Origin of the sequence: Anabaena sp. UHCC 0187, assembly GCF_009712035.1 — a bacterium.
Lineage (GTDB): Bacteria > Cyanobacteriota > Cyanobacteriia > Cyanobacteriales > Nostocaceae > Dolichospermum.
Genome location: NZ_VILB01000009.1, coordinates 1 through 115,343, shown reverse-complemented (window position 1 = coordinate 115,343; position 115,343 = coordinate 1). Strand labels below are relative to the sequence as shown.

General features: G+C 38.0%; 87 protein-coding genes (1 of these 87 running past the window's edge). 42 read left to right on the top strand and 45 right to left on the bottom strand.

What is annotated here, in order from left to right:
- Positions 1 to 2,918, top strand: partial view of a DUF4114 domain-containing protein gene (locus FJR11_RS08200; protein WP_168503217.1) — the 3' portion only. 256 nt of this gene lie to the left of the window's left edge; the window shows 2,918 of its 3,174 coding nt (coding positions 257–3,174); its start codon lies beyond the left edge, outside the window; it ends in the stop codon at positions 2,916 to 2,918.
- Between the two features lie 154 nt (positions 2,919 to 3,072).
- Here the strand turns inward: FJR11_RS08200 and FJR11_RS08195 are convergent, their stop codons facing one another.
- On the bottom strand, positions 3,073 to 3,774 hold the full coding sequence (locus FJR11_RS08195; RefSeq protein WP_168503216.1) for a phosphorylase: 702 nt from the start codon (positions 3,772 to 3,774) through the stop codon (positions 3,073 to 3,075).
- A 219-nt stretch (positions 3,775 to 3,993) separates the two neighbouring features.
- Here FJR11_RS08195 and FJR11_RS08190 point away from each other — a divergent pair, with 219 nt between their 5' ends.
- Both FJR11_RS08190 and FJR11_RS08185 read left to right on the top strand, forming a co-directional pair.
- Positions 3,994 to 6,735, top strand: a complete 2,742-nt coding sequence (locus tag FJR11_RS08190) for an efflux RND transporter permease subunit (protein ID WP_168503215.1) — start codon at positions 3,994 to 3,996, stop codon at positions 6,733 to 6,735.
- Positions 6,736 to 7,349: 614 nt separating this feature from the next.
- Positions 7,350 to 10,838 carry a class I SAM-dependent DNA methyltransferase gene (locus FJR11_RS08185; protein WP_168503214.1) on the top strand — a complete coding sequence of 1,163 codons (3,489 nt, stop codon included), beginning with the start codon at positions 7,350 to 7,352 and terminating at the stop codon, positions 10,836 to 10,838.
- Positions 10,839 to 11,256: 418 nt separating this feature from the next.
- On the opposite strand, the gene FJR11_RS08180 is transcribed toward FJR11_RS08185, so the two are convergent.
- The gene (locus FJR11_RS08180) at positions 11,257 to 12,363 is read right to left on the bottom strand and encodes a peptidylprolyl isomerase (RefSeq protein ID WP_168503213.1); all 1,107 of its coding nucleotides are present in this window, start codon (positions 12,361 to 12,363) and stop codon (positions 11,257 to 11,259) included.
- A 52-nt stretch (positions 12,364 to 12,415) separates the two neighbouring features.
- On the bottom strand, positions 12,416 to 12,682 hold the full coding sequence (locus FJR11_RS08175) for a hypothetical protein (RefSeq protein ID WP_168503212.1): 267 nt from the start codon (positions 12,680 to 12,682) through the stop codon (positions 12,416 to 12,418).
- On the opposite strand from FJR11_RS08175, the gene efp reads away from it, so the two are divergent.
- On the top strand, positions 12,681 to 13,238 hold the full coding sequence (efp, locus tag FJR11_RS08170) for an elongation factor P (RefSeq protein ID WP_168503211.1): 558 nt from the start codon (positions 12,681 to 12,683) through the stop codon (positions 13,236 to 13,238). The two genes, FJR11_RS08175 and efp, sit on opposite strands and share 2 nt — an antisense overlap.
- Before the next feature lie 186 nt (positions 13,239 to 13,424).
- Positions 13,425 to 13,949, top strand: coding sequence for an acetyl-CoA carboxylase biotin carboxyl carrier protein (gene accB / locus FJR11_RS08165; protein WP_168503210.1), 525 nt, complete (start codon positions 13,425 to 13,427; stop codon positions 13,947 to 13,949).
- Between the two features lie 140 nt (positions 13,950 to 14,089).
- Here the strand turns inward: accB and FJR11_RS08155 are convergent, their stop codons facing one another.
- The gene (locus FJR11_RS08155; protein ID WP_168503208.1) at positions 14,090 to 14,701 is read right to left on the bottom strand and encodes a GerMN domain-containing protein; all 612 of its coding nucleotides are present in this window, start codon (positions 14,699 to 14,701) and stop codon (positions 14,090 to 14,092) included.
- Between the two features lie 439 nt (positions 14,702 to 15,140).
- Positions 15,141 to 16,949, bottom strand: a complete 1,809-nt coding sequence (locus tag FJR11_RS08150; RefSeq protein ID WP_168503207.1) for a proline--tRNA ligase — start codon at positions 16,947 to 16,949, stop codon at positions 15,141 to 15,143.
- 118 nt (positions 16,950 to 17,067) lie between these two features.
- On the opposite strand from FJR11_RS08150, the gene FJR11_RS08145 reads away from it, so the two are divergent.
- The gene (locus FJR11_RS08145) at positions 17,068 to 18,462 is read left to right on the top strand and encodes a 1-acyl-sn-glycerol-3-phosphate acyltransferase (protein WP_168503206.1); all 1,395 of its coding nucleotides are present in this window, start codon (positions 17,068 to 17,070) and stop codon (positions 18,460 to 18,462) included.
- Between the two features lie 92 nt (positions 18,463 to 18,554).
- Here the strand turns inward: FJR11_RS08145 and FJR11_RS08140 are convergent, their stop codons facing one another.
- Entirely contained in the window at positions 18,555 to 19,088 is a 534-nt protein-coding gene (locus tag FJR11_RS08140) for a hypothetical protein (RefSeq protein WP_168503205.1), read from the bottom strand.
- Between the two features lie 112 nt (positions 19,089 to 19,200).
- On the bottom strand, positions 19,201 to 20,427 hold the full coding sequence (gene glp / locus FJR11_RS08135; protein WP_168503204.1) for a gephyrin-like molybdotransferase Glp: 1,227 nt from the start codon (positions 20,425 to 20,427) through the stop codon (positions 19,201 to 19,203).
- A gap of 246 nt (positions 20,428 to 20,673) precedes the next feature.
- On the opposite strand from glp, the gene FJR11_RS08130 reads away from it, so the two are divergent.
- Positions 20,674 to 21,201, top strand: a complete 528-nt coding sequence (locus tag FJR11_RS08130; RefSeq protein ID WP_254444714.1) for a cytochrome b — start codon at positions 20,674 to 20,676, stop codon at positions 21,199 to 21,201.
- 100 nt (positions 21,202 to 21,301) lie between these two features.
- Here FJR11_RS08130 and FJR11_RS08125 read toward each other — a convergent pair whose 3' ends face one another.
- The 4 genes from FJR11_RS08125 to FJR11_RS08110 all read right to left on the bottom strand — a co-directional run bounded on the left by FJR11_RS08125 (position 21,302) and on the right by FJR11_RS08110 (position 26,970).
- Entirely contained in the window at positions 21,302 to 22,228 is a 927-nt protein-coding gene (locus tag FJR11_RS08125) for a phosphodiester glycosidase family protein (protein WP_168503202.1), read from the bottom strand.
- 81 nt (positions 22,229 to 22,309) lie between these two features.
- Positions 22,310 to 23,557: a DUF4912 domain-containing protein gene (locus FJR11_RS08120; protein ID WP_168503201.1), complete on the bottom strand. Its 1,248-nt coding sequence runs from the start codon at positions 23,555 to 23,557 to the stop codon at positions 22,310 to 22,312.
- 425 nt (positions 23,558 to 23,982) lie between these two features.
- A complete protein-coding gene (locus tag FJR11_RS08115) occupies positions 23,983 to 26,277 on the bottom strand; it encodes an IMS domain-containing protein (RefSeq protein WP_168503200.1) in 2,295 nt (764 codons plus the stop codon).
- A 384-nt stretch (positions 26,278 to 26,661) separates the two neighbouring features.
- Positions 26,662 to 26,970 carry a DUF3067 family protein gene (locus FJR11_RS08110; RefSeq protein ID WP_168503199.1) on the bottom strand — a complete coding sequence of 103 codons (309 nt, stop codon included), beginning with the start codon at positions 26,968 to 26,970 and terminating at the stop codon, positions 26,662 to 26,664.
- Positions 26,971 to 27,300: 330 nt separating this feature from the next.
- On the opposite strand from FJR11_RS08110, the gene petC reads away from it, so the two are divergent.
- The 3 genes from petC (at position 27,301) to FJR11_RS08095 (ending at position 29,901) form a co-directional block, all read left to right on the top strand.
- The gene (gene petC / locus FJR11_RS08105) at positions 27,301 to 27,840 is read left to right on the top strand and encodes a cytochrome b6-f complex iron-sulfur subunit (RefSeq protein ID WP_168503198.1); all 540 of its coding nucleotides are present in this window, start codon (positions 27,301 to 27,303) and stop codon (positions 27,838 to 27,840) included.
- 117 nt (positions 27,841 to 27,957) lie between these two features.
- On the top strand, positions 27,958 to 28,959 hold the full coding sequence (gene petA / locus FJR11_RS08100; RefSeq protein ID WP_168503197.1) for a cytochrome f: 1,002 nt from the start codon (positions 27,958 to 27,960) through the stop codon (positions 28,957 to 28,959).
- Positions 28,960 to 29,115: 156 nt separating this feature from the next.
- Positions 29,116 to 29,901, top strand: a complete 786-nt coding sequence (locus FJR11_RS08095) for a glucosamine-6-phosphate deaminase (protein WP_168503196.1) — start codon at positions 29,116 to 29,118, stop codon at positions 29,899 to 29,901.
- 29 nt (positions 29,902 to 29,930) lie between these two features.
- Here FJR11_RS08095 and FJR11_RS08090 read toward each other — a convergent pair whose 3' ends face one another.
- The 4 genes from FJR11_RS08090 to FJR11_RS08075 all read right to left on the bottom strand — a co-directional run bounded on the left by FJR11_RS08090 (position 29,931) and on the right by FJR11_RS08075 (position 34,037).
- The gene (locus FJR11_RS08090) at positions 29,931 to 30,629 is read right to left on the bottom strand and encodes a DevA family ABC transporter ATP-binding protein (protein WP_168503195.1); all 699 of its coding nucleotides are present in this window, start codon (positions 30,627 to 30,629) and stop codon (positions 29,931 to 29,933) included.
- Positions 30,630 to 30,635: 6 nt separating this feature from the next.
- Positions 30,636 to 31,811 carry an ABC transporter permease DevC gene (gene devC, locus FJR11_RS08085; protein ID WP_168503194.1) on the bottom strand — a complete coding sequence of 392 codons (1,176 nt, stop codon included), beginning with the start codon at positions 31,809 to 31,811 and terminating at the stop codon, positions 30,636 to 30,638.
- Positions 31,812 to 32,120: 309 nt separating this feature from the next.
- Entirely contained in the window at positions 32,121 to 33,323 is a 1,203-nt protein-coding gene (locus FJR11_RS08080; RefSeq protein WP_168503193.1) for an ABC exporter membrane fusion protein, read from the bottom strand.
- A gap of 384 nt (positions 33,324 to 33,707) precedes the next feature.
- Entirely contained in the window at positions 33,708 to 34,037 is a 330-nt protein-coding gene (locus tag FJR11_RS08075; RefSeq protein WP_028082946.1) for a hypothetical protein, read from the bottom strand.
- Positions 34,038 to 34,845: 808 nt separating this feature from the next.
- Here FJR11_RS08075 and FJR11_RS08070 point away from each other — a divergent pair.
- From FJR11_RS08070 to proC, 10 genes are all read left to right on the top strand, one after another.
- The gene (locus FJR11_RS08070) at positions 34,846 to 41,622 is read left to right on the top strand and encodes a type I polyketide synthase (protein ID WP_168503192.1); all 6,777 of its coding nucleotides are present in this window, start codon (positions 34,846 to 34,848) and stop codon (positions 41,620 to 41,622) included.
- 151 nt (positions 41,623 to 41,773) lie between these two features.
- Positions 41,774 to 44,458 carry a PfaB family protein gene (locus FJR11_RS08065; RefSeq protein WP_174762970.1) on the top strand — a complete coding sequence of 895 codons (2,685 nt, stop codon included), beginning with the start codon at positions 41,774 to 41,776 and terminating at the stop codon, positions 44,456 to 44,458.
- A 96-nt stretch (positions 44,459 to 44,554) separates the two neighbouring features.
- Entirely contained in the window at positions 44,555 to 46,198 is a 1,644-nt protein-coding gene (locus tag FJR11_RS08060; RefSeq protein WP_168503190.1) for a PfaD family polyunsaturated fatty acid/polyketide biosynthesis protein, read from the top strand.
- Between the two features lie 160 nt (positions 46,199 to 46,358).
- The gene (locus FJR11_RS08055) at positions 46,359 to 47,687 is read left to right on the top strand and encodes a condensation domain-containing protein (protein WP_168503189.1); all 1,329 of its coding nucleotides are present in this window, start codon (positions 46,359 to 46,361) and stop codon (positions 47,685 to 47,687) included.
- Positions 47,688 to 47,993 (top strand): acyl carrier protein, encoded by a 306-nt coding sequence (locus FJR11_RS08050; RefSeq protein WP_168503188.1) that lies wholly within the window; start codon positions 47,688 to 47,690, stop codon positions 47,991 to 47,993. It abuts the gene before it with no gap.
- Positions 47,994 to 48,132: 139 nt separating this feature from the next.
- On the top strand, positions 48,133 to 49,992 hold the full coding sequence (locus tag FJR11_RS08045; RefSeq protein WP_168503187.1) for a hypothetical protein: 1,860 nt from the start codon (positions 48,133 to 48,135) through the stop codon (positions 49,990 to 49,992).
- 415 nt (positions 49,993 to 50,407) lie between these two features.
- Positions 50,408 to 50,686, top strand: a complete 279-nt coding sequence (pipX, locus tag FJR11_RS08040; RefSeq protein ID WP_027402694.1) for a transcriptional coactivator PipX — start codon at positions 50,408 to 50,410, stop codon at positions 50,684 to 50,686.
- Complete coding sequence (locus FJR11_RS08035; RefSeq protein WP_168503186.1) at positions 50,683 to 51,351, top strand: YggS family pyridoxal phosphate-dependent enzyme; 669 nt, start codon at positions 50,683 to 50,685, stop codon at positions 51,349 to 51,351. Before pipX ends, FJR11_RS08035 begins: the two co-directional genes overlap by 4 nt.
- A 367-nt stretch (positions 51,352 to 51,718) precedes the next feature.
- Entirely contained in the window at positions 51,719 to 52,321 is a 603-nt protein-coding gene (locus FJR11_RS08030; RefSeq protein WP_168503185.1) for a cell division protein SepF, read from the top strand.
- A 96-nt stretch (positions 52,322 to 52,417) separates the two neighbouring features.
- A complete protein-coding gene (proC, locus tag FJR11_RS08025; RefSeq protein WP_168503240.1) occupies positions 52,418 to 53,233 on the top strand; it encodes a pyrroline-5-carboxylate reductase in 816 nt (271 codons plus the stop codon).
- Between the two features lie 73 nt (positions 53,234 to 53,306).
- Here proC and FJR11_RS08020 read toward each other — a convergent pair whose 3' ends face one another.
- The 7 genes from FJR11_RS08020 to FJR11_RS07990 all read right to left on the bottom strand — a co-directional run bounded on the left by FJR11_RS08020 (position 53,307) and on the right by FJR11_RS07990 (position 63,416).
- Positions 53,307 to 53,813: a hypothetical protein gene (locus FJR11_RS08020; protein ID WP_168503184.1), complete on the bottom strand. Its 507-nt coding sequence runs from the start codon at positions 53,811 to 53,813 to the stop codon at positions 53,307 to 53,309.
- Positions 53,814 to 53,875: 62 nt separating this feature from the next.
- On the bottom strand, positions 53,876 to 54,619 hold the full coding sequence (locus FJR11_RS08015; RefSeq protein ID WP_168503183.1) for a flagellar motor protein: 744 nt from the start codon (positions 54,617 to 54,619) through the stop codon (positions 53,876 to 53,878).
- A 38-nt stretch (positions 54,620 to 54,657) separates the two neighbouring features.
- Positions 54,658 to 56,268 (bottom strand): hypothetical protein, encoded by a 1,611-nt coding sequence (locus FJR11_RS08010; protein ID WP_168503182.1) that lies wholly within the window; start codon positions 56,266 to 56,268, stop codon positions 54,658 to 54,660.
- A gap of 72 nt (positions 56,269 to 56,340) precedes the next feature.
- Positions 56,341 to 59,592 carry a tubulin-like doman-containing protein gene (locus FJR11_RS08005; RefSeq protein WP_168503181.1) on the bottom strand — a complete coding sequence of 1,084 codons (3,252 nt, stop codon included), beginning with the start codon at positions 59,590 to 59,592 and terminating at the stop codon, positions 56,341 to 56,343.
- Positions 59,593 to 59,610: 18 nt separating this feature from the next.
- The gene (locus tag FJR11_RS08000; protein WP_168503180.1) at positions 59,611 to 60,759 is read right to left on the bottom strand and encodes a VWA domain-containing protein; all 1,149 of its coding nucleotides are present in this window, start codon (positions 60,757 to 60,759) and stop codon (positions 59,611 to 59,613) included.
- Positions 60,760 to 61,068: 309 nt separating this feature from the next.
- On the bottom strand, positions 61,069 to 62,388 hold the full coding sequence (locus FJR11_RS07995; protein ID WP_168503179.1) for a DNA cytosine methyltransferase: 1,320 nt from the start codon (positions 62,386 to 62,388) through the stop codon (positions 61,069 to 61,071).
- A complete protein-coding gene (locus tag FJR11_RS07990) occupies positions 62,385 to 63,416 on the bottom strand; it encodes a restriction endonuclease (protein WP_168503178.1) in 1,032 nt (343 codons plus the stop codon). Before FJR11_RS07990 ends, FJR11_RS07995 begins: the two co-directional genes overlap by 4 nt.
- Positions 63,417 to 63,685: 269 nt before the next feature.
- Here FJR11_RS07990 and FJR11_RS07985 point away from each other — a divergent pair, with 269 nt between their 5' ends.
- Entirely contained in the window at positions 63,686 to 66,367 is a 2,682-nt protein-coding gene (locus FJR11_RS07985) for an RNA helicase (RefSeq protein WP_168503177.1), read from the top strand.
- 165 nt (positions 66,368 to 66,532) lie between these two features.
- Here the strand turns inward: FJR11_RS07985 and FJR11_RS07980 are convergent, their stop codons facing one another.
- Positions 66,533 to 68,377, bottom strand: coding sequence for a tetratricopeptide repeat protein (locus tag FJR11_RS07980; RefSeq protein WP_168503176.1), 1,845 nt, complete (start codon positions 68,375 to 68,377; stop codon positions 66,533 to 66,535).
- Between the two features lie 461 nt (positions 68,378 to 68,838).
- On the opposite strand from FJR11_RS07980, the gene FJR11_RS07975 reads away from it, so the two are divergent.
- The gene (locus FJR11_RS07975; RefSeq protein WP_168503175.1) at positions 68,839 to 69,930 is read left to right on the top strand and encodes a response regulator; all 1,092 of its coding nucleotides are present in this window, start codon (positions 68,839 to 68,841) and stop codon (positions 69,928 to 69,930) included.
- 103 nt (positions 69,931 to 70,033) lie between these two features.
- Here the strand turns inward: FJR11_RS07975 and FJR11_RS07970 are convergent, their stop codons facing one another.
- Entirely contained in the window at positions 70,034 to 71,323 is a 1,290-nt protein-coding gene (locus FJR11_RS07970; RefSeq protein WP_168503174.1) for an adenylate cyclase, read from the bottom strand.
- Between the two features lie 58 nt (positions 71,324 to 71,381).
- Here FJR11_RS07970 and FJR11_RS07965 point away from each other — a divergent pair, with 58 nt between their 5' ends.
- From FJR11_RS07965 to FJR11_RS07925, 9 genes are all read left to right on the top strand, one after another.
- Positions 71,382 to 72,938, top strand: coding sequence for a DEAD/DEAH box helicase (locus FJR11_RS07965; RefSeq protein ID WP_168503173.1), 1,557 nt, complete (start codon positions 71,382 to 71,384; stop codon positions 72,936 to 72,938).
- Positions 72,868 to 74,082: a DUF790 family protein gene (locus tag FJR11_RS07960; protein WP_168503172.1), complete on the top strand. Its 1,215-nt coding sequence runs from the start codon at positions 72,868 to 72,870 to the stop codon at positions 74,080 to 74,082. Before FJR11_RS07965 ends, FJR11_RS07960 begins: the two co-directional genes overlap by 71 nt.
- Positions 74,083 to 74,284: 202 nt before the next feature.
- Entirely contained in the window at positions 74,285 to 74,485 is a 201-nt protein-coding gene (locus tag FJR11_RS07955; RefSeq protein WP_168503239.1) for a hypothetical protein, read from the top strand.
- 223 nt (positions 74,486 to 74,708) lie between these two features.
- Positions 74,709 to 75,953 (top strand): GNAT family N-acetyltransferase, encoded by a 1,245-nt coding sequence (locus FJR11_RS07950; protein WP_168503171.1) that lies wholly within the window; start codon positions 74,709 to 74,711, stop codon positions 75,951 to 75,953.
- Between the two features lies 1 nt (position 75,954).
- Complete coding sequence (gene ruvX, locus FJR11_RS07945) at positions 75,955 to 76,431, top strand: Holliday junction resolvase RuvX (RefSeq protein WP_168503170.1); 477 nt, start codon at positions 75,955 to 75,957, stop codon at positions 76,429 to 76,431.
- A gap of 127 nt (positions 76,432 to 76,558) precedes the next feature.
- Positions 76,559 to 77,131: a DUF3727 domain-containing protein gene (locus tag FJR11_RS07940; protein WP_168503169.1), complete on the top strand. Its 573-nt coding sequence runs from the start codon at positions 76,559 to 76,561 to the stop codon at positions 77,129 to 77,131.
- 79 nt (positions 77,132 to 77,210) lie between these two features.
- On the top strand, positions 77,211 to 77,735 hold the full coding sequence (locus tag FJR11_RS07935; RefSeq protein WP_168503168.1) for a YqeG family HAD IIIA-type phosphatase: 525 nt from the start codon (positions 77,211 to 77,213) through the stop codon (positions 77,733 to 77,735).
- A 288-nt stretch (positions 77,736 to 78,023) separates the two neighbouring features.
- Positions 78,024 to 79,133, top strand: coding sequence for a glutamate 5-kinase (gene proB, locus FJR11_RS07930; RefSeq protein WP_168503167.1), 1,110 nt, complete (start codon positions 78,024 to 78,026; stop codon positions 79,131 to 79,133).
- A gap of 112 nt (positions 79,134 to 79,245) precedes the next feature.
- The gene (locus tag FJR11_RS07925) at positions 79,246 to 80,433 is read left to right on the top strand and encodes an FtsW/RodA/SpoVE family cell cycle protein (RefSeq protein ID WP_168503166.1); all 1,188 of its coding nucleotides are present in this window, start codon (positions 79,246 to 79,248) and stop codon (positions 80,431 to 80,433) included.
- 183 nt (positions 80,434 to 80,616) lie between these two features.
- Here FJR11_RS07925 and FJR11_RS07920 read toward each other — a convergent pair whose 3' ends face one another.
- The 5 genes from FJR11_RS07920 to ribBA form a co-directional block, all read right to left on the bottom strand.
- A complete protein-coding gene (locus FJR11_RS07920; protein ID WP_168503165.1) occupies positions 80,617 to 80,997 on the bottom strand; it encodes a DUF423 domain-containing protein in 381 nt (126 codons plus the stop codon).
- A gap of 170 nt (positions 80,998 to 81,167) precedes the next feature.
- The gene (locus FJR11_RS07915) at positions 81,168 to 82,739 is read right to left on the bottom strand and encodes a reverse transcriptase domain-containing protein (protein ID WP_168503164.1); all 1,572 of its coding nucleotides are present in this window, start codon (positions 82,737 to 82,739) and stop codon (positions 81,168 to 81,170) included.
- Positions 82,740 to 83,273: 534 nt separating this feature from the next.
- Positions 83,274 to 83,696 (bottom strand): hypothetical protein, encoded by a 423-nt coding sequence (locus tag FJR11_RS07910; protein ID WP_168503163.1) that lies wholly within the window; start codon positions 83,694 to 83,696, stop codon positions 83,274 to 83,276.
- 258 nt (positions 83,697 to 83,954) lie between these two features.
- Positions 83,955 to 86,144: a transglycosylase SLT domain-containing protein gene (locus FJR11_RS07905; RefSeq protein ID WP_168503162.1), complete on the bottom strand. Its 2,190-nt coding sequence runs from the start codon at positions 86,142 to 86,144 to the stop codon at positions 83,955 to 83,957.
- A 97-nt stretch (positions 86,145 to 86,241) separates the two neighbouring features.
- The gene (gene ribBA, locus FJR11_RS07900; protein ID WP_168503161.1) at positions 86,242 to 87,969 is read right to left on the bottom strand and encodes a bifunctional 3,4-dihydroxy-2-butanone-4-phosphate synthase/GTP cyclohydrolase II; all 1,728 of its coding nucleotides are present in this window, start codon (positions 87,967 to 87,969) and stop codon (positions 86,242 to 86,244) included.
- A gap of 331 nt (positions 87,970 to 88,300) precedes the next feature.
- On the opposite strand from ribBA, the gene argC reads away from it, so the two are divergent.
- The gene (gene argC / locus FJR11_RS07895) at positions 88,301 to 89,359 is read left to right on the top strand and encodes an N-acetyl-gamma-glutamyl-phosphate reductase (RefSeq protein WP_168503160.1); all 1,059 of its coding nucleotides are present in this window, start codon (positions 88,301 to 88,303) and stop codon (positions 89,357 to 89,359) included.
- Between the two features lie 80 nt (positions 89,360 to 89,439).
- Here the strand turns inward: argC and eno are convergent, their stop codons facing one another.
- The 6 genes from eno to FJR11_RS07865 form a co-directional block, all read right to left on the bottom strand.
- Positions 89,440 to 90,729 carry a phosphopyruvate hydratase gene (eno, locus tag FJR11_RS07890; RefSeq protein WP_168503159.1) on the bottom strand — a complete coding sequence of 430 codons (1,290 nt, stop codon included), beginning with the start codon at positions 90,727 to 90,729 and terminating at the stop codon, positions 89,440 to 89,442.
- 490 nt (positions 90,730 to 91,219) lie between these two features.
- Complete coding sequence (locus FJR11_RS07885; RefSeq protein WP_168503158.1) at positions 91,220 to 93,199, bottom strand: ATP-binding protein; 1,980 nt, start codon at positions 93,197 to 93,199, stop codon at positions 91,220 to 91,222.
- Between the two features lie 283 nt (positions 93,200 to 93,482).
- On the bottom strand, positions 93,483 to 93,818 hold the full coding sequence (locus FJR11_RS07880; protein ID WP_168503157.1) for a XisI protein: 336 nt from the start codon (positions 93,816 to 93,818) through the stop codon (positions 93,483 to 93,485).
- A 45-nt stretch (positions 93,819 to 93,863) separates the two neighbouring features.
- Positions 93,864 to 94,265, bottom strand: a complete 402-nt coding sequence (locus FJR11_RS07875; RefSeq protein WP_168503156.1) for a type II toxin-antitoxin system HigA family antitoxin — start codon at positions 94,263 to 94,265, stop codon at positions 93,864 to 93,866.
- Positions 94,249 to 94,548, bottom strand: coding sequence for a type II toxin-antitoxin system HigB family toxin (locus FJR11_RS07870; protein ID WP_168503155.1), 300 nt, complete (start codon positions 94,546 to 94,548; stop codon positions 94,249 to 94,251). The genes FJR11_RS07875 and FJR11_RS07870 overlap by 17 nt, the downstream gene beginning before the upstream one ends.
- Positions 94,549 to 94,562: 14 nt before the next feature.
- The gene (locus tag FJR11_RS07865) at positions 94,563 to 95,147 is read right to left on the bottom strand and encodes a Uma2 family endonuclease (protein ID WP_168503154.1); all 585 of its coding nucleotides are present in this window, start codon (positions 95,145 to 95,147) and stop codon (positions 94,563 to 94,565) included.
- Positions 95,148 to 95,489: 342 nt separating this feature from the next.
- Between FJR11_RS07865 and FJR11_RS07860 the strand changes: the two genes are divergently transcribed.
- The 5 genes from FJR11_RS07860 to FJR11_RS07840 all read left to right on the top strand — a co-directional run bounded on the left by FJR11_RS07860 (position 95,490) and on the right by FJR11_RS07840 (position 99,599).
- Entirely contained in the window at positions 95,490 to 95,699 is a 210-nt protein-coding gene (locus FJR11_RS07860) for a DUF2997 domain-containing protein (protein ID WP_168503238.1), read from the top strand.
- Positions 95,700 to 95,737: 38 nt separating this feature from the next.
- Positions 95,738 to 96,124 (top strand): DUF1257 domain-containing protein, encoded by a 387-nt coding sequence (locus tag FJR11_RS07855; RefSeq protein ID WP_168503153.1) that lies wholly within the window; start codon positions 95,738 to 95,740, stop codon positions 96,122 to 96,124.
- Positions 96,124 to 96,579, top strand: coding sequence for a ferredoxin (locus FJR11_RS07850; RefSeq protein WP_168503152.1), 456 nt, complete (start codon positions 96,124 to 96,126; stop codon positions 96,577 to 96,579). Before FJR11_RS07855 ends, FJR11_RS07850 begins: the two co-directional genes overlap by 1 nt.
- A 647-nt stretch (positions 96,580 to 97,226) precedes the next feature.
- The gene (locus FJR11_RS07845) at positions 97,227 to 99,020 is read left to right on the top strand and encodes a WD40 repeat domain-containing protein (protein ID WP_168503151.1); all 1,794 of its coding nucleotides are present in this window, start codon (positions 97,227 to 97,229) and stop codon (positions 99,018 to 99,020) included.
- A 102-nt stretch (positions 99,021 to 99,122) separates the two neighbouring features.
- Complete coding sequence (locus FJR11_RS07840; protein WP_254444713.1) at positions 99,123 to 99,599, top strand: Uma2 family endonuclease; 477 nt, start codon at positions 99,123 to 99,125, stop codon at positions 99,597 to 99,599.
- Positions 99,600 to 99,630: 31 nt separating this feature from the next.
- Here the strand turns inward: FJR11_RS07840 and pheS are convergent, their stop codons facing one another.
- The 9 genes from pheS to hpsE all read right to left on the bottom strand — a co-directional run bounded on the left by pheS (position 99,631) and on the right by hpsE (position 109,278).
- Complete coding sequence (pheS, locus tag FJR11_RS07835; RefSeq protein ID WP_168503149.1) at positions 99,631 to 100,623, bottom strand: phenylalanine--tRNA ligase subunit alpha; 993 nt, start codon at positions 100,621 to 100,623, stop codon at positions 99,631 to 99,633.
- A gap of 87 nt (positions 100,624 to 100,710) precedes the next feature.
- Positions 100,711 to 101,922 (bottom strand): glycosyltransferase, encoded by a 1,212-nt coding sequence (locus FJR11_RS07830; RefSeq protein ID WP_168503148.1) that lies wholly within the window; start codon positions 101,920 to 101,922, stop codon positions 100,711 to 100,713.
- A gap of 3 nt (positions 101,923 to 101,925) precedes the next feature.
- A complete protein-coding gene (locus FJR11_RS07825; protein WP_168503147.1) occupies positions 101,926 to 102,861 on the bottom strand; it encodes a glycosyltransferase family 2 protein in 936 nt (311 codons plus the stop codon).
- A 58-nt stretch (positions 102,862 to 102,919) separates the two neighbouring features.
- Positions 102,920 to 103,678 carry an FkbM family methyltransferase gene (locus tag FJR11_RS07820; RefSeq protein ID WP_168503146.1) on the bottom strand — a complete coding sequence of 253 codons (759 nt, stop codon included), beginning with the start codon at positions 103,676 to 103,678 and terminating at the stop codon, positions 102,920 to 102,922.
- Between the two features lie 64 nt (positions 103,679 to 103,742).
- Positions 103,743 to 104,924 carry a glycosyltransferase family 4 protein gene (locus FJR11_RS07815; protein WP_217358221.1) on the bottom strand — a complete coding sequence of 394 codons (1,182 nt, stop codon included), beginning with the start codon at positions 104,922 to 104,924 and terminating at the stop codon, positions 103,743 to 103,745.
- 242 nt (positions 104,925 to 105,166) lie between these two features.
- Positions 105,167 to 106,096 carry a glycosyltransferase family 2 protein gene (locus tag FJR11_RS07810; protein ID WP_168503145.1) on the bottom strand — a complete coding sequence of 310 codons (930 nt, stop codon included), beginning with the start codon at positions 106,094 to 106,096 and terminating at the stop codon, positions 105,167 to 105,169.
- Positions 106,081 to 106,992: a sulfotransferase domain-containing protein gene (locus tag FJR11_RS07805; protein ID WP_168503144.1), complete on the bottom strand. Its 912-nt coding sequence runs from the start codon at positions 106,990 to 106,992 to the stop codon at positions 106,081 to 106,083. Before FJR11_RS07805 ends, FJR11_RS07810 begins: the two co-directional genes overlap by 16 nt.
- A 75-nt stretch (positions 106,993 to 107,067) precedes the next feature.
- Complete coding sequence (locus tag FJR11_RS07800) at positions 107,068 to 108,246, bottom strand: glycosyltransferase family 4 protein (protein ID WP_217358220.1); 1,179 nt, start codon at positions 108,244 to 108,246, stop codon at positions 107,068 to 107,070.
- 51 nt (positions 108,247 to 108,297) lie between these two features.
- Positions 108,298 to 109,278 (bottom strand): hormogonium polysaccharide biosynthesis glycosyltransferase HpsE, encoded by a 981-nt coding sequence (gene hpsE / locus FJR11_RS07795; RefSeq protein ID WP_168503143.1) that lies wholly within the window; start codon positions 109,276 to 109,278, stop codon positions 108,298 to 108,300.
- A gap of 219 nt (positions 109,279 to 109,497) precedes the next feature.
- Between hpsE and surE the strand changes: the two genes are divergently transcribed.
- The 3 genes from surE to menB all read left to right on the top strand — a co-directional run bounded on the left by surE (position 109,498) and on the right by menB (position 112,607).
- Complete coding sequence (gene surE, locus FJR11_RS07790; protein ID WP_168503142.1) at positions 109,498 to 110,295, top strand: 5'/3'-nucleotidase SurE; 798 nt, start codon at positions 109,498 to 109,500, stop codon at positions 110,293 to 110,295.
- A 318-nt stretch (positions 110,296 to 110,613) separates the two neighbouring features.
- On the top strand, positions 110,614 to 111,510 hold the full coding sequence (locus FJR11_RS07785; protein ID WP_168503141.1) for an MBL fold metallo-hydrolase: 897 nt from the start codon (positions 110,614 to 110,616) through the stop codon (positions 111,508 to 111,510).
- Positions 111,511 to 111,773: 263 nt separating this feature from the next.
- Positions 111,774 to 112,607, top strand: a complete 834-nt coding sequence (gene menB / locus FJR11_RS07780) for a 1,4-dihydroxy-2-naphthoyl-CoA synthase (RefSeq protein ID WP_168503140.1) — start codon at positions 111,774 to 111,776, stop codon at positions 112,605 to 112,607.
- 131 nt (positions 112,608 to 112,738) lie between these two features.
- Here menB and FJR11_RS07775 read toward each other — a convergent pair whose 3' ends face one another.
- Positions 112,739 to 113,053: a biliverdin-producing heme oxygenase gene (locus FJR11_RS07775; RefSeq protein WP_168503139.1), complete on the bottom strand. Its 315-nt coding sequence runs from the start codon at positions 113,051 to 113,053 to the stop codon at positions 112,739 to 112,741.
- Positions 113,054 to 113,678: 625 nt separating this feature from the next.
- Between FJR11_RS07775 and FJR11_RS07770 the strand changes: the two genes are divergently transcribed.
- Both FJR11_RS07770 and FJR11_RS23400 read left to right on the top strand, forming a co-directional pair.
- Positions 113,679 to 115,157, top strand: coding sequence for a S8 family peptidase (locus FJR11_RS07770; RefSeq protein ID WP_168503138.1), 1,479 nt, complete (start codon positions 113,679 to 113,681; stop codon positions 115,155 to 115,157).
- Positions 115,129 to 115,343: hypothetical protein (locus FJR11_RS23400; RefSeq protein WP_217358222.1), on the top strand; the 215-nt coding region annotated here is incomplete at its 3' end. The genes FJR11_RS07770 and FJR11_RS23400, both read left to right, overlap by 29 nt.

Sequence of the window (115,343 nt, the reverse complement as noted above, 5' to 3'; positions counted from 1 at the left end):
ATGGCTTTGTGATCAATGGGACTGAAACAGGTGATGAATCCGGTCGTTCCGTTAGCAATATTGGCGATATTAATGGTGATGGTGTTGATGATCTAGCTATTGGCGCACCTGGCAGTTTTGGAAATAATCCCAGTCGCGGCAATGCTTATGTGATCTTTGGCAGTAAAGAATCCAACTATTTTAGTAATCCCATCGAACTCTCCAACCTTGGTAGCAAGGGCTTTACTATTCAAGGTAGTGAATATAGTAGTAATGCAGGTTGGGCTGTTAGTAGTGCCGGCGATATTAATGGTGATGGTGTCAAAGACCTATTAATTGGTGCAACCAATCCTGGTAATAATGGACCAGGTATTGTCGGTGAAAGCTATGTCATCTTTGGTAAAAAAGACGGTTTTGGTTCTAATTTAACCATAAACCTCGACGACAACTTTGAGGCTAATGACGGGTTGATCATCTTCAGCGATGAAGAGAATAACCTAGGCTATTCCGTCAGTGATGCTGGGGATATCAACGGTGATGACATTGATGATTTGATTATTGGTGCGCCCTATGCTGGTGATAATAATGCTGGCAGCAGTTTTGTCATCTATGGACGGAGTCAAGACAACCCCTTTACTGACACCTTTCCTGACGGCATGATCAACGTCTCCGAACTTGATGCTAACGATGGCTTTGTGATCAACGGACAAGGTGTTGATCAATCAGGCTTCTTCGTTAGTAAAGCCGGCGATATCAACGGTGACAACATCGCTGACTTAATTATTGGTGCAAGAGATGGAAATCCCAATGGTAAAGATTTTGCTGGCAAAAGTTATGTAGTCTTTGGAAAAAAAGGTGGTTTTGGTAAGACCCTGGAACTCTCTGACCTTAATGGCAGCAATGGCTTTACCATCAACGGTATTGCAACAGAAGACAACTCCGGTTGGGCTGTCAGTGCTTTAGGGGATATTAACGGTGACGGCATTGATGACATCATTATTGGCGCTCCCAATGGTAACTCCAATGGACAAGCCTATGTGGTTTATGGTAGCAAGACTCCTTTTAGTTCTACCTTTGATCTATCCAATCTCAACGGTGACAACGGTTTTATTGTTAATGGTCTTTCCCTCGATAACCAATTAGGCTTCTCTGTCAGTGGTGCAGGAGATGTCAACAATGACGATATTAAAGACTTGATTATTGGCACTCTTTCTACTGCTACTAAGGCTGGAGGAGCCTATGTGATATTTGGAACTGCTGTCAACAAAGCGCCCACAGATTTAACCCTCAGCAATAACAGCGTTAATGAAAATGTTGATAAAGATACAGTTATTGGTTCATTTAGCACAACTGACCCCAACAAAAAGGATACTTTTACATATACCCTAGTTGCTGGTGATGGTGACACTGATAATAGTGCTTTCACCATTAATGGAAATCAACTGAAAATTAATGTCTCTCCAGACTTTGAAGCTAAGTCCAATTACAGTATTCGCGTCAAGACACAAGATGCTGGTGAACTAACTTATGAGAAGCAGTTAACTATCAACATCAATGATATCAAAGAAACTGCTACAAACCAAGCACCTACAGGTTTAGAAATCAGCAAAAACTCCATTGATGAGAATGTTGCAACTAACTCTGTTGTTGGTTCATTTACTACGACAGACCCAGATACAGGTGATACTTTTACATATAGTCTAGTTGATGGTGATGGTGACACTGATAATAATAATTTCACCATTAATGGAAATCAACTGAAAATTAATGTCTCTCCAGACTTTGAAACTAAGTCCAATTACAGTATTCGCGTCAAGACACAAGATGCGGCTGGACTGACCTATGAAAAAGCTTTGACCATCAATATCAATGATATCAACGAAACAGGTTCAGGTTCTGACTCAGGTTCTGACTCAGGTTCAGGCTCAAACAGTTTCCTGACAAAGGTTAGTGATGATGTCTTTAATATCAAAGCTCAAAAAGGCAACGCCACACTAGAAGTTAAGTTGACAGGACGCAGTTCTAGTCTTGTGAATGAAATAGGAGTATTTACCGTTGATGATGCGAGTGGTAAAATTGATGGCATTGCTCCAGGTGCAGCGGGTTATGCAGAAAAAGCATTAGCAAAAAGTCAAGTAATTTTCTCTGCTTTGACTAATCCTCCCGCTGGGTTTAATCCCACTAGCCTGGAAAGGTTGTTAGGATTTAATTCTAATGACAATTTGAGATTCTACTTGGTTAAAGGTGGTTCAACCGATTCTGTACTCAGTAACGCCACTTCTATTGGTAATGTTCTGTTTCCTACCCCTTCTAGTCTCAAGATTACAGACTTGGGATCTGATAGTTTCTCCCTAGCTTGGGAAGATGGTTCTGGTAATCCAACTGGGTTTGAGGATTTGCAGGTAACAATTAAAGCCACTGATAAAGCGATCGCTTTGGGTTCAACTCTGCAAAACAAACCACAAGGGGAATCACTAGATTTACGGAATATCACTGGTGCGGTAAAAGCTGAGTTTGTAGTTAACCGAGAAGCCGGGTTTAATAATTTCATTGGCTTCTATCGGGTAACTGGTGAGAATGGCGGTATTGATACTAATGGTGATGGTACGGCTGATATCCTCCCAGGACAAGCTGGTTATGCTCAAGCGGCTCTGAATGGACGTGTTTCTGATCTGAATTTGACTGTGAACAACGGCGGAACAGCAGCTTTCAATGCGACTCTTCAAGGTGGTGCTATCTATTTACCATTTCTCATCGCTAATGGTACACCTAGTACCACTAACCCCAATATTTACTTCACTTTCTTAGGTGCTAACTCCGATGGTGTCGATCATGTGCGGATGTTAGGTGATAATACCTTTGGTTTTGAGGATCTATTTGGTGGTGGTGACAAAGACTTTAATGATATGGTTGTTAAGGTCAATTTGAGTCTAGCTTAAAAGACATTTCTCTAGTTTAAAATCCGTTTAGATCCCCGACTTCTTTGAGAAGTCGGGGATCTTGTTGTCCATTCTGAGGTTACTGAACAGTTACAGCAGGTTGCGTCGTTAGGAGGTACAAAATCTAAATTGAAACCTATAAACCAAGCCAGTTTTACTCCTGACTCCTGACTCCTGACTCCTGACTCCTGCTGTAAGGAGTAAACAATAATTCAGTGACTGCTGTTAAAGCTTTCAGTCCTTTTAATGAACCAGTAATTAGTCGAGTCGCTGCTAAGGGTTGACAGATTAACTCCCAAGCTAAGGGTAAAGGTTTTAATGAACCGTCCTCACTCATAGCTGATGCAATATCGGGAATATCATGGTGAGCATCATCGCTGACTACTCGCAGTATGGCTACTTGTCTGTTTGCAGATTGCTGGAAAAATTCTAGCAGGGCGTATCCTTCCATATCTACAACGTCAGTCCCAAATTCTTGATGTAAATGGCTTTTTTCTGTGGCTCTACATACAACGCAATCACTCGTTAAGCCCTTGACTAAAGATACATGATCCCCAAGTTGATTATGTATATCTGCGGTGAACGAACTATCACATTCTTGCAGATTTCCTTGATAAAGGCAATTTTGATATAAAACAAGATCGCCAACTTGATATTTTTGGCTCAAGCTACCACATAAACCCATCATCAAAATGCGATGCTCACCGATGTCGGTTAATTTTTGTAAATATTGCCGTACTGGTTCAATTCCCATTGGTATGGCTAATACTTTGGCTGGGGAACTGGTAACGCGACTTAATCCGCGACAGACGGCTTGATATTCTGCTCCCTGGGGGACTAAGATCAAAGTTGACATGAGAATGGTAAATTAGGAAATTATCTCTTTTAAATAGATAAAATAGCTCAATAGCGAGAATATATTCAAACCTTGTCAGCTAAATTAGCAATAACCATTGTTATCCTAGAAGTTCTATACTAACCTGTCAGTTGTCAGTTATCAAAAGACAGTTCGACTAAGCTCACTGAACACCGATGACTAATGACTAACGAACAATGACTAAGATAATTTTATCAGATGGTACAAACCAATAACTCACAATCTGCACGCGAAAGCTTCAATATTTCCAAATTAGCGATTAAGTTTTCTTGGTTGACGGTGTGTTTTTGGATAGGTGTAGCGGTAGCTGGTGTCCTGGCCTTCAGTTCCCTTAAATATGCTTTATTTCCAGATATCACCTTTCCCGTAGTGGTAATAAATGCCCAAGCCCCCTTGACATCTGCCCTAGAAACAGAAGAAAAACTCACTAAACCACTGGAAGAAAGTCTAAAATCCCTGGCAGGACTTGAGGATATTCGTTCATCAACCTATCCTGGTCAAACTGCGGTAGTTTCCTCATTTGTTGTGGGGACAAATTTAGAAACTGCGACTAACCAAATTTCCAAAATAGTCAATCAATTAAATTTACCCAAGGATACAAATAAAAAAATCATCCCTTTGAATCTGAACGAATCAGCGGCTGTTAGCTACGCAATTGAAAGTTCTTCTGGGAAAATTGATAATTTACGGCAACTGGTAAAAGATAAAATTGTGCCAGCGATCGCTAAATTACCAGGAGTTCTCAAAGTCTCTCTATTAGGGGATGGTAACAATGCAGCACCACCCACAGCAACTAATGGACTACCCCCAGCCGGGACTTTAGTCAGGTTTAATGGTAAAGAGGCTTTAGCTTTTCAGGTAATTAAAAAAGGTGATGCTAATACCTTAGAAGTTGTCAGTCGAGTAGAAGAAGAGGTACAACAGCTAAGGTCGAGCTTAAAAGATGTCACTATCACCTTAGCTGCTACCCAAGCCGAATATATTCGCAATGCTACCCATTCCACCATAGATGCCCTGATCGAAGCAATCATTCTATCGGTAGTTGTAATTTTTCCTTTTTTATGGAATTGGCAAGCCACCCTGATTTCGGCTTTAGCCATTCCCACATCTTTGTTAGGCACATTTATTGTGATGGCAATATATGGCTTTAACTTAGAAACTATTACCCTGTTAGCTTTAGCTTTGGTCATTGGCTCAATCGTTGATGATGCCATAGTTGATGTAGAAAACATCATGCGGCATATTGACGAAGGGAAAACTCCCTACGAAGCCGCTTTGATAGCCACTAATGAAATTGGTTTAACTGTCACCGCAGCTACTTTAACAGCAGTAGCGGTATTTTTACCCATCGGTTTGATGGGTGGAGTCATTGGTCAGTTTTTTAAACCCTTTGGGATTACCGTTTCTGCTGCCATGCTGACATCTATGTGCGTGGCCCGGACTTTATCCCCAGTCTTAGCCATTTACTGGCTCAAAGCTAAACCATCTAGTTCTCCCCAGAAGCAAGGTCGAATTTGGCTAAACTTTGACCAAGCTTACCGTAACTTGTTAGATTGGTCATTGAAGCACCGCTTGATAGTTGTGGGGTTAGCTGTAGGTAGTTTAATTGCTGGTATTGCCCTGATTCCCCTAATTCCCAAAGGGTTTATTCCCAAACTTGACCGAGGAGAATTTAATATTGTCTATACTGCTCCTTTACCTAGTCTTCCTGGGGATCTTGCACAAGGAAGGACAGGAGGACTAGGACAACCAGGAGGACAGGCAGGACAAGCGGGACAACAAGATAAATTAGGAAATTTGTCTTTGTCTGCTGCGGCTTTAGCGGCTTCATCATCTTCTATTTCCATTCCTAATCCTTTAAACGATTCTTTGGATGTTGCTAAGAAACTGGAAGAAGTAGTCAGAAAGTCCCCCGCAGTGGCTACGGTGTTTACTACTGTGGGTTCTCGTGAAGGTGAGCCAAACAAGGGTACGCTGTACGTTAAGCTCAAAGCAGAGCGAGAACTGAAAACGGCGGAAGTACAAGACCAACTCCGCGCTGCTTTACCAAAATTGACAGGTGTAACTACAAGTGTAGAAGATATTCAATTTGTAGACACTGGTGGGCAAAAACCTCTACAAATAGCTTTGCAAGGTAATGATCTTCAGGCTTTGACAACAGCGGCTAAAGCCGTAAAAGCTCGAATTGAGAAAATATCTGGTTTTGCTGATGTGACTATTACAGGTGTGTCTCATCAACAAGATGCGATTTTGCAAATAGAACGTTTGAATAATCAGCGAGTAGTTTATATCGGTGCTAACCTGAGTCAAAATTTAACTTTAGGTGATGCAACTGATAAAGTTGTAGCTGAAGCTAAAGCTGTGATGCCGGCTGGTGTTTCTTTGAATTTAGGGGGAGATTCTGCCCGTCAAAATGAGGTTTTTGGGAGTTTTGGCACAACTTTGGGATTATCAGCACTTTGTATTATTGTGGTGCTGATTTGGTTGTTTAAAAGTTGGGTAGATCCCATAGTTATTGGTCTTTCTTTACCTTTAGCAGTTGTTGGGGCGTTGCTGGCACTGCTATTTACAAAGAGTGATTTTGGGATGATATCTTTAATTGGTTTTGTATTTTTGTTGGGGATTACTAACAAAAATGCGATCTTAATTGTGGATTACATTAATCAGTTACGAGATACGGGAATGGAAAAAACTGAGGCAATTCTCCAGGCTGGCCCTGTGCGTTTGCGCCCCATTATGATGACTACAGCAGCGACGATTTTGGGCATGGTTCCTATTGCTTTGGGTTTAGGTGCGGGTTCGGAATTGCGATCGCCTATGGCTGTATCTATTGCTGGTGGTTTGGTCAGTTCGACTATTCTCAGTTTATTTGTTGTCCCGGTATTCTATGCCATTTTAGATGATTGGTTTCCCAGAAAGAAGGTGACAGGTAATAGGTAATAGTAAGTAGAACAGTGCAAAAAAATCGAAATATGTAACGGAAAGTAAAGTTTCCCAAAACGATCTTCCCTTCTGCCTTCTGCCTTGTCATAACGACAATTTTCAACACCTACCTACTTATTAGATCCTCGATTATTTAAAGAAGTCGGGGATCTGATATCGTCATAATCAGGATTTACAGGATGTTGGTTTGTGTTATAATTTTTTTGTCAGAATCAGGATGTCCACGATTTGAGGATTTACAGGATTTTAGTCCCTTCAATTTATCAGGACATCAAAATTAAAAAAAAATTAAATTTTGAAAAAAAATTTCTTTTTTTGGGTTCAACCCCGTTGACTTTTTCCGCTTGAAGTGATATATTGATAATGGGAATATATGCCTCGATAAAATTTTTACCGATGCTCCATTATATTAATATACTTATATTACCACATCCAAACCGACCGCAACCCCCAAAAAAAAGAATTTTTTTTGAAGAAAAACTTATTAAAGTTTCAAGATTTAATAATTTAAACTTATGAATTGGGTAAAAGCTCAGTTTTTTGCTATATCCTGTAAATCCTCAAATCCTGTAAAATCCTGATTTTGACAGTAATTAATATTCCAGGTTGCCATGAAAAGTGAAGATCGTCAACGAGTCGAAATATTTCTCAAAAAGTGGAAAGGTTCGCAGGGTAACGAAAGAGCAAATTATCAGGGTTTCTTTTTAGAACTTTGTGATGCGTTGGCGGTAGAACGTCCAGCACCTAAAGGAAGTATAACAGGCGATCGCTATTGTTTTGATAAAGACATCAAGATATTTAACAAAGATGGAGTCACTACCAACTTTGCAGACTTCTATAAAGAAGGACATTTTTTAATTGAAGCTAAACAAGGGGGAAATGCAAATAAACGCGGTACTGCTAAACGAGGGACAAAAACCTATGATATAGCAATGGAAAAGGCTTTTTATCAAGCTCAAAGTTATACACCCTTTCTACCAAGTAAACCCCCATTTCTAATTACCTGTGATATTGGCTCACATTTTGAATTTTGGGTAAGTTTTAGTGGTAATTACGGCGGTTATGGTGCGCGGGAAAAAATTGATCTTGATCAGCTTTTAGATCAAAAAGTATTTAATCGTTTTGTTGCGATATTTAATGATCCTCAAAGTCTCAACCCAGAAAAATATCGAGCGCGGGTAACAAGAGAAGTAGCGGATACTTTAGCTAAATTAGCGCGGTGGTTAGAACAACAAGGACACCAACCCCAAGAAGTTGCCAATTTCCTCATGCGCTGCATTTTTACCATGTTTGCAGAAGATGTGAAATTATTGAAAGGAGAAGTTTTTACTAAAGCCTTAAAAGAGCGTTGGTTGGTTGAACCAAAAACATTTAAAACCCAGATTGAAAAACTTTGGAAAGTCATGAATACTGGGGGAGAATTTAACTTTGATGAAATTCCCCAATTTAATGGCAGCTTTTTTAAAGATGCAACAGCTTTTGATTTACCTAAAGAACAGTTAGAAGTGCTATATGAAGCCGCAGATAAAGATTGGACAGAGGTAGAACCGGCGATTTTTGGGACATTATTAGAACGAGCTTTAGATAGTAAAGAACGCAAAAGTTTAGGAGCGCATTACACACCCAGATCCTATGTTGAGCGGTTGGTGCGTCCAGTAGTCATAGAACCTTTACGGGAAGAATGGTTATTAGTTGAATCGGAAGTTGATCGGTTTTTAACTCTGAAAGAAAAACAGCAAAAACCGACAAAAGCACAAATAGAAAAAGCGGAAAGTGAAATTAGGGGATTTTTAGATAAATTACAACAACTTCGCATTCTTGATCCGGCTTGTGGTTCGGGTAACTTTTTGTATGTGACGTTAGACTTACTGAAAACATTGGAACAGGAAGTACAAATGCGCTTGCTGGATGTTTTGGGAAAGGTGACAACGAATTTATTAGAGGAATTTGATCCGCGTTTAGCTGGGAGAAAACAGGTAAACCCGTCGCAATTTTTAGGGATTGAAATTAATCCTAGAGCGGCTGCTATTGCAGAGTTAGTAATTTGGATTGGTTATTTACAATGGCATTTTAAACGCTATGGCAGTACACCACCACCAGAACCGATTTTACAGGATTTTCATAATATTGAATTTCGTGATGCGGTGTTAGATTATGATGGGAAAGAGTTAGATATTGATGCTAAAACGGGTCAGGTAAAAACTCGCTGGGGTGGAAAAATGATCAAGCATCCTGTGACGGGTGAAGATGTTCCAGATCCGAGTGATCAAATTCCTATTTATCGTTATCTTAATCCTCGTCCTGCTACATGGACAAATGCAGATTATATTGTTTCTAATCCTCCTTTTATTGGAAATGCACGAATGAGGGATAGATTAGGAGATGGATATACAGAAACATTGCGTGAAGTTTATCCAGATGTTCCTGATACTGTAGATTTCGTCATGTATTGGTGGCATAAAGCAGCACAGTTAGCCCAAGATGATAAAGTTGATAAGTTTGCTTTTATCTCAACTAATACAATTCAACAAGTTCGACAAAGAAAGATAATTGATTTTTATCTAAATCACAAAAATCCTATTCGGTTAATTTTAGCAATTCCTGATCATCCTTGGACTGATGGAGATGCAGGAGTTACCGCTGCTATGACTGGTGCTGAATCAATTAATTCTCAAAGACTTTTACATATTCCTAAAATTGGTACTTTAGTCTCGCATGAAGAAGGAATAACCCCGGAACATTCGGCAGATAAAATTAATATTCAGTGGAAAAATGTAGAGAAAATTTTCAGTAATCTCCAATCTGGAGCAGATGTCGCAGGTACTAACAAGCTAAAAGCAAATTCAAAACTTGCTTGTAGAGGAATGGAAATGAGAGGAGCAGGTTTTCTTCTCACACAAGAACAAGCCCAATTTTTAGGCTACAGCAAAGACAATAATAATCAGTTATCAGTAATTAAAAGATTTATCAGTGGCAAAGATATTACTGATAAGAATAGAGGTTTATTTACAATTGATCTTTGGGGACTTTCTATTAAGCAAGTTCAAGATATTTATCCAGTTATTTATCAATGGATTTATGAAAGAGTTAAACCAGAAAGAGATGTAAATAGACGAAAATCGTCTCGTGATAGCTGGTGGATTTATGGGGAAGCTAGAGCTACTTTTAGACCAGCACTTAATAATCTAAATAAATATATTGCAACTCCAAGAACAGCAAAGCATAGATTTTTCATTTTTCTTCCAGCAGATTTCATAACTGAAAGTGAAGTGATTATGATCGCAATTGACGATTCTTACTTTCTCGGTGTTTTGTCCAGTTATATTCATATTGTTTGGTCATTAGCAGCAGGTGGAGATTTAGGAGGAAATACACCTCGCTATAATAACTCTGTTTGTTTTGATCCTTTCCCCTTCCCAAATCCTACACCAGAACAAAAACAGAAAATTCGAGAATTAGGAGAAAGATTAGATTCCCACCGTAAACGAGTGCAAACACAATATCCCGAAATCACAATTACCGGAATGTATAACCTGCTAGAAAAACTCCGCAAAGGTGAAACATTTACCGAAACAGATAAAACATATAATAATAAAGCCTTAGTTTCCACCCTCAAACAAATTCATGATGAATTAGATAATGCCGTTTTTGATGCTTATGAATGGCACGATTTAAAAGATCATCAAAAAACAAAAGCCGAAATTGAAGAAATAATTTTAGAACGATTAGTTGCTCTCAATGCTGAACGTGCAGAAGAAGAACGTAACGGAACAATTCGCTGGTTGCGTCCCGAATATCAAGCACCAAATGAAGTTACCCAACAAGTGCTAACGGAAGTAATGGAAGCAGAAGAAACCGTGATTATTCCCACGGAACAAAAAACATTTCCCAAAGAACCAAAAGATCAACTTGCAGCTATCCGCGACTTACTTCGCACCAATACCAGAGAGTGGACAGTGGAACAAATTGCGGCTCAATTTAAAAATGGTGGTAGATACAAAAATGCCATTGCTGAAAATGTAGAGAGATTAGAATGGTTTGGGATTTTAATCTGTCGAGAAACAGAAGCAACCAAACGCTGGCAATATGTGGAAATATAGGAAAATGTCAGAATCAGGATTTATAGGATTAAAGGATGTTCCTTTGTGCTATAATTCCTTTGTCTGAATCCTGATTGGGCGTTCTCAAATTCAAAAAAATTTAAAAAATTTAAAAAAAATTCTTTTTTTCGGGTTTAACCGATTGACTTTAGCCCCTCGGCGTGATATCCTGATAATGGGAATGTGTACCTTTGATAAAATTTTACTCATGCTCGATTATATTTATATAACTATATTACCACAAGAAACCCGACCTGAACCCTGAAAATAAAAAATTTTTTCAAAAAAACTTATTAAAAATAATAAATTAATAATTTAAACTTATTAATTACCTTCCCCTATCGGGTGACAAGTGAGGCTTCTTACTGTTTGCGGCTATTTTGGATTTTAGATTGATCAATCTAAAACCCAAAATTGATTATGCTGCTTGAGGCTGAACTAAATTTTCTACGCCTTGAACAACGGTTGCGGATTCAATTTTGTCACCAGCTTTGAGTTTATCTAAAATCTCTCTACCTTGGGTGAGATAACCAAACACAGAATAACGACCATCTAAAAGATTCCGTCCAGCGGGGGTAAGTTCTGGTTCAAAAAGGAAAAAGAAAACTTGGGAAGAACCACCATTAGCTTCACCTTCAGGACGTGCCATAACTAAAGCACCAAAAGACGAAAACGGTAAAACTGGCATATCTAAATAACGCCCAGCTTCTTCGAGAGTGATGCCATAGGTTGGTTCTTTTTCTCCTTGGACTAAAATTTCCAAAGGAACAGCGCGATATTTGCCAGTTTGAGGATCAATAAAACCAACTTCTTTACCAACAGGATCTCCGGTTTGTAAAAAGTAAGATTCTTCCGAACGGGTGAATTCTAAACCGTTATAAAAACCTCTTTGTACTAAATCAACGAAATTACCCGCAGTGACAGGGGCGCTATAGCCGTCAACAACTACAGTAAGATCGCCTTTATTAGTTTTAAAAGCAATGGTAGCCCGTCCTTTGAGTTGGGGTAAATTACTGTATTCAGCAGGGACTTCAAAGGGGAATTCCGTCACCATTGATTCTTCTAACAAACTGACAAGATCCAGTAATTTGGCTCTTCCGTCAAGAATAGGTTCTTTTTGTTTAGTTTTAACTACTTCTTGCAGTTCTGTGATGCCAGATTTCAATTCAGTCATCCAAGCTTCAGCTTGAGGTTGGCGTTCTTCCGGAACGCTTGCTAATATTTGGGAAGGTTTATCGAGTATCCGCGATGCTTGCTTGAGGTCATTATTAACTGCGCCCCATCGCTTATTTGCCCGCAGTTGGTTAGAAATATCCTCTAAACTGGCTTGCAGTTTACGTACAGGTTGATTATCTATGGGGAGTGCATAACGTAACAAAGCCTTACCATCGGTAATTGCGTTTCCCGCTGGTAAACCGGCGTTACTAACGGGAGTCCACCCAACTGTATTCACGCCTAAAAATATTGTTAATAGCAATATTACCTTTAGGCTGTTCTTAACCCAGGAATTTAATAAGTTCAACATGGAATTTCTTTTTCTTGTTACATCAAAGTGTTGACTGGAACTAATTCATTGATTATCTTCCCACATTGGGGGACTGGGGACTGGGAACTGGGGACTGGGGACTGGGGACTGGGGACTGGGGACTGGGGACTGGGGACTGGGGACTGGGGACTGGGAACTGGGGGCATAGAGAATATTTATATTTATTGCCTATTACCTTTTGCCTCTTTCCTGACCACTGACCACTGACAACGAACAACTGACCACTGACAATTAACAACTTATGGCGCGGGAAGGGTACAATAAATGCCGATTGTCTTGCAAAATTTGAAAGTTTCATGATCTCTAGTAACGACTTTCGACCTGGTGTTTCAATTGTATTAGATGGTTCGGTCTGGCGCGTGATAGATTTTCTTCACGTTAAGCCAGGCAAGGGTTCTGCTTTTGTGCGGACAACATTAAAAAATGTCCAAACTGGGAAACAGTTGGAAAAAACTTTCCGGGCTGGGGAAAGCCTTCCCCAGGCAACTTTGGAAAAACTGACGATGCAACATACCTATAAAGAAGGCGATGAGTTTATCTTTATGGATATGGAGACCTATGAAGAAGGTAGATTAACTACAGCGCAAATTGGCGATCGCGTCAAGTACCTTAAAGAAGGTATGGAAGTGAACGTGATTCGCTGGGGCGAACAGGTGCTGGAAGTAGAACTACCTAACTCTGTAGTTTTGGAAATTGTGCAAACAGATCCTGGTGTCAAAGGTGATACTGCTACAGGTGGTACTAAACCAGCAACTCTAGAAACTGGTGCAACTATCATGGTTCCTTTGTTTATTGCCCAAGGGGAACGGATAAAGATTGATACCAGAGAAGACAAGTATTTAGGCAGGGAATAATTTTCCTATTTTTTTGATACCAACTTGAAATAGTGAGGACTAAAATTCAAAATCGTTCAACTGAGCGAAGTCGAAGTCCAAAATTTCAACTTGGTAATAATGATTTCAATCCCTTTTTTATAGAGGGATTAAATCCCTGCCTTACTTAGAATTTTAATTTAACGGTTAGGTCGAGGTAAAATAATTGTGACATTAGACTTTAATGAAATCCGTCAGCTATTGGTAACTATTGCCCAAACAGATATTGCGGAAGTTACACTCAAAAACAATGAATTTGAGTTAACAGTACGGAAAGCTGTCAGTTTTAACAATAATGCCCCAGGGACGGTTGGTGGTGTGGTGAGCGCTGGTGTAACCCAGTTAGTATCTACAGCGTTACCAACTTCAATGTCTGAGGGGGGTGTGACAAATAAAGTTGCAGATAATTCGGTAGTACAATCTACTCATTCTTCTTCACCAATTAATCAAAAATTGGTTGACGTACCATCACCAATGGTGGGGACTTTTTACCGCGCTCCAGCACCGGGAGAAGCATCCTTTGTGGAAGTAGGTGATCGCGTCAAAGCTGGTCAAAGTGTCTGTATCATTGAAGCAATGAAGCTGATGAACGAAATTGAAGCCGAAGTCTCTGGACAGGTAATGGAAATTTTAGTTCAAAATGGCGAACCAGTGGAATATGGCCAACCTTTGATGAGAATTAACCCCGATTAAGTAAACAGGTGATAGGTGACAGGGAACAGGGAACAGGGAACAGGGAACAGACAAGAGTAATTACCAATTACCAATCACCAATCACCAATCACCAATCACCAATCACCAATCACCAATTACCAATTACCAATCACCAATTACTAAAGCGGATAATTTTTCTGAAAACTTTCGCGGGTGAGTGGCTGTTCTAATTCCACGCCTTCACCGCCTAAAACCTCTAAGGTTTTCCCATTGACTTCAATATATACTTTGGCTTTAGGGTTTAAACTAGTAGCAGTGTATACAACTTGTCCAATCCGTCCCATCATGGAAGTGCTACCGCCACCAGTGGTAAAGTTTTCCGATAAATTAACATGAACATCATTATTTTCGGCTTTTACTCCCAATAGTTGAGTACCTTGGGGAATGGTGGTAGAGTCTGTTCCTTCACTTGGCCCTGCTAATAATGTTTTAAATGCTGCTTCTAAAACTTGGTTGGGTTGGGTAGCAGCAACTTTAAAAGGTTGGGGAACTAAATCTAGGCGATTTTCCTTGGATCTGAGCCAATATATACTAGCAGTCTGTTCGTTCCCTTGTTGGGTTGTTGATTGCTTAATTGGCTGTTTAATGATTTGTGAGGAGTTGCTAGGTGTGGGAGGATTGGGAGTTTGGGAAGAAAACCAGGCTATTCCACCGCTTACCGCTACTACTGCTGCGGAAATAGCTGCTACCGCACCGGAAGAAATACCGTTAGTTCTTTGTTGGTCATTCATATATAAAACCTACTGGATTTAGGATGGAAATAGTATTTGTAAGATAAGTAGCCTGTTTATAAGGTTATATCCCTGATTCAAATCTTTGGCTTTGATTTGTACATAAACTGCTATTGCTAATCTTGCCCCTGCTCACTTCAATTGTAGAGTTATCTTTTCCAGTCCGTCACTTTTGTCTTTATCTAAATCTCATGGTTTCTTGAAAAAACTTTTAAATTGCAATTGAGTGAAATATGGTATACAAATCAGTTAGCAGCAAACATCAGTTAATTTACGGTATATGAAGTATAGTTAATATACACAACTTGATATTTGCATATCTATATGTTTTGAATCAGGATTTTCAGAATTCAATACCTATTCTTTATTTTTATCTTGGATTAATGGCGGGCATGACTTGTACTGAGCCATAGTATGCCCACCCCACAAGAGTTTAATTCTACCCTGTTATTGCGTCTTTAACCCATTGTTGCAATGTATTCACAACTTCCTCAATGGCAATTTCTTGAGATTCACGATTTGCGCGTTTTACTACTTCCACTTGACCATTTGCAATTGCTCGTCCGGTGACTATTCTAAAAGGAATACCGATTAAATCTGCATCTTTAAATTTAACACCTGCTCGTTCATCTCGGTCATCTAATAATGTTTCTACACCCGCTTTATTGAGTTCTGTGTAAAGTTTTTCGGCGACGGCGATTTGTTGGGCATCTTTAATGTTAGGAATTGTGATAATGGCGTGATATGGTGCGATCGCTACTGGCCAAATTATCCCATCTTTATCATAGGATTGCTCTACGGCTGATTGTGCTAACCGAGACACACCCACACCATAGCAACCCATAACTAAAGGCTTTTCTTCCCCTTGTTCGTTGGTATAAGTTGCACCCATCGCTTCAGAGTATTTTGTTCCCAGTTGGAAGATGTGACCAGCTTCGATTCCTCTAGCTGTTTGTAGGGTTTGTTCTGGGTTGTGCAGAGAGCGATCGCCTAATTTTGCTTTACGAATATCTACGGTTAATGTGGGTAGCTTAAATTGCTCACCCCAATTTGCACCAACTACGTGAAAACCACTTTCATTTGCACCAGTAACAAAGTTCTTTAATTCCACAGCAGTTTGATCTAGTAAACGCACAAATTGAGAATTTACCTGTTTACTGCCAGCAATATAATCATCACTAAGATCCGGTGCGATATAACCTAAAGGTAAAGATTTAGCTTGCCATGTTTCTTGAGCTTCGGCATTTGGTACAGTTAAAGTCAGAATAGTTTTAGCACCAAATTGAGGAGCTAATTTAGTTAATTCATTTTGTAATTTAACTTCATTAATTTCCTGATCTGAGCGAATATTGATCAACACCAAAACCGTTAACCCATTATCATAAACAGTTTGATATAAAACGTTTTTGACAATTTGAGTTGGAGAACATTTCAAGAAATTGCAAAGTTTTTCAATTGTATCAGTTCCCGGAGTTTCCCGTTTTTCGTAAGTTGTAAAAGGTGAAGTTTCCGCTGCTGCTGGTAAAGAAACTGCTTTTTCTACATTTGCTGCATATTTACCATCTTCAGTATAGAGAACTTCATCTTCTCCCGCATCTGCTAACACCATAAATTCTGTCGAACCAGAACCACCAATAGCACCAGAATCAGCTTCCACAGCCCGAAAAGCCAAACCAGAACGCCGCAACATATTACTATAAGCAGTGTACATATCCTGGTAAGTTTTTTTCAAACTTTCTTCATCAGCATGGAAAGAATAACCATCTTTCATAATAAATTCTCGTCCGCGCATTAAACCGAACCGGGGACGAATTTCATCACGAAACTTAGTTTGTAGTTGATATAAATGTACAGGTAATTGACGATATGAACGAATCATATCACGGGCAACAGTGGTAATTACTTCCTCATGAGTTGGGCCAAGTCCCAATTGTTGTTCCCTTCTATCAACCAAAGAAAACATAATCCCCTCAGCTTTAGTGTATGTATCCCAGCGTCCCGATTCCTGCCATAATTCAGAAGGTTGTAACTGCGGTAATAAACATTCTTGTGCGCCGGTAGCGTTCATTTCTTCCCGCACAATTTGGGAAACCTTTTGCAAAACCCGCCACATTAGGGGAAGATAAGCATAAATCCCACTACCAATGCGACGGATATATCCGGCACGGAGTAACAATTTATGGCTAGGGATTTCCGCATCAGCCGGATCATCCCGCAGTGTAACAAATAACATTTGTGATAATCGCATTCTTTTTACCTTTACTTACTAACTTTTCAAATCAGGAAAGATTAACCCCAGCTACAGAAAGACTTATAAGCATTTTTCTGTCACCTGTCACCTGCTATAACTTGAGGAGATAACTACCTTGTCTGAAGCAATGTATCAAGCACAACCACCTTTAGAATTTATTCCCCCGGCTTTTAACCCTTTATTGTTAAAATTAGTACATTTTGTACTACCTGACTGGATTCGGTGGAAAACACCTATTAGCGACATTGAAGCAGACAACGTTGAAACTTTGGCAGATTGTTATCAGCGGTTTCAGGATGGTAAAATCCGGTTTATGTTGGCGTTTCGTCATCCTCAAACAGCAGACCCTCTTTGTTTAACTTATTTACTGTCCCAAATCTTGCCTAAAGTAGCACGAGTTGGGGGTACACAGCTAGAATATCCGCTTCATGCTCATTTTATCTATGATCGGGGAATTCCTCTCTGGGCTGGTTCTCATGTGGGTTGGGTAATTTCCCATTTGGGAGGAACTCCGATTCAACGCGGTAAAGCTGACTGGACTGGGTTGCGTTCCGCACGGGATTTGTATATTAATGGTCAGTTTCCCATGGCTGCTGCGCCAGAAGGGGCTACAAATGGTTTATCAGAGATAATCAGTCCCTTAGAACCGGGTATCGCACAGATGGGTTTTTGGTGTGCGGAAGATTTACAAAAAGCGGGAAGAAATGAGGAAGTTCTAATTTTACCAATTGGAATTAAATATAGTTATGTAAATGAGCCTTGGGACAATATAGCAAATTTGTTAACTGATTTAGAAGCAGCTAGTGGTTTATCTGTAAATCAGGAGAAAACTGAGACTTCTTTGGCTGCACTTTATCCTCGATTATTAAGTTTGGCTGAACATTTATTATCGGTAATGGAGCAATTTTACACTAAATTTTATCATCAAAAATTGCCAGATAAAAAGATTACTAATGGGGAAATTACTGATAGAAATGATGCTTTAGCTTATCGGTTACAAGCTGTCATGAATGTAGCCTTGTTCATTGCTGAACAATATTTTGATTTACCATCTAGAGGCAATTGGAATGATAGATGTAGACGGGTAGAACAAGCGGGGTGGAATTATATATTTAGGGAAGATTTTAAGGATCTTAAATCATTATCACCCATTGAGAAAAGTTTGGGAGATAGAATTGCTGAGGAAGCATATTTTCGGATGTGGCACATGAGGTTAGTTGAGAGTTTTGTGGCTGTTTCTGGTGTTTATATCCGCGAAAAACCAACGGTGGAAAGATTTGCAGAAATGACTTTACTTTTATGGGATATGGTGAATAAAATTAAGGGAAATATTCCTGTAAATCGTCCACAATTGGGTAAGCAGCAGGTGAAGATGACTGTGGGTGAACCAATTTCTGTTTCTGAACGTTATCCGGTTTATAAAAGTAGTCGGGTTGCTGCTAGACAATCTGTGGCTGAGTTGACGAATGATTTACAACAGGTTTTGGAGGGTTTGGTGGATAAGGGATAATTTTTTTTTCTCACGCAGAGGCGCAGAGGCACAGAGAGAAATTAAGAGTGTGATTTCAATCCTCAATTTTAGAAGTTGAGGATTTGGGTTATTTATTCCGCGCTATTTTTTAATTTGTTCCATGCTTCGACAACTCTATATAGTTCCTTTGGTAGTTGATTTTCTGAGATGTCATTATATTGGTTTGTGACTGTTTGACTAGTTAGGGTATAGGTAATATAATCTGCTGAACCTTGAGGTGCTGGGAAACTCAATTTGTTGAATTTTTCAAATTTTGTTTGGTTTAGTAATCGTTCAAATTGTTTAACTTGTTGTGGAGAAACTTTTTTCACGCTACGCTGTGAGTCGTTAGCATCTCCTATTAATACTCCTAAAAGTCTACCATCATCTAGTAACACTGTTTGATAAGTTCTGCCTGTTATTCCTCCACTAGCGATTTCTCTAAATACCATTCCTTTAGTTAAAGGTGTTGGTAATTGATTATTAGGAATTACTACAGGTTCCAGTTTATTCCTCTTGTTAGTTTGATGGTGTTGCTGGCTGGGATTAGCAATAGCAGGCATAGATTTGAGAGTAATTACACTACCTAAAGATATAATTGTGGTTAAGATGATGATGGTTTTCATGGTTTCTTTTGAGGCAAAATACAAAGATGATCAATTATTATTGACGGTGGCTAATATTATATTGTTTCCTTGTTGTCTGAATGAGAATTTACTGTTAATAAAGGAAAGTAGGTTATCCCATTTGCATAACTAAAGTTTCTTCTCCTGGAGAAACTAAGGTTTTCCCTACTGGTAAAACTGCTAAAGCATTAGTTTGGGCTAAGTTAATTAAGTTCCCAGAATTTAAATTACCACTTGTTTGCTGAAATTCATAAATACCATCATTTAAATTTAAGTTACCCCAAATATAAGTTTCCATTTTTCCGTTAGATTTTAATTCAGAATGGGATTTCACTTTGATAAATTTTGCTTCCCAACCTGTATTCATTCCTGAAAGTTTTTTGATTGTTGGTTGCACAAATCTCCAAAATGTGACTAATGCAGCAACGGGATTTCCTGGTAAACCAAAATAAAAGGAATTGGGAAATGTGGCAAATGTTAAAGGTTTTCCTGGACGCATTTGCACGGCGCGAAAATGAATTTTTGCCCCCAGTGATGCTAAGATTTTATCAATATAATCATAATCACCGACAGAAACTCCACCAGAAGAAAGAACTATATCCGCATGATTAATGGCATAATTTATAGTCTCTGTTAAAGCAGTTTGATCATCTTTAACAATTCCTAACATTAACACTTCTGCACCTAATTCTTTTACCAAAGCTGCTAAAGCATATTGGTTAGAATCTACTATTTGTCCAGATTTTAGGGTTTGTTCTGGTGTTACTAATTCATCACCACTGGAAAAAATTGCCACCCGTGGACGACGGAAAACACTGATTTTAGGTAATTGTGCTGCGGCTAAAATCGCAATTTCCGCTGCATTGAGGCTAATTCCTGCGGGTAAAAGTTCTTTTCCTGCTTGATAAAAGTCTCCTTGATGTCTAACAAATTCTTGGGGTTGTGGTGTCGCAAAGATAGAAACTCGGTTTTCCTGTAAATTAGTTTTTTCCTGCATAACTACAGTATCTGCACCTTTTGGCATAATTGCACCGGTGAAAATCCTGGCTGCTTGTCCTGGTTTAATAGTAATTTGGGGTTGATATCCTGCGGGAATCTCTTCGACAATTTCTAAAATTGTCGGATTTTCAGGATTTGAATTTTGCACATCTTGATAACGCACTGCAAAACCATCCATTGCGGAATTATCCCAGTGAGGAAAATCTAAAGAACTAATTACTGGAGTTGCTAAAATGCGGTGTGAAGCTGTTAATAAATCAACAACTTCAATATCACGTTCTTGATTTAATGATTGGACAGCAGTAAAAATAATAGTTTCTGCATCTTTGACTGATAACATAGTGAATAGGCTTCTTTTCGTTAGGGCTAGGAGTCAGGAAGAAGAATTAGAAGGAGATCAGAATAGTCTCGAATCTGGGTTAGTAAGCGTTGTTAGTTGTCAATTATCAATTGTCATTTGACTTAAATCTTTGCTAAACTAAATTTACAAGACTTTATTATTAGATAATTTCATCAATCATTATAATATATGCTTTCAGCTCATACACCTCCTAAATCTAGGCAAAATTCTGCTTTTAAGCATCTAATGTCAATCCATTGGTGGATGTCAGTTGGTTATATAATATTGTTCGCAACTGGAACATTTATGGCCAGGTTGCCAAGGGAAGTTTTTATTCGTTCTTCCCTTTATGATTTTCATAAATCAATGGCTGTTTTAGTGATGGCTGTACTCACTTGGCGAATTTTAGTATTGTTGCGTGTTTGGTGGCGAAAATATACTAAAAAATTTCCTAAGTTGACTCCAGAATGGTTTAAAACTGTTGCTCTACATAGCAGTTTATATATTTTTATGTGGGCTGTTCCTGTTGCTGGTTTCTTGCTTTCTAACTCATATAAAAGTAATAATGTGAGTTTTTTTGGCATTGTTTTACCAGATATTTTCCCGCAAAATTCAGAAATGGTTGATATTGGCAGAAATTTGCATTTTTGGTTAGCCTATACATTTTTGGCTTTTATTATTCTCCACACAATTCAACAAAAAAAAGTAGTGCGATCGCTCTGGCGTAAATTCATGAAAATCATCAAGTTCGATAATAACTTATCCAGTGAATAATATAAAGTAATCTACATAGGGTTTGTTGAAAAAGTCTTTGTTTCCAAAATATTGTCAGCTTAAATTTCCCTATTCTTTTTTAGATTTCTACAAAACACGTTCACTTTTTATAAATCAAAAATACCGAACCAATGGGTCCGAAATTCTCCACATAGACTTTATTATTATAAAACAACCCTGGAGACATTCCCCCATCAAATAACATCCCTTCTTTAATTGTCCCCAGACAGTTATTTTTAGCAATTCCTGTTAACACATCATCAAACTGATTGGGGAGTAATTCCTTATTATTAGCAGAAAACTGAATACTAGAATTAGCTTTCACATCATTTACTAACAGAATCACATAACCTTTACTGGTAATCGCAACTAAAGAACGATTAGTAGCACCTTTACAAGCAAATTCTCCTAACGCTTTGCAAATATCCTTAAATTGTCCTTGATTATAAAATCTACCATTACCTCCCACCATATTATAATTCAGAATATTTGCACCTCTGCTTCCAGTCCCCATAGTTGCTTTTCGTTGTTGAGGATTTCCCCCTGATATTCCAAAGGAAGAACGTCTATTTTTAAATGCTCCTGAATACTCAACCCCGCGAGAAATATTTAAACCTTGGGGTTGATTTTTTGGATCTATATAGTCAGCATTAATCGCTGCAATTGGTGATTTACCATTTAATTGAGAATTACCATCTCTGATAATTTCTCCAAATTGTTTGGGTACATATTCTCTACGAAATCTTCCCCTAGCATCTTTAGCATAAATCCGATGAGCTAAACCCACATTTACTTTAAAATCTAACTCTGGAGATTGGGGATTAAAAATAATTACATGATTGATACCTTTAGAATATCTTTCACCCTTATTATTAGTCTTAAAAAACTCAATACTAAATTGAGGATTTTTGCCAGGACAATTAGTAGACTGTTTTGTTGCTGAATTAGCTATCACATCCTGACAACCAGATATTACAGTTGTCGTTATCGTTAACAAAGATAGAAAAATGAATTTTTTGGTAAACATAAAATATAAAAACCCGCTACAGGAATACTATAGCGGGTAAAATTAACAATTGCAGTTATGATTAATCTTCAGATACAGAAGTTATACCATCCATTCCAGGACAGCTTCATCTTTGGTGTTAGTATGACGAGAAGGTGTTTCCCGCTCAAACTTCATGTGAATAGAACGGGTTTGCTCACCATCAGCGGCAACCGCTAGAATTGGATAGTCAATTAAACCATCTTGGAAGGACATTTGGAAGCGGAATGTACCATCGGAATTGAGTTTAATGGGACGACCACCAATAGTAACATTTGCATCAGGTTCAGTTGCACCGTAAACAATCAATTCAGCATCAGCAACTAACCAGAACTTGCGAGGACGCACAGGAACAGCGGAAGCGGAGAAGCCGACACCAGACATTCCCACACCGGACATCGTTAAACCAGATACGTTAGGAACAGCCCACATACCTACCCCAGATGGGAAAACGTAGGAACTGAGAGCTTGTTCTGGAGCAGCAGAACCGGGGACGTGCTGCATAGAACCGAAGATAGAACCTGCAACCCGTTGAGCTTCGGCAGATTCTGCCATACCAAAGATTTCTTCGTAAATGGGGTTGCTACCACCAGCAGAAGCAGCAGTTGGTAATTTCTTCGATGGGGGAACTAATTCATAGAAGGTTTTACCGCGGAGGTCTTCTTCAAAATCTACTGTGATGAAGACATCTTCAATCCAGTCGGAAGGATATACAGGGGGAATATGCACTCTCGCGGAACGCGCTAATACTAACCAACCACCATCAGCGGTGCGATAACCGACATCTATCACATAATCACGATCGCTCACGGGAATTGGCAAGTACCATTCTCTCGCTAGTTCATCAGCAGGGTATTCTTGGATACTGTGGGGACTTTGATAATCTATATCAATGTCGGTGACATCATAAATCCGTAGTGCTAGAGTCTGTCCACCTTGACGACGCAGTGCTTCTTTATGGTCGTTAGGAATATCCCAGTAAGTGTAAGCCCATTGAGGATCACGAGGTAACAAAACTATCCGGCTGTCACCATAACCTGCGGGTAAATCGGCTAGTGCTTCATCAACATCAGCGAGAGAACCACCAGTGCGATCTTCTTGACCTAACTCAAATTTTGCTGCTTCCACGGTTTCTTGTGCCTCCAGATTAGGGGATGAACTGAGCGAGAACTTACTACGCTGAACGTCTTCAATTGATGCTAATAGCTGCGATTTCCGCATTCTGCTATAACGAGATATACAGTATTCGCTGGCAACTTTGCGTAATTGCCGTAATGTCATCTCTTCTAGCGGTGGGCGTTCTTTTGCCATTAATTTGGCCTCCAGTAGTTTACAAGGTAAATTATTTTTTCCGGGTTAAAAAGAGTTTGATGATATTTCATCTACCCAGATTTTTTTATTCCTGACCCCTGGTTTTGCCCCAGTGTTAAATTTGTTTACTGTGCGTTTTTTTATTAAGATACCAACCCTTCTAATTCCTAGTTATGCCTTTATTTTGCATTTCTTGGATATTGCAAAGAGTTGTTAAGTAAATATTAACCAGTAAAACTATCTAGGGATCAAGGGGTCTAAAGATAGGTTTTACTCTGTTTCACGTAGTTATCAGCCCTGCGGGGATCATTTTGTCATGAAACCTTAACATAGTGATCTCAGACACGGAATTATTATCAAGATTTGATGACATTCATAACAACGAACAACGAACAACGAACAACTGACAACTGACAACTGACCAATTACAAAAACGTTTGAATTACTGACATTCGCTGAATCAGCCATTTACCTTCTTTGCGAACTAAATCATAGCGAACACGCAATTTTTCATCAGAGGACTTTTTTGGCTGACTATTTTCATAGAACTGGGTAACTTCTTGTACCTTAACGTCTACAGATGCAGAATCTTTATCTGTACCTTTTTTAGAAACAGATAATATTTCTACATTATGTTTATATTGGCGATAGCGTTTATCTTCTTGTTCTTGTTGGGCTACTGACTGCCATTGATATAAAACTGCACCTGTTAAAATTTCATTTAAACCATTAACATCATGATCCTGTCCTAAAGCTGCGGCTTTGGCAGATAACCAAGTTTCAATGACTTCCTTTGCTGTTTCCTTTGTCAGTTCTTCGTTGCTTGATTCGCTTGGGCTATTGGGGTCAGGAATATTTATTGGTGGTTGATTCAGTTGTATTGCTAACTGTTCTCCCTGTAATGATGGACTAGGAGAGACGATATTTTTTACCAAGTTAAAAGTCGTAGATACTAATAACGAGAAAACTAATAATCCTCCTAATGAGAAGAAAACTAGCCAAACTAGGCGTGTTTTTGGGTCTAAGCTACTGAGAAAATTAGTTTGAGAATGTAAAAAACGCTGAAGAATGTTATTAGTGCTGGGTTTACGTCGTCTGCGTTTTGAGGGCTGCTGGTTTATAGCTGGTTGAGAATGACCATGACGTTGCTGTGGGTTTCTGTTGGGGGTTGTTGCTGTTGGTGTTAAAGGTATTTGAGATGATTGATTTCTCCCATTTCCATTTGTTGGTACATGATTCGATTTCGGTAAAGAAACCTGGGTAGATTCGGCTTGAGGTCGAGGATGTGTTTCTAATAACTCAGAATTGGCTGGTTGGTGATGATATTGTTGTGTTTCTATGCTGTTATTAGCCTGTTTACGGAAATGATTTATGTCTGGGTGGGGAAAGGATTGATGATTAATTACTGCCCATTCATTAGTGATTTGGGCATCGGTGGGCAAAGATTCTAAATAAGCCTGTACTTGTCTATCGGCAAAGTAGTCTTTTAAAGCAGCCTGCTGTTTTGCTAAATCCCGAAAATGGGGAAATACTTCCTGTTGTAACCATTGTTCAGTGTATAAACACAGTCCTGGTAATAGGTCTGGTGAGTCTTGGGATTTTTCCCGAATAAAAGCTAAAGCTTCATATTCTTGACTTAGTTCTAAAACACGGGTGGCTTCTTCGGTTTGTCCCATCAGCAAAGCACAAAGAGATTGTTCTAAATGCACATCTTGGCGTTTGCCTAGTTGCATTAACAGTTGCTTGGATTGGCGAATTAAAGCTGGTTGACGTTGGGCAAAACCTCTAGCAATTAAGGAGTATACTGCTAAATATGTGGCTACGGCTGAGGGGCGTTTACTTTCTAATTCAAAAAGTTTATGCTGTTCTGATACTGTTAAATAGTGGCGAATTTGTTGGATAAATCGCAAAAAGTCATCTATATTTAAGCCGGATTGATCATTGCCAGTGCCATCAATTCCGCCACGATCTTCTAATATGCTTTGTAATAATTCTAGCCCCTGTCGTCGTTTAGTAATTTCTGCTAGTGGTAGTGCTAATAGTTCTAAGATGCGATAGGGACGAAGCTTGTAAAGATCCGCCGTCATTTCGGCGCGGACGCTGGCAAATAATCCTTCCCGTGCTAATAATTCTTCACCAGTTTCTAAAGATACTGCGGCATTCTCATAGTGACCTTGTTGCCATTGTTCCCGTCCTAGTTCTAGGCAAGCTAAGGACACAGTGAGGATAATATCTGGTAAGTCTGGGTTTTCAGGAATTTCTGCCTGGGTGACACGATGACCTGTTTTGACACTAACTGAACTAGGTTTATTAACTAAGTACGGGCGGCCAAGTTTTAATACCAATTCATATTCTCCTAATTCTTGGAGAATTAATAAAGAGCCAACAAATCGATCTGAGGTAATTTCGATGCTGAGACCTTGAGCATCTGGATATTTAGAGTTACTATCTGTTAGGGTTTCTAGTGGAACTTTATCAGCAGTTGTATTAGGAGAGTAGGCATGAGATAGATAAAGCTGATCATAAGCTTTTCGCTCTTGAGTATCTAATAAAACCATATAAGCTTTTTCAATCAGCCATTTGCGAGAAGATATAGATGTAGCCGAATATTCCCGTCGTGGCAATTGGACAATGCGATCGCTATATGCCTGTCGCAATTGTTCCTCACTTGCCGCCAACGGTAATCCTAAAATCCGGTAGTAATCGAGCGGAATTCGCACAGTTTACGTCCCCTGCACTGTGTTCTCGTAGCATCTCATAAAAATTGACATAATTTACTTAGAGCATCTCAGGCTGCTAAAACCGTCCGATAATGATAGCCTCATTAATACGGTGTTAACCTAACACCATAAGTGTAGATAGTAACAGATATCTTATTTTATGCCGATATTTTTTTATATTTTAAGTCAGAAGTCTGAAATTTTTGATCGATGGTGATATGAAGTTAAATTAATCTACTACATTTACTAATTTTGTCAACTATCTACTCCACCAGCGTTATCCGCTTTTACCAGTAATGGATTAACCATAAACCTCTTTAAACAAAGAATTTCCTAGCACTTTTTTGGCAAATGTTTTTGAATATCCTAGTGATAACCTCGTGTTTAAACAATCCACTCGGAAGCGCGTTCACCTAAGTCGAGGGGGATGCTCACTGCTTTACCGAGACGGGGACGCTCTTTTGTTTCACTAATAAAAGTTTGCACTTGTTGTGTTCCCCCCAAAGCATTGAGATAATTAGCGATGCTGTCAAGATGATCTTGGTAATCTGTTTCGCTCAAGGGAAAAGAAGCTTGGCCAAAGTATTTCCACATGATTTGCAGAAATATTTTGCCCTGGGTGCGGCGAAACTGGAGATCATAAGGTTGTCCCCATTTATCAATCAAAAGTTGGCGTAATTCCTTTCCTGTCATACCAATTTTAGATTTTAGATTTTGGATTTTAGATTTTGCTATTGGTCATTGGAGAAAATTGTCTTCCCCTGTTCCCTATTCCCTGTTCCCTGTTCCCTGTTCCCTGGGCTTATCTAGATTTTACATTTAGTTATGATGTTAAGTTCCGTGACTCCAGTATGATAAGGATATAAAGAAATGTAATGCTAACAGAAAAGATGCTCACTATGTCTTGCAACTAAGAATTATGGCATCGCTGCGGGCGTTATTATTTCGATTCAGATAAGAGTGGCTCTTGTGCTGGTACTCTTGTCAAAATGCTTAATAAATTACACAAACAGCGCGGAGATTATGGCTCAATTTTCTGAATCAGCAGATGTTCCCGATATGGGTCGTCGTCAGTTTATGAACCTGCTCACTTTTGGGACTGTTACCGGAGTGGCTTTGGGTGCATTGTACCCTGTTGTTAACTACTTCATTCCTCCTGCTAGTGGTGGCGCTGGTGGCGGTACAGTAGCCAAGAACGAATTGGGTAATGATGTTAGTGTTAGCCAATTTCTGGATAGCCATAATGTGGGCGATCGCACTTTGGTGCAAGGACTCAAGGGAGATCCTACCTATATTGTAGTGCAAAGTAAAGAAGCGATCACTGACTACGGGATTAATGCTATTTGTACCCACTTAGGTTGTGTTGTTCCCTGGAATGTGGCTGAGAATAAGTTTAAATGCCCTTGTCATGGTTCACAATATGACGCTACTGGTAAAGTAATTCGCGGTCCTGCACCAAAATCCTTGCCTCTGGCTCATGCCGCAGTGGCAGACGACAAAATTCTGCTCACACCTTGGACAGAAACCGATTTCCGCACTGGGGATGCCGCTTGGTGGGCTTAAATAGTGCCAAAGTTATTAGTTTTGCGTCAATAATCTAGAGCTTTTCATCAACTCTTGACTACTGACCACTGACTACTGACAAATGACCAATAACCACTGACAAATGACTTTTTAGAGATGAGAAATGCCCTTACACCTGCGAGGTTAACTCGCACTGCTAAAGCAATGTTTAATACATTGCTAATAGCGATCGCTACTGTGACTTTTTTCTTCACTAGCGATATAGCCCTGCCACAAACTGCTGCTGCTTATCCATTTTGGGCGCAGGCAGCCTATCCGGAAACTCCCCGCGAACCTACAGGACGGATTGTTTGCGCTAACTGTCACCTAGCAGCTAAACCCACAGAAATAGAAGTTCCTCAATCGGTACTTCCTGACACCGTATTTAAAGCCATCGTCAAGATTCCCTACGATACCAGCGTGCAACAAGTGGGTGCTGATGGTTCTAAGGTTGGCTTAAATGTTGGTGCTGTATTAATGTTACCTGAAGGCTTCAAGATTGCGCCTGAAGACCGCATTTCTGAAGAACTCAAGGCAGAAGTCGGTGATGTAACATTCACACCTTACAGCGACGACAAGGAAAATATCCTGATCGTTGGACCAATACCCGGTGAAGAATATCAAGAAATCATCTTTCCTATTCTTTCTCCTAACCCCGCTACAGACAAAAATATTCACTTTGGCAAATACTCTGTTCATGTAGGCGGTAATCGTGGCCGTGGACAAATTTATCCCACAGGTGAAAAGAGCAATAATAACGCATTCAACGCTTCTGCTGCCGGCACAATTAGCAAGATTGCTCAAACAGAAGATGAAGACGGTAACGTTAAGAATCTAATTAGCATCAAAACCGAAACTGGTGATGTTGTTACTGATTCAGTTCCCGCAGGTCCTGAACTAATTGTTACTGAAGGACAAGCAGTTAAAGTTGGTGATGCTTTGACTAACAACCCCAACGTTGGTGGCTTTGGTCAAATAGATGCAGAAATCGTTTTACAAGACTCTTCTAGAGTTGCATGGTTAGTTGCTTTCATCTGTTTGGTGATGTTGGCACAAGTAATGCTAGTTCTCAAGAAGAAACAAGTAGAAAAAGTTCAAGCTGCGGAAATGAATTTCTAATTCATAACTATGATTTTTGTGATTGATTTGATTTAGATGATTCATGAATCGGAAAAATCACTGTTGAGAATGCTTACAAATTCTTTGCTAGATCATCAGCTATTTGACAGGCTTTTTGCCTGTCTTTTTTTATAATTTGTAATTAGGAGTAAACAAATGACAGAACCTAGAAAATCTTTTTATGTTGATCATCTGTTGGTACAGATTTACGCTTCTGAAGGGGAAATGTCAAAAAATGTGGCTAAAATCACACATCAATATTTACAAAACCTACTTCAGACACAGGATAAAGTGGCGATTTTATTAGCTACAGGAAATTCCCAAATTCAATTTTTGGATGCTTTAATTGCTTTAGGGGGAATAGATTGGTCACGGATAATTTTATTTCATTTAGATGAATATTTGGGAATTACATCCGATCATCCTGCCAGTTTTCGTCGTTATTTGCGGGAACGGGTAGAAGAAAAGGTATCTCCTCAACAATTCTATTATATAGCAGGGGATACATTGCAACCAATAGCCGAGTGCGATCGCTATGCTCAACTCTTAGAAAATCAACCGATAGACCTATGCTTTTTAGGTATTGGTGAAAATGGACATTTAGCATTTAATGATCCAGCAGTGGCAGATTTTCAAGATCCTGCTAAAGTTAAGCTTGTCAAATTGGATGATGTTAACCGTCAGCAACAAGTGAATACAGGATATTTTGCCAATTTAGCAGATGTTCCCCAATACGCATTTACTGTAACTATTCCCATAATTTGTCATGCTAAAAAAATAATTTGTTTAACACCAGCAATCAGAAAAGCTGAAGTAGTCAAAATCATGTTAACAGGAGATATTACTACTAATTGTCCAGCTTCTATTTTACGTCAACAACCCCAAGCTACTTTATTTTTAGATGTCAATTCTGCGAGTTTACTATCTGAGGATGAGGACTGAAGTCCTCACTACGAGTTGAGGATATAGGTCTATATTACTTGTTGGATTAAATAACCATCTTCCATATTAATGATTCTGTCAGCAATATCTAAAATACGGTTATCGTGGGTAACAATTAAAATAGTACAATCCTGTTCTTTTGCTAATTGCTGCATTAAATTAACCACATCTCTTCCTGATTTACTATCTAAAGCAGCCGTAGGTTCATCAGCTAATACTAACTTAGGATGACTGACTAAAGCCCGCGCAATAGCTACTCGTTGCTTTTGTCCTCCGGAAAGATCAGAGGGATAATAATTAATTCTATCTCCCAATTTCACAGCCTGGAGCATTGTTTCTGACTGGATATAAGATTCCCATTGAGAAATATTGCGTTGTAATTCTAAAGACATTTGCACATTTTGTCTAGCTGTTAAGAAATCTAGTAAATTATGAGCTTGAAAAATATAGCCAATTTGTCTGCGAACTTGAACTAATTCTTCATTACTAGCACCTAATAATTCTTGTCCATTAAATTTTAAACTTCCCTCTTGTACAGAACGCAAACCACCAATCAATGTTAATAAAGTAGTTTTTCCTGAACCAGATGGTCCAGTCATAATCACAATTTCTCCAGATTTGATCGTCAAATTAATATCAAACAAAGTTTGAGTTCGTAATTTACTATGACCAAAGTAATGATTAAGATTGGCGATTTCCAAAATATTGGTAGAAGGTAAATATTGCATTATTAGTTAATTAAAGATTTCTGCTGGATCTACTTTACGTAATTTATTAGTAGAAAAGAAACCAGAAGTTAAACACATAACAATTACAGAAGTAAATACTAATAATCCCTTACTAACATCCATAACAATCGGTAATTTAGTTGCATCTTTAGCAATATCATATAGTCCTAAAGAAATAGCAAAACCGGGAATAAAACCCAAGACAGCTAAAATTATAGCTTGCTGAAAGACGACATTCAAAAGATATTTATTTCTAAATCCCATGGCTTTGAGTGTAGCAAATTGGACAAAATGAGTTGATATATTACTATAAAGAATTTGATAAACAACGATTACACCGACGACAAAACCCATGATTACCATCAGATTAAATACAAATCCAATGGGTGTTCTTAATGTCCAATAATTTTTTTCAAAGTCAATAAATTCTTGGCGTGTCATCAATATGACATCTTTAGGTAAATTAGTAGATAGAGTTGCTAAAATTGTTTGGGGATTAACATGAGGTTGCAGATGAATTGAACCTATATCTAGTTCATTTGCTCTGCGTTCTGGAAAGATTTTGAGAAAAGTAGAAGAACTAACAATTAAATTACCATCCACACCAAAGGAAGGCCCAAGAGTAAATAAACCGCTAACTTTAACTTTGTAACCAATAGTCCCCAAATAACTAAATATTTCCATATTTATAGGTTGATTTTTTTGAAAATATTCAGCAATTGGCCCAAATTCTGGCCGTGCAGCGCGATCAAAAAATACTTGGTCAGGAATTTTTAGTAATTGAAAATCCTGTTCGACTTCTGGTAATCTAAAGATAGATTTTACCGGATCAAATCCTAGCACATAAATAGGATATTTGCGGCCATTGGTGGGATTTTTGAGTTTAGCAAATTGGACATATAAAGGTTCAACTGATTCTATACCATTAAAACCTAATATTTGATATAAACGACTGCGAGGAAAGCTTTGAGTAGAAGTCAAAGATCTATACTGGGAGCTAATTAAAAACACATCACCTCGGAGATGTTTATGTACTTGAGTAGCACTAGCATAAAGAGCATCTTGAAACCCAATTTGCATAAACATCAATACAGAAATAAAAGCAATCCCAGCCAATGCTACAAAAAAGCGCACTTTTTGTTTTACCAATTGTAGCCAAGGCAAAGGTATATTTAAAATCATGTTCTACCTCTTGTTACTTATATAACTATGCGATTTTTAAAATACACCTTATTAATCAGATAAATCATAAGTAGAACGGCTCGAATAATTCAAAGTTTGTAGTGAGGAATTTATTCCTCATTTGAGGGCTGAAGCCCTCACTACAAAATCATCTCTAGGTTTTTTACATTACTTAATCTACTTTGATTAATTCTCGTCTACTTATTTAGTTCAGACTTTGATAATTTTGCAAAAATTCTGAACTATAAATTTTCTAATTAATGAATCATCCCAATCAAATTAATCCGTCAAATCATCGTTCAGACATTTTTATATTTTAATAAGTGCCTGTACCTGTAAATTAGTTAAGCTGGCAACTCGTTGATTATCCGCTGAGTTATCAATGCGAATTTTTACATCAACTATTTTGTTATCTGTATCTGAACCGGGATTAGTATTGAAGATATTTTGTCTACCAATTTGCAAACCAATATCTGTGACAGTTCCCTTTAATTTTCCGGTAAAAGCTTCACTTGTGATAGTTACTGATTGACCTAAACGAACTTTTTTAATATCAGTTTCGTAGACTTCTGCAACTACATACATTTGCTGAGTCTGTCCTAATTCTACTATGCCTTTATTACCAATTATTTCTCCTGGCCAAGCATTAATTTTTAGCACTTGAGCATTAACAGGTGAACGGATAGAACTTAAATCTAGCTCGGCTTGAGCTTGTTGAACTGATGCTATAGCACTTTTAACATTTGCTTGAGCTAGTTGTACATCTGTAGGGCGAATTTCTGCAATACTATTGAGTCTAGCTTGAGATTCATTTAACTGTTTCTGTAAAGTTTCTACAGTTCTTTTGAGATTAGCATTAGCTTCATTAAGTTGTTCTTGAACTGTATCCCTGCGTAATCTTTTAGTATCTGCATCAGAAGCAGAAATAGCACCATCTTGATATAATTTTTGATATCGTTTATTTTCGGTTTCTGAATTTTTTAGTTCAGCTTCTAAACGAGAAATTGTAGCTTTTTGAGTAGAAACTGATCCCCTTAATTCAGCTTCTAAACGGGAAATTGTGGCTTTTTGGGCTGAAATATCACCTCCTTTTGCCCCTGCTTCTACTTGCTGAAGATTCGCTTGACTAACTTCTACTTGTCGTTTTGCTTTTTCTAAGGCTGCAAAATTAGGAATGTAATTGTCAAGAATTGCTACTACTTGTCCTTTACGGATTTTGTCTCCCTTTTTAACTAGAAGTTGATTAACTCTGATTCCTGTTTGCGAATTGGGTGCGGAGAGACGAATTACTTCTCCTTGGGGTTCTAAACGTCCTAAAGCAGCAACAGCAGTAATAGTAGGGGCTGAAATGGGAGAAATAGAAGATATAGTCGGGGATGATTTAGAAGTTTTCTGAAAATATGAAAGGCTATAGATAGATATTACGCTAGTAGCTATAACTCCAGAACTTACTAGCATTATCGGCCACAAACTCATAGGTTTTGTGAATGAGTGCTTTTCTTTGTGTACCATAATTTTGTCTTTTAAATTAGGAAATATGACAATATTTCTGACTCTAAATAAGAGACAGAAAAGCCACTACACTTGATAGCATCTCTTGATAACTTTATCAGTTTCAGTTAAGAAAAAATGGGGTTGGTTTAGGGGACAGCAACCCAACAAAAAAATTGATAGCGTTGGGTTTCCTTGCGTCAACCCAATCTACATAATTAAAGGTTTCTATCTTTAACTGAACTGGATTACTTGATAACCTTAACATCCAACAAAATACAACTAATCAGAAATTATTTCTTCAGGTTGATTAACCGCAAATTAAATAAAATACTTAAATACTAAAATTTTGATAGGTAATTGGTAATTAGTTGCTGACTATTACCGATTACCAGGATCAAAATTTTATTTATTTAGCACAACCTCTTTCTCTTTTTTCTTCCGCATGATTGCCAAGTATTCGCTGCGGGTTCCGTCTACTCGGTAATGATCACAAATTTGACAAAGTTTGAGAAGATCCAAGCGACTGAAGATTTTTTGATGTTCAATAGCGTTGTCATTACGCCACCGCCAAAATGTGGTTCTATCAATTCGACGATTGCTTTCGGGCCATCTTCTCCGTGATAGGAAATCTACTAATTCATCTTCATAAAATGAGTAACCTTTTGGTAATTTGAGGAGGTCTTCTCGTAACTCATTCAGCGGGATGAGTGGATCTAATTCAGATAGTCTCATGCCAGCAATTCCTTGTAGTTTTTGTAATTCCAATATTGCAGAAGCCAAACAATGCAATAAAGTTTAATTGACTAATTTTATGCTCGAAGACTGTTTTAAACTCACAGTCTAAATTTCCCTGATTTAATAATTTAGAGTAAACTTATTTTTTGGGAATTTCAACCTATATGCAACGATTGTTTTATAAAACCTCATTTATTGCATTATCTTAGATTTGTAAAAATTGCAAGTCTTAAATTATCATTTTTTTAATAAATCGAAGATTACCAGTTTTTCATTATCTCAAACTTCGGACTTAAATTGATGAAAAAATATATTTTTAACTCCTTGGATATATTTTGCTGTGACTAATTTTACAAAGAGAAAAAAATCTTTCCAGGGATAGATGCACAGATCAACTATTTAGCATTAGAAACTCATGAACAGTAATTACCTAAAAAAATTCTATTTCTATCAAGAGGATTTATTATTCTTAGTAACGGCAAAATAAAGTTTTCAATAAGTTGGAACTAATCATATGCAATCTGTATGCAACTTTGGTCAAAGTGGCTAAAACTTAGATAATAATTAGCGTATTGGATAAGCAAAGATATTTCTCAGACGACTCTATCAATTTTACATTTGCAAGACTTTTATAAAGTTGCACGTAAATTGCTTATGAGTTGCAATAGAGTTGTCACTAAACTAAAATTAATGTAGGTGGAAATTTAATTTATAGTCTAGAGGATTAATCAGACTATTTCATATTCAACCGCCACAGTATTCATCAATAATTAATGTTGCCCGATCAAAAGAGTGAAATATGATCATGGCTGCTTCCAAATTTGAAGCTGCTTTCGCACAGTTGCAAGCTGAAATTAGTAACTGTGAAAAGTCCGTACTTAAGATGATAACGGTGAAAAAAAATATGCCTGATACCACAAAGATGAAAAATGAAATTAATGCCAAGTTGCGAACAACTAATGTAGCAATTATTGGTATGGCTTCTATTTTTCCCCAGGCGAAGAATTTACAGGAATACTGGGAAAATATTATTCAGAAAGTGGATTGTATTACTGACGTTCCTGCTTCCCGTTGGAATATAGATGATTATTATGATCCAGACCCGAAAGCGCCGGATAAAACCTATTGTAAACGGGGTGGTTTTTTACCAGATATTGATTTTAATCCCATGGAATTTGGCTTACCTCCCAATATTTTGGAGGTAACAGATATTTCTCAATTACTCGGTTTAGTAGTAGCAAAAGAGGCAATAGAAGATGCTGGTTATGGTAAATCTCGCCAATTTAATCACGAACGCACGGGAGTAATATTAGGAGTAGCAATTGGTAGACAATTAGCTGTTCCTTTGGGTGCAAGATTGCAAGATCCACTGTGGAAAAAAGTTCTCAAAAATAGTGGTTTATCAGACGAAGATAGCCAAAAAATTATTGAAAAACTCAAAAGTGGATATGTGCAATGGGAGGAAAACGCCTTCCCCGGAATGTTAGCAAATGTGATTTCTGGACGCATTGCTAACCGTCTGGATTTGGGCGGAATGAATTGCGTCGTAGATGCAGCTTGTGCGAGTTCCTTGGGTGCATTGAGAATGGCTATTAGCGAATTGGTGGAACATCGCGCCGACATGATGATAACTGGTGGGGTGGATACCGATAACTCGATTTTCGCCTATATGTGCTTCAGTAAAACCCCTGCGGTTTCTCCGGGGGAAAAGGTAAGACCTTTTGATACTGATGCAGATGGAATGCTATTAGGTGAAGGCGTGGGAATGCTGGTACTCAAACGCCTAGAAGATGCTCAACGAGATGGTGATCGCATCTATGCAGTCATTAAAGGCATGGGCAGTTCTAGCGATGGCAAGTATAAAAGTATCTATGCACCTCGCGCGGAAGGTCAAATTAATTCCTTGATTCGTGCATACACAGATGCAGGGATGTCTCCTGCCAGTGTAGGTTTAATTGAAGCCCATGGTACGGGAACGATGGTAGGAGATCCTACGGAATTTACATCTATTACCAGCGTTTTTGGCGAAAATAACCCGAAAAAACAGCATATTGCGTTGGGAACTGTCAAATCCCAAATTGGACATACTAAGGCGGCGGCTGGTGCTGCTAGTCTCATTAAAGCGGCTTTAGCATTGCATCACAAAGTCTTACCACCGACGATTAATGTCAGTAAGCCCCATCCTAAACTGAATATTGAGAACTCACCATTTTACTTAAATACGGAGACTAGACCTTGGGTAAGTCATCCTACCCAACCAAGAAGGGCAGGAGTCAGTGCATTTGGATTTGGTGGTACAAATTATCACGTTGTTTTAGAAGAATATGAACATGAACATCATCACCCGTACCGTTTACACCATACTCCAGAATCGTTGCTGCTATTTGCCCCCACGGCTTCAGAGTTGTTATCTCGTTGTCAACAAATCCAGCAACAATTACAGACAGAAGGTAAAGAAAAACACTATCAACAATTAGTTACTGATGCTAAAACTGGGAAAATTCCCGTTAATTATGCCAGAGTTGGCTTTGTAGCTAATGATTTAGCCCAAGCTGGGGAATTGTTGCAAATTGTGATTGCAGGGCTGAAAAACAAGCCTGAAGCCGAATCATGGGAACATCCTCAAGGGATTTACTACCGCCAAACAGGGATAGATACCACAGGTAAAGTAGTGGCTTTGTTTTCTGGACAAGGTTCACAATACTTAGAAATGGGGCGGGAGTTGGTAATGAATTTTCCCTGCTTGCGCCAAACCTATACGCACATGGATAGCCTGTTGTGTGAAGACGGGTTACAGCCCTTATCAACCGTAGTATTTCCCCAGCCAGTTTTTGATCAAGCGCAAAAGCAAATTCAGTTAGCAACATTGCAAAAAACTGAATATGCACAACCGGCAATTGGAGTATTTAGTGCGGGCTTATATAAAATATTGCAACAAGCTGGATTTAAACCCGATTTTGTTGCCGGTCATAGTTTCGGTGAATTAACAGCTTTGTGGGTTGCAGGTGTATTAAGTGAAGAGGATTATTTGTTCTTAGTGAAAGCTAGAGGACAAGCTATGGCTACACCTGCAAATGCAGATTTTGATGCAGGGGGAATGTTAGCTGTTAAAGGAGATATTCAGCAAATAACGGAAGTAATTAAAAACTTTCCCCAGGTAGCAGTTGCTAATAGAAATTCTCAGCATCAAATAGTATTAGCTGGTAAGAAAGGGGAAATTAGTCAAGTTCAAGATGTTCTCAAAAAACAAGGTTTTACTACTTTTTTATTAGGAGTTTCCGCAGCATTCCATACACCATTAGTATCTCATGCCCAAAAACCTTTTGCCCAAGCTATTGAAAAGGTAAATTTCAACGAAGCACAAATTCCTGTTTATACTAATGTTACAGGTGGATGTTATCCTCAAGAACCCCACGTTATCCAAAAAATTCTCAAAGAACAATTGTTCAATCAGGTATTATTTCAGCAGGAGATTGAAAATATCTATGCTGCTGGTGGTTATTGCTTTGTGGAATTTGGCCCCAAAAATATTCTTACCAATTTGGTAAAAGAAATTTTAACTGATAAACCCCATATAGCTATAGCTGTAAATGCAAATCATACCAAAAATAGTGATCGCACACTGCGAGAAGCCATAGTTCAATTGCAGGTAGCTGGATTATCTTTGCAAAATTTAGACCCCTATCAAATCGCAACTAAAATTCCTGAAGTTCCTCAACAAAAAGTTTTGAATGTGCGGTTAAATAGTACCAACATTAGCGAAAGAACTCAAAAAGCCTTTGCGAAAGCTTTAGAAAATGGTCATCATGTAGAGGTGATATCTCCCCAACCAATAGTTAACGATAAGCCTCCAACTTCATTTAATGGAAATCATCAATCACAGGGTAACGACAAGCCTCCAACTTCATTTAATGGAAATCATCAATCACAGGGTAACGACAATCCTCCAATTGCATTTAATGGGAAATTAGAACAAGTTGAAATTCAGCCTCAGAATCATGAAAAAGTTATTCACAGCTTAGAAAATTTCATCACAGAATTTAGCCGACAACAACGGGATATTATCCACGTTCATGAACAATCTTTGCAAAATCAAACAGAATACACAAAGACATTTTCTCAATTAATGCAGCAACAGTATTCATTATTGGGAAATAGTGAACTAACAGAACATCAATCTCAAACTCAGCAATTAGCAATTTCTAATTCTGAACGCAACATGATGCGGTTTCATGATCATCAAGGTGATACCCTCCGCATTCATGAACAATATCTCAAATATCAACAGGAATATACCCAACATTACTTTCAACTTCTGCAACAACAGTTTCATTTACTAACTTCAGAAAATAAAGTCATCAATTATGTAAATCATCCTCAACCTACTAATTTTGTAGTCAAAGAACCTGTATTTTCTTCCCAAATCTCAGAGGAATTAGAAAATGATGAAAAAACGATTACTGTAGTTCCCAAAATCCCAATTAATATAGATAAAGCTACCCTTAGTCAAACCCTGCTAAATGTTGTCAGTGAGAAAACAGGCTACCCAGTAGAAATGTTAGAACTGTCAATGGATATGGAATCAGATTTAGGAATTGATTCTATCAAACGGGTAGAAATTTTGGGAGGCTTATTAGAAATATATCCAGATTTACCTAAGCCTAACCCCGAAGAATTAGGACAATTAAGAACCTTGGAACAAATTGCTGAATATATGCAAACATTAGTTCCAGATATCTTAAATCAACAGGTAGAAGTATCAACAGCAATTATTACTACAGAGGTATTAGTAGAAGTTCCCCAAGCGGAATTAATAACATCTACACCTGAACTTGAAGAACAGAAAGTAGAAGTTGAAATACCTGAAAATTTAAGCGACATTCTTTTGACAGTTGTCAGTGAAAAAACAGGTTATCCGGTCGAAATGCTAGAACTGTCAATGGATATGGAAGCAGATTTGGGAATTGATTCTATCAAACGGGTAGAAATTTTAGGAGGTTTATTAGAACTTTATCCCGACTTACCTAAACCCAACCCCGAAGAGATTGGAGAATTAAGAACTTTGGGCGAAATTGCGACTTATATGCAGCAGCAAGCCCAGGGAATTACTAAGTTAGTAACTGAAGAAATAGTAGAGATATCAACAACAACATCTGTGCCAAATATTCGCCGCAGTGTTGCCAAATTACAGCAACTTCCCACGCCAGATAGTTTAGAATTTTCTCTTCCTGAAAACCACATTGTATTAATAACTGATGATGGTTCTCTCACCACTAAAAAATTAGCAGAAAGTTTAACAGCTAAAGGTTGGAAAACTGTAGTTTTAAGTTTTCCTGGTATCAACTCAAATGATAATGAAGGCATCAATCGAGTAGTTTTAACTGATTGGAATGAAGACAGCTTGCAACAACAGTTAAAACAGATTGCTGATAATTATGGTACTGTAGCTGCATTTATTCACCTTCAGCCAGCAACACCATTAGACATAGATAAATCCATTCTGCGTCATGTCTTCTTAATCGCTAAATATCTCAAAGAACCACTCAACGAAGCCGCAAAATTCGGACGCAGTTATTTTATTAACGTTGCGCGTTTAGATGGAGAATTTGGATTAGGAGAAACCCATAACTTTAGTGCAATTACTGGGGGATTATTCGGACTCAGCAAGAGTATTAATCAAGAATGGGAAAATGTATTCTGTCGTTCCCTTGACTTAAATCCAGAAATAGATCCAGAAACATCTGTAAAACATATCCTCGCGGAAATACATGATCCAAACTTGTTAATTCAAGAAGTAGGATATAGCAGCAAAGGTAGAGTCAATCTCATTGCAGATTTCAGCCCATTACCAACCACTAATTCTCCTAGAGAAATTACCAAAGATCAGGTATTTTTAGTTAGCGGTGGTGCAAAAGGAATCACAGCCCAATGTGTAATTAAAATCGCCCAAGAATATCAATGTAAATTCATTCTTTTAGGGCGTTCCAGTCGAGAACCTGAACCAGTTTGGGCAGAAAATTGTGAAACCGAAGCGGAATTAAAACAGCGAATTTTAGAAAATTTTCAAGCCCAAGGGGAAAAAGCAACACCAATAATGGTACAGAAAAAGTATCAAGCAATTTCCTCACAGCGAGAAATTCAAAATACTCTTAAAGCCATTGAACAAGCAGGAGGAGAAGCAGAATATCTGAATGTAGATATTACTGACACAGTATTACTAGAATCAAAACTTACAGATGTAAGTCAACGTTTTGGGGCAATAACTGGCATAATTCATGGTGCAGGAAACTTAGCTGATAAACGCATTGAAAAAAAATCAATTCAAGATTTTGAAAATGTTTATGCAGCTAAAGTGAAAGGTTTAGAAAATCTTCTGCGGTGTGTACCAGCAAGTCAATTGCAATATTTGGTTTTGTTTTCTTCCGTAGTGGGATTTTATGGCAATGTGGGACAATCAGATTATGCCATAGCCAATGAAATCCTCAACAAATCTGCTCATTTAATTAAACATAATTACCCCAACTGTCATGTCATGGCTATTAACTGGGGCCCTTGGGAAAGTGGCATGGTATCAGCAGAATTAAAGAAAGCTTTTGCAGAAAGAGGAATTGAAGTTATTCCGCTAGAAACAGGAACACAAATATTAGTTGATGAACTAACTACCGCTAATCAAGATACAGTTCAATTAGTGATTGGTAGTCCCTTGATTTATGTTCCCTCGGCTTTATCTAATGAGTTGAAAACCTATCGCATTAAACGCCAATTAACATTAGCAGAAAACCCATTTTTACAGGATCATGTGATTGCCGGTCGTCCCGTACTTCCTGCCACCTGTGGGTTATTATGGATGACTAATGCTTGTGAACAACTATACCCTGGATTTACAGCCTTTAGTTCTCCCAATTTCAAAGTTTTAAAAGGCATAGTTTTTGATGAAACTGCAACGAATGAATATGTTTTAGAAATTCAAGAACTTGCGAAACATGAAAATCAGGAAATAGAATTTGCTGCTAAAATTAGCAGTCAGACACCAGACGGAAAAATCCGCTATCACTTCAGCACGAATATAATTCTCAAACGAGAAATTCCCACACTTCCTAGTTATGGAAGCCTGAACTTTAATCAGGATGAAAACTTCCTCAAAACCAATCAAGAATTATATCAAGTCAATGCTTCTAGCCTATTTCATGGAGTCACTTTTCAAGGGGCAAAAGCAGTTTTAAATACCAGCCCTAGTAAGATAACGATTGAATGCTATTTACCAGAACCTACAGCACAGCAACAGGGACAATTCCCAGTGCAAACATTCAATCCCTATATAGCAGATGTCCAGATTCATTCTCTCTGGATTTGGACACAACACTTTCATCAAGTTGGCTGTTTACCATCAGAAATTAAGAACTTTGAACAATTTGCAAAAGTGCCTTTTAATGAAACATTTTATGTAACTTGTGAAGTGCAATCAAAAACAGAATCATCAGTAGTTACGGATGTGATTACCTATAATCGTCAAGGACAAATTTATAATCGCATGATTGGTGCTAAAGGAACAATTCTACCCAATCAAATAGCCAAATATTAGATTTTTTTCACGCAGAGACGCAGAGGCACAGAGAGAATTTAAGGTATTGCTGAAGTATGAAATTAAAACTTTGTGCCTTTGCTTCTTTGTACCTACCCTGCGGGATCTCTAAGAGAGATTGCGCGAAACATCATAAAAATGGAGAATGAGAATGAAATCAATTGCACAAAATCAAAAGTTAGCAATTGTCGGTATGGATTGTTTTGTTAGTAATTCACCAACGTTAAATAAATTTGAACGCCTGATTTATGAAAGCAAGCAAAATTCAGTGACACCTGAAGATTATCAGCAAACTCCATTAAGTCGAGAGGTGATCAATTCTGCTTTAGAGAATGCTAAAATTAAACCGGAAACAAAAATAGCTTTAATCATCATTTCTCCCACAGAAAATTCTGCCAAGTTAGCTAATTATATTTCTGCTGAATTAGCATTTTTTGCGGAAGAGAAGTCGTTTTTATCAGCTTTGGATGTAAGTCAAAAACTATTAACTAGCCAGCAGGTTGAAGCTGTTTTAATTGTCGGGATAGATGGAAATTACTCGACAGAAATTAATACGGGTGCATATAGTTTCAGTTATGACGAAAAAGCTAAGGATGTAATTAAAACAGCAGGTGCAGCCGCCGTAGTATTACAACTGCATGAAACAGCCCAGCAACAAAATCATTGCATCTATGCAGTCATTGATGGTTTGAGTGTGGTGAAACATTCTCCAAATCACCTAGAAACTGTTACCAAAGCTTGTCAGGAGGCGTTGCAAATAGCAGATATTAAAGCCGCAGATATTGGTTATTTAGAAGTTGTTGCTAGTGGGATTCCCAACGCAGATACAGCAGAAATTCAAGGTTTAATATCAGCTTATGAGACAGGGACAGGAAATCTGAGTTGTGGATTAGGTAGCGTTAAAGCAAATATTGGCAACACACAAGCCACCGCCGGCATATTTAGCCTGATCAAAACCGCACTTTGTCTATATCATCGTTATATTCCCGGTGTTCCCCAATGGTCTAATCCTAAACAGCCAGAAATTTGGCGCGGAAGTCCCTTTTATGTAGCTGTAGCATCAAAACCTTGGTTTTTAGAACCTGGTGCAAATAAAAGGGTTGCTGCGGTAAATATGATAGAAGAAGATCATATTTATGGACATTTAATTTTGTCAGAAGAAATCAGCCAAATAGAACGCAGTAGTAAATATTTAGCAGAAATGCCTTATTATTTATTTGCCATTGCGGCTGATGATCGTGCTGCTTTATTAACACAAATTACTGCACTTAAACAAAATCTCACAGATGTTTCTTCCCTATCACAACTGGCTAGTGATTATTTCCAAAAATATCAACAATATCAAAAATCAACCTACGCTTTAGCAATTCTCTCACGAAATCCAGAAGAACTAAAAAGAGAAATTGAAAGGGCAATTCAGGGAGTAAATATTGCTTTTGCTACTGGTAAAGACTGGCAAACTCCCCTTGGTAGTTATTTTACCATTAATCCCCAAGGAAAAAAAGGTCATGTTGCCTTTGTTTATCCTGGTTCTTTTACTTCTTATATCGGACTAGGAAGAAATATCTTCCGTCTTTTTCCACAACTACATAATGATCTCGTCATTAAAAGTGTTTATAATCGAGTCGCCAACATTGAAAAAATTCTCTATCCTCGTAGCATCAATAAATTATCAAGAAGACAACTAGAAAGCATAGAACAAACATTAATAGATGATCCAGTTTCCATGCTGGAATCAGAAGTTGGTATTGCCGGATTAATGACGGCAATTCTGAAAAACTATTTCCAGATTCAATCACCTTATGCTTTTGGCTATAGCCTGGGTGAAACTAGCATGATGTTAGCCCAAGGTGTCTGGACTAGCTTTAAAAGTACCAGTGATTATTTGAATTCATCACCTCTATTTAAAACCCGACTATCTGGCCCTAAAAATGCAGTTCGGCAGCATTGGGGATTACCTTTAATTCATGAAGAAAAAAGCGCAGAATTTTGGAGTAACTACATCTTAATATGTTCACCTTCCCAAGTCCGAGAAGTGTTAAAAAATGAACAACGGGTTTATATGCCTTTAATTAATACACCTGAAGAAGTAGTTATTGCTGGTGAAACCAAAGCTTGTCAAAGAGTCATCGAAACTTTAAAATGTGATGCTTTTCCCACATCAATTAATCATGTAATTCATTGTGAACCAATGCACTCTGAATATGATGAATTGGTGAAAGTAAATACCTTGCCCACTCAAGCAGATTCAGCCACAATTTTCTATTCTGCTGCCGAATACTCACCAATGAACATTGATAGTCATTTAATAGGCAAAAATATTGCTACAGCCCTTTGTCATCAACTTGATTTTCCTCGCTTAGTTAATCATGTCTATAATGATAATATCAGAATCTTCATTGAAGTCGGTGTTGGTGGTAACTGTAGCCGGTGGATTAGCGAAACTCTCAAAAATAAAGAACATTTAACTGTATCTTTGAATAGAAGAGGTGTAGATGATCATACCTCTATTATCAAAGCCTTAGCTAAACTATTTAGTCATCGAGTTGAGTTGGATTTATCACCATTATATTCTTTGCCAAATATCAAATTTGATCAAGATATTCCTTGCAAGAATCAGTCATTTTTTCAAGATAATTCTTTGTTAAATTATGAACGCAAAATTAAATCCATCCCTAGTTATCAAAGTTTAAATGATAATAATGCCCGTCTGGCTAAAGCACACGGCTTTTTATTACAGTCCCGGCAAACATCACTTCAACAACTTAGTCTTTTTCTCCAGCAGCAATTAGATTTGTACAAAAAAATGGTGCTAGAACCGAGAAAAGAAAAGTAGAAATACACAGTAATGTTTGTGGGATAGGCAAGATGCCTATCCAAATTTTCAAGTTGAATATATAACCATTTCAATAGAGTATTTACTTCAAAAATTATGTTGAAACAACATCAACAACTCAAATTTTCTCCTTCAATGAATAACAATTACCAAGGATGGCAAGGCGATTTAAATACTGTGTCTTTTGATGCAGAAAATATTAAAAATAAACTGATGAATTTAAATTCCCCTTGTTATATTCTGAATAGAGAAGGACAAATTGGTATTAGCAATGAAGGCAGTTTATCATATAGTGCTAATGGTAAAACCAAGAAATTAGAAATGTTTTTAACTGTCCCTTCTATCGGCTTAAATCAATTAGGTGATCCCAGTTTTCTAGAGTTTTATGCCGTAAAATATGCCTATATGACTGGGGCAATGGCTCAAGGTATTGCATCTGAAGAAATGGTAATTGCCCTGGGAAAAGCCAACATTTTAAGTTCATTTGGTGCAGGAGGTTTATCACTTGCCCGTGTAGAAACAGCAGTTCACAAAATTAAACAGGCTTTACATAATAAATCCTATGCTTTTAACTTACTGCATAGTCCTAGTGAACCTGCTATCGAACGGCGTTTAATTGATTTGTATTTACAGCACCAAGTCAGGATAATTGAAGCCTCTGCATTTTTAGATTTAAGTGATAATATCGTCTACTATCGAGCGGCGGGACTAAGTTTAAATTCAGCCAATGAAATCGAAATCAAAAATAAAATCATTGCCAAAGTTTCCCGTCGGGAAGTTGCTACTAAATTCCTCCAACCTGCACCCACAAAAATTCTGAATCAATTAGTTGCACAAGGATTAATTACTGAATTGCAAGCTAATCTGGCTGCGAAACTGCCTATGGCTGATGATATTACCGTAGAAGCAGATTCAGGAGGACATACAGATAATCGTCCCTTGGTTTGTTTATTACCTTCTATCTTAGAATTAAGAGACGAAATTCAACGCAAATATGATTATGAAAAACCTGTAAGAATCGGGGTAGCTGGGGGAATTTCCACACCTCAATCAGCACTAGCAGCTTTAATGATGGGTGCAGCTTATATTGTCACCGGTTCTATTAATCAATCTTGCCTTGAAGCTGGGACTTCTGAATATACAAAAAAGCTCCTAGCTGAAGCAGAAATGACTGATGTAATGATGGCACCCGCAGCAGATATGTTTGAAATGGGCGTAAAATTGCAAGTTCTTAAAAGAGGAACTCTTTTCCCCCTCCGCGCTCAAAAACTAGGGGAATTATATAAAAATTATAATTCCTTTGCCGAAATTCCCCCAGATGAAATAGAAAAATTAGAAAAACAAATTTTGCGAAAAACAATTGCCGAAATTTGGCAAGAAACATCTACTTATTTATCTCAACGTAACCCAGAAAAATTAAAAAAAGCAGACAGCAATCCCAAACTAAAAATGGCCTTAATATTTCGCTGGTATTTAGGATTATCTTCCCGCTGGTCTAATAGTGGAGAAAAAGGTCGAGAAATTGATTATCAAATTTGGTGTGGCCCAGCTATGGGAAGTTTTAATAATTGGGTACGTGGTTCTTATTTAGCAGATATCAATAATCGTCGAGTAGTTGATATAGCCGATCAAATTATGACAGGTGCAGCCTATTTATATCGCATTCAAAATTTAAAAATTCAAGGCTTACAAATGCCAGAAGAATTCAGCCAATATCAGCCACAAAGTAGATTGGGTTAAGGAAAGAAACCCAAGTAAATCTTTAATAATGATAATGTTGGGTTATGCCTTTGGCACAGTATAGCTAACGCCTCCCGTCAGGGATACGTGAACGCTATCGCTCAACCCAACCTACATTTTTACTATTTCGATAGTTCTTGTTTAGCAATTGGTAATAAATATGTCTATAAATAGGAAATTGGGACAGTTAGAAGAAACAATGGAAATCCTGAATCAACAGGCTAAAACATGGAATGTAGTTACTATTAGCCGGATTCGAGGAAATATCCAAGAAACAGTTCTTAGACAGTCTTTAGATATTTTGCAATATCGTCATCCTGCCCTTAATTCTCACATTATTAACTCTAGAAAATCTTACTATTATCAGTCCAAAGGTACAGGAAAAATTCCTTTCCAAGTTGTTAATATTATAGAAAGTCAGGAATGGGAAGCAGTCGTTAATGCAGAAATGAATCAAGTAATTGATAGTAGTAAATATCTGCTGAGAGTGCTACTTGTAAAAATATCAAATCAGCAGAATATCAATTATCTGATTACAACTACACATCATGCTATTACCGACGGTTTATCAAGCATCCAACTTCACTCAGAAATTTTAACCTATTGTCAAAAAATTACCGAAGGTACGTCTATTGAATACGTTACTACGCTAGAAACTCTGCCACCCGTTGAAAAACTGTTACCAGCTTGGACAAATAGTTTTAAAGGAAAGCTAGGTAGAATTTCTTTGTTATTAAATATTGCATTTCAAAAATATTGGAATCAGCCAAAAGCACTGAAAGTAGAAAAGTATATTCCTATTTCTCAAAGACGTTCCGAAATTATTCATAGACAACTTAACCAAGCATCAACACAAGATTTTATTCAGCAATGTAGACAAGAAAATACTACAGTACAAAGTGCCTTATGTGCAGCATTAATGTTAACAGTATGCAAAACAGTTATTCAAAGTCATGAAAATAATATTAAAGTCAGTTGTTTATCATATCTTGATTTAAGAAGACGCTTAGAGGCTAGAATTAGTGAGGAAAATATGACAGTTCTAGCAACGTCATTAATGGAATTTTATCGAATTACAAATAACATGACTTTTTGGGAATTAGCACGAAAAATAAAGCATAACTTAAATAAAAAAATTAACAAAGGAGAGATTTTTCAAATGATATTTCTAGCTAAACACCTCATAAATTTTTCTTTATTATTCCCCAATCAAGTATCTCCTACAGTCTCAGTTTCTAATGTTGGTAAAGTCAATATTCCCCACACTTATGGTGAATTAGAACTAGAAGAAATCAGTTTTGCTGGTTCTCATGCTTTATATGCAGGGATGTTTATTGTTAACGCTGCTACTTTTCAGGAAAAAATGACCCTAAACTTTGTCTTTTCTCAACCTTCAATTAATCGGCAAACTATGGAAAAACTTGTTGATAATTGCCTTGATTGTATCATCAAAAATTCATCTCATTACTTAATACCAGGAGGCACATAAATGAATAATAATCTCTCTAATTCCCTACCTGACAACCAAGATAACGCCACTAAAATTCAAGCTTGGTTAGTTTCCGAAATTTCCTCCTTACTGGGAGTTAACCCAGAAGAAATAAATATTCGTGAACCTTTAGATAGTTACGGTTTAGACTCAGCACAAACCATAATTATCGCTAGTAAAGCCGAAAAGTTTTTAGGATTTAAATTATCACTTATCCATCTTTGGTATTATCCTACCATTGAAGAACTTTCTTTCAGACTATCTGAAGAATTAGAAAATTCCCAGTCAGAAATTATCCAGTTATAACCTCTACAAATTCTGTTTAATTCCTGACAATTTAGTTTTTCCTCCTTGATTATTGGGACACTTCGCTAGATTAGGATAGCCTAATTCAGCCAGGTGTCCTCTTTCCTAAGTTCTTATTTTTAAATAAGGGAGATTTCTTATGAGCGCAGCAGAAATTTTAGCAAAACTTACTCAACAAGGTGTATTATTTTGGGCAGAAAATAGCAAACTTAATATTCGTTCTCCCAAAGGAGTAATTACTCCAGAAATACAATTAGAAATATCTACATATAAATCAGACATTTTAGCACTAATACAGGAAATGAATGTTACTGATAACTATGCTCATGAACCTTTAATTCAGGGTATTAGTTTACAGACTATTGGTAAATTAATTGGCGGCTTTTCTGGAGAATCACCCACAGGATATCAACCCCCAATTATTAACCCTAAATTCATGGCGGAAAACTTGAAAGTTACTTTTAGACCTTTACCTGATAATTATCATAATCCAGTTATTATTAGATTTCGGCAACAATTAATATTCTGTCTTCAAAAGCAAGGTGTGAAAGTAATTCCCTGGAAAGAAGCCACAACCGAATTAAAACATACCATTAAAATTCCCATTATTAACTGGCATAAATCCTTGAAAATGCAGGGAGTTAGAGCAGATATTGATGCTGTTGTTGATGTAGAAAGACCAAATTCATGGGTAAGAAAATTAGGAATTTTTGTAGCTGAAACCTGGTATAAATTATCTTATTCATGGCTAAAAGAGAAACAACAAATGTCCGTGATCCAAATCGCTAAATTGAGTAGTTGGGCTGAGGATCATGCGGCTAAATATGTTGAAGATCCTACGAATACACAAGTCGTAATTCTCACGGATATAGACAGTGAATTTGTTAGCCCGCTCACACCCTATACAGAAAAAATCCGCATTGGCATCAATACACTAGTTAAAACCTTTTCAGAAATTGTCATTGGTGTATCTAATGAAAAATTTTCGATTCTGAATATGAATCTTTCTGATTCTAAGTTTGCTCCCGATGAAATTGAGGATTTTGCCTTAAAATCACTTGTTCCCAAAGTATTTGTCCCAATTACTCCCCTATTAATTAGTCGTTTTGAACTAGGAGAATATAATCCTCACTTATCAAACTATGCTGATAAATTAGTAAAACTAGGGCAAGAATTAGCATCTACAGGTTTATTTCCTGCCGGGTTTAAATTAGACGAAGTTATTAAAAGAAAATCCCATAGAGATATTGTGGATGTCATTGTTAATGGCAGAACAGGAGTATCTTATGGTTTTGTCGCTTATGCCGAACCTCCCCATTATGTAGGTCAACCAGAAATCACTATTGATGAATGGGAAAATTTATTACCTGTAGTGGGATTTCATAGTTATGAACTTCGCCAAAATGAACAAGGTAGACGTTATATAAAACTACATATCAATGGCGAAAATCAATTTAAGCAAATACCTGATATTTGGCTAGTGAGTTCTCGTTCTGGTGCGAATAAAACAGATTTAAATATTGACACTGATATTCTTCGGATTGGGTTACAAGATAAATTACATCTGCAATTACCATTAGGAAGTAGTGCAAAAACGGCAGATACCAAACCTTCCTATGATATCTATGTCATGTTAGCTATTAGTTTAGCAGCGGCTTTATACACACCAGAATTAATTAAAGATGGAGCGCCCATCGTTCACTTTCATGGCTATCCTGCTTTTGATTGGTTTCAAGAAAATGAATATTGTGTGGGGATGAATAATCCTTCTGTACCTTGTGGAACTTATGAATCAGGCGTTTTCAATTTTCTAGGAATTGCTGATTTAGGTAATCAAATAATAAAAGATGTCAATTTAATTAGCTTAGTAGAACCAGATCATGGGACAAATTTTATTGCTCATGATTTAGAGTATCTAATAAATAGGTTAAAAACTGGGTGCGTAACTGGACAAATTGAACTAGGTGGTAAAAATTTCCCATCTCTTAAGAATCATTAACAGGTAGGGTGTAGGGGTCTAGGGGAAAAATTTCCTTTCTTCATCCTGACTCCTGCTATATGCCGGCTGGATAAATGTCCATCTTTGCGCCGTTGGGAGAGAATTGTGGCAGGATGGAAAGAAGCCCATGCAACACCATAGAAACTTAGGTTTCGTGATCACATACTCAAAAGAGTGTGTTCCGCTTGGGAAACTGTCAAGAAGATCGTTAGTTTCGCACTGTCAACGAAAATTTTGACGGAAGGGATATACTATCCTCTGAATGTTAGTTAATTACAGAACAAGTTATAGCGGTTGTCAGTTAAATGAGAACATATAGTGATCACAACACTTAGACACCACAAGACTTGCAACCCTGTTCCCTATTGCTCGCTTCCCGTTCCCGGCTATATATACTCCCCACCTTGACTAGGAAATGAATCCAGAAAACTCAGAAACTTACATAAATCATCCAACTTGGGGTTTACTCTATAGGATCTGTATGGTTGATGAGAACCAGGATCTGTTTACCACACTCTATGCCCAACGCTTGTTTTTCCTGGTAACAACTGAACTAAAAGTTCTGAAATTTCAGCCCATTGGCCGGACTGAAGCCAGAATGATGCTGGAAAATCGCTTACGTACTTTGCGCCGCAGTGGTAATTCTCAGGAGTACGAGCAACTTCAAGGTGTATTTCAGCGCACATTCCAATGAGTAGTTCCATTAGCAATCGCCTTGCTCACATTCGCGCCTCACTCCCATCTACAGTGAGGTTGATTGCTGTTACAAAAAGAGTATCTACTGAATTAATGCGGGAAGCATACACCGCAGGAGTTCGTGATTTTGCCGAAAGTCGTATCCAAGAAGCTGCCAGTAAACAAGCCGAGTTACAAGATTTATCGGATATTACCTGGCACTTAATTGGACATCTACAAACTAATAAGGCCAGAAAAGCCTTAGAACTATTTCAATGGATTCACTCCGTTGATAACTTGCCGCTGGCCCAACGCTTAAATACTCTAGCGCAAGAAATGGGAGTGACTCCGAATGTATGCTTACAAGTCAAAATTCTCCCCGACGCGAATAAATCTGGTTGGATGGTTCCAGAATTATTTGCTGACTTGGCAGCACTCAATCAATGTCAGAATTTACGAATTCAAGGTTTGATGACAATTCCGCCTCAAGGGTTGGCGGATGGAGAAATTTTAACGGTATTTAATAGTACGTATGAATTAGCACAAACCATCCAATCACAAAATTGGCCAAATATTACAATGCAGCAGTTATCAATGGGTATGTCTGGGGATTACCAATTGGCAGTGCAAGCAGGAGCAACAATGGTAAGATTAGGTACAATTTTGTTTGGTCAACGCTCTTAGTCATGACTGGGGCTGTGATCCCAGACAGGATGATTGACAATCATTTGAGAACTTATATTTTCCACTATTGTTAATTGTCAAAAAATATAATACGCTTGTCAGTAATCCTGAATTTAAAAAGGTTTAATAGCACCTTTGTTTTTAAGGATCATTAGGCTATAATTTTAACTCATTGTTACAGATTCGTTAATGTGCAGGCATTAACATGAATATCTGTTGATAATTGAGAATTTGTACTAAAGACTAAAATCAGTAGTACAATTGCTACGTCAAACATCTACTATAGTTACGACTACTGCCTACAAGGGACTTTAATGTAACTTATAGCCAGGAAAATTAGGGGAATTTTAATCCGGGAGCATACAACATGAGCAATATATTTTCTAAACTCAGGGATTTTGTAGGGTTGAATGAGCAGGTAGAATACGAATACTACGAAGAAGAAGCTGATACAGCCAATAATTATCAGAATATCTATCAACAGGAAAATCCCCAACCAGCCCCACAGGAAACTACTCCTCCCAATCGGCGTTGGCGGGAAAATTCACCCACAACTACAGAAGAAGTAGCTGCAACAGTATCTAAACCTATGAGTAACGTTATTGGTATGCCAGGCGCAATTAATGGAATCTCTGAAGTTCTAGTCCTTGAGCCTCGCACATTTGAAGAAATGCCCCAGGCGATTCAAGCACTGCGCGAACGCAAATCAGTAGTATTGAACTTGACCATCATGGACCCCGACCAAGCTCAACGAGCAGTTGACTTTGTTGCTGGTGGTACTTATGCCTTAGACGGACATCAAGAACGAATTGGTGAAAGCATCTTCTTGTTTACCCCCAGTTGCGTGCAAGTTAGCACCCAAGGTGGTTTAATCCATGAAGTACCCCAACCAGCAGCCCGTCCCGTCCGTCCCGCAGCCACAGCAGCCACTCCTACTTGGGGAAATGAACCCACTCGCATGGCACAGTAGGCTAAATTAGTCATTAGTTCATAGTTTTAAATCCCCAATTAATTGACAAGGATGATTAACTATTAATAATTGACCACTAACTAGTGACTAATGAAAATGAATATAAAATTTGGCTTAATTGGCGGTGGGGTAATGGGAGAAGCTCTATTATCCCGCCTTATTATCAGTGGTATTTATCAAGGTTCAGAAATCATCGTCAGTGAACCCCAAGCTGAACGCCGCAGTTATTTAGAGCAGAAATATGAGGTAGTTGTCACCACAGATAACAGCCTAGTGTTAGGGGAAGCAAAAACAGCGGTGATGTTGGCAATTAAACCCCAAATATTTAGTGCGATCGCCCAAGAATTAGCAGATATTCTCCCCACAGAACATTCACCCCTAATTATTTCTATACTGGCGGGTGTAACTTTAAAACAATTGGAAGCAGCCTTTCCCCAAGTTCCCATAATTCGGGCTATGCCTAATACTCCCGCCACAGTAGGCGCAGGGGTAACGGCAATTTCTTTAGGTGCATATACTCATCCCCATCACCAACAAACAGCACAGCAGATTTTCACCGCTGTGGGGGAAGTTGTGGAAGTACCGGAAAGCCTCATGGATGCGGTGACAGGATTATCTGGCAGTGGCCCGGCTTATGTGGCATTGATGATCGAAGCTTTAGCCGATGGTGGTGTGGCTGTGGGTTTACCAAGAGCGATCGCTAAACAACTAGCTGTACAAACAGTCTTAGGAACAGCCACACTAATACAAGAAACAAAAATCCATCCCGCTGAACTCAAAGACAGAGTTACCAGTCCTGGTGGGACAACTATTGCCGGTGTCAGCGCCTTGGAAAAAGCCGGTTTTCGTTCCGCTGTTATTGAAGCCGTGAAAGCCTCAAAAGAACGCGCTCAAGAATTGGGGAAAGGGTGATAATAACTTTTCAAGGTGACTCGAAAATCTTTTTTTCACTCAAGTTTTTATTCACCTTGAAAGGGATAGATTATTATGCTGCACTACAAACTTTTTCAACTACTTTTTGAGCATATCCATTATGTTCCCATGCGCCTGTTACTGCTCCAGCAAAACCTACAATCAGAAAACCGAGAACAGGAATGTCTTGCAACTTTTTGAACTCAGCAATCTGGTAGCATCTACAGTCTCCTGTTGATACAACTCGCGCCCAATGTTCGCAATTGAAGCGATAAAGTTCATAGTGCCAGTTTTCGTGAAACTCTTTCACAGAAATATGCAAAGCCTGATGTATCTGTTCTCTGTGCCAACTTCGTGCTTGGTCAGGTTGAAAATGATTCCAATCAATAGGCCAAATTGCCAGCCTTCCAGTATCTTTTTCTTTACCAGCATGAATTGGTTCCCACGCTAGAGAATCCCAATCATTAAGTTGTACGGAGTAGTGTAAAATACTGGGATTACGATGATCACGATGCTGTAGTAATCGTCCGTAGTGTGGATGATGGAAATTACTGTCAATTAGTTCGTGAAGATTTGGCATAATTCAAAGTAAGGGTAAGAGGTGAGGTTGTTGATCCAATCTACCAGTATCAATGTGATTTTTTAGCGAACTTCTTGGACTTCTCCCAAGCGGGTAAAGCGTATTTCAATTCGTCTTCGGGTGACATCCTCTTTCCGCGCTATCCCTGCAAATTGTCCATTTGGTAATATTAATTGTGCCGCAGAATAAGCACGAAATGATAGTCCAGATAGTTTACCTTGTTTTTTTTGGATCTCACCCAAGACCGTGACAACTGACAAAGCCCGCATTAATCCCAAATCAGCATTAGAACCTGCTTGTAGTTTTCCTACTTTTAAATTACCACTAGCTACATTTTCTAAATTTACATCTAAATTACTAATTACTTTACCATTAGCTTGTCCGTCTGTATGTCCAATGATTTCCACAACATTAATACCATATTGTTTAGTCCTTTTTTCTATTTCCGGCACTATTTGATTCAATATATAAATTGACATTTTCGCAGGAATTTCCGCACTACCAGAAGCGAATCTATAATCACCTTGATCTTTGATAACTATGATTGGGGGTGTATCTGTTGATTGTTTTTCTGGCTTTATTTTGGTTTTTAAATATTTTACTTGATCCTCTAATTGTTTGACTTTCACAGCTAAAGTGACTGAATTTTGAGCAGGTTTATTTTTATCTTTAGTGATTTGCGATATAATAATAGTCAGAAATAAAAATAAAACTAATATCATAAAAGCATTAGACATCAAATCTGTAAATGCTTGCCAAACATTTAAATCTTCATTGTATTCAGTGTAGCGTGAACGACGTGCCATAAGTTAAATGTCTTTGTGAATGAATATGATTTACTTTGCTATTCGCCCTCTTTTTTGAGTCTGATAATAGAATTTTTTGTATCATAAAGATTTTTATTACATTCCTGAAGATTACCGATGACCCTTTGAAAACCTTGCGTATTGATACTGGTTTGTTTATTAATTCCTTGAATTATAGTATTACTCACAGTTTGGTACTCGGAAATTAGTTGGGAATTATTATTTTCTAAGGATTTGATTAAATCTGATTGAATATTAGCAAATTCAAGACTAAATTGCTGGACATATCCTTCTATACTATCCACAAAAGTTTGAATTTGTGGGTTATTTGCAATGCTAAAATTAACTTCTGAAGTATATATTTTTACGGTTTCCAATAAATGATTAATAGCTGTTATTAATTCATCTAAATTATTAACTTTATCATGTACTTTTTGATCTAAAGCATCCAGTTTATTAACTGCCTTTTCATAGCTATTAGCTCCTTCTTGAAGTTGAGGAATAATTTCACCTAAAAGATTTTGGTTGGTTTGATGTAAATCTAATACTTGAATTGAGGTTTGATGAATACCTTTAATATCTTCCCCTAAATTAATTAAACTTTGACTACAATTTTCTATTTCAATTAAGGCATTTATAATCAATTCCGTTGTTTGAGCTAAACTTGTTGCTGATTCCGAAAATTTTTGCTGTGTATTACTCAAATCTACTGTAGCTAATGATAATTTTAAAGGAAACTGACTTTCATTGAAAGTTTCAGCCGACTCTTTAAATATCTGAGATGTTGAATTTAACTCTGTCATAGAATTTTTAAATTCATTAGCAGCACTAGATATAACACCAGATGCTTCCGTAAATCTTTCATAAACTTGTTTAGCTAATTCTGTAGCTTCTTTATTTCCGTCAGCAATTTGCTGTGCTACTTTTCCCATAGATTTTTCTACAGCTTCCCGCACTGTTTCCCCGAAATTTGTTAAAAATACATCTTGTTGGGATACCATTTTATTGACTATTTTATCAAGACGATTATCACCCTGAATTTCAGGAAGATAAATATTATCTAGATAATCTTCTAAAGAACTAATCAGACGATATTTAGCAAGTCCACTATTAAAAAGAAAATTGAATACTGTTAACACAGCACTAAAAAATAGTCCTGTTAAACTGGTAGTAAATGCAATGCTCATTCCTTCCAATGGTTTCTTTAATTCAGTAACTAAATTACTAACATCACTTGCATTAACTTGATTAATTGTTTGACTCAAAGTAGATAAATTAATGGTGATACCTAAAAAAGTTCCTAATAATCCAAATGCTAACAATAAATTTGGTAAAATTCGACATAAATAATCTATTTGTTCACAGGTTAATCCCTTACCATTTATTTTTTCCTGACTATAAATTTGATCTATTAATGCTCCTGTATTTACCTGTTCTAACTGTTTACTAGCTTGCTGAAATCTATCTTCTAATGTTTGAACAATTTTTGGTTGTTCTCCGCGTAGTCCCGTGTTAATTAATCTTTGGATTTTATTAGTCGAAGTTATCAAATAGCGATAAAGAGATACACGAAGAAAAATAGTAATTAGAGATGGAATGACAACCAGAAAAACAGTGACAAAAATTAAGTAAGGTGGTAATGGTGGCATAAAAATGACCTTTGGTAGTGTAGGAAGATTATTAAAAGTGGGTAGTGATTAACTACCCATAAAAAGGCTATTTTAGGTTAGATATTTCTGTAATATTCTTTTCTTTTGTATCTCATAATCTTCTTGAGTAATCAAGTCATCATCCAACAATTCTTTAACTCGTGCTAATTCCGAACGTAATTTATCTTGATTTTGATTATTATTCTCTGTAGAAAAATTACGAACTATTTCACCAGTAAGAGCTTTTTGATTTTCTATATTGTCTGTGGGTGGAAGAGAATTTGTATTTCTCAATTTACCTTCCATTTTCTTCCAAAAACGATTTATTACCCCTTCCTTAACTGTAGGTTGAATATTGTCTGGTGAGACATATACTTTTTGTATATAGGGAAAATTTTGACTATCTTCGGGTATTTGCTTCAACTTATCTGGAAATTGACGTAGTTTCGGCAGATATTCATTTTCCCATAATTTCGGATTATTTTGCATTTTAGAAATTGTATCATCTAAAATCTTCTGCAAAGTATCCGCCATATTGCGGTTATTTGCCAAATCTTCCAAGGCTTCCATCCAGTTTTCACTGACAGCAGCAGTATAGTAACTATCTTGGAAAGAATCATAATGTTGAAATTCTAATTCCTTATTTTTCTGATTTTCTTGTAACAATTCTAATGCTAAACAAGGATAAAAAATATCCTCCAGTTCTTCCATTCTTCTAGCATCTGGGGGAATGATATCAGGAAAAGAAGCACGAGAATCATTATGTAAAAAAGATGTTCCAGAACTTTGTTCTCGTAAATATGGATTTCTCATTCTTTCCAAACTACTAATTAATCTCAATGGAAACCCTGCATACTCATTGACAATTAAGATTTCATCATCTGCTTGTATTGCTTTTAAAACACTTGTAGAAATCCCTAAATCTTGTGTGAGGAGTTTTTTGAAATCTGTCACATCTGATTCATCTGTATCTTTATATCCTACTAATTTACTACTTTTATCATCCTCGTCTCGGAAATAAGGATCATTCAAATTTAACCGCAGTAAGGGTTGAGCTTCCTGCATAATTTGTGTTAAACGAGTTGAACCAGCAGATGATGAATATTTTCGCATGAAGCGTTTAATTACAGAATTGACAATATTGCTACCACGAAAAGCAAATATTTTAACAACTGTGGGATCAATTTCTTGTTTTAGCTGGGAGTATGTAGCTCTTTCTATATTTAGGAAAAATGCCAAAGATGAACCTTTACCCGATGTTTCTGTAATTGCTGAACTTGCTAAGACTAATTGCGGACGCAGATCATTTTCTGGTAACATTGTCTGATAGCAAAGCTCTATATCTTCACTATCAAAAATTGCCTCTCCACTCATTTCATCAAAATTTAATTGTTTTAATTCTCGTTCCTCTTTTTCATAAGCACTTTGTAAGTCTTCTACTAAACTGCTAAAAGCAGCAACTTCTTTTTCTCTTTCTTGAACGTGCTTTTGTAACTGACTAACAATTTTTAGTGTTTCTTGGATAACTGTTAAATCAAAATTATGCCTAATTAGTTTACAAACTTCCTGGATAGCTTTTTTACATTCGTCTTGAAATTGATTATTCTTTAAATTGCCAATCAGGATAAATCTATTTTCCAGTTCTTCAATAATTTGGTCAGTATTATCCCACTTTCTTTCTACGTCTTCTATGCGTTTCATTCCCCCCAAGTCAGCTATTGATTCTTGCAAATCACGTTGATATTTATGCAATTCATATTGCAATGCTTCTAACCAATTACGACCATTTTTAATAGCAAAGTTAGCCTCTATTGGTGTAAGTAACTTAATTAAATAATCATCAATATTCGTGCTAAGTTCTTTGATGATTTTAGGAGCAGCTTGTATCAATTTAGTTAACCAATAACCGCGAATACTTTCTGTTTCTCCTGGTTGCACAGTGCGAAATTGTTTATAAAATTCTGTCGCTAACTGCTGACGAATATTTACACGATCATCTTTATTTTTAGATTCGGAGATTAACCTTGATAATTTAGTCTGCCAAGTTTTGATACTATTACTAAAAGTCTTGTTAGATTCTTCTACAGACTCCGCTAATTTATTAGTTAATCCATCTCGTTTTACTAAATCATTATGCCAGTGATGTTGAATTAAAAATTGTTCAAGTAAGTTGATAGGATCAGGACTTTGACCTTTACCATTTAACCAGAATTTGATTAATTCTGAACTAACTTTTGTTAAGGCTATTTGAATGATAGTATCACGAGGAAAATAAATTGCCGATAGTCCAAATGTTAAGTATATCTGGCTATTAGGACGAGGATGTTTGTCCGATTGAATTAGGTGTTGTAGAAAATTATCTCGATTTCCTTTAATCACTGGAGCTAATTCACCAGAAAATTCTAAACCTATTTTATGAGCAATTACATTACATAGCTTACCTTGGGTAAGTATTTCATATTCTCCCCCTGTTTGATGAGATAGCAAATAAGCATAATCAAAAGGTGGACGTTTTTCTTGAATAATTGATAAATTTTCAATATCATAACAAGCTGCAAATTCTGTACCAGGATTACTGTAATGATTTAGTTCTTTTAATGCAGCATAGGTATTCGCAATCATTCTAGTAGTATTACCATACAATTCTGGACTAATTACTAAATAGCCAAAAATGCGAGCGCCTTGTTCACCATAAAGATTTCTCAGACTATAAGCAATATCTAAAAACATCCCGCTTCCTGTACCACCACAAAGAGAACCAACAACAAAAATACTTAATCCTGGATCTATTTTAAAGCCGGATTTCAGCAATAAAGCTTCATGTCCTCTGGTGCGTCTTTCTGCTGTTTCAATTGCTGTTTTTACTTTTTGATAGTTGTGAAAAAAGGCTAATCTTCCTACAGGTCTGATACCTTTTGCACCTTCTTCTACTGCTTTAATATTCCGCAATAATTGAGGCGGAAACCAGATTCCAATATGATCATAAGGACCATAACTATTATATTCTGAACGCCGTTCTAGTCCTTCTACAAACATGGTGACATCTTTCGATGACATGGTAGCGCTGACTTTTTCAGATTCTTTAAAACTCAGATCAACACCATGATAGGTACTTCCTGTTCTAATCCCTGTGACTTGTGTTGCTGCTTTATCTGTGTCTATATGAACAAAACTAACAATTGGTAAGTTATTTAAGTCTCCATAACGGTCAACAATTAATCTTCTAATTCGCATTAATACATCTCTACCAGTTCCACCTAAACCGATACAAATTGTCCGATTAATTCCTCTATACTGGGTTTCATTTGTAGATGCTTGAGTCATGGATTTTTCTCCTATAAACTATTTCTTGATTTTGATAGATATTTCGTAGTCTTTTTGGCGTGAATCTGGACAATTTAGAGTAAAATTAGCACTTGATATGAGAGTTCGTGATGTAACTTTTCTGTTGTTAAGTTGAATTTTTGTATCTTCCTTGGGAACTAAATAAAGTTTTTCTCCTTTCCGTTCTAAATAAGCTCTGATTTCTCCACCTGGACAGTCAATAGAATCTACACAGCTAGGATCATATTCACCAATGGCGATTTTTTTATTGTTGGGTAGTCTACATATTTGTTCTTCATATTCTCCATTACTTTCAAGCTTGACTCGTAAATCCCATTTTTTCTGTAATTTAGCATATTTTAATATACTCCCTACCATTGATGCAAATATTAATAATAAAATTAAACTAGGCAGCCATAGCTGTTTGAATAAATAAGGATTAACTAAACAAGTTTCTTGTCCTCCTGGTGCTGGTGTGCAAATTTCTTGAACTGTAGGATTAAGGTCTACTACAGATAGTTTATAATCTTTATTATCTTGGTTTTTAATGATGAGCGATCGCTCTTTGAATGATAAAGCCTTAATCCAACCCTGTCTTTCCTGACTTTCCGGTGATGTCGCAATTCTGAAAGGACTATTAGCAGGAGTTTCTATCCAAACTTCGGAAGTAATTCCTGGTTTAGTAGATAACGGTGCATCAGTAATCCAAACAACCGATTGCGGCTTAATTGGTTGATTGTTGGAAACTCGATTTTGATTAATCTGGGCAATACCTTGATATACTGTTAACTCTGCTCTTTGAATATCTGTTCCATAGCGGTTAGGGTCAGAATTAAAAGGAATTTTTGCTAATACTTTATTAATATTTTCTGAATTTTTATCTCTAAAATATATAGGTTTTCCTAATGGATTTTCAACAGATATAATCTCATCAAAAACTAAATTTTGAGCAAAGGGAACAACATAAACAGAATCACCAGGTTTGAGACTGTCTGCCACTATCTGACGTAAACGAATCCGGCCTTGATCATTTAAACCTACACTTTCCGTGACATCAATAGCTAAAACAACATCACGTTTACCCCCACCCCACAGGGATACTAACTGTAAGCCATTTCTTTGCGTATCAGTCAGTGGTTGTCCAGGGGTAATTTTTGTCAAAGTCACAAACCCTATAGCCCATTAAATAATGTGTATCAGAATTATCACACAAAGAGTCTTCAAGTTTGCGCTTTTGCGGGTGAAGTGGACTTAGCAATGCCAACTTGTAATTCAAAAAGAACAATGGTAGGAATACTAATTTCTTGAGCAGAGATATTAGCAAGATTTTCAGCAACTTGTCCTTGACCTCACAACTTGTGCTTTTGCGCTCAATGTGAGCATTTTCTCTCAAGCACAACTGGAGGACAAGCGATGAAAAACTATGCAGTAGTTTACGAGTGGGCAGGTAGTAACTATTCTGCATACATTCCAGATTTACCTGGATGTGTTGCCTTCCGCGAGCGGAGCTATCGCAGGAGAACAAAAAGTTACTTTTGTGAGAGTATTATTTGCTATGAAGTCCTCTAAAATTGCTTGAATTACAGGCACACTTACAGCATTACCAAATTGTTTATACGTTGCACTATCATCTGAATGAAGAATATAAGACTCTGGAAAGCCTTGTAATCTTGCACATTCACGAGGCGTTATTCTTCTGGGTCGCCCATTTTGGACTACACCCAACTTATTCGCATCTGATGATGTCAGGGTTATGGAAATACTCTCTGGATCGAGAAATTTAAAAACTTCAAAAGACATATTTCCACTCACAGGATTATACCTTTCATTCATTTCTTTAAGATATTTTTTTTCCATGAGTGAATTAATAATATTTTCGATATTTTCATGATCGAAAAATGTCTTAATTTGTTCTATAGTTAAGCTTTTACCATCTTGGTGATCACCGAATTTTTTATGCCTTCTATGGGATATTAAGGCATCCATAAAATCACGCTCATCCTGCGTACACTTGCCTTTAATACCTAAATGCCAAGAATGGATAGAATTGCCTCCACGAAAGTCAATAAGCCGAATACCATGAAGTTTTTCAAATTGACCATCTACAGCATCAAAAAGTTGCTGTTCAAATTGTTTTGAGAGATAATAATTTTCAGAACATTTTTTTTCCAGAATATGTTTAACCTTGATAACTGCATCAGTATGATCAAAAAGACTTAGCTGATGTTGCTGTTTCTTAAAAGTATGAGAGTCAGTAGCACCTCTATCTGACATAAGTGTAATTATTGGCTTTTTACCAAGTAGCCCTAATATGTATATACGAACACGATTCTGTGGTACACCAAATTTACTACTGTTGAGTAAAAGATAATGAACACCGTAACCAATTTGTTCCAAAGCATGAATAATTGTTTTAAAGGTTCTACCTTGATCATGTGTTGTTAAACCACGGACATTTTCAAGCATAAAACCTTGTGGTTTATGAATTTTTAGTAGTCTTTCAATTTCAAAAAAGAGCGTTCCTCTGGTATCTCCAAAGCCTTGTTGTTTACCCGCATACGAGAAAGATTGGCAGGGAAAACCAGCAAGCATAAAATCAAATTCAGGTATTAGATCAATTTCTCGGATGTCTCCAGTCGGTTTATCATCAAAGTTTAGTATATAAGTTTCAATAGCTTTTTTATCAATTTCAGAGCTAAGTACACATTGAGATTCTATGCCCAAAACATCACACGCTTGCTGAAAACCGAGGCGCATTCCACCAATACCTGCAAAAAGATCAATAAAACGAATCATGGCAAACTCTCACGCAAAAAATCAGCTAAAATGTCAAACTCACTATCAGAATAGGCAACTGTACAATGGCTATGCTTGCAAATTGTAGAGATAGCAGCAGAGCGTTGGAAATTTCCAGCCCCATCAATAACATAGGCTATTTTGTGACCAGCAGCGTTGATCAGAGCTTGTCTTTCGGCTGCTTGTCCTGCTTTTCTTTCTATTGTGCTGTTGGTTGTTACTTGAAAACTAACTTCAATTCCCACACTTTTACCTCCTTTCGTGACAACTACATCAAAGGGCATTCCAGTGGTTTTACCATAACCCTGCAATATAATTGATCCATTACTGGTAATATTGAATTCATTTCCCAATTTTTCTTTCAGGTACTTGACAATGTAACGTTGTGCTAATTGTCCTAAAGAATTTGCATTTGCACCACCTGTTATTCGACTGACAACTATATATCTTTGCTTTATATGACGCTCTAAACCAGCTTCATCACCAAGCAAAGAACCCAGAAGACAAACCTCTAAACCAGCTTGTTCGGATACATCAGAAGTGCTGGCATGAAGCAAAATCATCGTCATGTCACGTTTAAGGCTGTCAAAAGGTTTATCTGATTGCAACCCATTTCCATCAATATCAAGCTTTTCATTACCTAAACCTTTGACGGGCATTGACTCAAAGACATACTGGTAATTTGTTCCTCTCCAGACATAATCCATGACTGGTTTACCCGTCTTATCTCTTTTAGTAAAAATATCTGTGAAACTTTTTCCCAGTCTTTGAATGGGTTCACCACCATAGTCCGAAATAATAACCAAGTGTTTTAGGAATAAGTTTGCGGGAAACTTCGCTGCTTCGACAAGCTCGAAGACTTGCATGGGGTTCTTTTTACTCAATTGTAAAATTGAAATGAAATCTTCTTGTGTCTCAAGTAATCTAGGAATAACACTTATTGTCGCATTTTCATCCTTTAAACTTTCAGTCCACCACATTGCAGCGTAGGACTGTAAAGTAGTTATGTCTCTAGCGTAATTCGGCATATAATAATCTTTGATTGAGCTTGCATGACAAGCATTTTAGCTCTTGACAAGAGAATAAACAAAAGATAATTGCCTCTGGTGAGCAAAGCCCCACTATCCAACCAAAGCGAATTAGAATCTGCCTGTCAAGTTCTCCGCAAAATTGCTGAAATAGTAAAGTAATTAAAAAAAGCTCAGTCATCCCTTCACAACTTGGGCTTTTCCTCTCAACGTAGCAAATCACTAATCACGTTATGATAGTGGATAGTCTGCTTGTAAATTATGATTGAGTGAATTATTCTCCCTTCGCTAATGAAATTGACATTGAGTCAATATTCCCCTTTGAATTAGATCAATTCCAGAAAGAAGCGATCGCCTCCCTCAATGCTGACCGTTCAGTAGTTGTCTGTGCGCCCACAGGTTCAGGAAAGACCCTCATCGGGGAATATGCTATCTATCGCGCCTTATCTCGCGGGAAACGGGTGTTTTACACCACTCCCCTCAAGGCGTTATCTAATCAAAAACTTCGAGACTTCCGCGAAAAATTTGGCTTTGATCAAGTTGGACTCCTCACCGGAGACGCTTCCATTCACAGGGATGCACCAATTTTGGTCATGACCACAGAAATTTTCCGCAATATGCTCTATGGTACACCCATAGGACAAATCGGGATCTCCTTGACAGATGTTGAGGCTGTGGTGCTAGATGAGTGCCACTACATGAATGATCGCCAACGGGGTACAGTGTGGGAAGAATCAATTATCTACTGTCCCCGTGCCGTCCAACTTGTAGCCCTTTCCGCTACCGTTGCCAACAGTGATCAACTTACCAGTTGGTTAAATCATGTTCATGGGCCAACAGACCTAATTTACTCGGATTTTCGCCCCGTTCCCTTAGAATTTAACTTTTGTAATCCCAAAGGATTATTTCCGTTATTAAATGAAACCAATACCAAAATTAATCCCCGCTTAGTCAAAAAGGCGAAAAAAGGATATTGGGAAAAAGGCAAAGCTGGTAGACCAGAACCGCCCGGTATTATTTATACCCTGAGCCAACTCCAAGAACGGGATATGCTCCCCGCGATTTACTTTATTTTCAGTCGTCGGGGTTGTGATAAAGCCGTTGAAGAGGTTGGTGATTTATGGTTAGTTAATAATGATGAATCCCAAATCCTGCGGCAACAGATTGATGAATTTTTACGCAAAAATCCCGATGCTGGTAGGGCTGGACAAGTTGCCCCACTGTATCGAGGCATAGCTGCCCATCATGCCGGCATCTTACCAGCATGGAAAGGATTAGTCGAAGAACTATTTCAACAGGGACTAATTAAAGTCGTATTTGCTACGGAAACCTTAGCAGCGGGAATTAATATGCCCGCCCGGACAACAGTAATTTCTACTTTGTCTAAGCGGACTGATAATGGACACCGCTTACTCAATGCCTCGGAATTCCTGCAAATGGCAGGACGGGCTGGTCGTCGAGGCATGGATCTACAAGGTTATGTAGTGACATTGCAGACACCCTTTGAAGGAGCAAAAGAAGCGTCATATTTAGCTACATCTAAGGCTGATCCTTTAGTTAGTCAGTTTACACCCAGTTACGGCATGGTATTGAACCTGCTGCAAACTCACACCATAGAAAAAGCCAGAGAACTGATAGAACGGAGTTTTGGACAATATATGTCCAACTTGCATTTGCAACCAGATTTTGAAGAACTGGCGCAAGTTCAAGGACAATTATCGCAAATTCAGTCACAATTGGCAGCTATTGATGAAAATGAATTGATGCAATATGAAAAATTGCGTCAACGGCTGAAAGTAGAACGGCAAATTTTCAAAACCTTGCAAGAACAAGCACAGGAAGATAGACAGGCACAATTGGCAATGATGCTAGATTTTGCCATATCTGGAACTATGTTGAGTCTCAACGACAGAAACGCTATGTCACCCCTACCGATAACAGTAGTGTTGGTTGACAAAGCTGTGAGTGTGGGTGAAACCTCTTACTTTGTCTGCCTAGGGCAAAATAACCGTTGGTATGTAGCAACTTCAGCAGACATATTAGATATGTATGCGGAAATGCCACGGGTAGAAGTTCCAGCGGAGCTAATACCACCTTCAGAATTGAGCTTGAAACGAGGACAATCAATCCGTGGTGATGAAAGCACCATTGCGATCGCTCAGAGTATACCCAATCCTGAAGAATTTAACCATCTACCGACAGAGGTACAGGAGCAACTCAGTCGCTTAACTGCGGTTCAAGAACAGTTAGAAACCCATCCCATTTATAAATCGGGGAATATTGCCAAAATATTTAAAAATAGAGCGCGTTGTGTCGAATTAGAAGCAGAACTTGAACATTTACAAGAGCAAGTATCATTACAATCCCAAAGATATTGGGAAGAGTTTCTCTGTTTAATTGAAATCTTGCAATCCTTTGAATGTTTAGATAGTTTAGTCCCCACAAAATTAGGACAAATTGCTGCGGCTATTCGGGGTGAGAATGAATTGTGGTTAGGTTTAGTTCTGTCCAGTGGAGAGTTAGATAATATTGGTCCCCATAACTTAGCAGCAGTAATAGCCGCTTTGGTGACTGAAAGCCCTCGTCCAGATACTAAGGTTGACTTTAATCTATCTCCAGAAGCAGATGCAGCTTGGCTAACATTGCAACCGATTCGTCGTTCTGTATTAAAGGTGCAGTATCGTCATGGGGTAGCCTTACCAGTGGGTTTGGAAACTCGTTTTATCAGTCTAATTTCCTTGGTAGAACAGTGGGCATTAGGGGTAGAGTGGAAAGCATTATGTGAGAAAACCACCTTAGATGAAGGGGACGTGGTGCGAATTTTACGCCGCACCCTGGATTTATTATCCCAGATTCCTCATGTTCCTAATTTACCAGATATGTTGCGGCGGAATGCTCAACGGGCGATGCAATTGATTGATAGATTCCCTGTAAATGAAGCAATGGAGTAATTAGCTAAATGCACACCATATTTAAATAAAACCATTGTGGGACGGGCATACTATGGCTAACGCCACGCTGCGCTATCGACAAGTGTTACAGTGAGCTTGTCGAACTGCTCAGTACAAGTCTTGCCTGTCCCAGTTGTGCAATTTAAATCTATGATTTATTTTCAATTACATCTCTTCTTGATATTTCACTAACAATGTAGGAATATAATCATAGCCATCAACACCAATAATGGCAATCATTTTGGGGCGATTTTGTTGCAGTAATAATTGAAATTTGTCTGTACCAATTTGTCCTCTAATAATAGTCAATAAACCAGCAGGTTTTCGCCACTCATCAGAAGCAATCTGTTCTAACAGGTACATTCCCAGACCACCAGTATAACTGGCTTTTTCATAATTAGCAATATGATAATTAGCTTCAGCTAAATATCCTAAATTCCTCCCTTGTAAATACAAATCACCAGAAACTTGGGATGCTCTAAAGGCATTTTCTAAATATTTAATTGCTGTCGCATATTGTCCGGTAACTAAATAAGCAATCCCTAAACTACTAAAACATAAAGCTTGACTTTGCAAATCATTTAATTTTTCTGCTAGTTTTAAACCCTGTTCTAAATAGTTAATGGATGATTCATAAACTTCAGGTTCACTAATTTCTGTTTCCTTGGCTTGCATAACTTCGCTATAACCTAAGTTGACTAAAGCGTTAGCTTCTCCAGTTTTGTCTCCAGTTTGTCTACTAAAAATTAATGCCCGTTGACTGTAATTAATTGCTTCACCATAATTTTGTTGTTGCACATAAGTTCGGCTTAGGTGGTTAAGATTGGCAATTTCACAGATTTTATCTCCGGAATTTCTGGCTATTTCTACAGCTTGTTGATGAAAATCAAGGGAGCGATCATATCTGCCCAAACCCCGCTGAGAATAACCCAACAATGTCAAAATTCGGGCTTTTTCCTGAGTACCTTCTGCCGAACGCAAGGGGGCATCTAAATAATCTAAAGCATCTCGTAAATAACTACCAGAAAAAGAGGCAAAAATCCCCCCATAGAGAGGAAAATAAGGACGTTGGGCAAAGGTTCGCAAAATTTGCAGCATGATTTGGGATGCACCATTGCTATATATTGCTGCTTGATTTTGAAAACCGCTGGCTAATTGACTCCAAATTACGGCAAAGGTTAAAAATGTGGAAATAGATAATTTAGGACCTGCTTGAATATCATAAGCTTGTTGGTCAAACCAATTAATTAAACCTCTTTGTAAAAGCTGTAAAACTATTGCTAATTCTACCCAATTACTCAAACTAATTTGCTGCTGTTTTTGGGCAAACTCTAAGGCTGATTGTTCTACGGCTAGGGTATGAAAAAACGCTTGGGGAACTTCACTATTTACGACTTTAGCCCAACTTGCCCAAGGACTATTTTCTCCGGGTACACCGCCAAATCCTAAAGAACTTTTGCGTTCATACATCCAATTAAGTAAATTTCCTTGGATTTTTTGCCATGCAGCTATACCACGATTAATACCGTCAGCAATTTCTTGGAAATCTTGATTAGCACTGGCAAATTGTTGTAAGGATTTAGCTAACTGTTGAAGCTGGGACACATTTAAGGGATACTTCAAATTAGGATCGGTAGCCCGCAACAAAGCCGTTAATCGCTCATCTGGGGGGGCTGTGGTAATTTCGCGCATATATAAAGATATCGCTTCAGTGGCTTTATTTTGTTCTTGCCACCGTTGCCATTGAGTTTGAATCGTTTTAGCAGCGCGTAAACTCCGGGTAGCCTTGGCTTTTTTCAGTTCATCGGTTTCGTTGTCTACTTGAGATTGTAGAGCATTCAAGCGATCGCTTAAAACTAACTCAAACACCTCCCCTGTCCCGGAAGTAATACCTTTGAGTAACATTTGATAAACCTGCTCCACAGAGCTAATCTTACCCTTGAGAGTGGTTTCGATAATGTTATCAATCAAAGCGAGATAATGCTCGCGTAATGGCAAAGAGTCTGACACTTTAGCAAATAGAGAACATCACAACAATTTTAATTGTAGCTGTAGCAGGTTTGAAGGTTGAGAATTGGGCTTGATCAATATCATTGCTGAGAGAATATTTACAAATGGTATAATGTTATGCTATATCAGTATACAGTAATGTATGTAGTTTCAGCGTTTTGTATATCTTCGGGACACCTTAGTTGAGATAAGAAAATATACCTAAATTTAGATTTTACTAGCATTTCTCAAGGAGTAGAAACCAATCATGAATTAACTTGGCTGAAATAAAACCATTGTGATGTGATGCAAAAATAGTTCTTTAGTCATACTTTACCAAGAGAATATTTCAAAAATTCTAGGAATCAAGAGGTAAAATAGACCAAAAATAACACATAGTATACCTAATTTTATATCTGCTTATTTGCAGATTTTGTCTAAAGTAAATAAAAATTAACTACCTAAAATCAAGGACAGAAAAAATGAAGAAAATTTTAGTGATCGAAGATGAACCTAATATCAGAAATAATATCCGGGAAATATTAGAATTATCGGATTTTCACGCTATAGTTGCAGAAAATGGATTGCAGGGTTTAGAGTTAGCAAAAGATAATAAACCCGACCTAATTATTTGTGATTTGATGATGCCTGAATTAGATGGTTATGGTGTCTTAGACCAACTACGTCAGGATAGTTCCACCATGACAATTCCTTTTATATTTCTTACAGCTAAATCACAACCTTCTGATTTACGTAAAGGGATGGAATTGGGGGCAGATGATTATTTAACTAAACCTTTTCGCGCTAACGAATTACTGCAATCAATTGCTACTCGATTAAATAAACAAGAGGTGGTAAACCAAAAAAATCAGGAAAAATTAGATGAGTTAAGTATTTGTATTAGTCATGCACTACCCCATGAAATTAATACCCCTCTGAATCATATTTTAGGATTGTCAAGTTTATTAATTCTTGAAAATGATTCCATTGACAATGAAGAAAGTTTAGAAATGCTGGAATTAATTCATAAATCTGCTCTGCGTCTGCACAAACTTACCATCAACTTTCTCATGTATGCAGACCTAGAAATCTCAATGTCAAATCCCCAAAAAGTTACTGATATTCGCAATAATCAGGTTAAAAGTTTTGTCAAATCAGCAGTTGAAAAGATCGCTTTAAAAATTGCTAAAGATGTAGATAGAGAAGCAGATTTAGAGATAGAAATTTCTGATACTGTAGTCAAAATCTCTGAAGTGAAGTTGAGTAAAATTCTTGAAGAATTAATTGATAATGCTTTTAAGTTTTCCTTGCCAAATACAACAGTGAAAATTATAGGCTATCCCAGTGATGATGATTTTCATTTGTATATAATTGATTACGGTCGGGGACTGACTCAAGAGCAAATTTCTAACATTGGTGGTTATGTCCAATTTGAACGTAAAATTTACGAACAACAAGGTTCTGGTTTAGGACTATCAATTGCTAAGAGAACAGTGGAACTATATGGAGGACAGTTTTCCATTGAGAGTATACCTGGTAAGCAAACTATTATTCGGATTCTTCTACCTCGATAGGAGAATAAAGTGGTATTGACTGGAAGGAGGGATAACATTTATAGAAAAAGCCATCCACCAAGAAACTTTAACCCCTTGTTCCTTCTTCCTGAATCCTGCTATATCACTTTACTCCTTGTAGTAAATAAGTCATCATTTCCCCTTTGCCTTTAATTTTAATTAAACCCCGTTTTTCCAACAAATACTTATCTTTCAACAACTGATAAGTAGCTTCACAAATTTGGATATTATCTGGTATACCGTGGGATTCCATGCGACTGGCTGTATTCACCGTATCACCCCACAAATCATAGGCAAATTTCTTTAAACCAATTACCCCAGCAACTACTGGCCCTGTACTAATCCCCACCCGAATCTGAAAAGATAGGTTATTTTGTTTATTAAACTCAATCACAGATTTTTGCATATCTAATGCCATATTTGCTATAGCTAAAGCATGATCACTGCGATAATTAGGTAAACCAGCAACAGCCATATAAGCATCACCAATTGTCTTAATTTTTTCTATGCCATGAATTTCTGCTAATTCGTCAAATAAACAAAATATTTGATTTAATAATTCTACTAATTCTGCTGGTGATGTCCGACTTGATAATTCTGTAAAACCAACAATATCAGCAAATAATACTGTCACTGCATGAAAACTGTCAGCAATAGTTGTCGGTTGTAGTTTTAATTGTTTAGCAATTACCGCAGGTAAAATATTTAATAATAACCGTTCTGATTGTTCTTGGGCTATTTCTAATTCTCTTTTCGCTCGAAATTCCTTTTTCTTGAGTTTCTCATATAAATAAACTGAAAAAACACAAATTGTTCCTGTCCAAAATAAATATAAACCTTGTTCTATGTAATGGGAAATTAGAAATTGAAACTTGGGTTTATAAATTGTATATAATCCTAAATAACAAACCATCGTTCCCACTTGTCCTATTAAATGTATCCGCCATTTGACAGGAATAATTGTGGCTTGAGTAATAAACATCAAGTTCCAAATATTTGTCATTGGTTCAACATAATTAAATGATAAAGCTGTAAAAATTTGAATAGTACAAGTTACAGACCAACATAATCCTAAAAAAAATATATCTAAATAACGACGGGCTAGAGGTGTTTTACATAATAACCAGCAGACAACAATAAAAAATTCAAGTAATAACCCAATTTTGAAAGCGGATATTTTTTGAGGTATGCCTTCATTTACCCACATAAAAAAAGCAGTCAGAGTTAAGCCAATTATCATCATTAGTTTGGCTTGTAATTTCATGCGGTTAAGTAGGAAAGTTTTCCGCTGTTCTCTGTAGGATTGTGCAAAATCTTCGTCAGTCTCGAAATCGAATACTTCTGGGCTGACAATTGCCTCTAGCTGGGTTCTGATAGCATTGATATTAGTCATCTTGCCCATTTTGCGTTATGAGTAGTTAAATCAGTGTAACCGGATTGAGAGAAAATAAATGGTTCGTCACCCGACTTTAACTTTTGATCGTGGTACGTTAATTTTACACCCACCACCACGAAGTAAAACTTGGATAGACTATGCAATTTGGGATGATAGAATTGAAAAATTTCGGATTCCCGCAATTAGATACCGTTCCTTAGTTGAAGCCCTCCAAGCGGAAGCCACAGATTTTATTGATGAAGCTAAAGCTTTTTATCCCTTAGAGTTGGTGGCTAGTTTGGAAATGAGTCCCTATCCCCACCAAAATGAGGCGTTAGCGGCTTGGAAACGGTTAGGACGACAGGGGGTAGTTGTGCTACCCACCGCGGCAGGTAAGACGTATTTAGCGCAAATGGCGATGCAAGCCACACCACGCACGACGTTAATTGTCGTCCCTACCTTGGACTTAATGCACCAGTGGTATGCTCACTTAGTAGCGGCTTTTCCTGACGCGGAAGTAGGTTTACTGGGAGGTGGTTCGCGGGATAGAACAGCGATTTTAGTTGCTACCTATGATAGTGCGGCTATTCACGCAGAGAGTTTAGGTAATAAATATGCTTTGATAATTTTTGATGAATGTCACCATTTGCCTACAGATTTTAACAGAGTTATTGCCGAATATGCCATCGCTCCCTATCGGTTAGGACTTTCCGCAACCCCAGAACGCACAGATGGTAAACACTCTGATTTAAATATTCTGATTGGTAAAGAAGTTTATCGCAAATGCGCTGAAGATTTAGCAGGAAAAGCTTTAGCAGCCCATGAAATTGTGCAAATTAAAGTTAAATTATCTCAATTAGAACGGGAAAAATATAACCAATTAATTCAAACTCGTAACGATTTTTTAAAGCAATCAAAAATCTCTTTAGGAAGTCTCCCTGGTTGGCAAATGTTTGTGCAAATGAGTGCGCGTTCTCAACCTGGACGGAGAGCAATGTTATCACATCGTCAAGCCAAAGAAATCGCTTTGGGGACTGACGGTAAAATCCGGGTACTTGTAGATTTATTAGCCACCCATTATCCCGAAAGAATTTTAATTTTTACCGCTGATAATGCCACAGTTTACCGCATTTCCCAAGATTTATTAATTCCGGCAATTACTCATCAAACACCAGTTAAGGAAAGGCATGAAATATTAACTAAATTTAAATCAGGTGAATATAATACTTTAGTGGCTTCTAATGTCTTAAATGAAGGTGTAGATGTTCCCGCAGCTAGTATTGCAATTATCTTATCAGGAACAGGTTCAACTAGGGAATATATTCAACGTTTAGGGAGAATATTACGAAAAGGTAATACAGAAAATAAACAAGCAATTTTATATGAAGTCATAGCCGAAGACACCAGCGAGGAGGCAACTTCAGCCAGACGCAGAGGAGAAAATAATAGTCAAGAAGAAAAACCGCAAAGAGCAAATTTACAAGTTGTTTATAATAGTGAAAAGAAAAGCGATTTAAAAGCAGCAGAACAGTTAGAAATTAATTATTCAACTAAAAAGAAAGATGTTACCAACGGATTTACTGATACACCGCCAAAACGGCGAGGAAATCATCCCAAAGAGACTGAAACTTGATCAAAAACATTTGAGTTTAGCGACTGAATTAATTAGCTTTTTTCAGGAAGCAGTGGGAAAAACTCAAGGATTATTAGAACGTCAATTAGCAGACTTTGAAGGAGATACTACAGATTACCGCATGAAGCGGGGTTTGGCTTATATTATTAAAAGTGGTTTTTGCACCTTTGAAATAGTTAGTCCCCTCGAACCACCTATGTTAAGAGCAAAAGTATTTGCTTTAGCAGCAAAATCCGTTTCTAGTCGGGAATCAACGGAGATTACTTTAAATAAAATTGCTGATGATTTAAGCCAAGAACTTAATCAAGAAGTTTTACCTGCTCAAATTAGAAATGGACTTTATGCTGATTTATCAGAAAATAAAATTTTAACTGCTTTTGATGCTCCTAAACCAGAAGACGTTTTACATCGTTATAATTTATCTCAAATTCAAGGAGTTTTTTATAAAGCTAGTCAATTAGTATTAAATGCTCATCGTAATGTTCCCGGAGAATATAAACTTCTATTTCGTTATTTAAAGCTATTTCAATTAATGGCTTATATTGAAGGTGATGCCGATCATGGTTTTACAATTAGTGTAGATGGGCCTACCAGTTTATTTACTTCCAGTACCCGTTATGGTTTAGCCATAGCTAAGTTAATTCCCGCACTACTTCATGTCACGAAATGGAGTTTATCTGCAACCTTGCAAACCCGTGATTTTTACACAAATGAACCGAGAATAGGACGTTTTACCCTTAATTCTGAATGTGGATTAGTCTCTCACTATCCCCCAGGTAAACCCTATGATAGTATGTTAGAGGAATCTTTTGCTAGTAAGTGGGATGCTTTAAAAAGTGGTTGGATCTTAGAAAGAGAAGTGGATTTAATTCCCATTCCTGGAAGTGTAATGATTCCCGATTTTCGCCTAGTTCATCCTGACGGACGGGTATTTATATTAGAAATTGTTGGTTATTGGCGACCAGAATATTTACAAAAGAAATTTGCTCAAGTCAGAAAGGCTAATTGTGATAATTTGATTTTAGCAATTTCCGAAAGATTGAACTTAGAAAAAGCCGGAGTCAAACTAGATAATGTTCCCGCGAGAATTATTTGGTTTAAAGAAAAACTATTACCAAAATCCGTATTAGCCGTCATGGAGTAAGGGAGTCAGGAGTCAGGAGTCAGGAGTCAGGAGTCAGGAGTCAGGAGTCAGGAGTCAGGAGTCAGAAGAAAGAAGAAAGAAGAAGATAAGTCTCCCCCCTGTTCCCTGTTCATTACACTTCATTGCGAAATCAGAAGCTAAGTAAAAAACGTGATAGCTTTTGATCTAGTCAAGCGATTACACAAAGGAGAACCCAGTGGCAATGGAATCAAATGTACTAACGGGCGCAACTGTAGATAATCAAGATATTAGTGAATATGTTGCTCATTTACAGTTGCATATGACACTACAAGCTCGCAACGTGGTTCCCAGCTTTAAACAGAAAGTAGAAGATAGTCGTCAGCAATTACTTCATCAAACCCAAGCAGACTTTGAAAAATTCGCTTCTCGTCAAGGTCTATAGATTTAAAAGCATTTTCACCAGAATTAACATAGAATAGAAGCAGATATTGTAGTTTTCACCCCAAGGGTATACTGGCAACTTCTGCTTTTTATATTTTTTTACACATTTAGTTAAGAAAATCACTCTTTGGGAGCAAGACCTAAGAGAAAAAAGCCGTTAAAATAATTGCAGTATTACATCACCAATCATATTTTTTAAAGGTTAAATGGCGGCTTGAATCAAAATGACTTCACTACTCCCTCGAAACCTCAGCGTTGTTATCCGACCAGTCCAACATAGGGATTTGGACGGAATTGATCGCTTAACTCAAGAATCATTGTCCCATCTTTCTCCCCAAGAAGCTGGTGCAGCCGTGCAGCAAATGCAATGGCTACGACGCTGGTATGGGTTACTCAAATTCTTAAGTTGGTTTCCCAACCCATTACAGTACCGCTTCTGGGGCTATGTTGCTGAACAGGGACGGATACTTTTGGGAATGATTCAAGTATCACCATTTAACCGAACCCGCAGCACTTGGCGCATTGATAAAGTGATGTTAGAAGGTACTGGCGATAGGATGGGAGTAGGTTCCCAACTACTACGCCATTGCTTTGAATCAATTTTAGAAGCGCGGACGTGGATATTAGAAGTTAATATCAATGACGTTGATGCCTTAGCCCTGTATCGGCACAATGGATTTCAACGGCTGGCAGAAATGACCTACTGGGAAATTAGTCCCCAGTTATTAGCCGAATTAATCCAAACCGAACCAGATTTACCCAACCTATTACCGGTGAGTAATGCTGATGCTCCCTTGCTATATCAACTAGATACAGCATCAATGCCTCCTTTGGTAAGGCAAGTATTTGACCGGCACACCCACGACTTTAAAACCACTTTGTTTGGGGCTATTGCTGATGCCCTCAAGCAGTGGATGACGAAAAGTGAGGTAGTGAGTGGTTATGTCTTTGAACCCCAGCGGAAAGCAGCCATTGGTTATTTTCAGGTGCAACTTGATCGCACAGGTAGCAAGCCTCATGTAGCAACTCTTACGGTTCATCCGGCTTATACTTGGTTATATCCTGAACTATTATCTCAATTAGCCCGCATTGCTCAAGATTTTCCCCAACAAGGATTACAATTAGCTTCTTCAGACTATCAACCAGAGAGAGAAGCATATTTAGAGCGCATTGGGGCTAAACGCAGAGAACATACCCTGATCATGTCTCGCTCAGTCTGGCATAAACTGCGAGAATCGAAATTTGTCTCCCTAGAAGGGATTCAGTGGCAAGAAATGTTACAAGGACTCCAACCAACTCGGAAACCTATCCCTGGGGGGATGTCATGGGTGCCGCAAACACAGCAGGTACAGCCAGAAAGAGCTATACCGATGCAGTCAGAAATTGTGGCTTTCACCCATAAAACCTCTAATATGGATACACCTTGTCAGTCAGACTCAGCCGCAGATGAACCCCAGGAGCAACAATAGCGTGATCTCTCAACAGCAATCAAAATCATTTATCTCCGCTTTGGGCGTGGATGTTGGTAGTAAACGCATCGGGTTAGCGGGATGTGATGGGACTGGTCTAATTGCTACAGGGATTACAACAATTGAGCGTAAGTCTTTTGTTGAAGATGTAGAGAAAATTCAACAAATAGTCAATGAGCGACAGGTACAAATTCTCGTTGTTGGTTTACCTTATTCAATGGACGGTACTATAGGGTTTCAAGCCCGTCATGTCCAGAAATTTGCCGCTAGACTAGCGACTGCGCTCAAACTTCCTTTGGAATATATGGATGAAAGATTAACTTCTTATCAAGCAGAACAACTGATAATAGCTGAGAATCGTTCCCCGTCTAGGAATAAGGGTTTAATTGATCGTAAGGCTGCTGCATTGATTTTACAACAATGGCTAGATGCTAGACGCAGTTCTGTACAGAGATCAGTAGCATTTACCGATGAGTGATTCCTTTTAACATGGTATTCTAAAAACTATTGCTTGTATCTCTGAATTTATGGTTGACATCGGCTGTCATTTAACGGTTTAATGATTTCCATATTTAAGAGTATTGTTAAAATTACATAATTCAGCTATGAATTCATCTCCCTTTTCTGAAGACAATGATCCCGATTCCGAAAGTTCTCTGATTTTAACAGATGAACTAAAACGGACACTAGAATGTTACATTGAGCATAATCTCTCAGTAGAGGGAGAAAAATATGTTCTCCTTCTCCCTGTGGATGCACCAATAGAAATTTTTGCCTGGCAAGCTGATGGCGACGAAGAAGAAGCCGTCTTGGTGGAAGATGATGATATCATTGACGAAATTTTTGGCACTGCTCAAGCTGTGCTTTCTGAGCAAAACCTGATTCTCAAGAATACTGCTTATGCCTTGACTGTAGCAGGTGAGTTGCCTCCTGAAGATGAATCGAAATTCTTCACTTTAGAACTTGACGATGAAGAAAACGGTTTAGAACCAGAGCAATTAATGGAAATTGCCACTTTTTATCATGATGAACAAGAGTATGCAATTTATACTCCCCTTGATCCTCTGCTCTTTTTTGCCAGAATTACAAAAAATGGTGAACCAGAACTACTTTCTCCTGAAGAGTTCCGTAAATTTCAACCCCTGTTAGAAGAACATCTGTTTAATGAAGTTGAGTAATTGGTAATTGGTAATTGGTAATTGGTAATTGGTAATTTAATTACTCTTACCTCTTACCTTTATGAAAGAAGATAAAACTATGACTCGCAACCATCTATTAGAGCCTAACTTGATGTTAGCCGGTTCAGTTTTAACACTGACACCAGATGTAATTAAACAATATGGGCTGAAAGGGCTGGTATTAGATGTGGATGAAACTTTAGTACCTATGACAACAAGTTCTACTTTCCCGGAACTGCAAGCATGGATAGAAGAAATTCGTACTTGTACAGCATTGTGGTTAGTCAGTAATAATTTAAGTGAAGCGCGAATTGGTGGTATTGCCCGTTCTCTCAATTTACCTTACTATTTAGGTGCAGCTAAACCCTCCCGTCGGAAAATTCGGGCAGCGTTGCAAGAGATGAATTTACCAGCACATCAAGTAGGCATGGTAGGCGATCGCTTGTTTACAGATGTCTTAGCCGGTAATCGTCTAGGAATGTTTACAATTTTAGTTGAGCCAATTATCCATCCCGATTTTACAGCCCTCCGTTCCCATCCTATCCGCAACATTGAAGTTTGGATATCAGAGATATTAGGCGCATCCATTAGAATGAAAAATTAAAAATTAAAAATTAACAAACATATTTGGTGGTATGTTTATAAGTGATTTTTAGTTTTTGGATACAAATATTCACAAAGATTTATAATTTGTCAAGGAAATAAATATAAAAAAATAGTTAAGAAAATCTATAGTTTGCACAAGATCAGCGATTATTACTGTTAATAACATCAGGGTCAGCCAAAAAAGACCCTAGCAGATAACAGATAAATATAAATCCGTACAGCGTCAACCTTCACCATAGAGGGATTGGCGCTGTATAATTTTTTGGGGACAACTAATAACTGACAAATGACCAAAACAATTGTTGTTAAAATCGGTACTTCTAGCCTAACCCAACCAGAAACCGGACAATTAGCCCTTTCTAGCATTGCTACTTTAGCAGAAACTCTTTGTGATTTAAGACGACAGGGACACCGGGTAATTTTAGTTTCCTCCGGTGCTGTGGGAGTCGGTTGTGCGCGGTTAGGTTTAACGGAACGTCCCAAAACCATAGCTTTAAAACAGGCTGTAGCAGCAGTTGGGCAAGGTAGATTAATGCGTATATATGATGATTTATTTAGTATTTTGCAACAACCAATTGCTCAAGTGTTATTAACAAGGGCAGATTTGGTACAACGTAGCCGCTATCTTAATGCTAATAATACCTTTCAAGAATTATTGGGTTTAGGTGTAATTCCCATAGTCAATGAAAATGATACAGTAGCTGTAGAAGAATTAAAATTTGGAGATAATGATACCCTGTCTGCATTAGTAGCCAGTTTAGTAGAAGCAGATTGGCTATTTTTGTTAACGGATGTTGATAAATTATACTCAGCCGATCCTCGTTCCGTACCCGATGCTAAACCGATTAGTTTAGTTAGTAGTATGCAAGAACTGACAGATTTACAGATTCAAACTGGTGGACAGGGTTCTCAATGGGGAACTGGGGGAATGATGACTAAAATTTCTGCGGCTAGAATTGCGATCGCTGCTGGTATCCGTACAGTCATTACTCAAGGACAGTTTCCCCGGAACATTGAAAAAATTATTCAAGGGGAACTCATCGGTACACACTTTGCACCCCAACCAGAACCAACTTCAGCCCGCAAACGCTGGATAGCTTATGGTTTGATTCCGGGGGGAAAATTATATTTAGATCAGGGAGCGATTTTAGCAGTTCTAAAAGCCGGAAAATCCCTATTAGCAGCGGGAATTAAAGCCGTAGAAGGGGAATTTGACAATCAAGAAGCGGTGCAATTATGTGATATTGATGGCCATGAAATTGCTAGAGGATTGGTGAATTATAATAGCAAGGAATTGCAGCAAATTTGCGGACGACATTCACGGGAAATTCCGGCAATTTTAGGTTATGAGGGGGCTGATACTGTGATTCACAGAGATAATTTAGTTTTGATTTAAATACAGAATTTCTTGTAGAAGGATTCAGGAGGCAGAAGTCAGGAGTCAGGAGAAGAAAGAAGAAAGAAGAAAATTACCAATTTACCAATTACCAATTACCAATTACCAAATTGTGAACCTACTCCGTTTAATACCAATTTTTGATAATTCCGTTTCTAGCTGGGGTTTAGAAGCCCGATTATTACGCTGGCTAACATTAATGTGGATGTTTATTGGCTTAATCATCCTCTTTTCTGCATCCTATCCCGTTGCTGATGAACGTCAAGGTGACGGTTTATATTATTTCAAACGTCAAATTATTTGGGCTATAGCTTCTTTAATTATTTTCAACATCATTGTTAATTTGCCATTGCGGAAAATGTTGGGGGTAGCTCATTGGTTTTTGATATTTTTCCTGATGTTGATTTTTATGACTTTAATACCAGGATTAGGAAGAAAAGCTTTTGATGCTGCTAGGTGGATAGCTATTGGCCCAATTCCTATTCAACCATCGGAATTAATTAAACCTTTTTTAGTTTTACAAAGTGCGACACTTTTTGGCCAGTGGGAAAAACAATCTTGGGGAATTCGTTTGTCTTGGTTGGGTGTTTTCGGTCTTGTCCTCTTAGGAATTCTGGCCCAACCTAACTTAAGTACAACAGCACTTTGCGGCATGACAATTTGGTTTATTGCCCTAGCAGCAGGAATACCATATAAATACCTGGGAGGAACAGCTTTTGGTGGGGTGCTGTTAGCATTAATCAGTATTAGTATCAAAGAATATCAACGTAAACGTATTATGTCCTTTATGAATCCTTGGGCTGATGCCACAGGAGATGGTTATCAGTTAGTACAAAGTTTATTAGCTGTAGGTTCAGGTCAAACTTGGGGGTCTGGATTTGGACTTTCTCAACAAAAGTTATTCTATTTACCAATTCAAGATACTGATTTTATTTTCGCAATTTTTTCAGAAGAATTTGGCTTTATTGGCGGTATTTTACTATTAATCATGTTAGCTGTATTTGCAACTTTAGGATTAATTATTGCCCTCAAATCCAAAAATCTCACATCTAAATTAGTTGCAATTGGTGTAGTAGTAGTCATGGTTGGCCAATCATTATTACATATTGGTGTAACTACAGGTGCGTTACCAACTACAGGCTTACCTTTACCTATGTTTAGTTATGGTGGTAATTCGATGGTTGCCAGTTTAGTATCTTCTGCTTTATTAATTCGAGTAGCTAGGGAGGGTAGTGAAGCAGAAGTAGTCCCTTTGCGACGAACACCATCTGAAACTCGGACAAGAAGACGACTTTTTTAGATTCATCGTAAGTATTCAGCTATAGAAATATTGCATACCCAGATCCCCGACTTCTGAGATCAATTTTTCATTTATTCATTTATGGACACAATAAACAAAAGAAGTCGGGGATCTTATCACTGAATCTTTACGATTCATCTTGTCTACTTCTTCACAATATTTTCCCTAAAAAACACCTATTTGTCAAAACTTGATAGTTGCACCAGCCACAGCCAAAGCACCCCAACCAACCATTAATGCTAATCCTCCCAATGGTGCAACTGCTCCCAAGGATTTGATACCTGTTAAACCCAGAGCATACAAACTCCCGGAAAAAATCACCACACCAATAATAAATAACCAACCACTAACTAAAAGCGTAGTCGGTGGATTTTCTAAGCGACTCATGAGAATGGCAACTAACAAAAGTGCGATCGCATGATACATTTGATAACGAGCGCCAGTATCAAATATTTCTAAAGCCCGTTCGCTAATTTTTTCCCGCAAAGCATGAGCGCCAAAAGCACCACCAGCAACAGACAAACCGCCAAAAATGGCGGCTATAGTTAAGAAAAACTGTGTCATTAGAGCTATTAAACATCAAAATGATATGATACAGCCCCTTCTTCATTTACTTGAAAATTTGCATTGAATTCTTTAGCTTTCTTAGGTAGAGTCGAAGGCGGGTATTATCCCGCGCTCCTCTCTGTTAGATCCGGACGTGCCACTTTCACGGCATCCGGCTCCCGATGTTCTTAGCTTTCGCTTTTGCTCATGTGAATATAATCGTGGCAGCTTTCATGAATTGCTAGAAGGTTTTTTGGTTTCCAGTTTTGGTGGTTTCCATCTATATGATGTAAATGTACCTTCTCGTCACTGAGCATTTTTAACCCACAATGACCACATTTATGGTTTTGCCGTTTGAGGGCTTTAGAGGTATAACCGTCATATAACTTACTGTTGCGTTCGCTCCAGTAGGTTAAATCTCCGTCGTATGGCGATTTCTCACCTTTGACATTGGCGTGTTTATTTTCGGAGTAGGAAACTGCTGGGAATGCCTTATCTATTAATTGCTTACAGACATGGCGATTCTGTTTAGTTTCTTTGTTGAATACCTTGAATGCTCTGTAACTGGTGCGCCATAAGGAGAACTTTGACCCATCCATCTTGCAGAAGCGGTGGTAATTCCTCCAACCTCTAACTACAGGGGCTAATTTCTTAGCCTTTGTGGTAGCACCATAATTCGAGTTGTTGACAATGTGTTTTACTTTCTTGCGGAAGGCTTTGAAGTTATCCACTGAAGGGACACATCTAAACTTTCCGTTATTCTGGACTTTGAAATTCCAGCCGAGGAAATCAAACCCATCTGTCGCGGCGGTTAGCTTTGTCTTTTTCTCACTGACTTTCATTCCCCGCTCTGCTAGGAACTGACTGATTTTGTCAAGTATTTCTGTGGCATCGTCTTGGGGTCGGAGTATTATTACCATGTCATCTGCGTAGCGGATTGTTGGCTCAATAATCTTTTCCTTTGAGGTTTTGTCTGTAATTCTGTAACCTTGAGTGTGGTATCTATGAATACTTTCAATTCCGTTTAAGGCGATGTTAGCTAAGAGTGGACTTACCACGCCCCCTTGAGGTGTTCCTTGTTCGGGAAACTCTGGGTTGACTCCGGCTTTGAGACAGCGAAAAATTCCCTGTCTTATGCTATAAGGAGCGATGAGTCTATCCATGATGGCGGTGTGATTTATCCTGTCAAAGCATTTTTCGATATCGAGTTCTATCACTCGTTTATCTATTCCATTGCAAATTGAGCGGAGGTTGAGGAACAAGATTTTTTGTGCATCATGTGCCGAGCGTCCCGTCCTGAACCCGTAGCTGTATGCGTGGAATGTTGCTTCGTGTGCTGGTTCTAATGCGTATTTGACAAGGCATTGATATGCTCTATCTGCAATAGTGGGGACTTTGAGAATTCGGGTTTTACCGTCCTTTTTTGGGATGGGTATTTCACGTAATCCCTGGTGTTTCCAGTCGCTACATTCAGTTCTGAGCTTTTCACTCAGTTGAAACCTTTGCTCGAATGTGAGCGCGGTCTTACCGTCAACTCCCGCTGTCTTTTTCCCAGCATTTAGCTGTGTTACTTGACGAATAGCCAGTAATCTTGCTGCGGTTGATTTCAGAATCAGCTTTTGTAGGGACTTGGCTTTGCGCCTGTCGCCAACTTGAACCGCTTTATACACTCGTTTTTGTAGGCGGAATAAGTTACGACGGAATTGCTTCCAAGGTAACATTTTCCAGGATTCACTAGTGTTGCCACTGTGTCTAATCATGCTCTGCGACCATTTGTGTATTCTGAACACCTCAGACCAATTACGGTCTGTCCTACCCGAATTGAAGGGATTCCGCTGCTCGTCCAGCCTACTTAGGGTTCGACCGCCCTTAGACCCTCAATCCGTTTTTATTCGTTCCCTCGGTTGATTGTTAGTTCCTTTAGGTGTAGCCATTTCAACCACTGGATTCCCTAGACTCTTGCCGCTATCTTTGGCTATGCGGCGGGAATTAGCTCCAGTTCAGTCAGGGATTTTGATGTTATGCCCTGCTTACAATTAGGTTGCTTTTCTAGGCTCTGTTTCACCGTGGGAACTCCCCATTAACGCCAAGTGTCATCCCATAACGGATGTCTGATTGCGTCCTGTTCCCAGCTTCACCCTCTAGAAACCGAGTCTAGTCAGTGTGGGCAGGTAGGGAGTCATACCTGAGTCTGGTAGATGGGACTTTCACCCATATCAGACCGAGAGTTCAACCTTTCTCCCTGATTGGATTAGGTTGGTGAGATTATTTACGGACTGAGTACCGTGATTCACTCACAACGAATCGCACTCTAAATATTGTTTAGCTTCCGCTGCTGGTAATTGAGACTGCATTGCAAAACTTAGCAAAGTTACTCGTCCTTGATTTTGTAGTAACATTTGATAAAATTGCGCTTGTAATTGTTCGTTGTTTTGTTGCTTTAAGGCTTTTTTCTCTTGTTGACTTTGTTTATACAATCCTAATGCTAACCAACTCCCCAATATGGCGCTAGGAACACCAAAAATTATCCCTCCCACAATGGTATCTTTACTCTCCCCAGCCGCATTGGGAGGTGAAAATACCTGTTCCCCCTCTACAGGATATACAGTGATTCCTGATTGTGCTGATTTATCTATTGCTTCTGATACTGATATCGCTAAAAACATGAATCCGAGTGTTAGTAGCCAACCAGCCGCCAGTTTTTCAGCCGTCTTCATAGTTCTAATTCAGATTTAGACATTGCCTGTAATTTTAACCTCACTTCCATCAAGCTTCCACTAATATTGCGAATTGTTGATGATTTAGGTTCTACCGCTCCCGTTGTGATTAAATATCCCTTTTAGATGTCCAAAACCATTGCTGTATATAGGTTTTATCTAAATTAATAGCGATTCCTGCGGAGTGCTTCACTATCGCCTATTTTTGAAGTTAAAATTTGATTGCGGGGATTGGGAAAAATTTTCTCCTTTCCCCTATTATTTCGGTGGTAATTCCGGGTGTTCTTCCGAGTATTTGGAGACTATGGCAGAAACTTCAGGGTTATAAAGCCGCAGATAATTCCAGTAATTACCAAAAACTTGACGGACATAATTTTTAGTTTCATCAAAAGGAATTTCTTCGACAAACTCATCTGGATCTTGTTTAGGTATGGTTCGTAGCCATTTGGCAACGTTACCAGGCCCGGCATTATAACTAGCGATCGCTAACATGGAATTATTACCATATTGTTGATGAGTATAATCAAGATACCAAGTTCCCAATATGATGTTATCGTTGGGATTTTCCAGGTTGAGTTTTTTGATATCTAAATTGATTTGTGGGGCTATCCAAGCGGCTGTACTGGGCATAACTTGCATTAAACCAGTAGCGCCGACAGAGGATTTAATTTTCGCCTGAAAGCGAGATTCTTGGCGCATCAAGGCTGTAACTAACAGAGGATTAAGTTGACGGGAAGTAGACCATTTTTCAATTTCTTTAAAATAGGGGAAAGGATAACGGGCTTGCCAGTAAATACTTTGTCGGCTTAAAGCTTGATATTCGGCTTTTTCTGTGGGTGTTTTCCGGTCTTCTAATTTGGCAATTTTGTCAATACCAATGAGATATTCACCTTTTGTTAATCTGAGCAAACCTTCAGTAAATTGTTCCGCGACACTAGGCTGATTTTTACTTTTAAATTCTGTTTCCCATTGCCACCAAGCATCACGATCTTGTCCTAGTAAATACAATTCTTGAAAAGTCTGAGAACCCGCTGGAGGTACAGGACGTTGTGGGGGGATAATTGTCGGGTTCATCACGCGCAGGTTATCAAAATTACCCACATTTAAACCCAAAATACTCGCAGAACGCCAGGCATAATAAGAGTAGGGAAATTCGCTAATTACACCCTTATAAGCAGTAATAGCTTCCTGTTGCTTGCCCAGAGTCATGGCCCATTTACCGACCCAAAACCCGGCTCTAGGGGCTAAAATGCTTGTTTTGTTATTAATGGTAATTGGTTGCGCCCATTGCCATGCACCTAAATAATCATTACTTTTAGCTTTAGTTTGGGCTATTTTCCAGCGAAATTCTGCGGCTTCATCAGTGCTGCCATATTTACCTAGTAATAATTTCCATGTGGTGTTAGCTGACTGATTATCCTGGAGACTGTCCAGCAGAGTACCTTTTTTGACTAATGCTTGAGGTGCTTGTTCAGGAAATTTACTAATTATTTGGTCAAGATAGGGAATGGAGTCTTTACCTTTAGCAATTTCCGACAATCTTAATAGGGCTGTGCCTGTTTCTGTAGCAGTAGGAAATTTTTGCAGTAGTTGTTTATAAACAGCAATGGCTTTATCTTGCTCTTTATTTAATTGTAATCCTCTGGCAATCCGGTAGAGACTGGTAGCGGTTTTGGGTGCTTGAATATAAGCATCCTTAGCTTGAGTAAATTGATTATTGTTCCAGTAGACTGAACCAATGAGTTCCCAATCTGCGGGTTTGAGTTGTGGCTGTTTCACTAACTGATTTAATACACCCACAATTCCCGGTTCGTCAGCGGCGTATTTTGCTAAGACTAATTGTAAATTAGGCTGATTAGGATTATCTTTTAAGCGTTTGCGGATAATTTCCCAGGTGAGGGGATGGGAGGGAAATTTAGCGATCGCTTGATCATATAACTTTGGTTGAGCGATCGCATAGATAGCTTTAACTACCGCTGCTTCTTTAGCATATTCTTTGAGTACCTTTTGGCGCAAATCCGAAGCTTTTTTATCTTCGCCTAAAATATCATGTGCTTGGGCTTGTTTAAGTAAAATATAAGGTGCTAATACAGGATAGTCTTTTTCCAGTCCTGTCAATAAATCCAGGGCTTTTTTCCCTTGAGAGGTTTCCACATAATCACTGGCCAACAGATAACGAGCGCGTTCCCGATCTGGGGAACTACCCTTTTCGGCAATTTCCGTGAGTTTTGTTAATCTTTCTGGTACAGATTGAGACAATAGAGAAAATACAACTGACTTGGCCTTGTTAGCCTCAGATAGTTTTTCCGGCTTACTCTGACTCAAGTTCAACCATTGGCTCAGGGTTTTGCCAGCTTGGGGGGCTGATACCATAGCCCCGGCTAAAAAGGCACATAGTCCAGCACCAGCAAGCAGATAAATTTGTGTTTTCTGTAGTTTCTTCAACATTGATACTCGCTGTTTGCCTAGCGTCTCAAAGATAAAGTTGCCGACTGATTAATATTTTGGCAACTTTAACATTTAGGGTAACACCTCTCACCAACTTTTATGGATTTGATCCCTCGACTCCACCAATCATCTCAGTGTCTTTAGACATAAGAGTATTAATAAAGCTGTAAATTTGCTGAGTCTGCAAGTTATCTTGTAAAGATGAAGGTAGTACACCATCAGAGAAAATTTGCCTATCTAACTGTACTTGCAAATTACTCAAAGGATCGTTACCTGTCGCAATCAGAAATTCCATTTTCTGAATATAGGGTAAAGTTACGATTTCATCTAAAATCTGGCAGATTGCTTGCAGATAAGGATGGCCTTTTTGTTGATACCAATTGGATTCAGCAATATTAGCTTGGTCAAAACCTAGATGTACAGTTAAAGATGGTTGATCAAATAAAGCGATTCCCAATGGCCGGGCTTCTTCCTGTAACAGTAAATGGTGATTTTTTGATAAATGCCGTAATTTCTCCAACCGTTCATAGCGTTCAGTCACGGATTCCGGTTCATCTTGCCAATGTATCGCTACTGTGACTAGATAAGTTTGTAACAGCATATGTCCCAATTTCTTGGCCTTGGTAGCTAGGTAATAGGAATTGAAATCATTAGACTCAATTAACAGGGGAACACGATCTACAACTTCTAAGCCATAACCCTTAACACCAGCAATTTTCCGGGGATTATTGGTAATCAAACGGATTTTTTTGATGCCCAAATCCATGAGAATTTGCGCCCCCATGCCATAATCACGCAAATCTGCGGGAAACCCTAACCGCTCATTTGCTTCGACGGTATCCAAGCCCATATCTTGTAAAGAATAGGCTTTCAGCTTGTTAACTAAGCCGATTCCCCGTCCTTCTTGACGCAGGTAAACAACGACACCTTGACCCGCATCTTCAATCATTTTCAAGGCGGCTTGTAACTGCATCCGACAGTCGCAACGCAAAGATCCCAAAGCATCTCCTGTTAAACATTCTGAGTGCATTCGCACCATCACGGCTTCATCTCCAAAATTTGCCGGATCTCCCTTGACAATGGCGACGTGTTCTGTATTATCTAGGGTGTGACGGTAGCCGTAAATATCAAATTGACCGAATTGGCTAGGTAGTTTGGTAACAATTTCTCGGTATATCAAGCGATCATTCTGGAGACGATAACTAATTAAATCCGCAATGCTAATAATTTTCAGGTGATGATTTTTAGCATATTCCACTAACTGCTGTAACCGCGCCATTGAACCATCAGGGTTTTGAATTTCGCAAATTACCCCGGCTGGATACAGTCCAGCTAGTCTGGATAAGTCTACAGCGGCTTCTGTATGTCCTGCCCGTTTGAGTACGCCTCCCGGTCTAGCCCGCAGGGGGAAAATATGCCCCGGTCGTCGTAATTCTTCCGGTTTGGTGGCTGGGTTGAGGGTGACTTGGATAGTGCGGGCGCGGTCTTCGGCGGAAATACCAGTGCTAACGCCCAAATGGGGACCAGCATCAATACTAACAGTAAAGGCGGTTTGGTTAGTATCTGTGAGCTTGCTGACCATTAATGGTAAGTCTAGTTCATCGAGGCGATCGCCTGTCATGGCTAGACAAATCAGCCCTCTGGCTTCTACCGCCATGAAGTTAATCATGTCTGGGGTGGCAAATTGGGCAGCACAAATTAAATCGCCTTCGTTTTCTCGATTTTCGTCATCTACGACGACAATGACACGACCGGCTTTGAGGTCGGCCAAAGCGGCATCAATAGAATCAAATTTAAAGGTTTGGGTAATATTAGGCTGTGACACAGAAAATTTCCAGCTATCAACGTAAAGTTTTTTAACAATTTCTTATTGTAAATTGTAGCTTGTTTATCGGAATTAGGGATTTTGTGAGAAATTGACTAAATGACAAGAAATTTTTTGTCACCTAAACAACATGATATTTACTGAGAATGATTTTTTACACAATACGAATGTGATTGGTTCTTAAAGATATTTCTAATTATAGATACGCTAAAAGATACTCTTTGCTATACAATGCTGCGAAAGTTCAATCAGAAGTCATTAGTAATTAGTTAGTAGCTTGACTGCTGATCACTGATAATAGATAACTAAAAGTGGATAAGGATTTAAGATCATGGGAAATTTAAGACGCGTACCAGTTGGAATTGTTGGCGCGTCAGGGTATGGCGGAGTGCAGCTAGTACGACTGCTGATGGATCATCCTGAAGTGGAAATTGTTTATTTAGGTGGTGAAAGCAGTGCGGGTAAATCCTTTGCTGACCTTTACCCACAGTTCGGTAATATAGTAAATTTGCCCATTGAAGCAGTACAACCGGATATTATTGCTAGTCGTTGTGAAGTGGTATTTCTGTCTTTACCCAATGGACTGGCTTGCCAAATTGCTCCCCAACTTATAGAAAAAGGTTGTAAGGTACTGGATCTGAGTGCTGATTATCGCTTTGGTGATTTGAAAACTTATACAGATTGGTATGGTACAGAAAGAAGCGATCGCACTATAGCCGCGACAGCAGTTTATGGTTTACCAGAATTGTACCGCGATCGCATTGCCGAATCAAATCTTGTCGGCTGTCCCGGTTGCTATCCTACAGCCAGTTTACTGGCATTGTCCCCACTTTTAAAACAAGGTTTAATCGTTCCGGAAACAGCTATCATTGACGCTAAATCCGGCACATCTGGCGGTGGTAGACAAGCCAAAGTTAACCTGTTGTTAGCCGAAGCTGATAATTCTCTAGGTGCTTATAACGTCGGTAGACACCGTCACACGCCAGAAATTGAGCAAATTTGTAGTGAATTGGCAGGTCATGACGTAAAAATCCAATTTACACCCCACCTCATCCCCATGGTGCGGGGGATTTTAGCCACTGTGTACGCCACCATGCGCGATCCCGGTTTAGTTCGTGATGACCTGATTACCATCTACAGTGCCTTTTATCGTAATTCCCCTTGGGTGAAAATCTGCAATAGTGGCACTTATCCCCAAACTAAATGGGCGTGTGGCAGTAACAATTGTTATATCGGCATAGAAGTTGATCCCCGCACCGGGCGTGTTATCGTTATGTCAGCCATTGACAACTTGATTAAAGGTCAAGCTGGACAAGCAATTCAATGTATGAACCTGATGCTAGGCTGGGATGAAACCTTGGGATTACCTAAAGTTGGGTTTTATCCTTAATTTGGTAATGGGTAATGGGTAATGGGTAATGGTGTTTACAATCACCAATCACCAATCACCAATCACCAATTACCAATTCCCTACTTTGGTCCTAAACCAACAGTACCAGCATAGACGGCGCGATCGCCTAATTCATGCTCAATGCGGAGAAGGCGATTGTATTTTGCTACCCGTTCACTGCGACACAGAGAACCGGTTTTAATTTGACCGGCGCGAGTAGCTACAGCTAAATCAGCAATGGTTGTATCTTCAGTTTCACCGGAACGATGGCTAATTACTGAACGGAAACCGTTGCGAGTTGCTAAATCAATGGTTTCCAAAGTTTCAGTCAGTGAACCAATTTGATTCAATTTAATCAAAATCGAGTTAGCGGCTTTTTGTTCAATGCCTTTTTGTAAGCGGGTGGCGTTAGTTACAAATAAATCATCACCCACCAATTGTACTTTTGAGCCGATTTTCTGAGTTAGTAATTGCCAACTTTGCCAATCTTCCTCATGTAAACCATCTTCAATGGAAACAATGGGATATTGTTCAACCAATTGTCCTAGATAATCAATAAACTCATTTGGTGAATGGGGTTTACCATCATAGACATACTGGCCATTTTTGTAAAATTCACTAGCAGCCACGTCTAAAGCTAGGGCTACGTCTTCACCAGGTTTGTAACCAGCTTGTTTAATCGCCGCTACTAGCAATTCTAAAGCCACTTGGTTAGATTCTAGGTTAGGTGCAAAACCACCTTCATCACCCACACCTGTCAGCAAACCTTTATCATCTAAGACTTTGCTGAGTGTTGCAAACACTTCTGCACCCCAACGCAATGCTTCTTTGAAAGAAGGCGCACCAATGGGTACAATCATAAACTCTTGGAAATCAACATTATTAGACGCGTGCGCTCCACCGTTGATCACATTCATTAAGGGAACTGGCAATAAATTCGCCAAAGGGCCACCTAAATAGCGATAGAGGGGAATTGCTAAAGACTCTGCACCAGCCTTTGCAGCAGCCAGGGAAATCCCCAAAATTGCATTTGCTCCCAAATTCGCTTTATTGGGTGAACCATCGAGGGAAATCATTAATCTGTCTAAGGCTTCTTGGTTGAGAGCATCCAAACCTAGTAATTTGGGAGCTAGTACCTCATTGGCATTCTGGACAGCCTTGAGTACGCCTTTGCCACCATAACGGCTTTTATCGCCATCACGCAATTCATGAGCCTCAAATGTGCCTGTGGAAGCCCCGCTGGGAACTTGTGCTACTCCGATAGCGCCGTTAGCTAAATGAACTTCGGCTTCAACTGTGGGTTTTCCCCGTGAGTCGAGGATTTCGCGGGCGACAATGGCTTCAATAGCAGTATCTAGAAATTTCGTCATTCGTTGTTTGTCCTTGATTTTGAGTATGTTCTCAGGGTTGAACCTTTACAGTTTACTAATAACCCAATCGCTAGTTTATGTGTTTCTGGGGGAAAATCGGCTGACATTAAAGAAGATTTCCAATAGTGAAGGGTGGTAATGCTCGCTGAGTATGGAAGGAAACATGGAATTTGTCTGAATCAGGATTTACAGGATTAAAGGATTAACAGGATGATTTATTGATAATTTACTTGTTTTGAATACATCAATTGCCGTGTTTATTTTTAATATTTAGGTACAAAATCCTGAGAATCCTCAAATCCTGTAAATCCTGATTCAGACATATAGTTCTACATCTGCTTATGTTAGAATTTTCCTAAAATTACAGAGATTATCTATGAGCAAAGAAAGGATAAGCACAATAATTCATATAGATGATGGTTGTGCTTACGTAACTGATTAGGATGACAATATAAAGTGAATAACAAGTAATATTTATTACTTTATAGGTTTACTTTTTTCTTACTTTTTTTGTTGTAGAAGCAGGTAATGGCGGTGGAGTAAACCATTTACAATTAAAAGTTTTGTCTAGTAGTCTCTTGAGACTAATAACTTTCACTTTACCAGGATAAAATTCACCTTCTCGGCTACGAATATTGATGATTTCGTAGCCTATTTGATTTAGTTCTTCAGTGTATGAGATTTCACCAAAGAAGTTATATGAGTCACTGATATTATCTTTTTCTTGTCCACTTGGCATATCCCAACAAACAATTTGAGCAGTGAGTATTAAAGGGTGATTAAATTCATCACTTGGAGAAAAAATATATTTATACTCAAGAGCTTTATGAACTTTCTCTCCTAAAGTATTTTCCCCTATGCTAACAGCAATACTATCAATCCCCATGCTGGAAAAAGTTCTTGGACGTAACCAAATATCAGAATAAAGTGAATCCAATGGAACAAGGTGAGCAAACATTGCATACAAAGTTCCTACTGAATACTCTTCTCCAATTCCAGGTTCTACAAGCCACTTTCCCTTTAGTTGTTCTATATCATCATCATCTACCATAAATATGGGTCTATCTTTAATCCCTTGTTTTAGTGCATTTAATTTTCGAGTATAAGCCTCTAATTTCACATCTTGAGTCTCTTTATTTAGCCTATCAACAAGTTCACGAAAAACTTGCATATTAGCTTTTGCCGCATCAAAAAACTGTTTTATTTTTTCAATAAAATTATCATCATTTAGAATTCTCAAAGCGGTTTCAGTTAATGAATTTCTGTTAGTTACTACATCAAAACTACCATTTATCATGAAAATGTAGTGAGATTGTGCATTAGACATTCCAAGACCAACGTAATCTGCTAGTTTAGAATGTTCAAAAATTTCATTGTAACGGCAAATTTTTATGCCTTCTGAACAAATAAATAAACCTCTTTGATCTGTTAATCTAATTCCTGATTTTTTCTTACCTTTTCTGTCTAATTCTTCATATTTTTCATGACAACGACGATTACCATCAATTGCTAAAGCTAAACAATAAGTGATACCTTCAAAACTAAATGTAGCAGCACCACGAGCCGAAAACCTACCAGCATTTAAAGTTGAAACTTCAGCAGGAGTCCTAATTAATGATTTATCCATGTCATTAGGCTTATGTAGATATGGATAACCTGCTTCAATTTTTTGTAGGAATTCTTTTTTTCTGCTAGTATCTTCTGTCCATAGATATAACTCGCATTGGTCATTATATCCAGGACACTGCTGAAACATTGTTGCTTTACTCTCAGGAAAATCTGTTTCACTAGAACGGAGGATTCTCATATCTCCGTGTCTGGTATTAAAGCGAATATAATTTTTAAGATATGACCATTTTGTAATTTCATCTTCTTCTGAATTGTAATAGCTTGAAAATTTTTCTACATCTAATGATTGGACAATAATCATCGTCCCTGATGTAAAATTTTTATTAAAGAAGTCTTCATTCAAATTATTTAAAATATTGGTTGTTTGTTTTTTAGGTATAGGAAATAAATCTTTCAGTGTTTGCCAAGGATTACTATCTACATTAGATTGAATATCATATTGAGGGCTTAAATTGTCTTTAGGGTTATCTATTGACCTTGACCGCCATTTATCTTCATTCTTACAGCGTGTAATTAAAGTAAATTTTTTAGACGCAAAACATAACTTTGAACCTTGGCATTTGTAACCAATAGCTTCACCTTGAATTTTAGTAGACTTACCAATTGAAAAAAATGCTCTATAGGGAGTTATTCCATTAAATTCTTTTGTTTCGCTTAAACCAATACCATTGTCAAAAAATATAAAGCCACTATAATTCAATAAAGGGTAAATCTCGATTCTCGAGGCTTGAGCATCATAAGAGTTAGATATCAATTCACGAATGACTTCACAAGGATCTTTGCGGTTAACCGAAAGTTCAGATAAAACGTGCCTGTAATCTATTTCTGGGTGCTGAGTCATACTGAGTTGCTGAAAATTAAATATATAAGAGTATACAAGTTTTCGTGAGCTTTTCCTACTCTGATTCAGCAACACCAAGTTTTCAATCAAGCACAATATCAATTTTATACAACGCCCCAACTTAACTCCGCAAATGGTCGGGAGTGCTAACGTTGCATCAAAGTATGACGAACTACAACGCCAACACTATTTTATGCCCCACTGAATACCAATATAAACAACTAAAGCTAAAAGCAACGCTGTTTAGCGTAATAAATTATTTATTTTCAATCAAAACCTTATATTAAGCTACAGAAAAATCACTAAACTGACGATATTCAGGACGAATAAACCCTAAAATAATATCATCCTTTTCTACTCCTAATTCCAATAATTCCCCAGTTATACCCCTTTCCATACCATCCCATTCAATGCAGATTTTACCATCAATAATTCGCAGATGAAATACCACTGCATGAACTCTACCTGTTTTATCCCAACCCGTATCCATTAACAAATAATTATCAGATTCTTGATCACAAATACATAAAGCCTCAATTTTTCCATGACTAGGTTTATATTGAGCGTGTTTTTTGACAACACTAACTATAATTTTCCTGTATTTATCTAACTTATCCATTGTACAATTACCTCCTGAAAAGCCGATATTCAGGACGAATAAATCCTATTCATGAAATAAACCTGCTTCTACATGAAAAAAATCTCCCAGTTTTTGCGCTAACTCTAAAGTTATTTTCTGCTTTCCATTTAAAATATTATCAACTACGCTTTCTGAACCCAAAACCGCTTGTAAATTAACTTTGCTTTTACCAGATTCATCCAAAAGAAATAACAACATAGATTGAGGATCATGTTGTTGATTTATCTGATAATATTCTTGTTCAAATTTTTCAATTAAAGTAATTAACAATTGATAAAGTTCATCTTCTTCAGGACTGCGTTTCCGGTGCATTAAATCTTCGACAATAGCTAAAGCTTGTTCATTTTCAGCTTCAGTCTTGATAATTTTGGGAAGATATGCTGTTAATAATTCCTTGTATTTCTCTGGATTAAAAGTAAGGGTCATTTTTCCAATTGTCCTTATCGTATTCCGCGTGAGTGAGGATATATTTAATATAAATTAATTGACCTTCGTAATCTATGCTAACAATCAAACGGTATTTATTGCCTTTAATATTGAAAACTGTAAAATTCCTAACAGCTTCAGCTTTCGGAAACACCTGCTGTACTTCAACTAAATTTGACCATTTAGCTTTACTAGCAATCTTATACCAGTTGTTCAGTGATTCCTGACAATCTGCATGATTTTCTGCATATTCTCTTACTATTCTAAAACTAATAACGTGCATCTTCCTGTTTATAACTACCAAATTTTCCCCATATTCAAAACAAATCCTGATAAAACAGGATCACAATTAACAGTGTCAGGATTTTCCAAACATTCCTCTATTTGTCCAGGACGATAAATATAAACTCGGCGATTTTTACGGTCAATTAATAAACCTAATTTTATTTCTGGTTCTTGCATATATTCCTGCATTTTGTCTTTTAAAGGCTGCAAGTTATCAGAAGCTGACCTTAATTCAATCACAAAATCAGGACAAATAAGAGCAAATTTTTTCTGTTGCTTTGGTGTGAGTTTATTCCATCTTTCTAACTTTATCCAGGAAGCATCAGGAGAACGTTCTGCACCCGTGGAAAGTGTAAATCCTGTGCTAGAGTCAAAGCAAATACCTGTGTTATCTTTTTCTGACCACACATATAACTGTCCAGCTAAGTTAAAATTACGATTTCCTGTTTCTGAACCTGCGGGTGACATAATTGATATTTCTCCAAACTGATTTCTCTCAATGCGTAATTCCCGGTTTTCTTGACAGAAATCAAAAAATTCTTCATCTGTCATTTGCATTGATGAGGGAAAATGTAATATCAAAGGTGATGAAATCATAATTATTTCCTCCATCTGAAATTAAAATCAATTTTATCACAATCTCTTGCTTAAATTGGTTTAAATGGAATTAGCAGCGATTGAGTAATCAAAAGCAGAATTAAATACAGCATAGCCGTGACCCAATTTCTTAGGTTAGGAATATTTCTGGACAAAATTCCCAAAGTAGTAAATACTAATAAAAATAATAATTTTTGTAAAAATTCTGAAAAATATATGTTTAGATATGGAACATTATGAAACAAATGGCAAATTTGTCTCTAAGTTCCTATCGCTAAATTTTGAGCAAGTCTGGTAAACCAGCAAAGTTCAATTGTACTATCGAGGTTGGCTTTTTTGAACATGGAAACATTAGAATTCATCATTTATCCAGATGGTCGAGTCCAAGAAAAAGTCACCGGCATTATCGGTGCATCTTGTGCTGAAGTCACAGCAGCTATAGAAGCCCAGCTAGGAAGAGTGTTGAGTAATGAGCCAACCTCGGAGTTTTTCGCTACCAATACGCCGCAAAACCATCTGGTGAATACACAATCCGCCCACAGCGAATGGTAAATTTTCCAACTAGTTAATTTCATTGATTACAAACCACTATGTCACACTTTAGCCAAATCAAGACACAAATCCGTAATCTGGAATCCTTGCAAGATGCCCTTTCCGACTTGGGAATAGACTGGAAACCTGGACCTAGTGAGGTGCGCGGTTATCGTGGTCAAACCCATGCTGCCGAAGTAACAATTGAGCAGCACAACGGTTATGATATTGGTTTTAGATGGAATGGTCAAGAATACGAATTAGTTGCAGATTTACAATATTGGCAACAAAATCTATCTGTAGATGGGTTTATTCGTCAAGTTACCCAACGTTATGCTTATCAAACGGTAGTTAAAGAAACTACTAAAGTTGGCTTCCAAGTAGCCGAACAACAAAAAAATGCAGATGGTTCTATTCGCCTAGTAGTACAACGCTGGAGTGCCTAATGTCTAATTTCCTGCCGTCACCAGAAGAACAAGAACATAACCGTTCTGGCTTAGAACCAGAATTAGGGAGTTTTTTGCGAGATATTCCCGAACGTTCTGGTTTAGAACCGGAATTAGGCGGTATGGTGCGGCAGAAAGGCGTTTATGTAGATGAAATTACCTGTATTGGCTGTAAACATTGCGCCCATGTTGCCCGAAATACTTTTTTTATTGAAGAAGATTATGGGCGATCGCGTGTAATTCGTCAAGATGCCGACACAGAAGAGGTAATTCAAGAAGCAATAGATACCTGTCCTGTTGATTGTATCCACTGGGTTGATTATACTGATCTGAAAAATTTAGAAGCAGAAAGACAATATCAGGTAATTCCCATAGCTGGTTATCCAGTAGAACATGGGGTAGCCACTGTAGAAAAACGCCGGAAAAAACAAAAGTTAAAAAAGTCTAGTTATTAAGCACTGGTATAACCAGTGCTTTTATGTCTTAATATTTGTCCGTAGAGGTAACTAACACAGCCAGTATTGGTTCACTGACAAAGATATGACTTAAGCTAACAATAAATGCTGCCCGGTTGGCATGAATGCTCTCCAGCGCGATGGTTTCCGTACTTAGATAGGCAAAAAATAGAAGTTCTAGAATTGACACTCTCAGGGCTAAAGCCACTGGGCTTTACGCTTACCGCGAACTCCTGTAATATTTTTATCAACATTCTTCTTTTACGAAAAATTAATTTTTACTAAATATAGTAAATATACCTTATTATTTCATCTAAAAATTATCTTCAAAAACAAAAAATAAATAAAAAAGTGACATGAAAAATGTTACACCTCTATGGGATCAAGAAGTGTTTCTCTAGAAACAGTAAATTATTAGTTAAGTTAGTTAGAATTTATGGAAATCATCGAAATCTCTATAACCCACTACATCAAAGTAACCAATGCTTAATCACCCTAGGGGTTGATATTTACCATTGAATTCCGCTAGTTTTTGTATTCTATTAGACTGCAATAATTACTTAATATTTAATTAACTAAAGGTTATCAATTGAGTAATTATTGCATTAGTATAAGTTATCTTGGGTATGCAATGGTGTGCCATTATCATGCAGATGAATTGGATTAGTTTATTAAAAGCGCAACAGACTGACTTCTTAAACCGGGTAAAAAAACCCAAAACTGCGGATCTTTCTCTTCTAGAAAGTCGAGTTAAAGGTTATCACAGTGAAGTTATGGCATTTGGAGGAGATTCATTAACGAAAATTCTCGAATGTTCCCGTCAACAAGCGAAAATTCTCGCCAAAAATCCGCCACCAATACCACCTGAATATCCTGAATATCCTGATTGGGTAATTCCCTTTCCTACCTATTTTCAACGTCAAGCCGAAGATTATCTTGTCCGTGAACAAATTGTCGAGCGGATGATCACGGAACGGTTAGGAAAATTGGTGAGAAAAGTGCCACAAGACACTTTAGAAAATATGGTTTTAGATGACGAGGGAAATTTACGTGGTGAAAGTAAATTTACTTATTTGTTAGCTAATAACCCAAAAGTGAGTATTCAAGTTCACGTAGCAGATGGAGAAAGTTTTAACGGCATTAAAAAAGATAAAATCCGTTGGTCTGTTAGTCAACAAGATATCAATAACCACCAAGTATTAATTTTTCTGTGTTTGTTTTATCCAGGAAATAACGAATTAGGATACCATAAACAAACCGTGATTACTGGTTTTTTACCCACAGATCAACTAGAATCTCCAGAATCAAAGATATATCTAACTCCTAGTAGTTTATTGTATGCAGGGGGATTAAATTGGTATTTACAATCCCTTGGTGGACAGCCAGATGATCTACCAATAAATGATGAGAAAATGATGGTAGAAACAATCCAAACCTTACCATCAGATCATCCCAAAAAGAAAATTGTTGGTGATTGGGAATGTTGGCAAACATTGATTGGACATACCAGAGGTATCAACTGTTTAGCCTATGCTGTGAAAACTTTAGTAGTTAAAGATGGCGATTGTAAAAATGTGAAAACAATTCCCATTTTAGCTAGTGGTAGTCGGGGAGAAACAAAATTATGGGATTTAGCCAAAGGTGAATTAATCGAGACATTATCAGAATATCCTTGGCTGATTTCTACCAAAGTAGATGAAGTTAATTCCCTGGCTTTTAGTACCGACGGCCAAACATTAGTGAGTGTAGGTGCAGATTCCACTGTGAAAATTTGGCATACTGGCGCTTTAGATTTAATTGATATTCTGCATAAACATCATGGGGATGTGCGTTGTGTGGCATTTACACCCGATGGTAAGATGTTAGCTACTGGTGGTCATGATCGCAAAATTTTATTTTGGAATTTGCGCGATCGCCAAGTCGAAAATACCCTATCTTTAGATGATACAGCAGCCCATTCCATGGTGTTGAGTCAAGATGGAAAAATTTTGATTACAGGTAGTTATCGGAAAATCAAAGTTTGGGAAACATCCTCAACACTCAATCAGAAAAAATTGCCGGATACACAGCCAATATACAACCTGATGGGTCATTCCCATATTGTCACTACTTTAGCCATGAGTGCTGATGCTAAATTTTTAGTCAGTGGTAGTCAAGATCAAACTGTTCGCGTTTGGAATTTAGCCACTGGGGAATTAGTTCACACCCTCAAAGGACATCGAGATAGTGTTAATGCAGTTGCTTTAAGTCCTGACGAACAAATTATTGCCAGTGGTAGCGCTGATAAGACCATCAAATTGTGGCATTTACAATCTGGGGAATTATTAGGCACATTTACAGGTCATGGTAATACAGTTACAGCTTTATCCTTTACAGCTTCTGGCGAAATGTTAGTCAGTGGAAGTTTGGATAAAACGATTAAAATTTGGCAGCGGAGTTAGGTAAAAACTGCGGTTGTCTCTACAAGTTTGTGCCACTTGCAAAACTGGTACAAATTTTGTATGAATGACTGGTTTATTTAATGCCCTTTGAAACAAATATTTTTGAGAAAATTTAACACTCCCCGCTCTAAAGAGAAGGGGATTCTTAAGATTAAATTTTGTACTAATATCAATCAAGTAGCGGAAACGCCAAAGATTGCTTATGCTTTCCCAGAATTACGCTGTACTTTTGGTGGTAGTACGATTGTGCCTGATATTGCGGTGTTCCGGTGGGAAAGAATTCCCAAAACTGAATCTGGGAGAATTGCTAACCGCTTTGAAATTCATCCTGACTGGGTAATACAAATTCTTTCTCCTGAACAACCACAGAAAAAAGTATTAACTAACTTATTACATTGTTCTCGACATGGAACTGAATTAGGTTGGTTATTAAATCCAGAAGAAGAAAGTGTATTAGCTGTATTTCCTGGACAAAAAATAGAAATATATGACGGTGATGATAAATTACCGATTCTGGAAAATATAAATTTAGAATTAACTGTTAAGGAAATTTTTAGTTGGTTAAGTTTTGGTTCATAATTATTAAGGGCGGGGAAACCCCACCCCTACATTAAAATTGTTGTAAGAAACGCAAATCGCTATTATATAAACGGCGAATATCATCAATTTGGTGTAATACCATCGCAAAACGTTCTACACCAAAACCAGCCGCAAAGCCGCTATAAACTTCAGGATCATAACCCACAGATTTCAATACATTGGGGTCAACCATACCGCAACCCATGACTTCTAACCAACGTCCTTTCCACTGTAAATCTACTTCGGCTGAAGGTTCAGTAAAGGGGAAATAACTGGCACGAAACCGAATTGGTAAGTCGCCAAATATTGATTGTAAAAATACCTTGACAGTTCCTTTAAGGTCTGTAAAAGTTAGTCCTTCATCTATTGCTAAAAGTTCAATTTGATGAAAAACTGCTGAGTGGGTCGCGTCTACATCATCTCTGCGATATACTCGACCTGGGGCAACAACTCGAATAGGTGGTTCTTCCTTTTCCATGTAGCGAATTTGCACCGAGGAAGTATGAGTCCGCAGCAAATTACCATCTGGTAAATAGAAGGTATCCTGCATATCACGGGCTGGATGATCTGGGGGGGTATTCAGAGCCTCGAAATTGTAGTAATCTGTTTCCATTTCCGATCCTTGGGCAACGGTGTAACCCATGCCAACAAAGATATCTAGGGTTTGGTCAATAATGCCGTTGAGGGGATGAATCCGACCTTGAGGACGGTAAATACCGGGCATGGTGACATCTATGGTTTCCGCCTCTAGCTGTACCTGAATTTGAGCAGATTCCAAGGATGTGCGTTGTTGGTCTAAGCTGTTTTGGATGGCTTCTTTGACCGTGTTAGCGATCGCCCCAATTTTAGGACGTTCTTCCGCGCTCATTTGCCCCATACTCCGCAATAAAGCCCCCAATTGCCCTTTTTTGCCCAAATAGTTAACTCTGAGTTCTTCTAGGCGTTCCAGGGTATCGGCAGATGCGATCGCTGTTTCTCCTTCTTGGCGTAATGCTAAAAGTTGATCCTCTAAATTATTAGTCATTAGTCATTGGTGATTAGTCGTTAGTCATTAGTCTATAGCAGGGAACAGGGAATGGGAATAATTTTAGGACTAGCTCTTTCAAGGTGACTAATCAATAGACATTATTTCACTACTAGAAAAACTTCCCAAGATACTATTGTATGTTTCTTCTAACTGTGCAGTATTTGACTTCAAATTAAATTTTTGTTCTACACAAGAACGCCCAGCTATTGCTAAACTATCCCGCAATTTTTGATTCTCAAGCAAGGTTAAGATCGATTTTGCTATAGTTTCCCAGTCTCTTTCTTGGGTTAATAAACCTGTTTGTTCATGAATTATTGCTTCAGGAATACCCGCATGAATAGAACTTACTACAGGTAATCCCATAGCCATCGCTTCTAGGATAACTATCGGAAGTCCCTCTGATTCTCCTTGAAGAGTTGTGATACTGGGCGCACATAGCAAAAGCGATCGCGTCATCCATTCTTTTACAATTTCAGGAGGTTGTACTCCTAGAAAACGGTAGCGATTGAGTGAATTTGCAGCTATATTTTCTAAGGTAGAACGCAAAGGTCCATCTCCAATCATAACTAATTCCACATTAGGCATTATTTTTTGGACTTGAGCCATGGCGCGAATTAAGTATTCACATCCTTTCTTTTCAACGAAGCGTCCAACAAATAATACTACAGGTTCGCGTTGAATATTAGGAACAGGAATAAATTTATCTATATCTATACCGATGTAGTGAACTTTAATTTTTTCTGGGGGACATCCTTTTTCAATTAATTTCGAGCGAATAAATTCAGAAACAGCAATAAAACAATCAGCTTCTTGAAAGAGGCGATTGCGTTTTCTAACATACAGTTCTCGAAAAAATTGTCCGCGTCTTTTTACATAATCTAAACTATAATCATACCAAGTTTTTCTTTGAGTTAAATCAATATCTGCTGTTGCATAATAACCATGAAAAGTAACAATTAAAGGTATTCTTAATTTTTTGGCTAAGGGTAGGGCTAATACACCATCTAAACCAAAGTGAGCATGAATTAAGATGGGGGATAAGGCTTGCAGGTGTTTTATCCAATTAGGATGACAGAATTCAGCTAATTTATAGGCGGTTTTCCAAAGTTCAGGAGGGGAAACTAGTTCTCCCAAAATAATAGTTTTTTTTGGTGAAATCATGGATTTAGCACTAGACAATCGGGTATTGCCAACGTAGAATCCATTGTAAGATGAGAAGTTCTCAACTTGTGCCGGGATAAAAGTTTCTGAATAAGGGATTAATTGATCACGGTAGATGATTACTGTTGGTTTCATGAGTTATTTTGGCAGCAGGGAACGGAGTAAAGACTTAGCAATACCGCGAGCTAGTGGAAGTCCTGTAAGTGGCGAAACAGCTAATTCTGGTGCAACTCGACAGGCTTGTAAATAACAACTAAAAGCCGTTTTATAGTTGCCTTTTCTGTATTCTTCTTCAGCTTTTTGGGACAAATGGGCGCTTTCTCGAATGCGTTTTCCTCTGGGCTGTTCTTCAAGGGGAAGACTAGCAATAAACGCTTGAAAAACATCTTCTCGAAGTTCCACAATATTAGTCGGGAGGGACTGCATTGACTGATTAGTATGAACTCGGTATTCAAGTGAGATTGCAGGAAGTAATAACACAGTTCCTAACCTAGCAACTCGCAACCATAAATCTCGATCTTCTACTTGGCGGATTTCCAGATTAAATCCACCCACCTTTCTAACTGATGCAGTTCGATATAAATTCTGACCAGAAATAGAAGACCAGCCAGCTAGTAGTTCTGGCCAGATAACTCGCTTAAACCTAATCATCGGATGCTCAATTCTTATAGCATACACTCCATCTTTAAACTTCCATCTAGCACCCACTGTAGCCACTAGCTGAGAGTCACTGCTGAATGGTTTGACTAAGTTGTCCAGTGCATTAGGTCGGAGACGATCATCGTCATCCAAAAACATAATCAATTCTCCTTTGGCCTCACTCAAACCTCGATTCCGCGCAGCAGATCGTTCTGAGTTTTGTTCCTGTCGAAAAACTCGTATTTTTTCATTTTGTAATTCTGTAAGCCAATCCCATGTCCCATCGGAAGAAGCATCATCAATCACAATTAATTCCCAGTTTTTGAATGTCTGAGTTTTAACACTATCAACTGCTTCTTGAAGAAAATTCAGTCGGTTATAAGTTGTAATAATTACGGATACTAATTGTTGTGAAGTAATTGTATCTTTTACCATAAAAAATTCTTTGTGGAAAGATGAAGGATATTTTTAAGACAAAAAAAAATTAAAGCAATTAATAACGAGTTCGCCATTTATTATTTTTCCATTTACACCATTCCTGGGCTATTTGAGAATCTATAAACAGAGCATTACAAAACCCAAATTTATTAGGAAGGTAAAAAGCAGGAGTTGTATCATATAAATCTACAAGTTGATAATCTTTATCAATTAAATAATCATGTAAATCCATAAAAAATGTATGCCCTGAATCTTTCTTATAAAAGCCAACTTCGCTGAGTATAAATGAAATTTTCTTTGCATTTAAGTAATCTTCTGCGCCTTTAATTACTTGCAGATCATAGCCTTCAGCATCAGTTTTAAGTAAATCAATATTGTTAACATTATTAAGTTTACAAAAACCATCTATTGTTTTTACATCAATAATTTCACCGCCCAAATTTTGATCTATGTTAATAGAATCAACTAATGAATTATTCCCTGAATCTTGCTTTAAAAAGATTTTCATTTTTTGATCATGCTCACCAAATCCATTATTAAAACAATGAACTCTACTTAATTTTTTTGTATTACTTTCTAAGATTCTAAAAGTTTCTGCTACTGGTTCAAATGACAAAATTTTTGCTTCGGGAAATTGTTGATGATAATATTGTGCTGTTTGTCCAATATTTGCACCTACATCAAAGATTGTCCGAATTGGATTTATTGTTCTTCTATTGATATCTAAAACTAAATCAATACCTTTTGGTAATATTTTTGTTTGATAGATTCGATAACCTAATTTCTCAATTATTTTTTTAAGATAACTTTTCATGGAATTAGCATTCTCCTTTTATAATTAGTTTTAAGCACCACAATATTTATCATTTATCGAATAATCATACAGACACACCAACATTACGACACATCTCATAAAATACCTTGACAAAGCGTTCTTGATTATGATTCTCTGTCACCCATTTCCGCCCTTCTTTACCCAACCTAGTCCGCAACTCTTTATCCTCTAAAAGAGTTTTCAAACCTTCTACAAACTTAGGTATTGCTTCCATGCCCGTACCATCATAACGCCCCACATAAATGCCAAACCGAGAAACTACATTTTCGGGATCTAAACAACTCAAAAGAGGAGTTTCACATTTCAATGCTTCTTGAAAACTAACTGCTAAACCTTCGTGAATGGAAGTATTAATCAAAACCCAAGCTTCCGAAAGAATCCGAACCTTTTCCTCCCCATCTACATGACCCATCAAGCGGACGTTATTTGGTAAAGAATTGGGTTCCCAAGCACCTTTACCTTCAAAATGAGGTTTACCCAGAAAAATAAACTCCACATCAGGAAAATGGCGAGCTAATTCTGCAAATAACCACGGTCGTTTATAGGGGTCAAGACGTGCTAGAAATACAACTGTCGGTTTTTCACTCTTTACCACTTCTCCTGGTTCAAGATCAATAATATTAGGTAAAAAAGTTACTTCTGGTGGTTGCACTCCATAAGTTCCTAAAACTTTATCTTTTAAAAAAGGAGCAGGAGTGGCAAATAAAACAGGACGACGCAACCACTTTGAGACATTAACAACTCCAGCTAAAGAGGTACAATCAGCAGATTTAAGTCCTTGGGGTTGAATATCTTCAAAACCGGGAATACGAGCCGTATTAATTTTAGCCATATCTTCCGGTGGTCTAGGGTCTCTTACCCAAACAATAATGGGGGTACGAGGTAATAACCAAAATAGATAACGATAGCTGGGGCGATAGTCAATTGATAATATTAAATCGAAACCCTCAGCCCAGATCCTCCGACAGTATTCTAGTCTGTTTCTATCGCGTAAAATAATAGGAGTATTATGGATTTTATCTACCAATTGTCCAGGTTTAGCATAGGTTTCACCTGCTAAAAAAACCACATCAATTCCTAAATTGCGATTCCTGCGGAGCGCTTCGCTATCGCTCCCAAAACAATTTGCTACTTGACGACTTGCCCAACCAAATCCCCCCATTCTTCCCGATGACAGGTCAAAAAATTCATTAGCAACGAGTCCTATCTTGATTCTTTTATCCATAGTTATTAATGATTATTCATGAGTTGTTATCAAAGCGTTTTTTCACAATCCAATTTTTCCAAAAATAAAAAGGACTCAACAAACTATATAATATAAGTTCTCTTTCTCCAGCAGCCACTACATCCGTCGCAACTACATTATGATACTGAAGCCAGTGTAGCATAAGCTTACGAAAACGGGCTAAAAGTTTATGAATAAGGGGTTAATTGATCACGGTAGATGATTACTGTTGATTTCATGAGTTATTTTGGCAGCAGGGAACGGAGTAAAGACTTAGCAATACCGCGAGCTAGTGGGGGTCCTGTCAGTGGTGAAAAAGCTAACTCTGGTGCAACTCGACAGGCTTGTAAATAACAACTAAAAGCTGTTTTGTAGTTAGCTTTTCTGTATTCTTCTTCAGCTTTTTGGGACAAATGGGCGCTTTCTCGAATTAGTTTTCCTCTGGGTTGTTCTTCCAGGGGAAGACTAGCAATAAATGCGTTGAATATGCTTTCTCGTATTTCTATAATATTCTTCGGTAGGGACTGTCCAGGGTGAACTCTATATTCGAGCGCGATCGCAGGTATTAGCACTACGGAACCGAGTCTCGCAACTTTCAGCCATAAATCACGATCTTGTGCGCGGCGCAGATTCTGATTAAATCCACCCACTTCCCTGACTGTGGTAGTCCGGTATAAGTTCTGACCAGAAACAGCAGACCAGCCTGCTAGTAATTCTGGCCAAATTATGCGTTTGAAAGGAATAATTGGATGCTCGATCTTCATCGCGTACACTCCCTCCTTAAACTTCCATCTTGCACCAACAGTTGCTACTAAATCGGGGTTTTTGATTAATGATTCGACTAGGTTTGCCAAAGCATTGGGACGCAAGCGATCATCGTCATCAAAGAACATGATAAACTCTCCTACTGCCTCTGCAATACCCCGGTTACACGCTCCCGATCTAAAAGACTGTTGATTCTGGCGAAAAACTTGCACTTGCGGATCTTTCAGTTCTAAAAGCCATTCCCATGTTCCATCGGAGGAACAATCGTCAACAATAATTAGCTCCCAATTATCACAGGTTTGTCCCTTGACACTGGCGATCGCTTCCTGCAAATATTTAAGGCGATTATGAGTAGGAATTACTACGGATACCAATGATTTTTCTAGCATCTTTATACTTTCAGCCATTTAGACAAATCTTTTCCAATTAAATCTTGAAGTTGCAAAATATCCTCTCGATATTCTTCAATCAATTGCTTTCTAATTTCTGGTAGAAGAGGAGTTACTTTCTTGCGGTTAAAGTTAATAAGTTGGCTTTTAATACTCTGACGTAGAGAGGATGGTAAAAGTGACCTTAATCTTGAGGAAATAGGGTGAGAAGGTTTAATTAAGTTATTTAAGGTGATGTTTTTAGGAACGTATGTAACATTATGTTTTTGCTCCGTGTTTGGGATAAAGGTATCATCTACACCAATAAACTGAAAAATATCTTGCACTACGCCAAGAGAATCAGATTTAAGGTCTTCATGGAGATAAATTTTAATTTGCTCTTTATCAAACAGATCGAAATAGCGCTTAAGTTGAGTAAAATAAAATCCTCTCTGCTTATAATACCAACGAAACCAATAATTTTTCTCTATTCTGTCTTTTTCAGCTTTTAGTGCTTCATGAAAATCAGTAATAGGTTCACTACCTCTACTTCTAGTAAATAAAAAATCTGAATATGCTCTTTCAACAGGATCTCGAATTATGGCGATTATCTTTACTTTAGGTATGTAGTGTTTTATCCTTTCAGAAGCTTTTGGATGTAAAAGATATAAAGGTGAGGATTCTCCAATTGCAATTTCTTGGGATACTTTTTTAAAAAAACTACAGTAGGTTTCAATATCAGTAATAAAGTTGGGGTAATTACTATTTTTCAGGAAATTTTTTTTAAATTTTTCACAATCTTCTCCTTCAAGAGCAAAAAAATTAAGTTCTTTAACTGGACTCATATAAATTTGCGGATGTTGTTTTAGATAGTGATCAAGTGCAGTTGTTCCAGATTTAGCAGCACCGATAATCAAGAAATTTGGCATTGTCATAGACTTAGTATTTCCCTTTGATAATTAAGTTGATTTACCACAATATTTATTATTTATTCAAACTTCATCCTGAACTCAAACACCTACCTTGCTACAAAGCTCATAAAATACCTTGACAAAGCGTTCTTTATTATGATTCTCTGTCACCCATTTCCGCCCTTCTTTACCCAACCTAGTTCGCAACTCTTTATCCTCTAAAAGAGTTTTCAAACCTTCTACAAACTTAGGTATTGCTTCCATTCCCGTACCATCATAACGCCCCACATAAATGCCAAACCGAGAAACTACATTTTCCGGGTCTAAACAACTCAAAAGAGGAGTTTCACACTTCAGGGATTCCTGAAAACTAACTGCTAAACCTTCGTGAATGGAAGTATTAATCAAAACCCAAGCTTCCGAAAGAATCCGAACCTTTTCCTCCCCATCTACATGACCCATCAAGCGCACATTACTTGGTAAAGAATTGGCTTCCCAAGCACCTTCACCTTCAAAATGAGGTTTACCCAGAAAAATAAACTCCACATCAGGAAAATGGCGAGCTAATTCTGCAAATAACCACGGTCGTTTATAGGGGTCAAGACGTGCTAGAAATACAACTGTCGGTTTTTCACTCTTTACCACTTCTCCTGGTTCAAGATCAATAATATTAGGTAAAAAAGTTACTTCTGGTGGTTGCACTCCATAAGTTCCTAAAACTTTATCTTTTAAAAAAGGAGCAGGAGTGGCAAATAAAACAGGACGACGCAACCACTTTGAGACATTAACAACTCCAGCTAAAGAGGTACAATCAGGAGATTTAAGTCCTTGGGGTTGAATATCTTCAAAACCGGGAATCCTGGCCGTATTAATTTTAGCCATATCTTCCGGTGGTCTAGGGTCTCTTACCCAAACAATAATGGGGGTACGAGGTAATAACCAAAATAGAGAACGATAGCTGGGGCGATAGTCAATTGATAATATTAAATCGAAACCCTCAGCCCAGATCCTACGACAGTATTCTAGTCTGTTTCGATCACGTAAAATAATGGGAGTATTATGAATTTTAGTTGGCGATTGTCCAGGTTGACCGTAGGTTTCACCGGATAAAAAAACTACATCAATTCCTAAATTGCAATCGCTTCCAAAACAATTTGCTACTTGACGACTTGCCCAACCAAATCCCCCCATTCTTCCCGATGATAGGTCAAAAAACTCATTAGCAATAACCCCTAATTTAATTCTTTTCTTTTGAAGCTGATTATTTGAGTTTGCCATTTTTTGATAAAATTTAATTTGCTCTTTTACCGCACTACCCACAAAGATACTTTATGTTTTTTTCTCAGCTTTTTTAAAGCTCAAAAATCCCCCTAATCCTTGCCAGTGACTTTCCAAACTTCCCAAATACATTTCCATTTCACTAGCTGCCACAATATCACTTTCTAATTCTTTTCCATATTTGAGTCGGTGACTAATTACTTTCCGCAGATCGTTAGCCATATATAAAGGAATGACTAAAGGTCTTTGCCAAGGTTTATATCCTAACATTCTAGTCCGATGACGACTTAAACCAACACCCCGTAACAATCTGATTAAATATTCTTTCTCTAAACGATTTTTAGGAATTTGATGGTAGATGTGCATTTCTGGATTAAACCAAATTTCCCAACCGGCATTTCTGATATACAACAATGCTTCTATATCTTCACCTTTTGCTATTAAAGAACCACTTACAGGGCCTGTTAATTCTAAATTATCGGGAACATTTTCTACCCAAGCTTGCTTTCTAATAACTATACCCGCTCCTGGTGGTAAAAGTCCGCCTTTTTCTGTTGAATTAAAACAAAATGGTTCTGTTTCCGTCCATTCTATAATTGCCAAATATGAAGCTATTTTCTCAAAATTTTTAGGAGGTTCAGTTTCATAAATACCGTGAATTAGACCATTGTAAGCCCCTGCTTGGGGATGAGTAAACCCAAAAGCACAGGCAGAAGCTACCCAGCCAGGAGAAGGTAAGTTATCATCATCCAGAAAGCCTACCAGTGGACTTTTAGCTTCTTTAATAGCTGTTTGTCTGGCATAAGATGCTCCCTGTCGAGGTTCCAAATAATATTTAATGGGGTATGATTCTGGCCAGTCTGACTGATATTCTTGAATAATTTTCGCAGTATTGTCTGTACTGTTATTATCAACAATGACTATTTCCCAGGAAATGCTGTCTGTATTGATCTGCGATCGCAACTTATCTAACAAACCAGGTAAATATTTTTCTCCATTATATGTACGAATAGCAACAGTAAAATCAACCATGGACAGGTATATATATAACGGTTGGATACAAAAATTTCAAAGTATATTTACCTGAGTATACCCTATATAATGAGGGTTTTAGTATTTGTAAAAATAATTTATTATAGTTATAGTAAATATGTACTGAAAACTCTTTATTTTTTCTGGTGTGTGACGGAAAACACTGACAACTAAGTTGAAACTAATGACTAATAACTAATGGCCACTGACAACTAACAAATGAAATTACTAATTAGTAACGATGATGGGATTTCTGCCCTGGGTATTCGGACTTTAGCCAATACCTTAGCAGCAGCGGGTCATGAAGTGACAGTAGTTTGTCCAGATCGAGAGCGATCGGCAACTGGACACGGATTAACCTTACTGCAACCAATTCGCGCCGAAATAGTAGAATCTGTTTTTGATCCTGATATTAAAGCTTGGGCTTGTGATGGTACGCCTTCAGATTGTGTAAAATTGGCATTATGGGCTTTATTAGATTCTCCCCCCGACTTAGTGCTATCTGGAATTAACCAAGGCGCAAACTTGGGGACAGAAATCCTCTACTCCGGTACTGTTTCAGCAGCCATGGAAGGTTTAATAGAAGGTATTCCTAGTATTGCTTTTAGTTTAACTAGTCATACTCACAAAGACTTTCAACCAGCGGCCAAATTTGCCGAAATCCTCGTTGCCAAAATTGCCGCTCAACCGCTTCCAGATTTAATGTTACTTAACGTCAATATTCCCCCCTTAGCTTGGGAAGAAATTGCTGGTGTCACTTTCACTAGACAAGGAGTAAGACGCTACGTAGATGTTTTTGATAAGCGAACTGATCCCAGAGGTAAAACTTACTACTGGTTAACTGGAGAGGTGATAGAGGATGTAGAACCACCCATAGAGTTAAATTTACCAACCCACATTCCCCTTGATGTTCATGCCATCCAAAAACAATGTATTAGTATTACTCCCTTGCAATATAACCTGACTTATGGTCATGGACTTAATCAGCTATCTACATGGGAATTTAAATTTCCGTAGATTTAGGCAGGTTTGTCCACAGTAAAGAGACTTATTTTCAGTAACTTAACTCAATCTTTACTAACCACTACTTAAGTAAATGTAGTAAACGGTATACAATAAGACTTAGGAATAAAAGAGTTAGATAATTAATTCTTAATCGCTTATTCTGACTAAACTCTTGTTAAAGTAGCTTCACTTGCCACAGAAGTACAAGCACTTTCCAACTAGAGAATGTTGTTTTAACAACAAAATTTGTAAAACAGCATACACTTAAGTAAGCAAGAAGTTTTGTGTTTTCATGATTCCCATGCCCAGTCCAGCCAGCCAGCAATACCCATGTCTAGGATAGATAACCAATTTAACGTACAATTTTGGGGCGTTAGGGGCAGCATCCCCTGCCCAGGTTTAGATACCGTTCGCTACGGAGGTAATACTCCTTGCGTCTCCATGCAGGTAGGCGGTAAACGCTTAGTTTTTGATGCTGGCACAGGATTACACGTTTTAGGAAAGTCCTTATTGTCCCAAATGCCAGTAGAAGGTCATATATTTTTTACCCATTCCCACTGGGATCATATTCAAGGATTTCCCTTTTTTACGCCAGCTTTTATCAGTGGTAATAAATTTGATATTTATGGAGCGATCGCCCCAGATGGTTCAACCATAGAACAGCGGCTTAATGGCCAAATGCTGCATCCTAACTTCCCTGTACCTTTACAGATTATGGGGTCTAACTTGACCTTTCATAACGTTCAGCCAGGACAGCCCATCCATATTGACGACATTATCATAGAAACTGCTCATTTAAATCATCCAGGTGAAGCAGTAGGATATCGAGTTAACTGGCAAGGTGGTGCTGCTGTTTATATTACCGATACAGAACATTATGCAGATCATTTAGATGAAAATGTATTGTGGTTAGCTCGCAATGCTGACGTACTCATTTATGATTCTACATATACTGACGAAGAATACCGCAACCCTAAATCATCAAAAATTGGCTGGGGACATTCCACTTGGCAAGAAGCTGTAAAAATGGCCAAAGCTGCCAATGTCAAAACCTTAGCAATTTATCACCACGATCCAGCCCACAATGATGAGTTTTTAGATCGTATAGGTGAAGAAGCTCACGCGTGTTTTTCCGGTGCAATTATGGCTAGAGAAGGATTAATTCTGCCCATTACCACTACTGATTCTACATCAGAATCTTTTTCTGCCAGTAAGTATTCCGCGTGAGTTATCTATCCATATCTGTAGCCCAGATTTTTACGGATCATTAAGACTGTAGACAAATCTGTTTTACCTAGTTACGGTTAACAGTATTGGTAAATACAAGACTCCTATTTGATTTTGAAAAAATTGACAATACCTGCGCCAATTTTTGACAACACTCGCAGAATCAGGGTTTCGGGCTATGGGTTTTAAACCCCAATTTAAAAGCCTGAAACCCTAGTCTATTTCTTGCTATATTAAAATATTTCTCAATCTTTCTTCAGAATATGCAACTCGACTGGAAAACCGTCAAAACCTACGAAGACATCATCTACCAAAAAACCGACGGTATCGCCAAAATCACCATTAACCGTCCCCACAAACGGAACGCATTCCGTCCCAAAACCGTATTTGAACTATACGAAGCCTTTTGGGATGCCAAGGAAGATACCAGTATTGGCGTAGTCTTATTTACTGGTGCAGGACCCCACACAGACGGTAAATACGCCTTTTGTTCAGGAGGTGATCAAAGTGTCCGGGGACAAGCAGGTTATGTAGATGAAGCCGGTATTCCCCGGTTAAACGTCTTAGACTTGCAACGTCTCATTCGTTCCATGCCGAAAGTCGTTATTGCCCTAGTCGCGGGCTATGCTATTGGTGGAGGTCATGTTCTCCATTTAATCTGTGACCTAACTATTGCGGCTGATAATGCCATTTTTGGGCAAACAGGACCAAAAGTAGGCAGTTTTGACGGTGGTTTTGGTGCTAGTTATCTAGCCAGAATAGTAGGACAAAAAAAAGCAAGGGAAATATGGTTTCTCTGTCGTCAATATAACGCCCAAGAAGCCTTAGAAATGGGCTTAGTTAATACCGTCGTCCCCATAGAACAACTAGAAATAGAAGGGATAAAATGGGCGCAAGAAGTCTTAGAAAAAAGTCCCATAGCCATTCGTTGTCTCAAATCAGCATTTAACGCCGACTGCGACGGACAAGCTGGTTTACAAGAACTTGCCGGTAACGCTACTCTTCTTTATTACATGACAGAAGAAGGCGCAGAAGGAAAACAAGCGTTTTTAGAAAAGCGTCCCCCTAACTTTCGGGATTTTCCCTGGTTGCCTTAAATTTATACCAAAATCGCACCTTCCTGACAGGTGCGATTTCTGAAAACGTCTAAATTAGAATTAGTAGTGAAAATTTGTAAGTCAAATCTTATTAAAGTGGACAAAAAATTGATGACAGTAATTGTGGGTAATTAAATTAGTACGCTCTGATTTTTTACTGCTTGTGTAGCGGAAGTAGGAATATCTTCAACAGAAGCTACTGTCAGATGATCTAAATCCTTCGGGAGAGCTTGCGAAGCCGAAAAAACAGGTCTGGCCACTGGTAAACTCCAAGCATCTTCTAAAGTTTCCCAAACAGGTGCAAAAGCTGCTAGAGCCAAAGGACAGGCTTTCCAAACCCCTTGGACTGGTGCGCTCAATTTTTCACACATACCACCACGGCGACCCTGTGGTTGATAATAACGACAATAACGACAGGTAGATGTTAAATGCTTAATTAGTTTCATGTGCCTTCATCTTCAGTACCGTAGGACTAGTTATCACACTTATATATCTTGCTTGTTGTCCAAAATAGCCCTGAAAGGCACAAAGTCATTATTGGATACGGGTTGTAGCGATTATTAGCTATAAACAAACTTTATTATGTCTTTATATTCTTGTCATATTTGTAAATGATTATCGGAGTGTCTACATACTTGTTTTTGTCTAAAAATTATCAGGGATCAAGGTTAAAAGGTTTATTTTAAATTTCCTTATCCTTTACGGTCTATATTAATAGAACTTACGTACTAACAGAAAATACCAAATACAAGGTGCGTAAATTTTAATCAATTAATAATTAAATTAAATATTTTTATTTAAGAGTTAGGGAAAAGTTTAACCTCCGTATTTATGTTACAAAATAAAGTCTGGAATGTGGATTATATGTCATCAAATTCTAACTTATTCTGGCTATTGATATTATTCATCAAACATTAGGTTATTCGTAATTAAAATATCTTTTTGCCTTGGCAATTCATAGTAATAATTAACAAAGGGGAATAACTGGCAATTTCAAGATATTGTATTTGCAGATTTTGACAAATTTAGATTGTTACACAAAATATTGCTATTTTTAGGGCTTAAATACCTATGTCATTTGATATTTCTCCAAACTTCCCATCTCAAAAAGAAATCAATTATATTCCTATTTCTCAACTCAATGCCTTTCAAAATCCTACTGATAATATTATAAGTTCGGTTAATCATAGTTCTTCTTCCCAACATAATTTAGCAGCAACCGAATCTGTTGTCAGTAGCAGCAGCTATAGTTCAAACAATGGTTATGGCTTAGTAAATGCCGGATTAGCAGTGAGTAACGCCGCAGGTGTTAGTCCCTATGCGGATGCTCCTAACTTGGGGGGTAATAATTGGGGAGCGGATCTGATCAAAGCTCCCACAGCCTGGAATAATGGACATACAGGACAAGGAATCATTGTCGCGGTTCTAGACACTGGCGTAGATTACAACCATCAAGACTTAAAAAATAATATTTGGACTAATAGCAAAGAAATAGCTGGGAACGGCATAGATGATGATGGCAACGGCTATATTGACGATGTTCAAGGTTGGAATTTTGATAGTAGCAATAACAATATTTTAGACAACAATGGTCATGGCACCCATGTTTCTGGAACTATAGCCGCAGAAAACAACGGTATTGGTGTTACTGGCATTGCCTATAACTCCAAAATTATGCCAGTCAAAGTCCTAGATGCCAATGGCTCAGGTTCTTACTCAAACATCGCTAAAGGCATTTATTATGCAGTTGATAATGGCGCAAATGTCATTAATCTCAGTCTAGGAGGTAATTCCTCCAACGATACTCTCAAGTCAGCTATCGAATATGCCAGTAGCAAAAACGTAATTGTTGTTATGGCAGCCGGGAATAATGGTGATTCAGTGCCATCCTATCCCGCCCGCTACGCCTATAATTCTGGAATTGCCGTAGGTGCAGTAGATCAAAATAATAACCTTGCAGACTTTTCCAACCGTTCTGGTTCTCAAGAAATCACCTATGTTACCGCCCCAGGCGTTGATGTTTACTCCACAATACCGAATAATCAATATGCCAATTACAATGGCACTTCCATGGCAGCCCCTCATATTGCTGGTGTCGTCGCTCTCATGCTTAGTGCTAACCCCAACCTAACTGAAAGCCAAGTTCGCCAAATTATTACAAGCACATCTGCAAATAGCACCAATCCTCCAGAGCCAACAACACCTTCACAGCCAGGCTTGAAAATGCCGTCTCTCTTCCCCCCACTAGACTCTTTTTTCCCTCTGCAACTAATTAATGTAATTTCACAATTGCCTTTCAAGCTACAATCCCCAACACCAACCTCTACTCCCTTTCCTCCTATAGTTGTCTCCCAGAGCGAAAATCAGTTGCAGTTGCATTTCGGCGATGTGGCAACACTAACAGTACAGCAGTTTAACTACTACGGTCAAAGTCTGGCACAACCCTTCACCAGATTCACACTAGATTTTTACAACACCCCACCAAGCAGCAACAGTGAAGATAGTTTTGGTAAACAATATAATGACTATAACGACAGCTATTGGCAATGATCTAATCCACCTCACCCCAAAAAATATAGCCTTATTACTAAAACAATCTGAACCAGGGAAAACAAACGCCACTAGGGAAAAGTCCTCTCTCATCAACGTTTCCAGCTTTTCAATCCATGAAATCACCCCTCCCAAAAAAATATTTTCCCAAACCCTTGACAGGAAAAGGAGAGGTTGCTATATTGG

Coding starts and splice junctions, on each gene's coding strand:
- FJR11_RS08080 (WP_168503193.1), bottom strand. CDS start 33,323: ATGGTACACAAAGAAAAGCACTCATTCACAAAACCTATGAGTTTGTGG.
- argC (WP_168503160.1), top strand. CDS start 88,301: ATGGGAAATTTAAGACGCGTACCAGTTGGAATTGTTGGCGCGTCAGGG.
- FJR11_RS07820 (WP_168503146.1), bottom strand. CDS start 103,678: ATGAAAAGTTATCTTAAAAAAATAATTGAGAAATTAGGTTATCGAATC.
- FJR11_RS07845 (WP_168503151.1), top strand. CDS start 97,227: ATGCAGATGAATTGGATTAGTTTATTAAAAGCGCAACAGACTGACTTC.
- FJR11_RS08155 (WP_168503208.1), bottom strand. CDS start 14,701: ATGAATGACCAACAAAGAACTAACGGTATTTCTTCCGGTGCGGTAGCA.
- FJR11_RS07875 (WP_168503156.1), bottom strand. CDS start 94,265: ATGACCCTTACTTTTAATCCAGAGAAATACAAGGAATTATTAACAGCA.
- FJR11_RS07880 (WP_168503157.1), bottom strand. CDS start 93,818: ATGGATAAGTTAGATAAATACAGGAAAATTATAGTTAGTGTTGTCAAA.
- FJR11_RS08050 (WP_168503188.1), top strand. CDS start 47,688: ATGAATAATAATCTCTCTAATTCCCTACCTGACAACCAAGATAACGCC.
- FJR11_RS07850 (WP_168503152.1), top strand. CDS start 96,124: ATGTCTAATTTCCTGCCGTCACCAGAAGAACAAGAACATAACCGTTCT.
- FJR11_RS08110 (WP_168503199.1), bottom strand. CDS start 26,970: ATGACAGGAAAGGAATTACGCCAACTTTTGATTGATAAATGGGGACAA.
- FJR11_RS07975 (WP_168503175.1), top strand. CDS start 68,839: ATGAAGAAAATTTTAGTGATCGAAGATGAACCTAATATCAGAAATAAT.
- FJR11_RS07965 (WP_168503173.1), top strand. CDS start 71,382: ATGGTTCGTCACCCGACTTTAACTTTTGATCGTGGTACGTTAATTTTA.
- petC (WP_168503198.1), top strand. CDS start 27,301: ATGGCTCAATTTTCTGAATCAGCAGATGTTCCCGATATGGGTCGTCGT.
- FJR11_RS08045 (WP_168503187.1), top strand. CDS start 48,133: ATGAGCGCAGCAGAAATTTTAGCAAAACTTACTCAACAAGGTGTATTA.
- efp (WP_168503211.1), top strand. CDS start 12,681: ATGATCTCTAGTAACGACTTTCGACCTGGTGTTTCAATTGTATTAGAT.
- FJR11_RS08005 (WP_168503181.1), bottom strand. CDS start 59,592: ATGACTCAAGCATCTACAAATGAAACCCAGTATAGAGGAATTAATCGG.
- pipX (WP_027402694.1), top strand. CDS start 50,408: ATGAATCCAGAAAACTCAGAAACTTACATAAATCATCCAACTTGGGGT.
- FJR11_RS07855 (WP_168503153.1), top strand. CDS start 95,738: ATGTCACACTTTAGCCAAATCAAGACACAAATCCGTAATCTGGAATCC.
- devC (WP_168503194.1), bottom strand. CDS start 31,811: ATGATTTTAAATATACCTTTGCCTTGGCTACAATTGGTAAAACAAAAA.
- FJR11_RS07830 (WP_168503148.1), bottom strand. CDS start 101,922: ATGAAACCAACAGTAATCATCTACCGTGATCAATTAATCCCTTATTCA.
- FJR11_RS08015 (WP_168503183.1), bottom strand. CDS start 54,619: ATGGCACGTCGTTCACGCTACACTGAATACAATGAAGATTTAAATGTT.
- FJR11_RS07800 (WP_217358220.1), bottom strand. CDS start 108,246: ATGGCAAACTCAAATAATCAGCTTCAAAAGAAAAGAATTAAATTAGGG.
- FJR11_RS07915 (WP_168503164.1), bottom strand. CDS start 82,739: ATGATTAGACACAGTGGCAACACTAGTGAATCCTGGAAAATGTTACCT.
- FJR11_RS07990 (WP_168503178.1), bottom strand. CDS start 63,416: ATGCCGAATTACGCTAGAGACATAACTACTTTACAGTCCTACGCTGCA.
- FJR11_RS07885 (WP_168503158.1), bottom strand. CDS start 93,199: ATGACTCAGCACCCAGAAATAGATTACAGGCACGTTTTATCTGAACTT.
- glp (WP_168503204.1), bottom strand. CDS start 20,427: ATGTTATCAGTCAAAGATGCAGAAACTATTATTTTTACTGCTGTCCAA.
- menB (WP_168503140.1), top strand. CDS start 111,774: ATGCAACTCGACTGGAAAACCGTCAAAACCTACGAAGACATCATCTAC.
- FJR11_RS08095 (WP_168503196.1), top strand. CDS start 29,116: ATGACAGAACCTAGAAAATCTTTTTATGTTGATCATCTGTTGGTACAG.
- FJR11_RS07860 (WP_168503238.1), top strand. CDS start 95,490: ATGGAAACATTAGAATTCATCATTTATCCAGATGGTCGAGTCCAAGAA.
- FJR11_RS07825 (WP_168503147.1), bottom strand. CDS start 102,861: ATGGTAAAAGATACAATTACTTCACAACAATTAGTATCCGTAATTATT.
- FJR11_RS08090 (WP_168503195.1), bottom strand. CDS start 30,629: ATGCAATATTTACCTTCTACCAATATTTTGGAAATCGCCAATCTTAAT.
- FJR11_RS07940 (WP_168503169.1), top strand. CDS start 76,559: ATGAATTCATCTCCCTTTTCTGAAGACAATGATCCCGATTCCGAAAGT.
- FJR11_RS08065 (WP_174762970.1), top strand. CDS start 41,774: ATGAAATCAATTGCACAAAATCAAAAGTTAGCAATTGTCGGTATGGAT.
- FJR11_RS08150 (WP_168503207.1), bottom strand. CDS start 16,949: ATGCGATTATCACAAATGTTATTTGTTACACTGCGGGATGATCCGGCT.
- FJR11_RS08180 (WP_168503213.1), bottom strand. CDS start 12,363: ATGTTGAACTTATTAAATTCCTGGGTTAAGAACAGCCTAAAGGTAATA.
- FJR11_RS08195 (WP_168503216.1), bottom strand. CDS start 3,774: ATGTCAACTTTGATCTTAGTCCCCCAGGGAGCAGAATATCAAGCCGTC.
- FJR11_RS08070 (WP_168503192.1), top strand. CDS start 34,846: ATGGCTGCTTCCAAATTTGAAGCTGCTTTCGCACAGTTGCAAGCTGAA.
- FJR11_RS08125 (WP_168503202.1), bottom strand. CDS start 22,228: ATGTTTACCAAAAAATTCATTTTTCTATCTTTGTTAACGATAACGACA.
- FJR11_RS07905 (WP_168503162.1), bottom strand. CDS start 86,144: ATGTTGAAGAAACTACAGAAAACACAAATTTATCTGCTTGCTGGTGCT.
- FJR11_RS07970 (WP_168503174.1), bottom strand. CDS start 71,323: ATGACTAATATCAATGCTATCAGAACCCAGCTAGAGGCAATTGTCAGC.
- FJR11_RS07935 (WP_168503168.1), top strand. CDS start 77,211: ATGACTCGCAACCATCTATTAGAGCCTAACTTGATGTTAGCCGGTTCA.
- FJR11_RS07870 (WP_168503155.1), bottom strand. CDS start 94,548: ATGCACGTTATTAGTTTTAGAATAGTAAGAGAATATGCAGAAAATCAT.
- hpsE (WP_168503143.1), bottom strand. CDS start 109,278: ATGGTTGATTTTACTGTTGCTATTCGTACATATAATGGAGAAAAATAT.
- FJR11_RS08120 (WP_168503201.1), bottom strand. CDS start 23,557: ATGGCAAAAGAACGCCCACCGCTAGAAGAGATGACATTACGGCAATTA.
- FJR11_RS07960 (WP_168503172.1), top strand. CDS start 72,868: ATGTTACCAACGGATTTACTGATACACCGCCAAAACGGCGAGGAAATC.
- FJR11_RS07785 (WP_168503141.1), top strand. CDS start 110,614: ATGTCTAGGATAGATAACCAATTTAACGTACAATTTTGGGGCGTTAGG.
- FJR11_RS08190 (WP_168503215.1), top strand. CDS start 3,994: ATGGTACAAACCAATAACTCACAATCTGCACGCGAAAGCTTCAATATT.
- FJR11_RS07770 (WP_168503138.1), top strand. CDS start 113,679: ATGTCATTTGATATTTCTCCAAACTTCCCATCTCAAAAAGAAATCAAT.
- FJR11_RS07805 (WP_168503144.1), bottom strand. CDS start 106,992: ATGACAATGCCAAATTTCTTGATTATCGGTGCTGCTAAATCTGGAACA.
- FJR11_RS08010 (WP_168503182.1), bottom strand. CDS start 56,268: ATGCCACCATTACCACCTTACTTAATTTTTGTCACTGTTTTTCTGGTT.
- FJR11_RS08020 (WP_168503184.1), bottom strand. CDS start 53,813: ATGCCAAATCTTCACGAACTAATTGACAGTAATTTCCATCATCCACAC.
- FJR11_RS08185 (WP_168503214.1), top strand. CDS start 7,350: ATGAAAAGTGAAGATCGTCAACGAGTCGAAATATTTCTCAAAAAGTGG.
- FJR11_RS07775 (WP_168503139.1), bottom strand. CDS start 113,053: ATGAAACTAATTAAGCATTTAACATCTACCTGTCGTTATTGTCGTTAT.
- FJR11_RS07955 (WP_168503239.1), top strand. CDS start 74,285: ATGGAATCAAATGTACTAACGGGCGCAACTGTAGATAATCAAGATATT.
- eno (WP_168503159.1), bottom strand. CDS start 90,729: ATGACGAAATTTCTAGATACTGCTATTGAAGCCATTGTCGCCCGCGAA.
- surE (WP_168503142.1), top strand. CDS start 109,498: ATGAAATTACTAATTAGTAACGATGATGGGATTTCTGCCCTGGGTATT.
- FJR11_RS08030 (WP_168503185.1), top strand. CDS start 51,719: ATGAGCAATATATTTTCTAAACTCAGGGATTTTGTAGGGTTGAATGAG.
- proC (WP_168503240.1), top strand. CDS start 52,418: ATGAATATAAAATTTGGCTTAATTGGCGGTGGGGTAATGGGAGAAGCT.
- FJR11_RS07995 (WP_168503179.1), bottom strand. CDS start 62,388: ATGATTCGTTTTATTGATCTTTTTGCAGGTATTGGTGGAATGCGCCTC.
- FJR11_RS08060 (WP_168503190.1), top strand. CDS start 44,555: ATGTTGAAACAACATCAACAACTCAAATTTTCTCCTTCAATGAATAAC.
- FJR11_RS08140 (WP_168503205.1), bottom strand. CDS start 19,088: ATGAAAACCATCATCATCTTAACCACAATTATATCTTTAGGTAGTGTA.
- FJR11_RS07920 (WP_168503165.1), bottom strand. CDS start 80,997: ATGACACAGTTTTTCTTAACTATAGCCGCCATTTTTGGCGGTTTGTCT.
- FJR11_RS07810 (WP_168503145.1), bottom strand. CDS start 106,096: ATGGCTGAAAGTATAAAGATGCTAGAAAAATCATTGGTATCCGTAGTA.
- FJR11_RS08175 (WP_168503212.1), bottom strand. CDS start 12,682: ATGAAACTTTCAAATTTTGCAAGACAATCGGCATTTATTGTACCCTTC.
- FJR11_RS08130 (WP_254444714.1), top strand. CDS start 20,674: ATGTCAATCCATTGGTGGATGTCAGTTGGTTATATAATATTGTTCGCA.
- proB (WP_168503167.1), top strand. CDS start 78,024: ATGACCAAAACAATTGTTGTTAAAATCGGTACTTCTAGCCTAACCCAA.
- FJR11_RS07950 (WP_168503171.1), top strand. CDS start 74,709: ATGACTTCACTACTCCCTCGAAACCTCAGCGTTGTTATCCGACCAGTC.
- FJR11_RS07910 (WP_168503163.1), bottom strand. CDS start 83,696: ATGAAGACGGCTGAAAAACTGGCGGCTGGTTGGCTACTAACACTCGGA.
- pheS (WP_168503149.1), bottom strand. CDS start 100,623: ATGACTAATAATTTAGAGGATCAACTTTTAGCATTACGCCAAGAAGGA.
- FJR11_RS08055 (WP_168503189.1), top strand. CDS start 46,359: ATGTCTATAAATAGGAAATTGGGACAGTTAGAAGAAACAATGGAAATC.
- FJR11_RS08075 (WP_028082946.1), bottom strand. CDS start 34,037: ATGAGACTATCTGAATTAGATCCACTCATCCCGCTGAATGAGTTACGA.
- FJR11_RS07815 (WP_217358221.1), bottom strand. CDS start 104,924: ATGGATAAAAGAATCAAGATAGGACTCGTTGCTAATGAATTTTTTGAC.
- FJR11_RS07865 (WP_168503154.1), bottom strand. CDS start 95,147: ATGATTTCATCACCTTTGATATTACATTTTCCCTCATCAATGCAAATG.
- FJR11_RS08035 (WP_168503186.1), top strand. CDS start 50,683: ATGAGTAGTTCCATTAGCAATCGCCTTGCTCACATTCGCGCCTCACTC.
- petA (WP_168503197.1), top strand. CDS start 27,958: ATGAGAAATGCCCTTACACCTGCGAGGTTAACTCGCACTGCTAAAGCA.